Source organism: Dyella terrae, assembly GCF_004322705.1.
GTDB lineage: Bacteria > Pseudomonadota > Gammaproteobacteria > Xanthomonadales > Rhodanobacteraceae > Dyella_D > Dyella_D terrae.
Genome location: NZ_SIZZ01000002.1, coordinates 57,672 through 171,371, shown reverse-complemented (window position 1 = coordinate 171,371; position 113,700 = coordinate 57,672). Strand labels below are relative to the sequence as shown.

Annotated in this window: 108 protein-coding genes and 2 tRNA genes (1 of these 110 cut by a window edge); 49 read left to right on the top strand and 61 right to left on the bottom strand. The window is 64.4% G+C overall.

Annotated elements, in window-relative coordinates; all coding sequences use genetic code 11:
* The first annotated feature begins 21 nt into the window (after positions 1-21).
* A complete protein-coding gene (locus tag EYV96_RS11665) occupies positions 22-1,059 on the top strand; it encodes an AI-2E family transporter (protein ID WP_131151734.1) in 1,038 nt (345 codons plus the stop codon).
* A gap of 72 nt (positions 1,060-1,131) precedes the next feature.
* Here the strand turns inward: EYV96_RS11665 and EYV96_RS11660 are convergent, their stop codons facing one another.
* From EYV96_RS11660 to ttcA, 3 genes are all read right to left on the bottom strand, one after another.
* Positions 1,132-2,049 carry a recombination-associated protein RdgC gene (locus tag EYV96_RS11660; protein WP_131151733.1) on the bottom strand — a complete coding sequence of 306 codons (918 nt, stop codon included), beginning with the start codon at positions 2,047-2,049 and terminating at the stop codon, positions 1,132-1,134.
* A 113-nt stretch (positions 2,050-2,162) separates the two neighbouring features.
* Entirely contained in the window at positions 2,163-3,362 is a 1,200-nt protein-coding gene (locus tag EYV96_RS11655; RefSeq protein WP_131151732.1) for an amino acid aminotransferase, read from the bottom strand.
* A 28-nt stretch (positions 3,363-3,390) separates the two neighbouring features.
* Entirely contained in the window at positions 3,391-4,266 is an 876-nt protein-coding gene (gene ttcA, locus EYV96_RS11650; protein ID WP_131151731.1) for a tRNA 2-thiocytidine(32) synthetase TtcA, read from the bottom strand.
* A gap of 102 nt (positions 4,267-4,368) precedes the next feature.
* Here ttcA and EYV96_RS11645 point away from each other — a divergent pair, with 102 nt between their 5' ends.
* A complete protein-coding gene (locus tag EYV96_RS11645; RefSeq protein ID WP_131151730.1) occupies positions 4,369-4,575 on the top strand; it encodes a YdcH family protein in 207 nt (68 codons plus the stop codon).
* 7 nt (positions 4,576-4,582) lie between these two features.
* Positions 4,583-5,182: a GNAT family N-acetyltransferase gene (locus EYV96_RS11640; protein WP_131151729.1), complete on the top strand. Its 600-nt coding sequence runs from the start codon at positions 4,583-4,585 to the stop codon at positions 5,180-5,182.
* 123 nt (positions 5,183-5,305) lie between these two features.
* On the opposite strand, the gene pssA is transcribed toward EYV96_RS11640, so the two are convergent.
* From pssA to EYV96_RS11605, 7 genes are all read right to left on the bottom strand, one after another.
* Complete coding sequence (gene pssA / locus EYV96_RS11635; protein ID WP_131151728.1) at positions 5,306-6,700, bottom strand: CDP-diacylglycerol--serine O-phosphatidyltransferase; 1,395 nt, start codon at positions 6,698-6,700, stop codon at positions 5,306-5,308.
* A gap of 47 nt (positions 6,701-6,747) precedes the next feature.
* Entirely contained in the window at positions 6,748-7,764 is a 1,017-nt protein-coding gene (locus EYV96_RS11630; RefSeq protein WP_131151727.1) for an HlyD family secretion protein, read from the bottom strand.
* Positions 7,765-7,773: 9 nt separating this feature from the next.
* Positions 7,774-7,974, bottom strand: a complete 201-nt coding sequence (locus EYV96_RS11625; protein ID WP_131151726.1) for a DUF1656 domain-containing protein — start codon at positions 7,972-7,974, stop codon at positions 7,774-7,776.
* A complete protein-coding gene (locus tag EYV96_RS11620; protein WP_131151725.1) occupies positions 7,964-10,090 on the bottom strand; it encodes an FUSC family protein in 2,127 nt (708 codons plus the stop codon). Before EYV96_RS11620 ends, EYV96_RS11625 begins: the two co-directional genes overlap by 11 nt.
* 2 nt (positions 10,091-10,092) lie before the next feature.
* Positions 10,093-10,587 carry a MarR family transcriptional regulator gene (locus tag EYV96_RS11615; protein ID WP_131151724.1) on the bottom strand — a complete coding sequence of 165 codons (495 nt, stop codon included), beginning with the start codon at positions 10,585-10,587 and terminating at the stop codon, positions 10,093-10,095.
* Between the two features lie 228 nt (positions 10,588-10,815).
* Entirely contained in the window at positions 10,816-11,223 is a 408-nt protein-coding gene (locus EYV96_RS11610) for a DUF4156 domain-containing protein (protein ID WP_131151723.1), read from the bottom strand.
* 132 nt (positions 11,224-11,355) lie between these two features.
* Complete coding sequence (locus tag EYV96_RS11605; RefSeq protein ID WP_131151722.1) at positions 11,356-14,268, bottom strand: M16 family metallopeptidase; 2,913 nt, start codon at positions 14,266-14,268, stop codon at positions 11,356-11,358.
* Positions 14,269-14,536: 268 nt separating this feature from the next.
* On the opposite strand from EYV96_RS11605, the gene EYV96_RS11600 reads away from it, so the two are divergent.
* The 8 genes from EYV96_RS11600 to EYV96_RS11565 are packed head-to-tail and all read left to right on the top strand — an operon-like array spanning position 14,537 to position 20,010.
* Positions 14,537-14,740, top strand: a complete 204-nt coding sequence (locus EYV96_RS11600; protein WP_131151721.1) for a hypothetical protein — start codon at positions 14,537-14,539, stop codon at positions 14,738-14,740.
* Positions 14,741-14,798: 58 nt separating this feature from the next.
* Positions 14,799-15,263: a tRNA (uridine(34)/cytosine(34)/5-carboxymethylaminomethyluridine(34)-2'-O)-methyltransferase TrmL gene (gene trmL, locus EYV96_RS11595; RefSeq protein WP_131151720.1), complete on the top strand. Its 465-nt coding sequence runs from the start codon at positions 14,799-14,801 to the stop codon at positions 15,261-15,263.
* A gap of 45 nt (positions 15,264-15,308) precedes the next feature.
* On the top strand, positions 15,309-15,959 hold the full coding sequence (locus tag EYV96_RS11590) for a ubiquinone biosynthesis accessory factor UbiJ (RefSeq protein ID WP_131151719.1): 651 nt from the start codon (positions 15,309-15,311) through the stop codon (positions 15,957-15,959).
* A 5-nt stretch (positions 15,960-15,964) separates the two neighbouring features.
* Positions 15,965-17,602 carry a ubiquinone biosynthesis regulatory protein kinase UbiB gene (gene ubiB, locus EYV96_RS11585; protein WP_240732602.1) on the top strand — a complete coding sequence of 546 codons (1,638 nt, stop codon included), beginning with the start codon at positions 15,965-15,967 and terminating at the stop codon, positions 17,600-17,602.
* A gap of 27 nt (positions 17,603-17,629) precedes the next feature.
* Positions 17,630-18,328: a pseudouridine synthase gene (locus EYV96_RS11580; protein WP_131151717.1), complete on the top strand. Its 699-nt coding sequence runs from the start codon at positions 17,630-17,632 to the stop codon at positions 18,326-18,328.
* Between the two features lie 34 nt (positions 18,329-18,362).
* Positions 18,363-18,785 (top strand): alternative ribosome rescue aminoacyl-tRNA hydrolase ArfB, encoded by a 423-nt coding sequence (gene arfB, locus EYV96_RS11575; RefSeq protein ID WP_131151716.1) that lies wholly within the window; start codon positions 18,363-18,365, stop codon positions 18,783-18,785.
* 8 nt (positions 18,786-18,793) lie between these two features.
* A complete protein-coding gene (locus tag EYV96_RS11570) occupies positions 18,794-19,375 on the top strand; it encodes a 1-acyl-sn-glycerol-3-phosphate acyltransferase (RefSeq protein WP_240732474.1) in 582 nt (193 codons plus the stop codon).
* Between the two features lie 2 nt (positions 19,376-19,377).
* Positions 19,378-20,010 (top strand): LysE family translocator, encoded by a 633-nt coding sequence (locus EYV96_RS11565; RefSeq protein WP_131151714.1) that lies wholly within the window; start codon positions 19,378-19,380, stop codon positions 20,008-20,010.
* Here the strand turns inward: EYV96_RS11565 and EYV96_RS11560 are convergent.
* Complete coding sequence (locus tag EYV96_RS11560) at positions 20,007-21,047, bottom strand: LysR family transcriptional regulator (protein WP_131151713.1); 1,041 nt, start codon at positions 21,045-21,047, stop codon at positions 20,007-20,009. The two genes, EYV96_RS11565 and EYV96_RS11560, sit on opposite strands and share 4 nt — an antisense overlap.
* Before the next feature lie 123 nt (positions 21,048-21,170).
* On the opposite strand from EYV96_RS11560, the gene aceB reads away from it, so the two are divergent.
* Both aceB and aceA read left to right on the top strand, forming a co-directional pair.
* On the top strand, positions 21,171-22,769 hold the full coding sequence (gene aceB / locus EYV96_RS11555; protein WP_131151712.1) for a malate synthase A: 1,599 nt from the start codon (positions 21,171-21,173) through the stop codon (positions 22,767-22,769).
* Positions 22,770-22,814: 45 nt separating this feature from the next.
* Positions 22,815-24,113, top strand: coding sequence for an isocitrate lyase (aceA, locus tag EYV96_RS11550; protein WP_131151711.1), 1,299 nt, complete (start codon positions 22,815-22,817; stop codon positions 24,111-24,113).
* Between the two features lie 47 nt (positions 24,114-24,160).
* On the opposite strand, the gene EYV96_RS11545 is transcribed toward aceA, so the two are convergent.
* Positions 24,161-25,951, bottom strand: coding sequence for a cation:proton antiporter (locus tag EYV96_RS11545; RefSeq protein WP_131151710.1), 1,791 nt, complete (start codon positions 25,949-25,951; stop codon positions 24,161-24,163).
* Between the two features lie 468 nt (positions 25,952-26,419).
* On the opposite strand from EYV96_RS11545, the gene EYV96_RS11540 reads away from it, so the two are divergent.
* A complete protein-coding gene (locus EYV96_RS11540; RefSeq protein WP_131151709.1) occupies positions 26,420-27,442 on the top strand; it encodes a YncE family protein in 1,023 nt (340 codons plus the stop codon).
* 13 nt (positions 27,443-27,455) lie between these two features.
* Here EYV96_RS11540 and EYV96_RS11535 read toward each other — a convergent pair whose 3' ends face one another.
* A complete protein-coding gene (locus tag EYV96_RS11535; protein ID WP_131151708.1) occupies positions 27,456-28,952 on the bottom strand; it encodes a YifB family Mg chelatase-like AAA ATPase in 1,497 nt (498 codons plus the stop codon).
* 156 nt (positions 28,953-29,108) lie between these two features.
* Complete coding sequence (locus EYV96_RS11530; protein WP_131151707.1) at positions 29,109-29,366, bottom strand: accessory factor UbiK family protein; 258 nt, start codon at positions 29,364-29,366, stop codon at positions 29,109-29,111.
* A gap of 190 nt (positions 29,367-29,556) precedes the next feature.
* On the opposite strand from EYV96_RS11530, the gene glnK reads away from it, so the two are divergent.
* Entirely contained in the window at positions 29,557-29,895 is a 339-nt protein-coding gene (glnK, locus tag EYV96_RS11525) for a P-II family nitrogen regulator (RefSeq protein ID WP_131151706.1), read from the top strand.
* A 61-nt stretch (positions 29,896-29,956) separates the two neighbouring features.
* Here the strand turns inward: glnK and EYV96_RS11520 are convergent, their stop codons facing one another.
* Both EYV96_RS11520 and gpmA read right to left on the bottom strand, forming a co-directional pair.
* Complete coding sequence (locus EYV96_RS11520) at positions 29,957-30,496, bottom strand: CcdC protein domain-containing protein (RefSeq protein WP_131151705.1); 540 nt, start codon at positions 30,494-30,496, stop codon at positions 29,957-29,959.
* 189 nt (positions 30,497-30,685) lie between these two features.
* Complete coding sequence (gene gpmA / locus EYV96_RS11515) at positions 30,686-31,432, bottom strand: 2,3-diphosphoglycerate-dependent phosphoglycerate mutase (RefSeq protein ID WP_131151704.1); 747 nt, start codon at positions 31,430-31,432, stop codon at positions 30,686-30,688.
* 141 nt (positions 31,433-31,573) lie between these two features.
* Here gpmA and EYV96_RS11510 point away from each other — a divergent pair, with 141 nt between their 5' ends.
* Positions 31,574-32,239, top strand: a complete 666-nt coding sequence (locus tag EYV96_RS11510; protein ID WP_131151703.1) for a DUF4097 family beta strand repeat-containing protein — start codon at positions 31,574-31,576, stop codon at positions 32,237-32,239.
* 81 nt (positions 32,240-32,320) lie between these two features.
* On the opposite strand, the gene hemF is transcribed toward EYV96_RS11510, so the two are convergent.
* Together hemF and EYV96_RS11500 are read right to left on the bottom strand one after the other, a co-directional pair.
* On the bottom strand, positions 32,321-33,223 hold the full coding sequence (gene hemF / locus EYV96_RS11505; RefSeq protein WP_131151702.1) for an oxygen-dependent coproporphyrinogen oxidase: 903 nt from the start codon (positions 33,221-33,223) through the stop codon (positions 32,321-32,323).
* A 77-nt stretch (positions 33,224-33,300) separates the two neighbouring features.
* Positions 33,301-34,014: a YdcF family protein gene (locus EYV96_RS11500; protein WP_240732472.1), complete on the bottom strand. Its 714-nt coding sequence runs from the start codon at positions 34,012-34,014 to the stop codon at positions 33,301-33,303.
* A 177-nt stretch (positions 34,015-34,191) separates the two neighbouring features.
* On the opposite strand from EYV96_RS11500, the gene EYV96_RS11495 reads away from it, so the two are divergent.
* The 3 genes from EYV96_RS11495 to EYV96_RS11485 are packed head-to-tail and all read left to right on the top strand — an operon-like array spanning position 34,192 to position 36,958.
* Entirely contained in the window at positions 34,192-35,388 is a 1,197-nt protein-coding gene (locus EYV96_RS11495) for a beta-ketoacyl-ACP synthase (protein WP_205746158.1), read from the top strand.
* On the top strand, positions 35,385-36,188 hold the full coding sequence (locus EYV96_RS11490; RefSeq protein WP_131151701.1) for a beta-ketoacyl synthase chain length factor: 804 nt from the start codon (positions 35,385-35,387) through the stop codon (positions 36,186-36,188). Before EYV96_RS11495 ends, EYV96_RS11490 begins: the two co-directional genes overlap by 4 nt.
* On the top strand, positions 36,185-36,958 hold the full coding sequence (locus EYV96_RS11485; protein WP_131151700.1) for a glycosyltransferase family 2 protein: 774 nt from the start codon (positions 36,185-36,187) through the stop codon (positions 36,956-36,958). Before EYV96_RS11490 ends, EYV96_RS11485 begins: the two co-directional genes overlap by 4 nt.
* Here EYV96_RS11485 and EYV96_RS11480 read toward each other — a convergent pair.
* The 6 genes from EYV96_RS11480 to EYV96_RS11455 are packed head-to-tail and all read right to left on the bottom strand — an operon-like array spanning position 36,955 to position 41,872.
* On the bottom strand, positions 36,955-37,398 hold the full coding sequence (locus tag EYV96_RS11480) for a hotdog family protein (protein WP_131151699.1): 444 nt from the start codon (positions 37,396-37,398) through the stop codon (positions 36,955-36,957). The genes EYV96_RS11485 and EYV96_RS11480 overlap by 4 nt on opposite strands.
* Positions 37,388-39,715: an MMPL family transporter gene (locus tag EYV96_RS11475; protein WP_205746157.1), complete on the bottom strand. Its 2,328-nt coding sequence runs from the start codon at positions 39,713-39,715 to the stop codon at positions 37,388-37,390. Before EYV96_RS11475 ends, EYV96_RS11480 begins: the two co-directional genes overlap by 11 nt.
* A gap of 2 nt (positions 39,716-39,717) precedes the next feature.
* Positions 39,718-40,365, bottom strand: a complete 648-nt coding sequence (locus EYV96_RS11470) for a LolA-related protein (protein ID WP_165488669.1) — start codon at positions 40,363-40,365, stop codon at positions 39,718-39,720.
* A complete protein-coding gene (locus EYV96_RS11465; protein ID WP_131151697.1) occupies positions 40,304-41,242 on the bottom strand; it encodes a lysophospholipid acyltransferase family protein in 939 nt (312 codons plus the stop codon). The genes EYV96_RS11470 and EYV96_RS11465 overlap by 62 nt, the downstream gene beginning before the upstream one ends.
* Positions 41,239-41,544 carry an ApeI family dehydratase gene (locus tag EYV96_RS11460; protein WP_240732470.1) on the bottom strand — a complete coding sequence of 102 codons (306 nt, stop codon included), beginning with the start codon at positions 41,542-41,544 and terminating at the stop codon, positions 41,239-41,241. The genes EYV96_RS11465 and EYV96_RS11460 overlap by 4 nt, the downstream gene beginning before the upstream one ends.
* A 55-nt stretch (positions 41,545-41,599) precedes the next feature.
* The gene (locus tag EYV96_RS11455) at positions 41,600-41,872 is read right to left on the bottom strand and encodes a phosphopantetheine-binding protein (RefSeq protein WP_131151695.1); all 273 of its coding nucleotides are present in this window, start codon (positions 41,870-41,872) and stop codon (positions 41,600-41,602) included.
* A gap of 92 nt (positions 41,873-41,964) precedes the next feature.
* Here EYV96_RS11455 and EYV96_RS11450 point away from each other — a divergent pair, with 92 nt between their 5' ends.
* Entirely contained in the window at positions 41,965-42,957 is a 993-nt protein-coding gene (locus EYV96_RS11450) for a chorismate transformation FkbO/Hyg5 family protein (RefSeq protein WP_240732469.1), read from the top strand.
* Positions 42,958-42,988: 31 nt separating this feature from the next.
* Here EYV96_RS11450 and EYV96_RS11445 read toward each other — a convergent pair whose 3' ends face one another.
* The 16 genes from EYV96_RS11445 to EYV96_RS11370 form a co-directional block, all read right to left on the bottom strand.
* On the bottom strand, positions 42,989-43,768 hold the full coding sequence (locus EYV96_RS11445; RefSeq protein ID WP_131151694.1) for a hypothetical protein: 780 nt from the start codon (positions 43,766-43,768) through the stop codon (positions 42,989-42,991).
* 31 nt (positions 43,769-43,799) lie between these two features.
* Complete coding sequence (locus tag EYV96_RS11440; RefSeq protein WP_165488668.1) at positions 43,800-44,588, bottom strand: DUF4850 domain-containing protein; 789 nt, start codon at positions 44,586-44,588, stop codon at positions 43,800-43,802.
* 36 nt (positions 44,589-44,624) lie between these two features.
* Positions 44,625-45,992, bottom strand: coding sequence for a bifunctional UDP-N-acetylglucosamine diphosphorylase/glucosamine-1-phosphate N-acetyltransferase GlmU (glmU, locus tag EYV96_RS11435; protein WP_131152427.1), 1,368 nt, complete (start codon positions 45,990-45,992; stop codon positions 44,625-44,627).
* Positions 45,993-46,074: 82 nt separating this feature from the next.
* Complete coding sequence (locus EYV96_RS11430) at positions 46,075-46,602, bottom strand: energy transducer TonB (protein ID WP_131151692.1); 528 nt, start codon at positions 46,600-46,602, stop codon at positions 46,075-46,077.
* 178 nt (positions 46,603-46,780) lie between these two features.
* Complete coding sequence (locus EYV96_RS11425; RefSeq protein WP_131151691.1) at positions 46,781-47,203, bottom strand: F0F1 ATP synthase subunit epsilon; 423 nt, start codon at positions 47,201-47,203, stop codon at positions 46,781-46,783.
* Between the two features lie 91 nt (positions 47,204-47,294).
* The gene (atpD, locus tag EYV96_RS11420; protein WP_131151690.1) at positions 47,295-48,707 is read right to left on the bottom strand and encodes a F0F1 ATP synthase subunit beta; all 1,413 of its coding nucleotides are present in this window, start codon (positions 48,705-48,707) and stop codon (positions 47,295-47,297) included.
* A gap of 111 nt (positions 48,708-48,818) precedes the next feature.
* Entirely contained in the window at positions 48,819-49,718 is a 900-nt protein-coding gene (gene atpG / locus EYV96_RS11415; protein ID WP_131151689.1) for a F0F1 ATP synthase subunit gamma, read from the bottom strand.
* 127 nt (positions 49,719-49,845) lie between these two features.
* A complete protein-coding gene (gene atpA / locus EYV96_RS11410) occupies positions 49,846-51,396 on the bottom strand; it encodes a F0F1 ATP synthase subunit alpha (RefSeq protein ID WP_131151688.1) in 1,551 nt (516 codons plus the stop codon).
* Positions 51,397-51,453: 57 nt separating this feature from the next.
* Entirely contained in the window at positions 51,454-51,987 is a 534-nt protein-coding gene (locus EYV96_RS11405; protein ID WP_131151687.1) for a F0F1 ATP synthase subunit delta, read from the bottom strand.
* 3 nt (positions 51,988-51,990) lie between these two features.
* On the bottom strand, positions 51,991-52,461 hold the full coding sequence (locus EYV96_RS11400) for a F0F1 ATP synthase subunit B (protein ID WP_131151686.1): 471 nt from the start codon (positions 52,459-52,461) through the stop codon (positions 51,991-51,993).
* Positions 52,462-52,545: 84 nt separating this feature from the next.
* Positions 52,546-52,833: a F0F1 ATP synthase subunit C gene (gene atpE, locus EYV96_RS11395; RefSeq protein ID WP_131151685.1), complete on the bottom strand. Its 288-nt coding sequence runs from the start codon at positions 52,831-52,833 to the stop codon at positions 52,546-52,548.
* Positions 52,834-52,907: 74 nt separating this feature from the next.
* Complete coding sequence (gene atpB / locus EYV96_RS11390) at positions 52,908-53,741, bottom strand: F0F1 ATP synthase subunit A (RefSeq protein ID WP_131151684.1); 834 nt, start codon at positions 53,739-53,741, stop codon at positions 52,908-52,910.
* A gap of 3 nt (positions 53,742-53,744) precedes the next feature.
* Entirely contained in the window at positions 53,745-54,110 is a 366-nt protein-coding gene (locus EYV96_RS11385) for a hypothetical protein (RefSeq protein WP_131151683.1), read from the bottom strand.
* 246 nt (positions 54,111-54,356) lie between these two features.
* Complete coding sequence (locus tag EYV96_RS11380; RefSeq protein WP_131151682.1) at positions 54,357-54,749, bottom strand: phasin family protein; 393 nt, start codon at positions 54,747-54,749, stop codon at positions 54,357-54,359.
* A gap of 153 nt (positions 54,750-54,902) precedes the next feature.
* On the bottom strand, positions 54,903-55,265 hold the full coding sequence (gene queD / locus EYV96_RS11375) for a 6-carboxytetrahydropterin synthase QueD (protein ID WP_131151681.1): 363 nt from the start codon (positions 55,263-55,265) through the stop codon (positions 54,903-54,905).
* Between the two features lie 107 nt (positions 55,266-55,372).
* A tRNA-Met gene (locus tag EYV96_RS11370) sits at positions 55,373-55,449 on the bottom strand.
* Positions 55,450-55,626: 177 nt separating this feature from the next.
* Between EYV96_RS11370 and EYV96_RS11365 the strand changes: the two genes are divergently transcribed.
* From EYV96_RS11365 to EYV96_RS11330, 8 genes are all read left to right on the top strand, one after another.
* A complete protein-coding gene (locus EYV96_RS11365) occupies positions 55,627-56,175 on the top strand; it encodes an RNA pyrophosphohydrolase (protein ID WP_131151680.1) in 549 nt (182 codons plus the stop codon).
* A 56-nt stretch (positions 56,176-56,231) separates the two neighbouring features.
* Positions 56,232-56,438, top strand: a complete 207-nt coding sequence (locus EYV96_RS11360; RefSeq protein ID WP_131151679.1) for a (2Fe-2S)-binding protein — start codon at positions 56,232-56,234, stop codon at positions 56,436-56,438.
* Positions 56,439-56,580: 142 nt separating this feature from the next.
* Positions 56,581-57,051 (top strand): bacterioferritin, encoded by a 471-nt coding sequence (bfr, locus tag EYV96_RS11355; protein ID WP_131151678.1) that lies wholly within the window; start codon positions 56,581-56,583, stop codon positions 57,049-57,051.
* A gap of 128 nt (positions 57,052-57,179) precedes the next feature.
* Positions 57,180-57,932, top strand: coding sequence for a DUF6776 family protein (locus tag EYV96_RS11350; protein ID WP_131151677.1), 753 nt, complete (start codon positions 57,180-57,182; stop codon positions 57,930-57,932).
* Positions 57,919-58,344, top strand: coding sequence for a bactofilin family protein (locus EYV96_RS11345; protein WP_131151676.1), 426 nt, complete (start codon positions 57,919-57,921; stop codon positions 58,342-58,344). Before EYV96_RS11350 ends, EYV96_RS11345 begins: the two co-directional genes overlap by 14 nt.
* 140 nt (positions 58,345-58,484) lie before the next feature.
* Positions 58,485-58,862, top strand: a complete 378-nt coding sequence (erpA, locus tag EYV96_RS11340) for an iron-sulfur cluster insertion protein ErpA (RefSeq protein ID WP_131151675.1) — start codon at positions 58,485-58,487, stop codon at positions 58,860-58,862.
* A gap of 10 nt (positions 58,863-58,872) precedes the next feature.
* Positions 58,873-59,868: an NAD(+) diphosphatase gene (gene nudC / locus EYV96_RS11335; protein ID WP_131151674.1), complete on the top strand. Its 996-nt coding sequence runs from the start codon at positions 58,873-58,875 to the stop codon at positions 59,866-59,868.
* 355 nt (positions 59,869-60,223) lie between these two features.
* The gene (locus tag EYV96_RS11330; RefSeq protein WP_131151673.1) at positions 60,224-61,090 is read left to right on the top strand and encodes a regulatory signaling modulator protein AmpE; all 867 of its coding nucleotides are present in this window, start codon (positions 60,224-60,226) and stop codon (positions 61,088-61,090) included.
* A gap of 85 nt (positions 61,091-61,175) precedes the next feature.
* Here EYV96_RS11330 and EYV96_RS11325 read toward each other — a convergent pair whose 3' ends face one another.
* Positions 61,176-63,050: an MFS transporter gene (locus EYV96_RS11325; RefSeq protein WP_131151672.1), complete on the bottom strand. Its 1,875-nt coding sequence runs from the start codon at positions 63,048-63,050 to the stop codon at positions 61,176-61,178.
* Between the two features lie 1,162 nt (positions 63,051-64,212).
* Here EYV96_RS11325 and EYV96_RS11320 point away from each other — a divergent pair.
* Positions 64,213-65,061, top strand: a complete 849-nt coding sequence (locus tag EYV96_RS11320; RefSeq protein WP_240732467.1) for a CsgG/HfaB family protein — start codon at positions 64,213-64,215, stop codon at positions 65,059-65,061.
* A gap of 128 nt (positions 65,062-65,189) precedes the next feature.
* On the top strand, positions 65,190-65,648 hold the full coding sequence (locus tag EYV96_RS11315; protein ID WP_131151670.1) for a cupin domain-containing protein: 459 nt from the start codon (positions 65,190-65,192) through the stop codon (positions 65,646-65,648).
* Between the two features lie 120 nt (positions 65,649-65,768).
* Here the strand turns inward: EYV96_RS11315 and purD are convergent, their stop codons facing one another.
* The 6 genes from purD to EYV96_RS11285 form a co-directional block, all read right to left on the bottom strand.
* Positions 65,769-67,052, bottom strand: a complete 1,284-nt coding sequence (gene purD, locus EYV96_RS11310) for a phosphoribosylamine--glycine ligase (RefSeq protein WP_131151669.1) — start codon at positions 67,050-67,052, stop codon at positions 65,769-65,771.
* Positions 67,053-67,566: 514 nt separating this feature from the next.
* A complete protein-coding gene (locus EYV96_RS11305) occupies positions 67,567-68,949 on the bottom strand; it encodes an AMP-binding protein (protein ID WP_131151668.1) in 1,383 nt (460 codons plus the stop codon).
* Positions 68,950-69,142: 193 nt separating this feature from the next.
* A complete protein-coding gene (tsaC, locus tag EYV96_RS11300; protein WP_131151667.1) occupies positions 69,143-69,715 on the bottom strand; it encodes an L-threonylcarbamoyladenylate synthase type 1 TsaC in 573 nt (190 codons plus the stop codon).
* Complete coding sequence (locus tag EYV96_RS11295) at positions 69,716-72,268, bottom strand: DNA topoisomerase I (RefSeq protein WP_131151666.1); 2,553 nt, start codon at positions 72,266-72,268, stop codon at positions 69,716-69,718. It lies immediately after the preceding gene.
* 149 nt (positions 72,269-72,417) lie between these two features.
* Complete coding sequence (gene dprA, locus EYV96_RS11290; protein ID WP_240732465.1) at positions 72,418-73,539, bottom strand: DNA-processing protein DprA; 1,122 nt, start codon at positions 73,537-73,539, stop codon at positions 72,418-72,420.
* A gap of 116 nt (positions 73,540-73,655) precedes the next feature.
* A complete protein-coding gene (locus EYV96_RS11285; protein ID WP_131151664.1) occupies positions 73,656-74,789 on the bottom strand; it encodes a LysM peptidoglycan-binding domain-containing protein in 1,134 nt (377 codons plus the stop codon).
* A gap of 189 nt (positions 74,790-74,978) precedes the next feature.
* On the opposite strand from EYV96_RS11285, the gene def reads away from it, so the two are divergent.
* The 5 genes from def (at position 74,979) to EYV96_RS11260 (ending at position 80,511) form a co-directional block, all read left to right on the top strand.
* Entirely contained in the window at positions 74,979-75,488 is a 510-nt protein-coding gene (gene def / locus EYV96_RS11280; protein WP_131151663.1) for a peptide deformylase, read from the top strand.
* The gene (gene fmt, locus EYV96_RS11275) at positions 75,485-76,426 is read left to right on the top strand and encodes a methionyl-tRNA formyltransferase (RefSeq protein ID WP_131151662.1); all 942 of its coding nucleotides are present in this window, start codon (positions 75,485-75,487) and stop codon (positions 76,424-76,426) included. The genes def and fmt overlap by 4 nt, the downstream gene beginning before the upstream one ends.
* On the top strand, positions 76,423-77,715 hold the full coding sequence (rsmB, locus tag EYV96_RS11270) for a 16S rRNA (cytosine(967)-C(5))-methyltransferase RsmB (RefSeq protein WP_131151661.1): 1,293 nt from the start codon (positions 76,423-76,425) through the stop codon (positions 77,713-77,715). The genes fmt and rsmB overlap by 4 nt, the downstream gene beginning before the upstream one ends.
* Before the next feature lie 94 nt (positions 77,716-77,809).
* Positions 77,810-79,537 (top strand): ArnT family glycosyltransferase, encoded by a 1,728-nt coding sequence (locus tag EYV96_RS11265; protein WP_131151660.1) that lies wholly within the window; start codon positions 77,810-77,812, stop codon positions 79,535-79,537.
* On the top strand, positions 79,537-80,511 hold the full coding sequence (locus tag EYV96_RS11260) for a glycosyltransferase (protein WP_131151659.1): 975 nt from the start codon (positions 79,537-79,539) through the stop codon (positions 80,509-80,511). The genes EYV96_RS11265 and EYV96_RS11260 overlap by 1 nt, the downstream gene beginning before the upstream one ends.
* Before the next feature lie 41 nt (positions 80,512-80,552).
* On the opposite strand, the gene EYV96_RS11255 is transcribed toward EYV96_RS11260, so the two are convergent.
* The 4 genes from EYV96_RS11255 to EYV96_RS11240 all read right to left on the bottom strand — a co-directional run bounded on the left by EYV96_RS11255 (position 80,553) and on the right by EYV96_RS11240 (position 84,513).
* Positions 80,553-81,383: a glycosyltransferase family 2 protein gene (locus tag EYV96_RS11255; RefSeq protein ID WP_131151658.1), complete on the bottom strand. Its 831-nt coding sequence runs from the start codon at positions 81,381-81,383 to the stop codon at positions 80,553-80,555.
* Complete coding sequence (locus tag EYV96_RS11250) at positions 81,380-82,597, bottom strand: O-antigen ligase family protein (protein ID WP_131151657.1); 1,218 nt, start codon at positions 82,595-82,597, stop codon at positions 81,380-81,382. Before EYV96_RS11250 ends, EYV96_RS11255 begins: the two co-directional genes overlap by 4 nt.
* Positions 82,590-83,489, bottom strand: a complete 900-nt coding sequence (locus EYV96_RS11245) for a glycosyltransferase family 2 protein (protein ID WP_131151656.1) — start codon at positions 83,487-83,489, stop codon at positions 82,590-82,592. Before EYV96_RS11245 ends, EYV96_RS11250 begins: the two co-directional genes overlap by 8 nt.
* A gap of 97 nt (positions 83,490-83,586) precedes the next feature.
* Positions 83,587-84,513, bottom strand: coding sequence for a hypothetical protein (locus EYV96_RS11240; protein WP_131151655.1), 927 nt, complete (start codon positions 84,511-84,513; stop codon positions 83,587-83,589).
* A 237-nt stretch (positions 84,514-84,750) separates the two neighbouring features.
* Between EYV96_RS11240 and EYV96_RS11235 the strand changes: the two genes are divergently transcribed.
* The 4 genes from EYV96_RS11235 (at position 84,751) to EYV96_RS11220 (ending at position 88,683) form a co-directional block, all read left to right on the top strand.
* On the top strand, positions 84,751-85,566 hold the full coding sequence (locus EYV96_RS11235) for a glycosyltransferase family 2 protein (protein WP_131151654.1): 816 nt from the start codon (positions 84,751-84,753) through the stop codon (positions 85,564-85,566).
* Between the two features lie 3 nt (positions 85,567-85,569).
* Positions 85,570-86,598 carry a CDP-glycerol glycerophosphotransferase family protein gene (locus tag EYV96_RS11230; protein ID WP_131151653.1) on the top strand — a complete coding sequence of 343 codons (1,029 nt, stop codon included), beginning with the start codon at positions 85,570-85,572 and terminating at the stop codon, positions 86,596-86,598.
* A gap of 61 nt (positions 86,599-86,659) precedes the next feature.
* Positions 86,660-88,372: an ArnT family glycosyltransferase gene (locus EYV96_RS11225; RefSeq protein ID WP_131151652.1), complete on the top strand. Its 1,713-nt coding sequence runs from the start codon at positions 86,660-86,662 to the stop codon at positions 88,370-88,372.
* A complete protein-coding gene (locus tag EYV96_RS11220; protein ID WP_131151651.1) occupies positions 88,369-88,683 on the top strand; it encodes a tetratricopeptide repeat protein in 315 nt (104 codons plus the stop codon). The genes EYV96_RS11225 and EYV96_RS11220 overlap by 4 nt, the downstream gene beginning before the upstream one ends.
* 171 nt (positions 88,684-88,854) lie before the next feature.
* Here the strand turns inward: EYV96_RS11220 and EYV96_RS11215 are convergent, their stop codons facing one another.
* Entirely contained in the window at positions 88,855-89,736 is an 882-nt protein-coding gene (locus EYV96_RS11215; RefSeq protein WP_131151650.1) for an LpxL/LpxP family acyltransferase, read from the bottom strand.
* Between the two features lie 215 nt (positions 89,737-89,951).
* Between EYV96_RS11215 and dtd the strand changes: the two genes are divergently transcribed.
* On the top strand, positions 89,952-90,392 hold the full coding sequence (gene dtd, locus EYV96_RS11210) for a D-aminoacyl-tRNA deacylase (RefSeq protein ID WP_131151649.1): 441 nt from the start codon (positions 89,952-89,954) through the stop codon (positions 90,390-90,392).
* 175 nt (positions 90,393-90,567) lie between these two features.
* Positions 90,568-92,430: an RNA polymerase sigma factor RpoD gene (gene rpoD / locus EYV96_RS11205; protein ID WP_131151648.1), complete on the top strand. Its 1,863-nt coding sequence runs from the start codon at positions 90,568-90,570 to the stop codon at positions 92,428-92,430.
* Between the two features lie 324 nt (positions 92,431-92,754).
* On the opposite strand, the gene EYV96_RS11200 is transcribed toward rpoD, so the two are convergent.
* The gene (locus tag EYV96_RS11200; RefSeq protein WP_131151647.1) at positions 92,755-93,129 is read right to left on the bottom strand and encodes a SnoaL-like domain-containing protein; all 375 of its coding nucleotides are present in this window, start codon (positions 93,127-93,129) and stop codon (positions 92,755-92,757) included.
* A 163-nt stretch (positions 93,130-93,292) separates the two neighbouring features.
* On the opposite strand from EYV96_RS11200, the gene EYV96_RS11195 reads away from it, so the two are divergent.
* The 6 genes from EYV96_RS11195 to EYV96_RS11170 all read left to right on the top strand — a co-directional run bounded on the left by EYV96_RS11195 (position 93,293) and on the right by EYV96_RS11170 (position 98,961).
* Positions 93,293-93,368 (top strand) — tRNA-Ile (locus EYV96_RS11195).
* A gap of 582 nt (positions 93,369-93,950) precedes the next feature.
* Positions 93,951-94,736 (top strand): transketolase, encoded by a 786-nt coding sequence (locus EYV96_RS11190; RefSeq protein ID WP_131151646.1) that lies wholly within the window; start codon positions 93,951-93,953, stop codon positions 94,734-94,736.
* Positions 94,733-95,641, top strand: a complete 909-nt coding sequence (locus EYV96_RS11185; RefSeq protein ID WP_131151645.1) for a transketolase family protein — start codon at positions 94,733-94,735, stop codon at positions 95,639-95,641. Before EYV96_RS11190 ends, EYV96_RS11185 begins: the two co-directional genes overlap by 4 nt.
* Positions 95,638-97,608, top strand: a complete 1,971-nt coding sequence (locus tag EYV96_RS11180) for an NAD-dependent epimerase/dehydratase family protein (RefSeq protein WP_240732463.1) — start codon at positions 95,638-95,640, stop codon at positions 97,606-97,608. Before EYV96_RS11185 ends, EYV96_RS11180 begins: the two co-directional genes overlap by 4 nt.
* 32 nt (positions 97,609-97,640) lie before the next feature.
* Complete coding sequence (locus EYV96_RS11175; RefSeq protein ID WP_131151644.1) at positions 97,641-98,564, top strand: class I SAM-dependent methyltransferase; 924 nt, start codon at positions 97,641-97,643, stop codon at positions 98,562-98,564.
* Entirely contained in the window at positions 98,557-98,961 is a 405-nt protein-coding gene (locus tag EYV96_RS11170) for a GtrA family protein (protein ID WP_131151643.1), read from the top strand. Before EYV96_RS11175 ends, EYV96_RS11170 begins: the two co-directional genes overlap by 8 nt.
* Here the strand turns inward: EYV96_RS11170 and EYV96_RS11165 are convergent.
* Entirely contained in the window at positions 98,958-99,725 is a 768-nt protein-coding gene (locus EYV96_RS11165; RefSeq protein ID WP_205746156.1) for a class I SAM-dependent methyltransferase, read from the bottom strand. The genes EYV96_RS11170 and EYV96_RS11165 overlap by 4 nt on opposite strands.
* A gap of 197 nt (positions 99,726-99,922) precedes the next feature.
* On the opposite strand from EYV96_RS11165, the gene EYV96_RS11160 reads away from it, so the two are divergent.
* Positions 99,923-102,007 carry a hypothetical protein gene (locus tag EYV96_RS11160; protein WP_131151641.1) on the top strand — a complete coding sequence of 695 codons (2,085 nt, stop codon included), beginning with the start codon at positions 99,923-99,925 and terminating at the stop codon, positions 102,005-102,007.
* Between the two features lie 31 nt (positions 102,008-102,038).
* Here the strand turns inward: EYV96_RS11160 and EYV96_RS11155 are convergent, their stop codons facing one another.
* Positions 102,039-102,380 (bottom strand): carboxymuconolactone decarboxylase family protein, encoded by a 342-nt coding sequence (locus tag EYV96_RS11155; protein WP_131152425.1) that lies wholly within the window; start codon positions 102,378-102,380, stop codon positions 102,039-102,041.
* A gap of 118 nt (positions 102,381-102,498) precedes the next feature.
* Between EYV96_RS11155 and EYV96_RS11150 the strand changes: the two genes are divergently transcribed.
* Positions 102,499-103,410, top strand: a complete 912-nt coding sequence (locus EYV96_RS11150) for a cupin domain-containing protein (RefSeq protein ID WP_131151640.1) — start codon at positions 102,499-102,501, stop codon at positions 103,408-103,410.
* On the opposite strand, the gene EYV96_RS11145 is transcribed toward EYV96_RS11150, so the two are convergent.
* The 6 genes from EYV96_RS11145 to EYV96_RS11120 form a co-directional block, all read right to left on the bottom strand.
* Positions 103,407-104,243, bottom strand: a complete 837-nt coding sequence (locus tag EYV96_RS11145; protein ID WP_131151639.1) for a sulfotransferase family protein — start codon at positions 104,241-104,243, stop codon at positions 103,407-103,409. The two genes, EYV96_RS11150 and EYV96_RS11145, sit on opposite strands and share 4 nt — an antisense overlap.
* A gap of 29 nt (positions 104,244-104,272) precedes the next feature.
* The gene (locus EYV96_RS11140) at positions 104,273-105,280 is read right to left on the bottom strand and encodes a LacI family DNA-binding transcriptional regulator (RefSeq protein WP_131151638.1); all 1,008 of its coding nucleotides are present in this window, start codon (positions 105,278-105,280) and stop codon (positions 104,273-104,275) included.
* A 16-nt stretch (positions 105,281-105,296) separates the two neighbouring features.
* A complete protein-coding gene (locus EYV96_RS11135) occupies positions 105,297-108,011 on the bottom strand; it encodes a glycoside hydrolase family 2 protein (protein WP_131151637.1) in 2,715 nt (904 codons plus the stop codon).
* 4 nt (positions 108,012-108,015) lie between these two features.
* On the bottom strand, positions 108,016-109,395 hold the full coding sequence (locus tag EYV96_RS11130) for an APC family permease (protein WP_131151636.1): 1,380 nt from the start codon (positions 109,393-109,395) through the stop codon (positions 108,016-108,018).
* Between the two features lie 113 nt (positions 109,396-109,508).
* Positions 109,509-112,700 carry a TonB-dependent receptor gene (locus EYV96_RS11125; RefSeq protein WP_131151635.1) on the bottom strand — a complete coding sequence of 1,064 codons (3,192 nt, stop codon included), beginning with the start codon at positions 112,698-112,700 and terminating at the stop codon, positions 109,509-109,511.
* 185 nt (positions 112,701-112,885) lie between these two features.
* Positions 112,886-113,700 carry the end of a beta-N-acetylhexosaminidase gene (locus tag EYV96_RS11120; RefSeq protein ID WP_131151634.1) on the bottom strand. It continues 1,504 nt past the right edge of the window, so 815 of the gene's 2,319 nt are visible here — the last part of the coding sequence; the start codon falls outside the window, past its right edge; the stop codon is at positions 112,886-112,888.

Genomic DNA, 113,700 nt, shown 5'->3' with positions numbered 1-113,700 from the left:
CCCCGGCCAACGCAAGATTTCATGTCGACCTCCTACATCCCGATCCAGGCACGCCAGCACAGCCTCGCCATTCGCATCGCCACTTATGTCCTGACGGGCATCCTGCTGATCGCGGTGCTGGTGCTGCGGTTGCTTCCCGCGCTGTTCGCGGGCCTGCTGGTGTTTGAGATCGTGCAGTCGACGGCGCCACTGCTGGGCAAGCGGGTGCCAAGTGACCGGGCGCGCATTGTCGTGGTCGCCTTGCTGGGCACCATCGTGGTGGGCCTGCTGACCCTGCTGATCCTGGGCGCGATCAGCTTTTTCCGCACCGAACTGGGCAACCCCGAGTTGCTCTGGCAGCAGCAGCTGATGCCGCTGGTAGAAAAGGCGCGTCAACAGATGCCGCCCTCGGTGGTGGGCTGGCTGCCCGACAGCGTGGACGACCTGCGCGATATGGCCATGGAGCTGACGCGCAAGCATTCGGTGAGCCTGCAGTCACTGGGCAAGGAAACCGCCCGCGTGTTTGTGCACATCATCATCGGCATGGTGCTGGGCGCGATCGTGGCGCTGAGCCGCACGCGTCCGCCGCATCAGGTCGGGCCGCTCGCGTCCGCACTGAGCCTGCGCGCGCTGCGCCTGGCCGAAGCGTTTCACAACATCGTGTTCGCGCAGATCAAGATTTCGCTGATCAACACGGTCGCCACGGCGATCTTCCTGCTCGGCGTGCTGCCAATCATGGGTATCCATATTCCGCTGGCCAAGACCCTGGTGGTGATCACCTTCATCGTCGGCCTGCTACCGGTCATCGGCAACCTGCTATCCAACACCGCCATCACCATCGCCGGCCTGTCGGTGTCGCTGGGCGTGGGCGTGGCCGCGCTAGGCTTCCTGATCCTGATCCACAAGCTGGAATATTTCCTCAACGCGCGCATCGTCGGCACGCAGATCCGCTCGCGCGCCTGGGAGTTGCTGGTGGCGATGCTGCTGATGGAAGCGGCATTCGGCTTGCCTGGCCTGGTCGCCGCGCCGATCTACTACGCCTACTTGAAGAGCGAGCTGGAAGCCGAGCAGTTGATCTGACCCGCCGCCCATCGCGCACAGAAAAACGGCCCCGGAAATCCGGGGCCGTTTTCGTTTCCTGACCTGCTGGCCTCAGGCATCGGCAGGACGCGGCAGACCGAACCACTCTTCCATCTTGGCAAGCAGTCGCTCGAGCTCCAGCGTCAGCAGCGCGAAACGTGCATCCATTTCGGCGGCGGCGTCCTGGTGACTGTCGCCCATCTCATCGAGCACGACGTCCAGGAATTTCAGCTTGCGCACGACGAGGTCCTCGCCGAGCACGAAGCTCATGCGGTCGTCGAAGGTGAGCCCCAGCTGGAAGACCTGCTTGCCGTTGCGCAGATGCTCCTTCACTTCCTCGCTGTCCAGCTCCTGGCGACGGCACCGTGCGATGGCACCGGTGGCACTGGCCGGATCGCGCAGTTCGCATTCGTCGCCCAGGGCAAGACCGGCCGGCAAATTGCCCGTAGCGAGCCAGTCGGTCATCAGTACGCGCGGACCTTCTTCCGGTGCGAGCGGGACCGCCGGGAAGCTGCCCAGCGCCTCGCGCACCTGGGTCAGGGCGTTTTCGGCCGACTTGCGGCTCGAGGTATCGAGCACCAGCCAGCCATGACGCTTGTCCACGTAGGCGGACAAACGCGAGCTGCGCACGAACGCGCGCGGCAGGAGCTCCGTGAGGAGGTCTTCCTTGATGCGCTTGCGCTCGCGGCCGCCGACCTTGCGGCCTTCTTCTTCGACGATCTTCTGCACCTTGCGATGCAGCTCGTCGTTGACGACGGCGGCCGGCAGCAGCTTGTCCTCGCTGCCGACGGTGACCAGCGTGGAAGCGTTGACCGCATGCGTCAGCGGCGCTTCTTCGCCGCGACCCACCGGCGGCACGAAGCCCTTCGTGCCCATTTCCAGCGGACCGCACGAACGCAGGCGATGGTCGGCGAGTGCGTCATCGAGGCGATGGAGGTCTTCGGCAACAGCAGGGGAAAAGCGGAACAGCGTGAGATTGCGAAAGAACATGCATTGTCCGTGGCTGGTTTGTCATGCCGGCTCAGGCCGGCATCCGGCGTATCGACAGCGCGAAACGCCCAGGTCCCGACTTGCGCCGGGACAACGATCAGGAGTGATTTGGATCAGCGACTGACCGCAGCGACTGCGGCGACCACCGTATCCAGATTGTTGGTGTTGAGCGCTGCCACGCAGATGCGACCGGTGCCGATCGCATAGATGGCGAATTCCTCGCGCAAGCGATCGACCTGCGCCTTGCTCAGCCCCGAGTACGAGAACATACCCGCCTGGCGCTGGATGAAATCAAACTGCGGCGCACCGTGGACGGCGAGCTTTTCGACCATGCCCGCACGCATCGCGTGGATGCGCTCGCGCATCTCGGTCAGCTCCTGCTCCCACATCGTGCGCAGCTCGGCACTATTGAGCACGCCCGCCACCAGCGCGCCGCCATGCGTAGCCGGGCTGGAATAGTTGGAGCGGATGGTGCGCTTGACCAGCGACTGCACGCGCAGCACTTCGTCACGCGTCGCAGCGACGACGGACAACGCACCCACGCGCTCGCCGTACAACGAGAACGACTTCGAATACGAATTGGCGACCACGAACGACTCAATGCCCGAGGCGGCAAGCAGGCGCACGGCCGTGGCGTCGGCATCGATGCCCTTGTCGAAGCCCTGGTAGGCCATGTCGATGAAGGGGAACAGCTTGCGCTCCTTCACCAGCGCCACCACCTGCTCCCACTGCTGCGTGGTCAGATCCACGCCCGTCGGATTGTGGCAGCATGCATGCAGCAGCACGACCGTGCCCGATTCGAGCTTGCCCAGATCGGCCAGCATGCCTTCGAAGTTCAGGCCATGCGTGGTCGGATCGTAATAGGCGTATTCCACCACTTCGAAACCGGCCGCGTTGAACACCACGCGATGGTTTTCCCAGCTCGGGCTGCTGATGGCAACCTTCGCCTGCGGGAGCACTTTCTTGAGCAGGTCCGCGCCAATGCGCAGCGCGCCGCTGCCACCAATGGTCTGCGACGTCGCCACGCGGCCGGCGGCCAGCAGCGGCGAATCCGCGCCGAACACCAGCTTCTGCGTGGCCTGGTTGTAAGCCGGCAGGCCGTCGATCGGCAGGTAGCCGCGCGGCTTGGCCTCCAGGGCCAGCGCCTGCTCCACCTCGCGCACTGCGCGCATCAGCGGGATGCGGCCCTGTTCGTCGTAATAGATGCCCACGCCGAGGTTGACCTTGCCCGGACGCGTATCGGCCACGAAGGCTTCAGTGAGGCCCAGGATCGGATCGCCCGGGGTCATTTCAACGTTTGCAAAGTGGGACACGGCGGTTGCTCTTCAAAAAGGTGAAAGGTCAGGCTTCGTCCGGCGAACCGGCAAGCCATCGATGGGCATCGGCGCGGTTGGCGCCGTCGCGCGAACCCAGCGACGCGAAATCGAACAGGTTGCGGTCGGTCAGTTGCGATGGTGCGACCGAACCCAGCGCGCGGAAGATCGTCTCACTGCGGCCGGGATGCTGCTTTTCCCATTCGTCCATCATGCGGCGAACCGACTTGCGCTGCAGGTTTTCCTGCGAGCCGCAAAGATTGCACGGAATGATGGGGAATTGTCGCTGCTCGGCGTACGCGGCGATATCGTCTTCCCGGCAGTATGCCAGTGGGCGAATGACTACATGGCGACCATCGTCCGAACGCAGCTTCGGTGGCATCGCCTTGAGGCTGCCCTGGTAAAACATGTTCAGGAAGAACGTGGCCAGGATGTCGTCGCGATGATGGCCCAGCGCAATCTTGGTGATGCCGTTGGCGGCCGCCCAGTGATACAGCGCACCGCGGCGCAGACGCGAACACAGGCTGCACATCGTCTTGCCTTCGGGAATGACCCGGGTGACGGTGCTGTAGGTGTCCTGTTCAATGATGTGGAACGGCACGCCCAGGCCGGTGAGGTACTCCGGGAGCACATGCTCCGGGAAACCCGGCTGCTTCTGGTCCAGGTTCACCGCGATCAGCTCGAAGCGCACCGGCGCCTTCGCCTGCAGCGAGCGCAGCACGTCGAGCAAAGTGTAGGAATCCTTGCCGCCGGACAGGCACACCATCACCTTGTCGCCATCTTCGATCATGTTGAAGTCGGCGATGGCCTGGCCCACCTGGTGGCGCAGCCGCTTGGCCAGCTTGCCGGCTTCGTACTGCTGCTTGCGGGTGGCGTCGGGTTCGGGCCGGATCTGGGCGGACATGGGGCTGGTGCATTCGGAGGGACCGCCTATTGTAGCCACCTGACCGCCCGGGGTCTGGCGGGGGTACACTCGACGCTTACCCTTCCGCTTCCGACGAATGCCATGCAGGTCCAGGACCCCGCCGAGATTGCCCATCTGCTGGCCGAATTGCGGATCGAGCACCGCGACCTGGACGCCGCCATCGAGCAGATGTCCGGCGCCACGGGCCGCGACGAGCTCCAGCTGACCCGCATGAAGAAGCGCAAGCTCCTGCTCAAGGACGCCATCGCCCGGCTGGAAAGTCGGCTGATTCCCGACCTGGACGCCTGACGAGCCCATGCCCCACTCCGCCCCGATCCGCCTGGAGGACGACTACGTCGTCCTGGAACCACTCGCCCCCGAACACGCGCCCGGCCTGGAGGCCGCGGCAGCCGACGGCGAACTGTGGCATCTGTGGTTTACCAGCGCTCCGGCGCCAGGACAGGCCGCGACCTATATCCAGGCCGCTCTGGACGGCCAGGCCCGCGGCGTCATGTTGCCGTTCGCGGTCCGCGAGAAGTCGACGGGCGAGATCGCCGGCACCACGCGCTTCTACGACATCGTCGCCGATCCTGCCCGCGCGGCCATCGGCTACACCTGGTACGCCCGTCGCTGGCAGAAGAGCCACCTCAACACCGCCTGCAAGCGCCTGCTGCTGCAACATGCCTTCGAATCGCTGGGCTGTGTCGCCGTGGAATTTCACACGGATAGCCGCAACCAGGATTCGCAGCGGGCGATCGAGCGCCTGGGCGCGGTGCGCGAAGGCGTCCTGCGACTGCACAAGCGCCGCCCCGACGGCACGCTCCGCGACACGGTCTGCTACAGCATCCTCGACCGGGAATGGCCGGATGTGTCGAAGTGGCTCACGTTGCGCCTCGCTCGCCTTGCTTCGATGTGAGGTCGGGCGCTGCGCGCCCTGTGAACGGTAAACGGTCAACAGGTAAGAGCAAGAACGGCAACCGTGCGCGCCCTTTGCCTTTACTGTTCACCGTTCACTGCGCCAAAGGCGCGACTCCCCCCTTTACAGCAACCGGTTCAACAAGCGGTCCAGCCTCACGCGGCTAAGCCGTCGAAGCAGCTTGCGCACCTCTTCCGGATACGCGCGTGGCGATTCCAGCGAGTGATAGTCATCCAGGCGGGTGGCATGCGCTCGCAGGCGGTCCCATTCGGCCAGGTGCTGTGGCAGGAGCAGGTGCTCGGGATCGCGCAGGATCAGGCCGTTTTCCAGATCCAAAGCCCATGCGCGTGGATTGAGGTTATTGCCGGTCAGGACGGCCACCTCGTCATCGATAAGCATGCCCTTGAGGTGATAGCTGTTATCGCCGTGGCGCCAGAGCCAGAGGTTGAGCTGACCGCGCGTGACCTGCGCCTGATGCAGGCGTGCGAAGCGTCGCAGGTTGGCTTCGTAGAGATACGGCAGCAGGCCGATGCGCGTAAACGGCTGCGTCGGCGGGATGTAGAAGTCGTTGGCGGTTTTGTCACCGACCATGATGTCCAGTTGCACGCCGCGACGAAGTAGCTGGCCCAGCACCGCGCGCACCGGACGCGGCAAATTGAAGTACGGGGTGAATAGCACGACGCGGCGACGCGCGCCATGCAACAGGCCGAGCAGCGTTTCGTTGAGCAGGTTGTCGCTGCGACCGAAGCCGGCCAAAGGAGTAACCAGCACGTCGCCTTCGCCGCGCGACGCAACCGGCACCTCGTACTGCGCTTTGGCCAGGTTCTGCCGAAAGCGCACGATCGCCGGCTGCAATTCCCTGGTCACCGGCAAGGGGCGACGGTCAAGCGCCTGCACGGCGTCGCTGTCGCGAAACTGCGTGCGCACGTACCCGGCCATGCTGTCGGCCAGCGCGGCATCGCGAATGAGGTGATAGCGATCCAGGCGATAGCGCTGCTGCGCGGCAAGGTACACATCGTTGATGCTGGCGCCGCTGTACAACACCGCGTCGTCGATGATGAAACCTTTCAGGTGCAACACGCCGAACAACTCGCGCGTCTGCACCGGCACACCACGGACTGTCACTCCCGGACCCAGGCGCTCGGCAAACGCGCGATACATCGCCGCATTGCCTTCGCTGCGATCCTTGCCGATCAGGCCGCGGCGGGCGCGATGCCAGTCGACATATACCTCGACCTCCAGCGACGGTCGCGCCTGCTTGGCCGCGTACAGCGCCTCCAGCACCTCCCGTCCCGCGTCGTCGTCCTGCAGGTACAGCGCGACCAGCACGATCCGCTGCTGCGCCCCGGCGATCAGGTCGAGCAAGGTCGCACGGAACGCCTCCGGGCTTTGTAGCTCCCGCACCTGCCCCGCCGGCACGGCAAACGCCGGCAGCGCGGCCGGATCGGCCAGACCCGGACGACGGAACGGATTGAGTCGGCGCGCCAGCGCGCGCGGGGAGGGAAAGGTGCGGCTCATGGGGCGACATGGTAACCCGCGTCGCCCCCGGCCTCGTCAAACCGGCATCACGGCGTGCGCTTGCGCCCGTCCTCGTTAGGACTGACCACGATCGTCGCCGTCATGCCGGCAGCGATGATGGTGCCTTCGGGAATGTGATTGGTGTCGATGTCGATGCGCACCGGCACGCGTTGGGCCAGGCGCACCCAGTTGAAGGTGGGATTGACGTCGGCGAGGAGGTCGCTTCCGGCGGGATTGTCGCGATCGGTGATGCCGCGGGCGACGCCGGTGATGGTGCCTTTCAGGTGCACGCCGCCGGCCATCAGGCGGATGTCGACGGGGTCGCCGATGCGCAGGTGCGGCAGCTTGGTCTCTTCGAAGTAGCCGTAGATGTAGAAGCTGTGGGCGTCAATCAAAGCGAGGCGCGGGCTGCCGGTGGCAGCGTAGTCACCCACGCGCACGTCAAGGTTGGTGACGTAGCCGTCGACGGGAGCGCGTACTTCGGTGCGCTCCAGGTTGAGCTTGGCCTGGTCGAGTGCGACTTGCGCCTGCTCGACAGCGGCTTCCGCCTGCTGGCGTGCGGCGCTGGCCTGGTTGCCGCTGGCCTGGGCCTGCTGCCAGTTGGCCTTGGCCGAATTGGCCGCGGAAATGGCGTCGGTACGCACTTCCATCGACACCACATCACCCAGCTTCTGGCGACGCTCGGACTGGGTCGACGCCATGTCGAATTCGGCCTTGCGCGCGGCGGCACTGGCGAGCGCGGCGTTGATGTTCGCCCCCGCGGCGCGTCCGGCCGCTTCGGCAGCGGCGAGATTGGCCTCGGCCTGCGAAACGGCGTACTTGAAGCGCGGCTGGTCGATGGCGAACAGCAGGTCGCCCTTCTTCACCAGCTGGTTGTCGATCACGGCCACCTGCGTGACCAGACCGGATACATCCGGTGCGATCCGGACCACTTCAGCGCGCACGCGGCCATCGCGCGTCCACGGCGAGTACATGTAATGCCGCCACAAGGCATGACCGAGCCATGCGGCGGCCACGACAACCACGGCGGTGATGAGGAAACGAAGCAGTGACTGGATCTTCATGGAGTGGACTCAGCGGAACAACAGCAGTCCGGCGGCGCCGAACATGCAGACGAAAATGGCGAGACGGAAAAGCGGCGGATGCCACACGAAGCGGTACAGGCCGAAGCGGCCGACGATCGTGTCCACCACCCACAGCATCAGCAGGCAGGCTACGAACACCAGCAGCAGGCCGGGAACAAAGGCATCAGCCAAAGCGATTTCACGAGGCATGCGAAGGCTCCGGCGGGAGTTGAATGAAGGGCCCCATGGCCGACTCGTCATCGCGCAGCGCGGAGCGCAGCAGGTGCAGATGATGGAGCGTCGGCTGGCAGGCCGATCGGGCGAGATCGAGCTTGCCGGCGGTCGCGGCAATGGCGCGCTCGACGGCCTGGTCGGCTTCGAGCCAGTAGGCCTTGCTCGGCGCCTGGTAAAGATGGGCCACGGCGCGCACAGCTTCTTCCGCACAGACGCTTACTTCGTGCGGCACGTTGGACGATGCGATATCCCGGCGCAGTTCGATCACGGCGCGACCGCATTCGTGCACGGCCAGCGCCCACGCCAACAGCGAGCGCGATTCCGGACTGCCGGACGCGGTATGCGACACGATCTGGTGGAACAGATCGCGATTGACGCTTTCGAAGCGGTACAGCAGACCTTCGAGCGGCGCCGTGGCGGCAAGCACCACCTGTCGACGCAACTGACCGAGCTGACGGCGGCGCTGCCACTGTGTACCCGTGACCGCAGGGACGAACACAAAGGCGACGGCAGTCAGACCCAGGCCAACGATCTGCGCAATAGCGTCGTTGAGGAAGTGCGTCGGGTCGTACACCATCGGGTTCTTCAGCGCGAGGATGTAGACGAAGCCTAGCGTGTAGCCGGCGCCCACTCCCGGCAGCGTGGCGCGCGTGCTCAGGTACGGTCCGATCATCAGCAGCGGCATCGTGGCGATGATCAACATGGTGAAGCCGTCGCCGCCGGGCAGCAGCCAGAAGGTGACGATGTAGCCGGCCAGCATGCCCGAGGCGTAGCCGATCATCGTATTGACGATGCCCGACATCGGATGCGCCGACGCGCCGAACAGTCCGCTGAAGATCGTCGCCAGCAGCATGGCGCTGGAACCGAACGGCCAGCCACTCATAAGCCAGAACACGCTCAACGCGGACATGGTGAGAAAAGTACGCAGGACGCTGATGCTGGCGCCGGCAAAGTCATTGCCGCGCGGGAAGCGCACGGTCTCGACGGTGCCCCTGAGCTTGCCTTCGCGCAGCGACGCTTCCAGCGCGGTGAAGTCACGCATTTCACTGGCGAAGCGGCGAAGCAGGCCGGCGCCGGTGTCGAATTCCAGCCAGGTTTCCGGCGGCAACGAGGTGCGCAACTGCGCGGCCATCGGCGGCAGGATGTCTTCGCACTCGGCCAGTCGTGGCGCCAGCACACCCGGATCCTGGTCGCGCCCCTGCCCCGGCGACAACGCCTTGCCGATCGGCGAATAAAGCGCGATCAGCGCCTGCGCAACATCGGGACGACTTCGTTCGAGGCGATTGATCAGGTGATGGACCGACTGAAAGCTGGTCGACGCCGCCATGTAACGCAGGTTGAGCAGGCGCATGCGACTGCTGCGCGCGCGGGCTTCCGGATCTTCGAAGATCACCGAGGCGCGCAAGTCTTCCAGCTGCACGGCCGCGCGCACAAAACGCATGTGCGCACGCTCCATGTCGGCGCGCGCAATGGAGCCGCCGGTGCTTCCGCGCGCAAAATCGATGAAGTGCGCGAAATGCTCGCGTGCACTGCGACGAAGGACTTCGCGCAGGCGCTCAGGGAAGATCAGGTCGCTGACGACGCCGGATACGATGATGCCCAGCAGCACTTCGCTCACGCGCATCACCGCCGAGTCAAACACATTCAGCGGATCGCTGATGGCCGGCAAGGTAACAATCGCGGCGGTGTAACCGGCCAGCACGAAGCCATAGGCGGCAAAGTTGCGGTACAGCGTCGCGCCACCGGCACAGATGGCGACCCACAGCGAAAGACTCAGCAGGAACAGTTCTCGCTGCTGCGGAAACACGCTCATCAAGGCGAGGCCGAACAGGCTGCCGGCGAGCGTGCCGATCGCGCGGTAGAAGCTTTTCGCCAACACCATGCCGCTTTGCGGGTGCATCACGATCGCGACCGTGATCATCGCCGTGGCCGGTTGTTCCAGCTGGAACAGCATCGCAAGCCAGCAGGTGATGTACATCGCCAGCAGGGTCTTGGCCACGAAGATCCACGCGGCGCGTTCCTCGACGAGGAACGCAGCCAGCCACGGCACGCGCGCAGGCTTGGTGATCGAAGGGCCGGGGACAGCGGACATGATCAGGCAGCGTCGAGGTTATCGAGGAAGCGCTTGAGCAGGTGTTCGAGCTGCTGCATCTCATCGGCGGCCAGCGCCTGCGTCTGGCGTTCGAGCAGCTTGCAGATGTCGGGCAGGAAGTCTTCGATCATCGCAACACCTGCAGCTGTGAGCGTGAGCGACACCTTGCGTCGATCTTCATCGCTCGCGGTGCGCTCGATCAGCTGCTTATCACACAGCGCATTGGTAAGCCGCGTGATGTTGGCCGACTTCTCGCCCGCCGCGTCGGCGAGCTGGCTCGGGTTGAGGGTGAAGCCCTCGGTGCCGTACAGCATCATCAGGATGTTGTACTCGGGGTGGTTGATGCCCCAGGGCTTGAGCATGGCGTTGGCGTCGTCGTGCACGCGCTTGTAGATGTGCTTGACCAGGCGCACGAGGACGGCCGGCTCGCGGGGAAAATCCGGGTATCGCCGGCGGGTGACCGCCAGACGCTGTTCGGTAGGAAGGAAGCTGCTCATGGGACTCTTGGGGCCAGTAGTGGCCACGGCATTAGTACATATATGTACTTTACAGTTATGAAGGATACGCTTGGGAACGCGGGGGTGCAAGAGCGGCGATCGGTGAACGGCTAACGGAAAGAGCCAAGTGCGAGTGCCGAAAGGAAGTCCTAAATATCTGTTTTTACGCAATAAAAAAGGCGACCTCCGGAGAGGTCGCCCTGGATGGCAAAGCCCGTGGCGCCGCGATTAGTTCTTGACCGGGAAGGTCTCGGCGTTGCCGGGGTTGGCGTTCTGGCCGGCCGGTGCCGCCGTCGGGCGGGAGGGGGCGACGCGGTTGGCGCCGCAGCGGTACACGCCCCAGGCCTGGGAGCCGTCGACCGGCTCGGCCAGTGGTTTGATGGTGTCGGCCTGCATCTTGGCGGCTTCGTTGCGCGCCATGACTTCGAGCTCGTCGCGCACCTTGATGTCGTTGCGGTTGACCGGGCCCATGCGGCTCATCACCGACACGGTGACCTTGCCCAGGTCCTGGCAGGAAGCAGCCACGTCACCGGACCAGACCGTGCGCACGTTCTTCGCGGCATCGTCGAGGTTGATGCCCCAGGTGCAGGCGCCGAGCAAGGCGATGGGAACAAGCAACAGCGGCGTCTTGCGCATGGAACACTCCAGTGAGGTGGCAAAAAAATTGGCCGGGCACGTGATGCGCCCGGCCAACATCCTAACGTGATGGGATGGTGATGGTTCAAGCCTGGCTGAACGGCGTGACGAAACTCGCCACGCCGTTCACGATCACTTGCCGGACTTCGCCTTGGCTTCGCCCTTGCCTGCCGCCTTCGCGGCCGGCTTGGTCGACGTGACCGGCTTGCCATCGGCGTCGATCACATGCAGTTCGCCGAGGTTGAGCGCACGCACCGGGGCTTCGATCTTCTTCAGATCGCCCACGATCACCCAGGTCAGCGCCTGCGGATGGACGATCTCGGTGATCGCCGCCTGGGCGCTCTTCTGGCTCACCGCTTCGGTGTGCTGCTTGAGCGTCTGCACGTAGTCGTCTGGGCGACCGTACTGCACGATGTCATTCACCGCCGCCAGCACTTCGGACGTGGTTTCGAAGCTGCCCGGCAGACCGCGGATGTTGGACGACTTGATCTTGTCGACCTCCGCCTGCGTCAGCGGACGCGAACCGACGACCTCGTCCGACTCCTTACGGACCTCGTTGGCCGACTCGGCCGTCTTGTCGGTCTGCACCGGCGCGTACATCAGGAACGGACGCTGGCCCGTCGCATCGCGCAGGAAGCTGAAGGCACCGTAGGCCCAACGCTTGTCTTCGCGCAGATTCATGTTGAGGCGCGAGGTGAAGCTGCCGCCGAAGGCACCGTTGGCGACGTCGATGTCGATGTCGTTCGGGGCCTTGCTGGACGGTGCCAGGAGACCTGCGAGGATCAGCGACTGCGGCGCATCCGGACGATCGATCAGGAACACGCGCGGCTTCGGCTGGGCGGCCACGGTGGCGACGTTCTTGGTCGGGACCGGGGTGGCCGGCGCCTTCCAGTCATCGAACACCGCTTCGAGCTGCGGAATGATCTTGTCGAGCGTGGTGTCGCCGGCCACGAGGATCTTCACGTTGTCCGGGCGCAGCCAGTCGCCCTGGAACGCCGCAAGATCGGCCGCCGTGATCGACTTGATCGCCGCTTCCGTGCCGGTGCCGGTGAACGGAATGCCATAAGCATGGCCGGCGCCGTAAAGCAGCGGCGGCAGCGTACGCAGGGCCAGGCCGGTGGGCTGGGTCTTTTCCTGCGCGATGCTCGCCAGCCACTGGCCACGGATGCGCTCGATGTCTTCCGCCTTGAAGGCCGGGTTGCGCACGATGTCGGCGAACAGTTCAAGCGACGGCTTGAGCTGATCATTCAGTGCATTGAGCGACGCGGTGCAGGTGTCCAGGCCGCAACCGATGCTGGTGATCGCACCCAGGCGCTGCTTGCGCTTGGACACTTCCACCGAATCGAGCTGCTTGGTGCTCTCGTTCATCAGCGTGGTGGTGAAGCTGGCGGTGCCGAGCTTGCGACCCTGGTCCGCCGCATAGCCGGCGTTGAACAACAGGCGCACCTGCGTGACCGGCACGGTGTGACGCTGCGCGAGCACCACTTCGATGCCATTCTTGAGCTTGCCGCGTTCGAGCTTCGGGAAGGTCAGGTCGGGGAACTTGGTGACGTCGGGCACGCCCTTGGCGCGATCGACGGTGTTCTTCTCGACCGTGAAGTCCTTGGCCGCCGGCACCTTCGCTTCGGGACGGCCGGTGGCATCGCCGAGCGCGACGACCTTGGCGTCTTCCGCATCCGGATTGAAGCCCTTGCCCGCCGGCAGCACCGTGAGCACGTAGTCGCCCTTGGTGAGCCACTTGTCAGCCGACGCTTTGACCGAACCGATGGTCGCGGCATCCATGATCTGCAGGTCTTTCTTGTAGGCCGCCGGATCGCCGCGATAGACCTGGCCTTCGGCCAGGATCACGGCCTTGCCGCCGAAGCCGCCGACCTTTTCCAGGCCACGGGTGAAGGCGGCACGCGTACCGACCTTGGCGCGATCGAGTTCGTCCTGGGTCGGGCCCTGGGCGAGGAACTTCTGCAGTTCGTCGGCTATGGCCGCTTCGACCTTGGCCGGATCCACGCCTTCCTTCACGTCGGCCTGAATCTGGAACTGACTGGCCAGCGCAAACGGCGCGATGCTGGCGGACACGTCATCGACCAGCTTGTCCTGGTAAACCAGGCGCTGGTACAGGCGCGAGGTCTTGCCGCCACCGAGCGCGGTCGAGGCGAGATCCAGCGCGATGGCGTCTTCGGTACCCAGCTGCGGCACGACCCAGGTGCGGTAGATGCGCGGCTGCGACACGTGGTCGTGCTGCGTACCGCGCGTGGACTTGGTCAGCGGCGTGATCCACGGCTGCTGGCGCGGCACCGGCGGGCCAGCCGGGATGTCGCCGAAGTACTTGGCAACCTTTTCCTTGGCCTGGGCCACGGTGATGTCGCCGGCCAGCACGATGGTGGTGTTGGCGGCGCCGTAGTAGTCGTGGAACCACTGCTTCACGTCAGCCAGCGAGGCGGCATCCAGGTCGGCCATGGAGCCGATGGTGTCGTGCTGGTAGGGGTGATTGGCCGGATAGGTGTTGGACAGGATGTTCTGGTCCACGCGGCCATACGGACGGTTCTCGCCCTGGCGCTTTTCGTTCTGCACGACGCCGCGCTGGGTATCCAGCTCCTTCTGGCCGATGGCGCCCAGCAGGTGCCCCATGCGATCCGATTCCATCCACAGCGCCATGTCCAGCGCGGTGGTCGGCACGGTTTCAAAGTAATTGGTGCGGTCGAACCAGGTGGTGCCGTTCATGTCGGTGGCACCGGCCAGCTCGAACGGCGCGAAGTACGTGCCCTTGTGGTTCTCGGAGCCCGAGAACATCAGGTGCTCGAACAGATGCGCAAAGCCGGTCTTGCCCTTGGGTTCGTCGCCGGAGCCGACGTGGTACCAGATGCTCACGGCCACCACGGGCGCCTTGTGATCCTCGTGGACCACGACGGTCAGGCCGTTGGGCAGGGTGAAGCGGGTAAAGGCGATGTCGGGGGTGGACTGGCTCGCCGGTTCGGCGGCCATGGCCGGCATGACGCCGCCCGAGATGGACATCAGCCCGGCGATGAGCAGGGCCAGCGGTTTACGCATGAGGTGAACCTCCTGTTTCACGGAACCTCCGAGGCTAGTAGTGGTGATCGAGAACCGCAAATGACCAACGGCACGCGCCGGAACGGACAGGTTTTGGTGTGTCCGGACGCTGTCCGCGCCGGTACGTACGCTGTCCGCGGACAATCCAGCGAACCTGAATGGGCGACGAAAATATCGGCATTTCAGTCACTTGTTAGTGAACGAACGGTTGGCACGGGCCTTGCCATATCTGGGGTGCAGGACCCCATTTGTTCATCGGAGCATGACCATGAAGTTCGAAGCCTTGATGTTGCGCGGCCTGTTCGTCGCCTGCCTGGCGATGTGCGGCCTGATCCTCGGTGCCATGGTGACGGCCAAGCCCGAAGCGGTTCGTCTGGCCGCGACCGCGGCAGCCGGCCAGGTGGTGATGTCGGCCCATTCGGATTGCATGCTTCCCCCGGACGGCATCGTCTGCCCGCGCATCAGCAGCTGATCGACCCGCTCCACGGGCGATCAGCCACGCCCTGCACAAAAGCATCGATAATGGCCGGATGCTGCATGTCATCCTTTTCCGACCCGAAATTCCGCCGAACACCGGCAACGTCATCCGCCTCTGCGCCAACACGGGTGCCTCGCTGCACCTGATCCGGCCGCTGGGCTTCGAGCTCGATGACGCGCGCCTTCGCCGCGCCGGGCTGGACTACCACGAGTACGCAAGCCTTGCTGTCCATGACGATATGGACAGCTGTCTGGTAGCCATCGGGCCTACCCGGGTCTTCGCGTTTTCGACGCGCGGTCGCGTGGCCCACGTCGACGCCCGCTTCCAGGACGGCGATACCCTGTTGTTTGGGTGCGAAACGGCCGGCCTTCCGGGCGAAGTGCTCGACGCCATTCCCGCCGAACAGCGCCTGCGCCTGCCGATGCGCCCGAATAGCCGCAGCCTCAATCTGTCGAACACCGTGGCCATCGCCGTGTACGAAGCCTGGCGCCAGATGGGATTCGACGGCGCGGCCTGACGCGGCAGCGGATGCCATCCACCGGCCTGCGGCTACAATGCGCGGATGACCGACGCCACCCCACGCTCCTTCTTGCCGCGCCCCTTGCGCGTCGTCGCCGGCCGCGCGCTGGAGACCGCGCTCAACCACGTGCTGTCACTGGACCCGGACACGATCCAGCGCCTTGAAGCGCTCGACGGACGCAGCGTGCAGCTGACCCTCGACGGCCCCGGCCTCGCCCTGGCGATCACCGTGGAGCAAGGCCGCCTGAAGGTCGGCCCCGCGGCAGACGATAGCCACCTGCGCGTGCGCGCCTCGCCGGGCAGCCTGCTGGCCATGGCACTGCGTCGGGACGAAGACGGTGTGTCGCCGGGAAAGGTGGATATCGCCGGCGATGCCGATCTCGCCCGTCGCCTGGAAAAACTCGCCAGCAAGTTCGCCCCCGATTTTGAAGAAGCCTTCGCCCGCACCTTCGGCGACGTGCTCGGCGTCCCCCTGGCCAAAGCCGTGCGCAAAGCGCTTGAGCAGGCCAAGCGCAGCGCATCCCACCTCACCGAAGACACCGCCGACTGGCTGCGCGATGAAATTCGTGTCGCGATGGCGCCGGGTGAAGTGGAAGGATTTCTCGATGGCGTGGACGCGCTGCGTGAACGCAGCGAGCGCCTGGAAGCCCGTCTCGCCCGCCTGGAGCGCCAGGCGAAAGGATCGCGCGCGTGACGCCGTTGAAAGTGATACCGCGCGTGATGCGCGTCGCTTCCGTGCTGCTGGCCTACCGCCTCGACGAACTGGTCGACGACGCGCACCTGTTCCGCCCGCTCAAGCTGGTGCGTCCGTTCGTGTCGCGCCCGAAGGTCGACGTCTCACAGCTGTCGCGCGGTGCGCGCCTGCGACTCGCCCTTACCGAACTCGGCCCCATCTTCGTCAAGGCCGGCCAGGTGCTGTCGACGCGCCGTGACCTGGTGCCAGCCGATATCGCCGACGAACTCGCGCTGCTGCAGGATCAGGTGCCACCGTTTCCGGGCAGCGAAGCGCGTGCGATTGTCGAGAGCCAGCTGAAGGCGCCCGTCGCCACGCTGTTCGCCGGCTTCGACGAAAACGCCCTCGCCTCAGCCTCCATCGCTCAGGTGCACGCGGCAACGCTCCACGACGGCCGCGAAGTCGTGGTCAAAGTGTTGCGCCCCGGCATCGACAAGCGCATCGAACGCGACATCAAGCTGCTGCATTCGCTCGGCGAACTGGCCAACCGCTGGCACCCGAACGCCGACAAGATCCGTCCGCTCGACGTGGTGGCGGAAGTCGAGAAGATGCTCGAGAACGAGCTGGACCTGCAGCGCGAAGGCGCCAGCGCCAGCCTGCTGCGCCGCAATTTCGTCAGCGGCGTGGACCTCTACGTTCCCGAAGTGCACTGGGACCTCACCAGCGAACGCGTGCTGACGCTCGAACGCGTGCACGGCGTGAGCTGCGACGACATCGCTGCCATCGATGCGGCGGGCGTCGATCGCAAAGCGCTCGCGGTGAAGGGCGTGCGCGTGTTCTACGAACAGGTGTTCCGCGACAATTTCTTCCACGCCGATGCGCACCCGGGCAACATTTGGGTGGACGTCGAGCGCGCCAGCGAACCGCGTTTCATCGCGCTGGATTTCGGCATCATGGGCTCGCTGCCCGAGGCCGACCAGTATTGGCTGGCGCAGAACTTCATCGCGCTGTTCGAGCGCGATTACGCGCGCATTGCGCAGCTGCATATCGACGCCGGCTGGATGCCCGGCACGGTGCGCGTGGATGAGCTGGAAGCGGCGGTGCGCACGGTGTGCGAGCCCTACTTCACGCGCCCGCTGTCGCAGATTTCGTTGGCGGAGCTGGTGGTGAAGCTGTTCCAGACCGCGCGCAAGTTCGAGCTGGTGCTGCAGCCGCAGCTGATCCTGTTGCAGAAGACGCTGCTGAACATCGAAGGCGTCGGTCGCATGCTCGATCCGGAGATCGACATCTGGGCCGTGGCGCATCCGGTGCTCAAGCGCATCCTGCGCGAGCGCTACAGCCCGCGCCGGACGCTGCGCGAAGTGCGCAAACGCCTGCCCGAGTGGTTCCACGCGGCACCGCAGTTCCCGGAACTGATTCGCGATGCGCTGCGCCAGACCGCGCGTGGCGAACAGCGCCAGCTCGTCGATCCGCAGGCTCTGGTGCAGCGGCGCGAGGAATCGGTGCGTCAGCAGCGCACGCTGATCGCCGGCTTGCTGGGCGCGACGTTGATCATCTGCGCCGTGCTCATTGCCACGCTCGCGCCGATGCGCAGCTTCTGGTTTCCCGCGCTTGCCACCGTGGCTGGCGTCATCAGCTTTGCCGTGGGCTGGCGCCGTCGCTGACGCTATTCAGCTCACTTTCTGAATCTCATGCTCGACATCCTCTACGCCGACGACGCGATCATCGCCGTCAACAAGCCCGCGGGTCTGGCCGTCCATCGCTCCAAGATGGTCGGCAACGCGGACGAATTCCTGATCGACCTGCTGCGCGATCAGGTCGGCGGCACCGTGTACCTGGCGCATCGTCTGGACCGCGCCACCAGCGGCGTGCTCCTGATCGCCCGCTCGACCGAGGTCGCCTCGGCGCTGGGCGAACAGTTCATGGGCCGCGATGTGCACAAGCAATACCTGACCGTGGTGCGCGGCTGGCCCGACCCCGAAGAGGGCGTGGTGGACTACCCCCTGCCCGGCTCGCGCGACACCGGCCCGCGCCGCGATGCGCGCACGCGCTTCCAGCGCCTGGCCACGGTCGAGGTGCCGATCGAACTGGGTCGCTATCCGCAGCAACGCTATGCCCTGGTCCTGGCCGAGCCGGAAACTGGCCGCTTCCGACAGATCCGCAAGCACATGGCGCACCTCCATCATCCCGTCATCGGCGACTGCCAGCATGGGCGCAGCGACCATAACCGCCTGTACAAGCAGTACTTCAGCTGCCATCGCATGCTGCTGCACGCCTGGCGCCTGTCGTTCCGACACCCGGTCAGCGGCGAGCCGATGCGGATCGAGGCGCCGCTCGACCCGGCGTTTGCCGGCGTGATGGCGCGGTTCGGCTGGTCGATGCCCGCGTAACCCCGCACCCACGGACACCCGCTAGAATTTGGCCATGCTTACCGTCAGCCGATCCATCGCCCTGCCCGAGACCGAGCTGACCGAGCGTTTCCTGCGCGCCGACGGCCCTGGGGGCCAGCACGTCAATCGCACCGAGAGTGCGGTGGAGCTGCGCTTTGACGTGGTCAACTCGCCGTCCCTGCCCGAACCGGTCCGCGCGCGCCTGCTGGCCCGTCGCGACCGCCGCCTGACCGATGACGGCGTACTGGTGATCCAGGCCCGCCGTTTCCGCGATCAGGGCCGCAACCGTGACGACGCCCGCGAACGCCTGGTCGAGATCATCCGCAGCGCGCTTGAGCCACCCAAACCCCGCATTGCCACCAAGCCCACCCGGGCCTCGAAAGAACGTCGTCTCGCCGGCAAGCAGCAACGCTCGCGCGTCAAGCAAGGGCGCTCGCGCTCATGGAGCTCCGAATGAAATCACCCATGTTGCCGCCCTCCCCGCCGTCGGCACCCAAACTCAACAGCCGCTTCTGGCCCTGGCTGGCGCGCGTGCTGCTGCGGATGTCGGGATGGCGCCTGGTCGGCACGCTGCCCGACGTCCCCAAGCTGATTCTGATCGGCGCGCCGCATTCGTCCTATTGGGATGGCTTGTGGGGCCTGCTGATGAAGATCGGCCTGGGCGTGGACATCAACATCATGATCAAGAAGGAAGTGCTGGATGGGCCGCTGGGCCTGATCCTGCGCCCCATCGGCATGATTCCGATCAATCGCAAGGCGGCACTGAACGTGGTCGACCAGATGGTCGAGCGCTTCAATGCCAAGGATCGCCTGTGGCTGGGCATCACGCCCGAAGGCACGCGCAAAAAGGTCACGCACTGGAAGTCCGGTTTCCTGCGCATCGCGCATGATGCCAATGTGCCGATCCAGACGCTGTTCCTCGATTACCCCACCAAGACGTTCACGCTCGGCCCGGTCGTCACCACGACGGACGACCACGAGGCCGACATGGCGCGTATCCGCGCGCTGTTCAAACCCTATCGCGGCAAGCATCGCAACACGGAATGATCATGGAATCCCTGGGCATCCATCAGTTTGGCGCGTTCCTGCTGGCCTGCGTTGCGCTGTCGCTGACGCCCGGGCTCGACACGTTCTACATTCTCACGCGCAGCGGTCGCGAAGGACGCACGGTGGGTGTGGCGGCGGTGCTTGGCGTCAATGCCGGATGCATCGTGCACACGCTGGCGGCAACGCTCGGCATCTCCGCGATCCTGATGACGTCGGCGCTCGCCTTCAGCGTGCTCAAGTACGCGGGCGCGGCGTATCTCGTGTGGATCGGCGTGCGCATGCTCTTGTCGCGCAGCGAGGGTCCGCGTGAAGCCGTCACGCGCGGCAGCGGTTTTTCCGCCGCCTTCCGCCAGGGCATGCTGACCAATGTGCTCAATCCGAAGGTGGCACTCTTCTTCCTCGCCTTCTTGCCGCAGTTCGTTTCGCCGCATGCGGCCCATCCGCAACTGGGACTGCTCGTGCTCGGCGTGGCCTTTATCGGCGTGGGCATGACGTGGTCGATGGTGCTGGCGATGCTCGGCGGCCACATGCATCGCTGGATGCATGGACGTCCCAAAGCCAGTCGCTGGATGGATCGCGTGTGCGGTGGCGTCTTGCTTGGCTTCGGCGTGAAGCTCGCCACGCAGCGCATCTAACGTTCGGAGTGGCCTGACTCGTCGTAGTCGCGATGGGTCAACATGCCCGGCTTGATGAGATCGATGAACGCTCGCGCCTCGGCGCTGAGGAATTTACCCTTGCGCATCACCACGCCGTAGCTGCGTTGGGGGAAGTATTGCCTGAGGTTGCGCACGGCCAGTCGCCCGCGATCGGCTTCCGTGATGCAGATGCCGGTGACGATGGAAATGCCCAGGCCCATCGCGACGTATTCCTTGATGACGTCCCAGCCACCCACTTCGATGGCGACGTGGTACGGCACCTGCCGTTGCTGAAAAACGAGATCGACCAGTCGATACGTGGAGAGGCGTTGCGGCGGCAGGATCAAGCCATAGGGCGACAGGTCTTCCAGCGTGATGCTGGTCTTGTGCGCCAGCGGGTGGTCCGGCGGCGTGATCAGCATCGGGTCGTAGTGGTAGATCGGTGCCCAGGCGATGTCGTGCGGAACATCGAGCATCGAGCCGACCGCGAAATCCGCCTCGTCCGCGCGTAGCAGCGCCATGCCGTCCTTGCCGGTGACATTGGCCAGCTGCAACTGCACCGCAGGAAACGTCTCGCGATAGCGGCGAACCAGATCCGGCAGCAGGTACTGGATGGTCGAGGTGCCGGCGGCAATGGTCAGGCGCCCGGATTGCAGGCCTTTCACCTTCGCCTGGAATTCGCGATCGAGGCTCTCCCAACCTTCCACTAGCGGTCGCGCCAGTTCGTAGAGCGCCTCGCCCGCATCGGTGAGGTTGATGCGTCGCCGGCTGCGTTCGAGCAGCTGAACGCCCAGCTCGCGCTCCAGGGCCTGGAGCTGGAGACTCACACTCGGCTGAGACAGAAAGAGCGCCTCGGCGGCGCGTGTCAGGGTGCCTAGCTTGACCGTGTACACAAAGGCACGCAGCTGCTTTTGCCGGTTGCCCTTGTAGTAGAACCGACCGCTCTCACCGGCCTCCCTACGCGGACGCACGGTTCGTTTGGTCGTTGATTTACGACTTTTCCGTGCCTTGTTCAGCTTTTCGGGCGGCGTTTTCATAGCGAACCGTCAATGGCTTACACCATGCATTGAATTTGATAATACCAATAATTGAAACATTTGCTTTGTCAAAGCCAATCCGTGGGACCTAGTGTCATCCCATCGTCATCGCGGAGAACGCTCATGGCTGTCCCCAAGGAACGCATCCTTCTTCAGCCGGCCCAGATCCATGCGGCAACCGGCCCGAGCCACGCCCAGATCCTGACCCCGGAGGCGCTCGCCTTCCTGGCCGGACTGCACCGCCGCTTCGACGGCCGCCGCAGGGAGTTGCTGGCCGCCCGCCGCGAGCGCCAGGCCCGCTACGACGCTGGCCAGCTACCGGATTTCCGCGCCGACACGGCCGCCATTCGCGAGGGCCAGTGGACCGTCGCCCGCATCCCGACCGCCCTGCTCGACCGCCGCGTCGAAATCACCGGCCCGGTTGAGCGCAAGATGATCATCAACGCGCTCAACTCCGGCGCGAAGGTGTTCATGGCCGACTTCGAGGATTCGAGCGCGCCGACCTTCGCCAATCAGATCGACGGCCAGATCAACCTGCGCGACGCGGTCAACGGCGACATTTGCCACACCTCGCCGGAAGGCCGTTTCTATCGCGTCAACGACAACCCTGCCGTGCTGATCGTGCGTCCGCGCGGCTGGCATCTGCCCGAACGTCACGTCACCGTCGACGGCGAAACGATGGCCGGCGCGCTGGTCGACTTTGGCCTGTTTGCTTTCCACAACGCCCGCACGCTGCAGGCACGCGATCGCGGCCCGTACTTCTACCTGCCCAAGCTCGAAGCCATGGAAGAGGCCGCGCTGTGGGACGAGGTGATGTCCGCCACGGAAGAAGCGCTCGACCTGCCGCACGGCTGCATGAAGGCCACGGTGCTCATCGAGACGCTGCCGGCGGTGTTCCAGATGCACGAGATCCTGCACGCCCTGAAGGATCGCGTCGTCGGCCTCAACTGCGGCCGCTGGGACTACATCTTTTCCTACCTGAAGACCTTCCGCGGCCATCGCAATCGCCTGCTGCCGGAACGCAGCCAGGTGCAGATGACGGTGCCGTTCCTTAAGGCCTATTCGGAACTGCTGATCCAGACTTGCCACCGTCGCGGCGCCTTCGCCATGGGCGGCATGGCGGCGCAGATCCCGATCAAGGGCGACGAAGCGGCGAACGATGCCGCGCTGGCCAAGGTGCGCGCCGACAAGTTGCGCGAAGTGCAGGCCGGACATGACGGCACCTGGGTCGCGCATCCGGCGCTGGTGCCGGTGGCGCAGGAGATCTTCGACAAGTACATGCCCTCGCCGAACCAGCTCAATGTGGTGCGCGCCGATGTCAGCGTGACGCGCGACCAGCTGATCGCACCCTGCGCCGGCTCGATCAGCCGCGCGGGCTTCGACAACAACGTCGACGTCGCCCTGCGCTACACCGCTGCCTGGCTCGACGGCCTCGGTTGCGTGCCGATCCATCACCTGATGGAAGACGCGGCCACGGCCGAAATCGCCCGCTCGCAGCTGTGGCAATGGCTGCATCACGGCAACGTCGAATTCACCGACCACGCGCCGATCAACGTCGTGCTGTTCGATCAGGTGCTCGCCGCGCACACACATCGCCTGCGCGCCAGCCAGCACCCGGGCGCCGCGCGCGCCGACGAAGCGGCCACGCTGCTTGCCCAACTCACGCATGCCGAACAGCTCGGCGACTTCCTCACCCTGCCCGCTTACGCCCAGCTGCACTGAGCGACCAAGCCTCAAACGTATCTCGCGAATCGAAGGAGTTTTGCCATGAAGAGCCAACTGCCGACCGCCGAACAGATCGCGCTGGACTGGAAGAACAATCCCCGCTGGAAGGGCATCGAGCGCAATTACGGCGCCGACGACGTGACCCGCCTGCGTGGCACGGTCGCGGTGGAACACACGCTGGCCCGTCGCGGCGCCGAGCGCCTGTGGAAGTCGCTGCACAAGGAAGACTTCGTCAATGCGCTGGGTGCATTGACCGGCAACCAGGCCATGCAGCAGGTGAAGGCCGGCTTGCAGGCGATCTATCTCAGCGGCTGGCAGGTGGCAGCGGACGCCAATCTCGCCGGCGAAATGTATCCCGATCAGTCGCTGTATCCGGCCAACTCGGTGCCGCAGGTGGTCAAGCGTATCAACAACACACTGATGCGCGCGGACCAGCTGCATCACGCCGAAGGTAACGACGACACCGACTGGATGGTGCCGATCGTCGCCGATGCCGAAGCGGGTTTCGGCGGCGTGCTCAATGCCTTCGAACTGATGAAAGCGATGATCGAAGCCGGGGCTGCGGGCGTGCATTTCGAAGACCAGCTCGCATCCGTGAAGAAGTGCGGCCACATGGGCGGCAAGGTGCTGGTTCCGACGCGTGAAGCTGTCGACAAGCTCAATGCGGCGCGCCTGGCCGCCGACGTGCTCGGCGTGCCGACCCTGCTGGTCGCACGCACCGATGCCGATGCGGCCGACCTGCTCACCTCGGACATCGACGACAACGACAAGCCGTTCATCACCGGCGAACGCACCGTCGAAGGCTTCTTCCGCGTACGCCCGGGCCTGGACCAGGCGATCAGCCGTGGCCTCGCCTACGCGCCGTATGCCGATCTGATCTGGTGCGAAACCAGCAAGCCGAATCTGGAAGAAGCACGCAAGTTCGCTGAAGCGATTCACGCGAAGTTCCCCGGCAAGCTGCTCGCCTACAACTGCTCGCCGAGCTTCAACTGGAAGAAGAACCTCGACGACGCGACCATCGCGAAGTTCCAGAAGGAACTTGGCGCCATGGGCTACAAGTTCCAGTTCATCACCCTGGCCGGCTTCCACAGCCTCAACTACGGCATGTTCGATCTGGCGCATGGTTATGCGCGCCGCCAGATGAGTGCGTTTGTCGAATTGCAGGAGCGTGAGTTCGCCGCGGCCGATCGCGGTTTCACCGCCGTGAAGCACCAGCGTGAAGTGGGTACGGGCTACTTCGATCAGGTGACGCAGGCGATCCAGCAAGGCAAGTCGTCGACGACGGCGCTGAAGGGCTCGACGGAAGAAGCGCAGTTCCATGCGCGGGCTTCGGCGGCCTGAGATGTGCGTCCACTCCCCTTCGCATGCGAAAGGGAGTGGACATAAGGCTAGGTCACCCCGATGCCCGGTGGCACCAGTGCGATGATGTGCCACCCCGGTCGCGGCTCAAGCTCTCGCTTGGCCGACGCGACGCGCAGCGCACCGCGTTCCTCCACGCCGAACATCAACACCGTATTCGAGCCGTACTGCTCGATGAAGTTCGGCCAGTCGAACGTCGCCGTGAGTTTGGTCGACTTGATGCGCCAGCCGCGATCGAGCAGCGCGCCGAAGCGCGCATGGGTCATGTCCTCGGCGAACAGCGGCGGTGCCAGCAAGTTGGTGGCAAACGCGTCGCGGTCCTTGTCAGCGGTTGGCGGCCGGATGCGCAGCCGGTAAACGCGCTCGCGGCCAAACTCCTGGCGATAGTGCACGGACACCAGTGAATTGCGCTCGCGATTGGTCGACATGGCCAGCAGGCGACCGACGCCCGTGAGGTCCAGGTGCCGCTCCGCGTAATTCGAGGCGGGATAGCCGTAGAAGGTCGAGAAACCTTCCATGCGTGCTGCGCTGATGCCATCCCAGTCGTCATCGGCGATCACCACGCGAAATCCGGCGTCGACCAGTGATTGCGCGACGGCGCGCGACACGCGGTCCGCACCGAAGATGAGCACGCCCGTGGGATCGGGCTCGGCCACCTTGAGCCAACGCGCCAGGGGCCTCGCGGTGGCGCTTTGCAGCACCACCGTGCCGATGATCAGGATGAAGACCAGGGGCACGAGCGCCCCAGCATCGTTCATGCCCAGGGCATCGAGCTTCAGGGCAAACAAGGCGGACACGGCGGCGGCCACGATGCCGCGCGGCGCCACCCACGCGATGAGTGCGCGCTCGCGCCATGTCAGGACGCTGCCGATCGTCGACAGAAGCACCGTGACGGGACGAACGATGAACTGAGCCACCAGGAAGATGGCGACACCCGCCCAGCCCATGCCATCGGGCAAGGGCAAGGTGAGTCGCGCGGCGAAGAGAATGAAGAGAATCGACACCAGCAAGGTGGTGAGGCTCTCCTTGAAGTCCAGGATGTCCTCGATATGCACGCCGCGCATGTTCCCCAGCGCGATGCCCATCACCGTGACGGCGAGCAGGCCGGACTCGTGGGCCAGTTCATTCGACAAGGTAAAGGCCAGTAACACGGCGACAAGCGTGCCGAAATTCTGCAGGTAATCGGGAATCAGGTGGCGGCGCAGAAGTGCGCCAAGTATGAGCGCCGCGACATAGCCCATCAGCGCCCCTGCGCCGATGGTGGTCAGGAAGATCCAGAGGCTGTGCCCTTCGCGACGCGACACGATGGCCTCGAAGATCAGCACGCCGAACAGCGCGCCCAGCGGATCGATGACGATGCCTTCCCAGCGCAGCGTATTGGCGATGCGTGCGTTGGGACGCACGGTGCGCAGCATGGGAGCAATCACGGTAGGCCCGGTGACGCAGGTCAGCGCGCCAAACAACCAGGCGATTTCCCAGCGCAGGCCGGCCAGCAGATGCGCGGCGCCCGCGAGCAGGATCACCGAGAGCACGGCGCCGTAAGTCACCAGGCCGCGCACCGCCGGTCCGATGCCGGGCAGCTCCTGGAATTTCAGGGTGAGGCTGCCTTCAAACAGGATGATCGCAACGGAGAGTGACGCGACGGGAAACAGCATGTCGCCCAGAAGATGCTCGGGATGCAGCCATCCCGCGACTGGCCCGAGCAGGATGCCCGCGAGCAACAGGAAGAGAATGGCCGGAAGCCGCACGCGCCACGCGAGCCACTGCGAGAAGAAGCCGATCGCCAGGATGCCGGCGAGAACCAGGCTCAGTTCCATCATGCGCTCACACTCCCCCAGGCTGGCGATGGCGCGCTTCGAACGGCGCGCCGCCAGAGCATCCCTTAAGGAACGCGCAGGATTCGTATAGCCAACCGGATCATCCGCCGATGGCCTGCGCCAAAACAAAAACGCCCTCTCGGGGGACCCGGAGAGAGCGAATCAAACGGCAAACGGCAGGAGCTTTTTGAGATGCCGAACCCCGGTATCGGACGGGGGGAGGGAGGAGGGGCCGATACCGGGGCGGCGGGGGGACGTAGTCCATAAGAGAACTCGTCGGTGCAGATATTAGATTGTTCGGGAGACAAGTCAATACCCGTCAGTACATAAATTCGGATTTGACTTATTTATTCCACACAATCATGCCTTTAGGACCCACGTTTGTTGTTGCCTCCGGTTCGGACAACGTCCTCTAAGCTCTTTATAAGCGCGCCTCGGCTACTCCTGCATGATCACCCTGAGGACTCCGCCATGTACGTCATCCCGCTGCGAGCACTTGCCGTCGCCCTGGCCCTGCTGCCCTGCCCCGCAGGCTTGCTGGCGGCCGACGCCCCGCCCGTCCAGGTCATCAAGCGGATTCCCCTGGGAGGCACGGGTGGATGGGATTACCTGGCTGTCGATCCGGCGCACCACCACCTTTTTGTCAGCCATGGCGACAGGGTGATCGTGGTCGATACCTCCGACGACCACGTCGTGGCCGACATCCCGGACACCCAGGGCGTGCATGGCATCGCCGTCGCGCCAGAGCTGGGCCAGGGGTTCACCAGCAACGGTGCCGCCAACGCCGTCACCGTCTTCGACCTGGCCAGCCTGAAGACGCTCGCCACGATCCCGGGCACGGGTGCCAATCCCGATGCGATCCTTTTCGACCCCATGTCACACGATGTCTTCACCTTCAACGGCAAGGCGCACAGCGCCAGCGTCATCGATCCCGAAAAGCGCAGCGTGGTGGCCACGATCGATCTACCGGGCAAGCCGGAATTTGCCCAGGCGGACGGCGCGGGGCATATCTTCGTCAACATCGAAGACCGCGCCGAGATGGTGCAGATCGACGCCTTGCAACGCAAAGTCACGCGCACCTGGTCACTCAAGCCTTGCGAGTCACCCAGCGGCCTGGCGATGGACAAGGCACATCACCGGCTGTTCTCGGTTTGCGACAACGAGACGATGGTGGTCAGCGACGCCACGAAAGGTCGCGTCGTAGCGAAGCTGCCGATCGGACAAGGCCCGGATGCCGTGTCGTTCGACGATGACACGGGAACCATCTACACCTCCAATGGACACAGCGGCAATCTCACCGTGATCCATCAGGACGGCGTCAACCGGTATCACGTCGTGGCGACGGTGCCGACGCAGGTCGGTGCACGAACGCAAGCGCTCGATGCATCAGCGCACCGGCTCTATCTGTCGGTGGGTGAGCGAAGCGTGGCGGCGGCCGGCAAGCCTGCCACGACCGAGGCCGGCACGTTCCAGGTGCTGGTGCTCGGGTACTGACGGAACGACGGCCTCACAGGCGGCGGTATTGCAGCGCCTCGGCCAGATGCGCGCGATCCAGCGTACCGGCGCCGCCATCGAGGTCGGCGATGGTGCGTGCCACGCGCAAGGTACGGTGATAGGCACGCGCCGACAGGCCGAGTCGTTCGAGCGCGCCGTCGAACCATGTGCGTTCGGTGGGCCCCAGGGCGCAATCGCGTTCCAGTTCGCGCGTACTGATTTCAGCGTTGGAACGACCGGCACGCATGAGTGCCTGGTGGCGCGCCCTGATCACGCGCGCCCGCACGGTGGCGGAATCTTCATCGTGCGCGCTTCGTCGCGCACTCAGATCGGATAGCGGCTGACGCGGGACATCGACGCACATGTCGATGCGGTCGAGCAGCGGTCCGGAGATCCGCGAACGATAGCGTTGCACCTGGTCGGGCGTGCAGCGGCAACGCTGGCGCGGATCACCCGCATATCCGCAGGGACACGGATTCATCGCGGCTACGAGCTGGAATTGCGCAGGAAACGTCGACTGGCGCGCCGCGCGTGAAATGACGATGCAACCGGATTCGAGTGGCTCGCGCAGCACGTCGAGTACGTGTCGCGTGAATTCGGGGAGTTCATCAAGGAACAGCACGCCGTTGTGCGCAAGCGAGATTTCGCCCGGACGGGGCTGCGAACCGCCGCCGACGAGCGCTGCAGCCGATGCTGTGTGATGCGGCGACCGGAACGGCCGCCGACGCCATTGCGCCGGATCCACTTCCTGTCCGGCCACCGAGAGGATGGCGCAGGTTTCCAGCGCCTCCGATTCCGACATGGGTGGCAGGATGCCGGGCAAGCGCTCGGCCAGCATGGTCTTGCCCGTGCCCGGCGGCCCCATCAGCAGCAGGTGATGTCCACCCGCCGCGGCGATCTCCAGTGCGCGGCGCGCCTGGCGCTGGCCGCGGACATCGATCAGGTCCGGGCCGGAGCGCTCTTCGATCGCTTCGACACCGAGCGGGACGGCCAGATCCCGGGCGCCGCACAGCCACCCACAGACATCGCTCAGGGTGTCGGCGACGCGAACGTCGGCGTCCGGGATCAGGGCAGCTTCGGCGGCATTGGCGCGAGGCACCACCACCTTGCGCCCGCGCGCACGGGCTCGCAGCAGCGCAGGCAGCACGCCGGAGACGCCACGCAACGCGCCTGACAAGGCGAGCTCACCGAGAAATTCGCAGTCGTCGAGCTTCTCGCGCGGAACCTGGTTCCCGGCCGCGAGGATGCCCAGGGCGATGGCCAGGTCAAAACGGCCGCCATCCTTGGGCAGCTCGGCGGGCGCCAGGTTCACGGTGACGCGGCGGTTGGGGTATTCGAAAGCAGTGTTCTGGATAGCCACGCGCACGCGGTCGCGCGCTTCGCGCACGGCGGCTTCAGGCAGGCCGACGATGTTGGTGCCGGGCAGTCCACCGGATAGATGGACTTCGACCATGACCTGCGGCGCGCTCACACCTTCCTGCGCGCGGCTCAACGTTACCGCGAGGCTCATGGGACGTCGGGGTGACGGACATCAGGTGAGTCGCTACCGGACTGAAACATGGGCGACTCCCTTCGATGCGCGCGCGATAGACATGACCGCCCCCGATCGTTCTCGGGGTGAGGGTGACGGATCGGGGGCGGCTCCCGGGAGGGAGGACTTACCTGTCTAGCCCTCGCGTGCACCCAGGCTGGATTCCAGCTCGGCGACCCGGCGTTCGAGTTCGTCGACCTTGGCTCGCGTCCGCGCAAGCAGAAGGCTCTGAACTTCGAATTCCTCGCGAGTGACTAGATCAAGGCGGCGCAGTCCCTGCGCCAGGACATCGGAAAAGTTGGCGCGCAAATCCTCATGCGCTTTTGCCAATCCTGGCGGGACCAACGAAACAAGTCGTGAAGCGAGCTGGTCGATATCCTGTCTATCCATCATGGATAGCACCTCGAACCGGTCGATCCAAAGTTTACGTAAAGGTCAAATTCACACGCCATCGGCCTGCTCCACTGGTTAATGTAGGAATTCTCCTACACGAGACGATTCAGGCGACAAGCCAAGGCCCCAAAAGGCAGAATGCACGCCTGTACCGGGCCTGCGCCCGGCACCCTTCTGACGAGGAATATCCATGAAACTGGTGGTCGCAGTCATCAAGCCGTTCAAACTCGACGATGTGCGCGAGGCGCTGGCCGAAGTCGGCGTACAGGGCGTCACGGTGACCGAGGTGAAGGGTTTTGGCCGCCAGAAGGGCCATACGGAACTGTACCGCGGCGCCGAGTACGTGGTCGATTTCCTGCCCAAGATCAAGCTCGAAGTCGCCGTGACGGACGATCAGCTGGACCGGGTGGTGGAAGCCATCTCCCAGTCGGCGCGTACCGGCAAGATCGGCGACGGCAAGATCTTCGTCAGCTCGCTGGAGCAGGTGATCCGGATTCGAACGGGCGAACTGGATAACGACGCGCTCTGAGCGCCCGCCAGAAACGCAAACGGGCGGCCGCATCGCAGCCGCCCGCATCCGGACACGCGTCTTACTCGGTCGCTGAAGCCGGACCACCGAGCTCGCCGCGCTGGAAGCGACGGTGATGGATCAGCAGGCCGATGAAGTAGGCGATGTAGTAGCCGAACGTCAGGCCGATCACCACGAAGGTCAGCGCGCTGTTGCCCATCGGCGGCGCATGCGCGGCGATGGCCGGGTCCTGCATCTGCGGCATCACGTAGAGGAAGCGCCAGGCCAGGCGACCCACCAGCAACACCGTCAGGCCGGCACCGATCCAGGGATTGGGCAGGTAGATGTCTTCGCCCGCGGCATTGCGGCCGAAGGTGGTCAGCTTCAGCCCCAGCAGGCCGAGCCCGCCACCGAGCGCGAGGCCGCCGAGCAGGCCTTCCAGCAACCGGATGTTGTAGAGGCCAGCCGTGGCGGAGAGGCAGGCCACGATGAAGAACATCACCACGCGCCCCATCATCCGCTTGCGCCGGATCGGCTGCATGCCAAAGCTGCCGCGCACGCGGCGATAGATGGCCAGCGCCATGAGGGGCGCCATGATGACGGGGAAGACAGGCACTGCCATGGGAAACCTCCGTGTGTGTCGAGACTGCTGATTCAGCGTATCCGTTGATGGCAATGGTTTCGATTGACGCGCCACAGGATCTGCAGGTGACAGCCGTCAGGTGGGAATCAGCAAGAAACGGTGAACGGTAAACAGTGAACGGGTAAAAGCTGGGCTCCGTTTACCGTTTTCCGTTCTTCCCTTTACTGATCACCCTTTCGCCTTGCCCTGGTTCGCCACGGCGGCCATCTTCGCCGCGATCGCGTCGGCGTCGCCGAGGTAATAGCTGCGCAGCGGCTTCAGGTCGGCGTCGAATTCATACACAAGCGGCACGCCGTTGGGGATATTGAGCTCGACGATGGCTTCGTCGGAGATGTTGTCGAGGTACTTCACCAGCGCGCGCAGCGAATTGCCGTGGGCCGCGACGACGACACGCTGGCCGGAACGGATGGCCGGCGCCAGCACGTCATGCCAGTACGGCATCACGCGATCCACGGTGTCCTTCAGGCATTCGGTATCGGGAATGACCGACGGATCGAGGCCGGCGTAGCGCGGATCCTGCACCGCCTCGTTGTCGGCGCGATCAAGCGCCGGCGGCGGAATGTCGTAGCTGCGGCGCCACACCTTGACCTGGTCCTCGCCGAATTTGGCCGCCGTCTCAGCTTTGTTGAGGCCCGTCAGCGCGCCGTAGTGACGCTCGTTGAGGCGCCAGTCGGTGATCACCGGGATCCACAGCAGATCCATCGCGTCCTGGACGCCCCACAGCGTGCGCACGGCGCGCTTGAGCACCGAGGTGTGAGCCACGTCAAAGGTGTAGCCGTTTTCCTTCAGCAAGCGCCCCGCCTCGGCCGCCTCGGCGCGGCCCTGCTCGGTCAGGTCGACATCGGCCCAGCCGCTGAAGCGGTTGTCGAGGTTCCACTGGGATTGGCCGTGACGGATCAGGACGAGCTTATGCATGGCGGGGGCTGCTTGGCGGGAAAGAGGGAATGGTGAGGCCCGCTTTCCGGGGCGTCAAATCCCGCCCGTGTCAAAGGTCACGCTAAACCTTAGGCCGCAGGGGTGCATCCTAGGCTAGGAACCGTTCAATGGAGTCGAACCATGCGCCGTACCCTGCTCATCCTCAGCCTTGCCCTCGCCCTGCCCCTGGCCGCCCTGGCCAAAGACAACGATATCGACAAGATCAACGGCACCGTCCGCGTCGAAAACGGCCAGACCGCCGGCGACGTCAGCACGGTCAACGGCGCGGTCCGCATTGGCGACAACGCCACGGTGGAAAAGGCCAGCACCGTCAACGGCTCGGTCGAGCTGGGCGACAAGTCGCAGGCTAAAGAGATTTCCACCGTCAACGGCGGCGCTTCGCTGGGTGCCGGTTCACGCGTGACCGGCACCGTCGAAACCACCAATGGCTCCATCCGCCTCAATCGCGGCGCGGAAGTGCTGGGCAAGGTCAGCAACGTCAATGGATCGATCAACCTCGAAGGCGGCCACGTCGCCAAGGGCATCGAAACCGTCACCGGCGACGTATACGTGGGCACCGATTCCCACGTGGAAGGCGGCATTCTGGTCGACAAGCCCAGCGGCTGGTTCAGCAGCCGTCGCAACCGCCCGGTGCACGTGGTCATCGGCCCGCATGCCGTGGTCCAGGGCACGCTCGACTTCCGTCGTGAAGTGATCCTGCACGTGAGCGATTCGGCGACGATCGGCCCGGTGAAGGGCGCGACGGCCGTGAAGTTCAGCGGCAGCGAGCCGCCGTCGATCGACTGATCGTGCGTCACGCGCGGGAAGCGCGGGTGTCGCCGGATGACGGAGGGGTCACCGGCTCATGCGCGCTTCCCACGCCCTTGATCAAACCCAGTCGCGCGGCTTCAGGTAATCCGCCAGCCGCGCTTCCGCCGAGCCGGCTTCAGGCTCGTACGCATACTCGAAGCGCACGCGCGGCGGCAGGCTCATCAGGATGGATTCGGTGCGCCCGCCGGACTGCAGGCCAAACAGCGTGCCGCGGTCGTAGACGAGATTGAACTCCACGTAGCGGCCGCGCCGATAGAGCTGGAACTCGCGCTCGCGCTCGCCATAAGGCGTGTCCTTGCGACGTTCGGCGATGGGCAGGTAGGCATCCAGGAAACCTTGGCCGACATCGCGGGTAAAGGCGAAGCAGCGATCGAATCCGCCCTCGTTGAGATCGTCGTAGAACAAGCCACCGACGCCACGCGTTTCACTGCGATGCTTGAGATAGAAGTACTCATCGCACCATTTCTTGTAGCGCGTATAGACGTCCGCACCATACGGCGCGCAGAGGTTCTGTGCGACCTGGTGCCAGTGCCGCACGTCGTCCTCGAACGGATAGAACGGCGTCAGGTCAAAGCCGCCGCCAAACCACCACACCGGCTCCACGCCTTCCTTGCTGGCTTCGAAGTAGCGCACGTTGGCGTGCGTGGTCGGCAGGTACGGATTACGCGGGTGCAGCACCAGCGACACGCCGGTGGCAACGAAACTACCGCCGGCCAGTTCAGGGCGATGCGCCGTGGCACTGGGCGGCAACTGGTTGCCGTAGACACGCGAGAAATTGACGCCCGCCTGTTCGAACACCGCGCCATCGCGCAGCACGCGCGTGCGGCCGCCACCACCGGCAGCACGCGTCCAGGCGTCTTCCTCGAAGCGCGCGCTGCCGTCGAGCTGCTCGATCGCCTGGCAGATGCGGTCCTGCAATTCACGCAGGAACAGTTCGGCGCGGTCGGCTTGCTGGCTCATCGAAAATCCCGGGATGGCGTGACGAAAGCGCCAGCTTAACAAGTGCGGCCGGGCCTGCCGATGCGGCGTCGCGTCGCTCAGCTGAGCCGCGTGACCATCCGCTCATGGCCGATGAGCCGCGCCCAGCGCCAGCCCAGATCGATCCACATCACGTAACCCGATTCTGCGGCAAGGCGCTTCCACAGGCGGACATTCCAGCTCAGGCGGTCTTCCGCGCCGACGGGATAGCACCGGTCGAACCCCAGGCGCCGCGCCAACATGCGGCAGCGCGCCAGGTGATAGCGGCTGGTGACCAGGGCAACCGGCGGCAGCCCGGCGCGCAGGGGGCCCTCTTCCTGCAGCAGGGCGCGGGCGTGTCGCAGGTTTTCGAGGGAGTCGATCGACGCCTGTTCCAGCACGACGCGGGTACCTGCGGGCAGGCCGCGCTGGTGCAGCCACGCTGCGCCGGCCGCCGCCTCGCTCAGTCGTCCACCGCCATGGCCGCCCAGCAGCAACAGGGTGTCGCTCTGGCCGTGGCGCACCAGTGCCAACGCACGAGCGAGGCGCGCCTGGAAGTCGGCCTCGGGCTCGTCATGGACCAGCTTTCGTCCGAAGACCAGGACCGTCATCGCCCGATCCAGGGTTAGAGGACTCCGCCGCGCCACCCGCCAGACGTGCAACCAATACGCCGCCCAGACGATGCCTCCCGTCGCCACCACGGCCAGGCCGGTGATGGCCGCCGCGTGCAACACGTCGCGATCGCTCAGGTAGCGCCAGGGACCGCGTTTCAGGACAGAAGTGAGCCGGAACAAGCGCCGCGCCAGGGTTGGTTGCGAATCAACCTATTCTCCTGCGCCGGCATTGCCAAGAGCTAGCCCGATGCAGGCAGGGCGATGGCGGAATTTCTTAGCAGCCAACATGAACCAACCCACGCATGCCTCATGAAGCCATCACTAGGCAATCACCAAGTGGCTAAGTAGGCTCATTGAATGGCAGTACCCATCAAACCTCTCGCCGTCAGCGCCTATACCGTTACGTCGGCGCTGGGTCACGGGCTCGATGCCCACCTCGAAGCGCTGACCGCCGCGCGCACCGGCCTGCGTGCCAACGATTTCAGTCGCGATGCGCTGACCTGCTGGATCGGCCGCGTCGCCGACGTGGAATCAACACCCATCCCCGACGACTGGCGTCACCGCGACTGCCGCAACAATCGGCTCGCCTGGCTCGGCTTGCAGCAGGACGGATTCCTCGATCAGGTGAATGCCGCGCGCGATCGATACGGCGCCTCGCGCGTCGCGTTGATCCTCGGCACGTCGACGGCCAGCATCGGAGCGACCGAAGAAGCCTATCGACGCCTGGAGGATCAGCGCATTCCCCCGGACATGCGCGAGCCGGACATCCACAGCCCGCACTCGCTGATCCTCTTCGTCGCCGACGCGCTGGGCCTGGAAGGCGCCGCGCTGACGATGTCCACGGCGTGCTCGTCCAGCGCCAAGGTGTTTGCCAGCGCCGAGCGCCTGATCCGTCTTGGCGTCGTCGATGCCGCCGTGGTTGGTGGCGTCGATACCCTGTGCGACAGCGTGCTTTACGGCTTCAACGCGCTGGAGCTGGTGTCGCCGGAGCCGTGCCGGCCGTTCGATCGCACGCGCAATGGTATTTCCATCGGCGAGGCGGCGGGCTTCGCCTTGCTCGAACGCGCCGCCGCACGGCCTGGCGCGGCGCAGCTGATCGGCTATGGCGAGTCGAGCGACGCTTACCACATGTCCACGCCGCATCCCGAAGCCGCTGGCGCGCGACTTGCGCTGCAGGACGCGCTTGACCGCGCCGGAATCACGCCCGAACAGGTCGATTACGTGAACCTGCACGGCACCGCCAGCCAGAAGAACGACGACGTCGAAGCTGGACTGATCGCGCAGGTTTTTCCAGACCACACGCGCGTTAGCTCCACGAAGGGATTCACCGGGCACACTCTGGGCGCGGCAGGCATCGTCGAAGCGGCGATCACGCTGTTGGCCATGCAGCAGGGGTTCGTGCCGGGCAATCTCGGTGCCAGCGAACCGGATCCCGTCTGCGGCCCGCAGTTTGCCTGGCGCAATGAAACACGCGCGGTCAACGTTGCGCTGAGCAACTCGTTCGGTTTTGGTGGCAACAACGCGTGTCTGGCCTTTCGCCGAGGCGGGGTATGAGCGTGCTGGAAATCTTCATTGACGGTGCGGGCTTGTGGTCGCCGTATGCGGCCCGCTTCGACGCGTTCCGGCACTGGCTGGAAAGTGGCATGATCGACGCGCCCGAAACCGCGCGCCCACCGGCCGAACGCCTGCCGGCCAACGAACGTCGCCGCGCGCCGGAGCACGTGCTGCTCGCCATCGAAGCGGCGGGCCAGGCGATCGGCATGAGCGGCTATGACGCAGCGGAACTTGCCTGCGTCTTCACTTCGGCGCATGGCGACCAGGCGATCACCGATTACATGTGCGCGACGCTGGCGGACGATCCGACAGCGCTGTCACCCACCCGTTTCCACAACTCCGTCCACAACGCGCCCGCCGGCTACTGGACCATTGCCACGGGATGCCGCGCGCCATCGGCCGCCGTGTGCGGCCATCGCGCCAGCGTGGGCGCGGGCTTGCTGGAAGCGGCGATGCTCACGCTGGCTGATGAACGACCCGTCCTGCTGGTGTGCAGCGACATCGCCGGAAGCGGCCCCATCGCCGAAATGACAGGCAGCACGCAGTCATTCGGCTGTGCGTTCGTGCTGTCGCCCCGGCCCGGCCCGCACACGCTGGCGCGCCTGGTACTTCACCCCACGCACGGCGGGGAACGCGCGCCGGCCGGCGCCTCCGTGTTGCCGCCGGACTGGAGCCGGGCCAACAGCACCGCCGCGGATGCGCTGCCGCTGTTGATGCTGGTCGCCGGGCATGGACGGCAGCATCATCTGCCTGCGGCGGCCCATATGGGCCTGGAGATTCGCCGGGAGGTGCTGGCGTGAACATCGAACCGCGCTGGTGTGTACTGATTCCCTGCCTCAACGAAGAGGCGGCGATCGGCGGGGTCGTGCAGAGCGTGCTGGATCTGGGCATACCGGTGATCGTGGTCGACGACGGGTCCGACGATCGCACGCCCGCCATCGTCGGCGCGCTGCCGGTCACGCTGGTCCGTCATCCGACCCGACGCGGCAAGGGTCATGCCCTGCGCAGCGGTTTTCGCGAAGCGCTGCGACAAGGCTTCGACGCCGTGGTCACCATGGATGGCGATGGACAACACCTTGCCTGTGACGTGCCACGCATCGCCGATGCCGCGAAGCGCTATCCGCGCCATATCGTGATCGGCGCGCGCCTGCTCGATCGACAGCAGCAACCCATGTCGCGCCGACGCGCCAATGCCGTCGCCGACTGGGGCATTTCCTGGGCGTGCGCGCAGCCCGTCGCCGACACGCAAAGCGGCCAGCGCTGGTATCCGCGCGAAGCACTGGACCTGGTTGACCTGCCGGCCGAAGATTTCGTCTTCGAAGCGGCCATCCTGATCGCGGCATGTCGCGAGAAAGGGCTGGGCGTGGCCTCCGTGCCGATCGCTTCGCGCTATCACGGCGACTTTCGCGGCAGCTACTTTCATCCGGTGCGCGACGTCAGCCGCATCACCTTCTACACGGTCGCCCGCGTCTTCCATTACGGTCACGTCATGGCGAGCTATCGTCGCTCGCGTGCGCACGGCCCGTTGCTGTTCGATGCCGCGGCAACATCTACGCTGACGAAGTTCTAGACGAAGCCCTGCGGTTGGGGATGAATCACGGCAGCGCGACCGCTCGCCAGGAGCCGTTCGCCCTGCATAACGCGAAAACTGTACTGCGCGCCCGTGGCGTCGCCGTAGAGACGTTCGGCATAGACGTCCAGGTCGCCTGAGGGATCGACGTATTCCACGCCAAGGACCACGTCACGCAGGCTCACCAGCCGCCCCTGCCGCACCGTGGTTTCGCCCCGGTCGCGCGCGAGCAACGCGCCGTGCACCGCCATGCACTGCGCGCCGTACTCGGCCAGATGCACCGCATGCAGGCCATGCTCGCCGCGCAGGGGATGTCCTTGATGCCCATGGCTTGCGCTGCGCGCATGGATGCTGCCGTCACTCCAGCTGACCACGCTGTCGAGCAGGCACATGGTGCCGGCATGCGGAATGAGATGGGCCCAGTCGGACTTATCGAGCATCGGATTTCGCCGCATGCGGCGCCATGAGAATGGACAGGCAGAAGTGGAAGGCCACGCCAAGCGCCACGGTCAGGCCAATGGCGCGCAACACCGGAATCGCGCTCCAGGCCAGCATGCCAAACACCAGCAGCGCGGACGCCACGCACACCAGCGTGGCGTGCAACGTGCGGCGCTGCTCGGCCGGATCGCCCGTGTCGCGCTCGAAGAACAGCGCGTAATGCAGGCCCAGGCCAGCGGCGAGGATCAACGCGACGAGATGGAAAAGTGAGATCTCCACGCCGACGATGCGCTCAACCGCAAGCACCAGGAACGTGGCCAGCGTCATGGGCGCCAGCACGTGCCAGGCGCGACGCAGGCTGCGCAGCGCCACGCTGATGGTGATCACCAGCAACAGCGACGCCACCATCAGCGCATGGAGGATACGCGTGCGGTAGGCCTGCACGAGGGACTCGGAGGCCTGCTTGAGATCGAGGAGGCGCATGGCGCCGTGACTGGACGCAGCAAAGGCTTCCACGGCGGCAAGATCATGCACGCCGCTAAGCGTGGCGAGCCCGAGCGCATGCCCGTCACGCTGCATCAGCATGGCCGCCAGGCGCTGACCCAGGGCGCTTTGCGCGAATACTTCGGGAGTCAGGGGCGGGAGCTCGCGCGCGGCCTCGACATCGGCGAGAAAGGGCTCGAACAGATCGCTGCGGAACGGCAGACCTGTCGTTGCCTTGCCCAGCTCGGCCCGGAGCGTCGCCGCATCGGGCAATCGCGCCTGGCGCGCGCGCTGTACGTCCACACTGGAGAGATAGCGCGAAGGCAGCTCGATGGCATCGACCGCGCCACGCTTCACCAGCGCGTCCGCCTCGCCTTGCATGGATTCCGACAGCCTCAGCAGGGCCTGGCTGTCCCCGGCCTGCAGCACCAGCAGGTAACGCACGTCCGGTGCACCCAGCGCACCGCGCAGCCGCGCATCCTGCTGGAGCAGATCCTGGGGCAGCGGCGTCAGCGCGGCGAGGTTGTTCTGCCAGAACGAGCCCGGTGCCACCACCAGCATGACCACGGTCGCAACGGCCACCAGCGCAGGGACCCAGCGCGGACGCGGCAGGCGATCGACGCGCTCGCGCGCCTTCACCAGCCAGGGCATGTCGGCCACGTCGCGCACGCGATCGGGCAGGATGTGCGGCAAGGCGTAGCGCGTCGTCAGGCCCGCCACCAGCAGGCCGGTGATGGTGAAGGCCGCAAGCTGCTGCAGGCCTTTCACGCCGGAGGCATAGAACGCCAGGTACGCGATACACGCCGATGCAATCGCGGTCAGCAGCAACGGCCACAGATCACGCACGCTGGCGAGCGCGTTCTCGCCGGCACGCCGATGGCTGAGCACGCGGATGGGATATTCCTGCGCGACACCCAGCAAGGTGAAACCAAACGCCAGCGTGATGCCGTGCACCTGCGGGAAACTCAGGATCAGTACACCGATACCTGCAAGTCCGGCGCTGGCGATGGGCAAGGCGGAAAGCACCAGCGAGCCGAAGCTGCGATACGCCAGCAGCAACAGCGCGATAAAACCCACGGTAGATATGTTGCCGATCCATTCGGCCTGCTGGCGTGTCTGCGTCGCCACCCGCACGCTGAAATAGCCGGGGCCGCTGAAGATCAGCGAAGCCGATGCGCTTTGCGGCAAGGCACGAAATGCCTGCTCGATGCCGTCGATGGCCTTCGCCTGCGCATCCGGATCGAAACCGGGCGCCTGCGTCTGCACCAGCATCAGCGCTTCGTGATCGGCGGAAAACCACACGCCTTCGCGCACATCGGGCGACTTGGCCGGCGCCCACTGTTCGGCGAGTTTCAGGATTTCCAGCGTGGGGTCGCGCGGCAACCAGGTTTTTAGCAGGCTCGCTGCAGGCGAGGACAAATCGTCCAGGCGCTGGTCCAGTTGGTCGGCGAGGTAGGCCTCGTCCAGCGGCTGGTGGTCGAGCGTGTTCGACAGCAGATAGCGATAGGGCAAGAGTTTGGGATCGAGCGCCGTCGTGTCGAAACTGCCATTGACGACCTGGCTGTAGCGCGCGTCGCCGTGCAATGCCTGCGCCAGCCCCTGGCTGAGCGCGGCTGCCTGCTCGTCACTGGGCGCGCGAATGGCCAGCATCAGCAAACGCGATCCCGGACCTTCGCCCACCTGCTCCATCAGCAGGCGTTGGTCGGCCGTGGTGGCCGCCGGCATGAAATCGCGCAGATCGGTGCTGACCTTGAGCCGCTGGATCACCACGACGGCAAGCGCCGCCAGGACGACCAGCCAGACAGCCAGCAGCAACCAACGAGCCCCCCGGCGCATGCTCAGTTCGGCGCCTGGCAGAGGGCGAGCAGCCCTTCGCGCGTCGGTGCCGCCGGCATCTGCGCCGCCAGCGGGCCGAGCAGATCGATCGACAGGTCGCCATCGGCTTCCTGCATGCGCATGCAGCGCGCTTCGTCGCCGCGGCCATCGATGGCGATGCTCGCCACGGCACCCGCGACCTTCGCGTCGCGCGGCGTCAGCACCAGCGTCCAGCGCGCGCCGTCACCGCTGTGCTCAAGCGTAAAGGCGCGATCCAGCCGGGACGCATCGCCCCCGAGCAGCGCCACGAAACTATCCACCAGCACCTGCAACTGTGGTGCGCGCTTGAGTGAGAACGTACGCGGCGAACGACCTTCGCGCGTCTGCGTGACCTCGCCGTCGGCAATGGTTGAGGTTTCGCGCTGCGGTTTGTCGACACGCCGCTCGAGCTTATCCCCGCCTAACCAACCCAGCTCACCGGACAACACCAGTGGCTGGTCGAGCATCTTCATGAAGCGCGCCTCGGCAAACGGGGTGCGCGCGGGCGCCGGCCTGGCCAGCGAGGCGATCAGCGCATGCGCGTCCCCGAGGGTCGCGGGCGTCGAGGCCTCAGCGCACAGGGGAAGCGCCAAAGCGAGCAGAAGCGTGCCGATCTTGCTGCCAGAAGTCATAGAAATTGAACCAGTTGTAGGGGGCCACGTGCATGTAATGCTCCACGCGCGCAGCGTAACGCGCGATGACCGCATCCAGGGCCTCGTTGCGGGTCTGGCGCGGAATCTCCACGCGTTCGGCGAAGGCTTCGAAGATCAGCTTGTAGCGGTTGCCGCCCAGGTACAGGCCAAAACACAGCAGCACGGGCACCCGGAGCGTATGGGCCAGGAGCCAGGGGCTCACGGGGAAAGGTGCCGGCTCGCCCAGCAACAGGGCATGGCGCAGCACTTCGTGCTCGCGGCCGCGATCGGCAAGCAGCGCCACCATCGCACCTTCGCGGCAGGCTTCAGCGATCGCCAGCACCATGCTGGTGCCATCGCCCGATGCATCGATGATCGAGCGTGCGATGTCTGGCGCCAGCGATTCGAGCATGTCGGTGAGTTCGGGGGTTTTCTGCTTGTCCAGGACCACGCGCAGGCCCAGGTCCGGGCGACGCGTACTCAGTACGCGCAGCGCATCGAAACTGCCCTGGTGCGAGCCAATCAACAGCACGCCGCGTCCTTGTTCCACCTGTTCCACCAGCAGGTCGACACCTTCGGTTTCGATCACGAAACCGCGCTCTCCGTTCGCCAGCAGGTAGATGCGGTCCAGCAAGGTGGCGGCAAAACAATGCATGTGCCTGTACACATGCCAGGCACGCACCCGCTGTGGCAAAACACGGCGCAGATAGTCCCGCGAGGCACGCCGGTCATCACGGCGGTGCATGATGTAGAACAGCGTCAGCGGATAGAGAATGGCGCGCATCAGGGGCCGGCCCAGATGCAGCGCCGACCAGCGCAGGACCGCAAAGCCCTGGCGCCCGGCGCCTTCGGGCTGATCTTGCCAGTGACCGCTCACGCCGACGCTGCTTCGACAATGCCCTTGGCGAGCAGGTGCTCGTCGCGTCGGACATCGAATCGGATCTTCTCACCGGTGCCGCTGAGCGCGATGGTGGCTTGCTCCCCGGGCAGCAGGGGCGCCAGGAACTTCACTTCGACAACGCGCGCCAGGCGCATGCCACGCCACGCGCGCAGCGCATCGGCCACGGCTTCAAGTATGACCACGCCCGGCACGAGCGGCTGATCCGGGAAATGCCCCGGCAAGCTCGGATGCGACGCGGCGATGCACAGCGGAACGTGGAATGCGTCGTTGGGAGTCACCGGACCTTCGCCCTTGTGTCGGGTCGGCGCACGCAGGTTACGTGCGCGGACGGAGTTACGACGCCGCGCGGTTCTGTTCGACGTGATCCGACAGCGCACGCAGGTTCGCGAAGATGCGGGCATTGTCCGGATTGTCCGAGCGCAGTTGGAAGCCATAGCGCTTGGACACGGCCAGCGCGATCTCCAGCGCGTCGATTGAGTCGAGGCCCAGGTCGCCGCCAAACAACGGCGCATCCGGGTCGATCTGCTCGGGCTTGAGCGATTCAAGATTGAGGCTCTGCACGATGAGTGCGGCCAGTTCACGTTGTGCGGCGGTTTGCTCTGCCATGCTCGTCCCGTACTGCTAAAAACATGCCTCCACCCCGTCGGCACGGGCGCGGAGTGTAACATAGCCCTCCGTTGCTCCCCGGTGACCGCTCCATGGCACAAGTTATTGAAGGTGCAGCCTTTATCGCCCCTGATCGACCGGCTCCGCTGGTGTCCTACCGCCTCGCCACCTGCACGGAAGTGCTGGCCGAACCCGGCACCCTCGCCGTCTTCGGCTTCGGGTCCGGCGCGCCGCAGCATGATGACCCGCGCTGGCTGAACATCCCGCTGGAAGGTCTGGAAGCACCCTCCCCGCTGGAGGTCTGGCACGTGCAAGGCCCGGTCGAACATGGCCGCGAAGGTGCACTGTCATGGTCCGCAGGTGAAGGCTGGATGTTCGCCTCGCTCACCCTGGACGAGCGCGACTTCGACGATCTCAGGCAAGCGGCGGCAGCAGCCTATGAGGCACTGGGGGAATTCGTCGTCCAGCGCGACGAACACCACGTGCTGCGCCTGTGGAATTACCTCGGGGCGATCAATGACGGTGACGGTGACGTCGAGCGCTACAAGCTGTTTTGCGAAGGCCGCGGCGACGGCATGCGCAGCCAGTTCAAGCACGGCTTTCCCGCTGCCACGGCCATTGGCCATCACGGTGAACCGCACTGCCTGGTGGTCTACCTGCTGGCCTGCGACAAGCCAGGCAAACGCGTCGAGAATCCCCGGCAAGTGAGCGCGTGGCAGTACCCGCGTCGTTACGGCCGCACCGCGCCGAGCTTCGCCCGTGCGATGGCCTTGCCCGAGGGTGATGCGCTGGCCATTTCGGGGACGGCGGCCGTGGTCGGCCACAGCTCCGCCCATGCCGACGATCCGGACGCGCAACTCGAAGAAACCCTCGCCAATCTCGAAGCCCTGCTGGCCAGCGCGGGCATGCCCTCGGGCTTCGATACTCGCTCACCGCTGAAGGCCTATGTGCGTCGCGCCAGCGATGCGCCGCGCATCATCGAGCTGCTCAACCACCGTCTTCCGGGCGTACCCGTGCTGGCTTTGCATGGCGACGTGTGTCGCCGCGAGTTGTTGGTGGAGATCGACGGGTGGCGGTACGTGTGATGCCTGCGGCGGCCTGAAGCCGGCCAGGGGTTCAGGTGGGATCCGACGCCCTGGTATCGCAACCGGGCAGGGTCGCACGGAAGACGTCAAGCATCGCGTCGACGGGTACCCCGCTTTCATCCGGCAGTTCGACGGTAAAGGCCGTGTAGAGCGGACCATCGTTCTCATAGCGACTGACCACGTGTTTGCGCATGCCATGGCGCACCGGCCATGTCTGGGTGGCGATGCATGGCTGCGTAAACGTCGTCTTGATCCTGCGGTCGGGCTTGTCAGGACTTTCGCCGGTCAGCTCGCGATAGGCCTGGCGTGCATTCGGGTGGACCGATGCGGCGGCGCTGATGGCGCAACCGGCGCAGGCGATGTACTCGACGAACTGGGCGCGACCGGGGCGTCCCGTCGCCGGCTCGAAGACATAGAAGAGCGTGGTGTCGCCCGTCAGCATCGCGAACTTGAGCCGCCAGTCGCGCGGCACGGCGAACCAGGAGGACCCATCCGTGAAGAGCCTGAGCCTGGCTTGCAGCGCAAGCGGAAGGTCGACAGGCAAGCGGGGGATCGCGCGCGAAGGGTCGTCCCATTCGGCGACGTCACCGGGGTAGGCCTGGTTGATGTCGATTCGGGTTGCTGGCAACGCGGTGAGCGGGTGTCCGTCGTGATCCAGCGCGGTGATGTCGGCTTGTCGGTAATCGACGCCCTCGACCAAATGAGGCTCCCATCCGCTCGTCTTCGGCGGCGATGACGCCTTCTTCCGAGGCATGCCAGCCGACGCCATCGCGGCACACGCCAACAACACGAACGCCATGATGCGAAACATGCCTGTTCCCCTGAAGCGTGTTTTCAACGGGTTACGGCGACGACATGTCCTTGCACGTTGGCAAGACTTGACGGTAGGCGCCCAGGATCGCCGCCACGACTTTGGCCTGAGTCTTGGGGGCGGCGAGCGTCAGCTGCCGGAACTGCGGGTCGTAGGCATCGTCGGCGAAGAACGCCACGGTACGCACGGCCGGCGATGCCGGCAGTCGATAGCCGAATTCCACCATGCAGGCGCTTGGGTGGTCGATCTTGTCGGGGTTGGGCGCGAGGATGGGCGCCGGCGTCGACTGGCCAAGCAATTTGTCGAGTTTGTCGTGCGCACCGCTGAACAAGCCATCGGCTTCCTGATACATGCACCCGACGCAGGCCGGGATAGACACCACGCTCAACCAGCCTTCGACCGGGCCCCTGGCCGCGGTGAAGCTGAAAACCGCCCCGCCATCGATGCCCTGCACCGCGCGCACCAGCTTCCAGTCGCGCGGTACGAGCATCCAGCCGACCGGCGATGCGTAGAACAGTGCCAGTGACGGGCGCTGCGCCGCGGGTACATCGAAATGGATCGGCGGCAAGGTATCGCCCTGCTGTTCCCAGCCGTCGAGGTCGCTGCGCAAGTCGATGCGTTGCGCGGGTACATCGGGGATGGGCTGACCTTGCGCATCACGCGCCTGCACGGTCGCCAGTCGAAAATCTTCGCCGGGTCGCGAGAGATTGCTCACCGGCGGGCCGGGCAGGTGCCGTTCGACGTGCGTATCGGACGCGCGGGCTGGCGCCAGCGCGGCGAGCCAAAGGCAAAGGACGACCACTACATTGCAACGAGTCACGACACACCCCCTGATGTGGCCAAGCCGTATGGACGGCTATTTCCTGGTCGGACGGTGCCATCCTTGCAGCGTTCCCTGACGCGCACGGGCCAGCGTCAGGGCATCTTCGGGCGCATCCTTGGTAATGACCGAACCGGCACCGATCGTCGCCATTTTGCCGATGCTTACCGGTGCCACCAGCGAGCTGTTCGAGCCGATGAAGGCACCGTCCCCGATGCGGGTGATGCTCTTATTCACGCCGTCGTAGTTGCAGGTGATGGTGCCGGCACCGATATTCACCTTGTTGCCGATCTCGGCGTCGCCCAGATACGTCAGGTGATTGGCCTTGCTGCCTTCGCCGATGCGGGTTTTCTTGGTTTCGACGAAATTGCCGATATGCACGCCGGGCGCCAGCTCGGTGCCTGGGCGCAGCCGCGCGAACGGACCGATCTGGCAGGGGCCGTGCGTCACGACGCCTTCCAGGTCGCAGTGGCCCAGGACGATGGTGCCGGCGGCGAGATTGACGTTTTTCAGGCGCGTGAAAGGACCGATGCGCACGTTTTCGCCCAGGCGAACGTCACCCTCCAGGATCACGTTGACGTCGAGTTCCACGTCGCTGGATGCCACGACGGTGCCGCGGACGTCCAGCCGTGCCGGATCGGCGATGCGCACGCCGTCGAGCGTGAGTTCGTAGGCGGCGCGCTGGCGGAAAACCGCTTCGAGTTCGGTCAACTGCCAGGGATTGTTGGCGCCGGCGGCTTCCATGGCGTCTTCGCATTCGATGTTCTGCGCGGCGCGATTTTCGCTGGCGGCCATGGCGAAGATATCGGTGAGGTAGTACTCGCCCTGGGCGTTGTTGCGATCAAGCTTCGACGTCCAGCGCCTGAGCGCTTCCGATTCGGCGGCGAGGATGCCGGTGTTGATCAGGTTGATGGCGCGCTGGGCGTCATCGGCGTCCTTTTCTTCCACAACGGCGCGTACGAGGCCGTTGCCATCGCGGAGCACGCGGCCGTAGCCCTTCGGGTCGGGAACGCGCGTGGTCAGCAGGGCAAGCGAACCGTCCGTGCCGATCAGTCGCTGCAAGGTCGATACGCGGGTGAGCGGCACGTCGCCGTACAGCACGAGGACGGCGGCGTGATCGGGCACATTCTTGAGGGCCTGGGCCACGGCGTGGCCAGTGCCGAGGCGTTCGGCCTGCAGGGCCCAGCGGAGGTCTTGCTGACCATCGAAGGCCTTCAGCACCTGGTCGCCGCCATGGCCGTAGACCACGTGGACGGCCTGCGGCTGCAGGGCGCGAGCGGCGGCAAGGACGTGTTCGAGCAAGGGGCGGCCCGCCAGCGGCATCAGCACCTTGGGCTTGCTCGATTTCATGCGCTTGCCTTCGCCAGCGGCGAGGACGATCACGTGAAGCGGCTTGTTCTTCATGGTCATGCGTCGGGTCCCTGATAGCGGCGCAGCATAGCAGCGCCTTTCGCCGGGCCGGGCTGGCATACGCCGTCCGGCTGGGTCAGCCCTGACTTGCGTCCGTTACCACGGCGCCCTGCCCGGCCTTGCACCTGAAATGGAATACATAGTTGAGGCTGAATGGCTGCTTCTTCTGATCCACCACATGTGCTTCGTCGTTCGCATCGGCGGCCATATGCGTGATGAGAAGCGGCTCGAAGCGCCAGCCAGTCACGGCCGCCCGCACGGCGTCGTCGAATGCCGGCGCATGCGTGTCGGCGGCGATGCGTGCCTCACTGACCTGGCCTTGCTCGTCCACGACCAGCAGGGCAGGAACGTCGACCGATTCGGGACAAGCTCCCAGCTCGGAGGCGGGATAGGCGGGGCTTTCGTGGGCGATGGGCCCGGCGCCGCTGGCGACCTGCCCCAGCGCAAGCTGGTAGTGCTTCATGCCCTGCGGCTCGACCGCTTCATAGGACGAGGATCCGTGCGAGGGCGCTTTGGCTTTGACGACCGGGGGCACCGGTCGCTGCGCGGCGCAACCGGCGATCAGCACGATAGCAGCGATGAGGGCACCGTCAGTTCGCTTCATGCGTGGAGTATCTCCGGTCCGGGAGGACCGACAATGCATGAAGGGGGGCACGGATGTGAAGGGTCCGGGCCCACCTCAGACGGCGCGTTCTCGCCGGGCCGTTCGGTACCCCGAATTCGACAACGCCGGCACAAGGCCGGCGTCATGGTCACCAGGCTGCGCCACGAGGGCGCCGCACTCAGTGCTTAAGGTTCTTGCGCATGCGCTCGAGGGCCTGCAGCTGCGTCAGCGCTTCGGCCAGCTTGGCCTGGGCTTCGGCAATTTCCACCGCGTCGGTGCGGTTGGCCAGGGCGTCCTCGGCTTCCTGCTTGGCGCGCTGCGCCGCGACTTCGTCGAGGTCGGCAGCACGGGCAGCCGTATCGGCCAGCACGGTGACGACCTGCGGCTGCACCTCGAGGATGCCGCCGGAAACCCAGAACTGCTGGCGCTCGCCGTTGGGCAGCACCACGTCCACGTGGCCCGGCTTCAGGCGCGTGATCAGCGGCGCATGGCGGGGGGCAATGCCCAGCTCGCCCATTTCGCCGGTGGCGACGACCATCGCGGCTTCACCGTGAAAGATCTCGGCTTCTGCGCTGACGATGTCGACTCGAAGAGTGCTCATAGTGTTCTCGCTTGGTTCAACGGGAGCGGGGAATCGGGCTTAAGGAAACCGGCCAGGCCGGCTTCCCCTGCCCATCTCACGATTCCCGTGATCAGGCTGCCTTCTTGGCGCCCATTTCCTCGGCCTTCTTGATGGCCTCGTCGATGCCGCCGACCATGTAGAACGCCTGCTCCGGGATGTGGTCCACGTCGCCGTCGACGATCATCTTGAAGCCACGGATGGTTTCCTTCAGCGGCACGTACTTGCCCGGCGAGCCGGTGAAGACTTCGGCCACGTGGAACGGCTGCGAGAAGAAGCGCTCGATCTTGCGGGCGCGGGCCACGGCCTGCTTGTCGTCTTCCGACAGTTCGTCCATGCCCAGGATCGCGATGATGTCCTTGAGCTCCTTGTAGCGCTGCAGCGTGCCCTGCACGCGACGGGCGACGTCGTAGTGCTCGGCGCCGATCACGTTCGGATCGAGCTGGCGGCTGGTGGAGTCCAGCGGATCCACGGCCGGGTAGATACCCAGCGAGGCGATGTTACGGCTCAGCACCACGGTCGCGTCCAGGTGGGCGAAGGTGGTGGCCGGCGACGGATCGGTCAGGTCATCCGCGGGAACGTACACGGCCTGGATCGAGGTGATCGAACCGGTCTTGGTCGAGGTGATGCGCTCCTGCAGGACGCCCATTTCCTCGGCCAGCGTCGGCTGGTAACCCACGGCGGACGGCATACGGCCGAGCAGCGCCGACACTTCGGTACCGGCCAGCGTGTAGCGGTAGATGTTGTCGACGAACAGCAGCACGTCCTTGCCCTTGCCGGTCTCGTCCTTCTCGTCGCGGAAGTACTCGGCCATGGTCAGACCGGTCAGCGCCACGCGCAGACGGTTGCCCGGCGGCTCGTTCATCTGGCCGTACACCATGGCCACCTTATCGAGCACGTTGGAGTCCTTCATCTCGTGATAGAAGTCGTTACCTTCACGAGTACGCTCACCCACGCCGGCGAACACGGACAGACCCGCGTGCGCCTTGGCGATGTTGTTGATGAGTTCCATCATGTTCACGGTCTTGCCCACGCCGGCGCCGCCGAACAGGCCGACCTTGCCGCCCTTGGCGAACGGGCACACCAGGTCGATGACCTTGATGCCGGTTTCGAGCAGGTCGCTGGCAGCGGCCTGATCGTCATAGCTCGGGGCTTCGCGGTGGATGACCCACTGGGCCTTCTCACCGATCGGGCCGGCTTCGTCGATCGGGTTGCCGAGCACGTCCATGATGCGGCCCAGCGTTTCCTTGCCGACCGGCACCTTGATGCCTTCGCCGGTGTTGCGGGCCACGAGGCCGCGCTTGAGGCCGTCGGTCGAGCCGAGGGCGATGGTACGGACGATGCCGTCACCGAGCACCTGCTGGACTTCCAGCGTGATGTCCGTGCCGTCAACCTTCAGCGCGTCGTAAACCTGCGGCACCTGATCGCGTGCGAATTCCACGTCGATGACCGCGCCGATGATCTGTACAACTTTGCCCTGGCTCATTTGAGAACTCCGGATGTATTCGATTCTTTGTGCCTGGCCGCGAGATACACGCGCCTGGGCGTTAATTCGTAAGTAGCCGGCAGCGACGAGTCGCTACCCACCGTAGACCGCTTAGACCGCCGCCGCACCGCCGACGATTTCGGAAATTTCCTGGGTAATCGCGGCCTGACGGGCCTTGTTGTAGACCAGGGTCAGTTCGCCAATCACCTTGCTCGCGTTGTCGGAGGCCGACTTCATGGCCACCATGCGCGCAGCGTGCTCGCTGGCGAGGTTTTCGATCACGGCCTGGTACACGACGGACTCGATGTAACGCGTCAGCACGTGCTCCAGCACGGTCGCGGCATCGGGTTCGTAGATGTAATCCCAGTCGTGCGACTGTTCGAGCTTGATGCCTGCCGCCTGGGACGCTTCCATCTCCGACGCCACCACCGGCAGCGGCAGCAGCGCATCGAGCGCCGGCTTCTGCGTCATGGTGTTGACGAAGTCGTTGTAGGCCAGGAACACGCGATCGACCTTGTTGGCCGTGAACGCATCGAGTACGACCTTGATCACGCCCACCAGCTGCTCGAGCTTGGGCTTCTCGCCCAGGTGGGTGACGCTGCCGATGAGGTTCACGCCCTTGATGCGGCGGAAGAACTGCGAGGCCTTCTGACCGATCGCCACCACGTCGACTTCAACGCCCTTGTCCTGCCACTCGCGGATGGCCGGCAGCATGCGGCGGAAGAGGTTGGAGTTCAGGCCACCGCAAAGACCGCGGTCGGTCGACACCACCACATACGCCACGCGCGCAACCGTCGCGCGTTCCTGCAGGAACGGATGGCTGAAGTCGGTGCTGGCCTGGGCCACGTGCGCGATCACTTTGCGCATCTGGCGCGCATAAGGACGCGAGGCCTTCATCAGGTCCTGAGCCTTGCGGATTTTCGAGGCCGAGACCATTTCGAGCGCGCGCGTCACCTTGCGCATGTTCTGCGTGCTCTTGATCTTGGTTTTGATTTCGCGTCCGCTTGCCATTCTCTACGCTCGCTTAGTTAAGTCGCGCCTTCGGCGCTGTAAACGGTGATGGGACCACCTGCTTCGCAGGCTCAACGGGAAGATGGTGTGAACCGGCTCCTCCCGTTGACCGTTTACGGTTTGCCGTTTACCAGCTGCCCGTCTTCTTGAACTCGTCCATCGACGACTTGAAAGTCGCTTCGATGTCGTTGTTCCAGTCACCGGTGGCGACGAGCTTCTTCATCAGCTCGCCGTGGTTCTGGTGCATGAAGGCGTGCAGGCCCTTCTCGAACGGCAGCACCTTGTCGACCGGCAGGTCGTCGAGGTAGCCCTTTTCAGCGGCGTACACCGACAGAGCCAGCTCGGCGATCGACAGCGGGGCGTACTGCTTCTGCTTCATCAGCTCGGTGACGCGCTGACCGCGGTCAAGCTGGGCGCGGGTAGCCGGGTCGAGGTCCGAAGCGAACTGCGCGAACGCAGCCAGCTCGCGGAACTGGGCCAGGGCCAGCTTCACGCCGCCGGACAGCTTCTTGACGATCTTGGTCTGGGCGGCACCACCCACGCGCGACACCGAGATACCGGCGTTCACGGCCGGACGGATACCGGCGTTGAAGAGGTCGGTTTCCAGGAAGATCTGGCCGTCGGTGATCGAGATCACGTTGGTCGGCACGAACGCGGACACGTCGCCGGCCTGCGTTTCAATGATCGGGAGCGCGGTCAGCGAACCGGTCTTGCCCTTCACTTCACCGTTGGTGAACTTCTCGACGTATTCCTCGGACACGCGGGCAGCGCGCTCGAGCAGACGCGAGTGGAGATAGAACACGTCGCCCGGGTAGGCTTCGCGGCCCGGCGGGCGCTTCAGCAGCAGCGAGATCTGGCGGTAGGCCACGGCCTGCTTGGACAGATCGTCATAGATGATTAGCGCGTCTTCGCCGCGGTCACGGAAGTACTCGCCCATGGCGCAGCCGGAGTACGGCGCGATGTACTGCAGGGCGGCCGACTCGGAAGCCGAAGCAACCACGATGATCGTGTTGGCGAGGGCGCCGTGCTCTTCGAGCTTGCGCACCACGTTGGCGATCGACGAGCGCTTCTGGCCGATGGCGACGTAGATGCACTTAATGCCGGAGTCTTTCTGGTTGATGATCGCGTCGATGGCCAGCGCGGTCTTGCCGGTCTGACGGTCACCGATGATCAGCTCACGCTGGCCACGGCCGATCGGGATCATCGAGTCGACGGACTTGTAACCGGTCTGCACCGGCTGGTCGACCGACTTACGCCAGATCACGCCCGGAGCGACCTTTTCGATCGGCGAGCTGGTCTTGGCCGGGATCGGACCCTTGCCATCGATCGGGTTGCCGAGCGAGTCGACGACGCGACCGAGCAGTTCCGGACCGGTCGGCACTTCGAGAATGCGGCCGGTGGTCTTGGCCACGTCGCCTTCGCGCAGGTGCTGGTACTCACCGAGCACCACCGCGCCCACCGAGTCACGCTCGAGGTTCAGCGCGAGGGCGTAGGCGTTGCCCGGCAGTTCGATCATTTCGCCCTGCATCACGTCGGCCAGGCCGTGGATGCGAACGATACCGTCGGACACGCTGATGATCGTGCCCTCGTTGCGGGCTTCCGCGCCGAGCTTGAACTGCTCGATGCGGGTCTTGATCAGTTCACTGATCTCAGACGGGTTCAGGGTGGTGCTGGACATGGTCGTTATCCTTGGGTTCGCGCCGCGCTAGCGGCACCCGGTGATTTGAAACTTGTGTCAGTGCGTCAGCGCGCCGGAGAGGCGCTGCAGGCGACCGCGAATGGAGCCGTCGATCACTTCGCTGCCGGTGTCGATCACCACGCCGCCGAGCAGCGATGCATCGACCTGGGTTTCCAGTTCGATGTCGCGCTTGAAGCGACGCTTCAGCGAGGCCTTGAGCTGTTCGGACTGGGCGGCATCGAGAGCCATCGCACTGGTGACCTTCACCAGCAGCTGCGACTCCGATTCACGCTTGAGTTCTTCGAACAGATCGGCGATTTCCGGCAGCAGCGCCATGCGGCGGTTGGCAGCCAGTTCGCCCAGGAACTTCGCGAACGGCGTGTCGCTGCCCATGCCTTGCGGCAGGTGCAGGGCGACGAGCTGCTCGTGCGTCACGCGAGGATCGGTGCCGAGGTCAGCCACGCGCGAGTCCTTTGCCACCAGGGCGGCAAAGGACAGCGCTTGCGACCACGCAGCCAGCGAGCCGGCCGCATGCGCCACTTCGAAAGCGGCGCGTGCGTACGGACGGGCGAGAGTGATTGCCTGGGCCATGGATCAGATCTCGGCTGCGAGCTGGTCGAGCATGGCCTTGTGGGCCGACGCGTCGATTTCGCGCTGAACGATCTTTTCCGCACCCTGCACGGCCAGACGGCCAACCCAGCCACGGAGCTCTTCGCGTGCACGCTGCTGCATGCTCACGATCTCGTCGGCGGCGGCAGCCCTCAGACGCGCGGCTTCGGCAACCGCGTCTTCGCGGGCCTTGTCGACAATCTGGTTGGCCTGCTGCTGGGCTTTCTCGACGATCTCGGCAGCCTGCTGACGGGCCTGCTTGATCTCGATGGCGACCTTGGCGTCGGCGTCCTTCAGTTCGGCGCGCGCCTTTTCAGCGGCGGCCAGACCTTCGGCAACCTTCTTCTGGCGCTCTTCGATGGCAGCATTGAGCTGGGGCCAGATGAACTTGGTGGTGAACCAGACCAGGATGGCAAAAGAGACCATCTGGCCCAGGAAAGTCAGGTTGATATTCATGAGCTTTCCAAATAACTCCGGTAACGCGTTAAACCGCCGATCGCCGCAGCGCCATTGCGCCGCGGCGACTCCTGTCGCGCCTGATTAGTGAGCGACAGCCGCCTGGATGACGGCGGTGAGCGGGTTCGAGAACGCGAACAGCAGGGCGACGGCCAGGCCGATAATGAACGCGGCGTCGATCAGGCCGGCGAGCAGGAACATGCGACCCTGCAGCAGCGGAACCAGTTCCGGCTGGCGAGCGGCCGACTCAAGGAACTTGGAACCCATGATGGCGATGCCCAAGCAAGCGCCAAGGGCACCCAGGCCAATGATGATGCCGATGGCGATGGCAGTCAGGCCCTGCACATGGGCAAGAAGTTCGGCGAGATTCATGGTGTTCTCCTGTAAATCTTTCTAAAGGTGATTAAGGGCGAAGCGGATTAAAGCGAAACCGGATAAAGCAACCGTCAGTGATGTTCACGTGCCGTGGCGATGTACACGATCGTAAGCATCATGAAGATGAACGCCTGCAGCAGGATGATCAGGATGTGGAAGATCGCCCATGCGGTGTTGAAGATCACACCCGGCAGGAAGCTGATCCAGCCCGCGAACAGGCCCGCGATCAGCATGAACACCAGCTCGCCACCGTACATGTTGCCGAACAGTCGCATGGCGAGCGACACCGGCTTAGACAGGTATTCGACGACGTTGAGCAGGAAGTTGAACGGCACCAGGATCGCAACGACGATCGGGTTGTGTGCGTGGAACGGCGCAGTCAGCAGCTCCTTGCCGAAGCCGAGGCCACCCTTGGCCTTGATGCCATGGGCCAGCACGATGAAGAACACGCACAGGGCCAGGCCCACGGTGGTGTTGATGTCGGCGGTGGGCACCCAGCGGAAGAAGGAGTGGTGCATGGCCTCTTCGCCGGCAGCGGCCTTGACCGCGAAGCTCGGGGCGTCGAGGGGCAGCAGGTCCATCGCGTTGAGGAAGGTCACCCACATGAAGATCGACAGTGCCAGCGGCGTGACCGTGCGGCGGTCGCCGTGGAAGGTGTCCTTCACCTGGGTATCGACGAACTCGACGATGAGCTCGACGAAGGCCTGACCCTTGGACGGCACGCCCGAAGTGGCCTTGCGGGCACGCAGCCAGAACCACAGGCAGAACAGCGCGCCCAGCAGGAAGGCAACGACGATGGAATCCAGGTGCAGCTTCATGAAGGCGCCATCACCAAAGCTCACCACGTTGTGGTGAAGGTGATGCTGGATATATTCAGTCAGTCCGCCCTGCGGCTCGCTTGCCATGTGTTAACCCTTGAATCTGAATGCCAGCAGATTTATTGCGTACGCAGCCACCAGCCCCGTCATAGCGGCCAGTGGCGGCAATTTGAATTTACCCATGATCAGGATCAGCCCCCCGCCGATCGCGATCCATTTCAAAACCATGCCCATCAACAGGCGGCCCATGGTCATGCCGCCACCGCCATATCCTGCAAAGGCGCGCGCAGCAAGCAGCGCGGTACCCAGCGCCACAAGGGCAGCACCCGAGGCGGCCGCGATACCACTGCGGACGCCCTGCGTGAGGAAGACGAGGCCTAAAACAACCGCCATTCCCAGCTGCAGCATGACGATGCGCAGCGCAAGACGGCGGCCAGAGGCAAGACTGTTGAGCACGTGAGGTCCCCGCGGTTTCGCACTGGGCGGCACCGATGCAGCGACGGGCCACGGTTCAATCCGAAAAAGTATATCAGCGGGGTCTTTGGAGCGACAAGCTGAAAACCCTGCGACAACTTGTCCCGCCAGCGGAAATTCACACTTTGTGCACTGGAAGAGGACGCGCAGATGTGCGCGGACAACAAAAAGGCCGGGCTGTCGCCAGCCCGGCCTGGGTCGTCGCGGAGGGGTCGCGACGCAAAGCGATTACTTGACGCCAGCAGCCTTCTTGGCAGCAGCCACCGGAGCGGCAACGGCATCATTGGCGGCCTGCTGCTGCTCCTGCACCAGCGCACCCAGGGACTCGGCGGTCTTCTGGGAGATAGCGGCGATTTCCTGGGTCAGGGCGACGGCACGCTCGGAGTTCTCGCGAGCCACGGCAGCGCCCTTTTCCCACAGGGAACGCAGGCCATCGGCGTCGCGGGTTTCGAACGCGTCGCTGATGAAATCGGCGGCGGACTGCGACTGGCTCTCCAGCGCGCGGACCTGCAGGGAAACGACCTTCTCCAGGCTGCTCAGTGCAACCGACTGCGCCTTGAAGGCGTTATCGATGAACTGCTTGGCGTAGGTGAAAACCTGGGTGTTCAGTTGCTGCGACATGGCTTGCTCCCTCACGGGAAGATGGGTTGGTAGGACAAAGCCTAGCAAGCCGTTTGGTGCGGTGCAATATAATTTTTCTGAACGAATCGATCCAACTTCAAAAGTTCATGTAAAACAGTGAACTATGACAAGCGGATGAAATGCTGTGCCGCGTCAGAAACTGTCACGGCTACAACTTGCACCGGAGGTGCAGGTCTCGTGGACCACGACCTTGTCCAGACCCGGGAGGTCTTTCGACAATCGGGTAAAGATCCAGCGCGCCAGCATCTCGCTGGTGGGATTCTCCAGGCCCTCGATGTCGTTGAGGTAGTGATGGTCGAGCTGGTCGTAAAGCGGCGCGAAGGCCGCCTTGACGTCGGCGAAATCCATCACCCAGCCGAGCTTCGGATCGGGCTCGCCGCTCACATGGATTTCCACACGGAACGAATGGCCATGCAGGCGCGCGCACTTGTGGCCTTCCGGCACGTGGGGCAGGCGATGGGCGGCTTCGATATGGAACAGCTTGAAGATGTGCATGGGCCGAATTCTATCGTCGAGATCCGTTCACGCCCGATGAGCGCCGCGACACGGGGCCGACCGGAGGGAATGCACGGAAACCAGGGAAAAAACCAAGCGAAGGAAAATGGTGGCTAGAGGCGGGATCGAACCGCCGACCTCAGCATTATGAGTGCCGCGCTCTGACCAGCTGAGCTACCTAGCCACGGATTCCTGCAGTGCGGAGTCATAGGTTGACCCCGGCGAGGGCCCGGCAGTTTAAAGTGGATTGGAATCACGTTCAAGCCTTCGCTTGCTGACGATTTGCGCGCTGTGGTTGAATCGTCCACGGGAACAAGGTGTTGCCGATCGACCGTAACGCCGTAAGCCCCCAGGAGAAGACATGATCGACGTCGATGGCTACCGACCCAATGTGGGCATCGTGCTGCTGAACGCCGACGGCCGCCTGTTCTGGGCGCGCCGCGTCAATCGTGATGGCTGGCAGTTTCCCCAGGGCGGCATGCGCAGCGACGAAACCCCGCTTGAGGCCATGTACCGCGAGCTGGAAGAAGAAACCGGACTGTGCCCGGGGCACGTCGAAGTCATTGGCAGTACGCGCGGCTGGCTGCGCTACAAGCTTCCGAGCCGCTATATCCGCCACCACCAGCGCCCCACCTGCATCGGCCAGAAGCAGGTCTGGTTCCTGCTGCGCCTGGTCGGGGGCGAAGACGCCCTGCGCCTGGATGCCAGCGAAAAGCCGGAGTTCGACATCTGGCGCTGGGTGGATTTCTGGTACCCGGCCAACCACGTGGTGAACTTCAAGCGCCAGGTCTACGAGCGGGCACTTCGCCAGTTTGCCCCGCTGGTGGAAACCCTGCTGAGCCTCGAGCTGGGCCCGCTGCCCCATGACGATCCAGGCGGCCCGCCGACCAAGGGCCGCGAGGCCGCCTGAACGGCCGATCTCAGGCAATGTGAAGATTGTTGACAATCATTCGCATTTGCGTTCGAATGCGCGCCATGTATATCTGCATGTGCAACGCCGTCACCGACCACGACATCCGCCGCGCCGCGGCCGATGGCGTGCATAGCTTTGCCGAGCTCCAGGCTCGCACGGGCTGTTCCGATTGCTGCGGTTGCTGCGAGCAGGAAGCCCGCTCCACCCTGAGCAAAGCCGTCGACCAGGTCATGATGACCTTGCCGATCGTCACGGCTTAAGAGCATTCCCCGAGGTAGTTTGGTCAGCCGTGCTTCCGGCGGGAGCGCGGCTTTCGTTGTGGCGAACCATTTCCATTCGCGTTCCGTCATCGCACGATCGAACTTCGTATAGTCGGTCGGCCAAGCTGCATGGAGAACAACAATGAAAGGCGACGCCAAGGTCATCGAGTTCCTCAACAAGGTGCTCTATAACGAACTCACGGCCATCAACCAGTACTTCCTGCATTACCGCATGTTCAAGGACTGGGGATACAAGGAACTGGCCGAGCATGAGTACAAAGAGTCGATCGAGGAAATGAAGCACGCCGATCATCTGATCGAACGCATTCTGTTCCTCGAAGGTCTGCCCAACCTGCAGCACCTCGGCAAGCTTCGCATTGGCGAGAACGTGCTGGAGTGCATTCAAGGCGACCTCGACCTGGAGATCATGGCCGTCAAGGACCTGCGCGAAGCCATTGCTTACAGCGAAGGCATCGCCGACTACGTCAGCCGCGACATCTTCAAGAACATCCTCCATGACGAGGAAGAGCACATCGACTGGCTCGAGACCCAGCAGAGTCTGGTCAAGGACATCGGCGCCGAGCGCTATCTGCAGAGCAAGATGTCGAGCTGAGACGTCGACGTAATAATTTCGTAAGAGCTTTCCGAATGCGCCGCACGCCGATCTGAAGCGTGCGGCGATTCCTTGACGCTCCCGGCAACTCAAGGCTATATCAGGGTTTTGCCGAATCGGGGCCAAGCATGGCTTCTCGCCCACCACCGCGCTTTGTCGTGCGCCCCCATGACGCTGCCGTTCCGCGGCGTCGCTGGTGGTGGCTGGGCGGTGCGTGGCTGGTCAGCATGGTGGCGACGGGATGGATCGTTGGCCTGGCCGTGCACAGCGGCACCCCCACGGCCAGCGAGCACCGGCAGGTGCGCGCCCTGACTGACCAGAACGAATCCCTGCAGCAGCAGGTCGCCAACCTGCAGCGCGCGAACCAGGTGTCCGATATCGCGCAGCAGTCGCTGCGCAGCTCCCTTACGGAGCGCGAGGAAGAAATCAGCGGCTTGCGCGCCGATCTGGGTTTCTACGCCCGCCTGGTGGGCAGTGACACGCAGAAGGAGGGCGTACGCGTCCAGGAAATTCGCTTGCGTCCGATCGAGGGGACGCGCGGATGGAACCTCTCGGTCAGTCTCACCCAGAACGCCCGCCGCAACGACGATATCGCTGGCATCGCCACCGTTACCGTGGAAGGGCTGCGCGCAAACAAGGTGGTCCAGTTGCCGTGGGCAAGCCTGGGCGATGCCGCGCAGAAGGAAGGGATTCCCTTCAAGCTTAAGTATTTCCAGCAATTGCACGCCACCATCGTGCTGCCGGCCGACGTGCGACCGAACCGAATCCGGATCGATGTCACGCCCGATGGCGGATCGCCCGTCACCCGCACGGTGGCGTGGAGCGATGCTCTGGCTGGTGCCATGACAAAGACCGAAGGGGAAACCGATGCTAAGCCGTAAGCGCAACGACCGCGCCCAGCCCGACCACAGCCATGACACCAGCCTCATCGCCCGCGGCACGACCGTTACGGGGGATCTGCGCTTCAGCGGCGCACTGCACCTGGATGGGCGCGTGGAAGGCTCCGTTATCGGCGAGGGTTCCGACGCCGTGTTTACCCTTAGCGAATCGGGCCACATCAAGGGCGACATTCGCGTTCCCCACGCGGTCATCAATGGGCCGGTGCAGGGCAACATCGTCGTGAGCGAGAAGCTGGAGCTGGCTCCCCAGGCAAGGATCTCGGGCGACGTCAGCTACAACCTGCTGGAAATGGCAGCCGGTGCGCAGGTGAATGGACGGATGTCGCACCAGATTACCCGCCCTCAGGAAGATCCGGTGGCGGCACTGGGCCTGGATGACGCCGTCCCGGCCTGAATTGGCCTGCCTGGCGCCATGGAGGGCATGGCCTGACGGGGCGAGGCACCAAGCTGACCATCTCAACCAGCGGGCGACACCCTGCCCGTCCAGGCGCGGTATCCTTGCAGCCAACGCTCAGCGGCCCCATAAAGCAGCACATGGATACCGTCGTCCCCTTTCCTACCGTTCCCGATTACCGCAGCACCGGCGCACCCCTGGTGTTTACCGAAGCGGCTGCGCACAAAGTGCACGAATTGATCCTTGAAGAGGGCAATCCGGCACTGAAGCTGCGCGTCTACATTTCTGGCGGCGGATGTTCCGGCTTCCAGTACGGTTTCACGTTTGATGAAGCCCAGGCAGAGGACGACCTGGCGCTTGAGCGCGAAGGCGTCACCCTGCTGGTCGATCCGCTGTCGCTGCAGTACCTGATGGGCGCGGAAATCGACTATGCGGAAAGCCTCAGTGGCTCGCAGTTCGTGATCCGCAATCCAAACGCCAAAACCACCTGCGGCTGCGGCTCGTCATTCTCGGCCTGAACGGCATCCCATGACCCCGATCGCACCGCCGCGGCCCAACACGTTCGCCGGGCTCAGCCTGGTGCTTGATCGCGTGGCTGAACGGCGCGAGGACACGGCCTGGGTCAACGACCTCGCTGCTTCGGCTGGCGCACGTTTCATCGTGATCGATCCGCTGGGCGAGACCTTCGTGCAGCGCGATGACATGCTGCTGCGCTGGTTGACCGCCGCCGAACGGGAACGCCTGCTTGGCGATCATCGCGCCAGTCTCCTGGGCATCGCCCACGGGCGACCGCACTTCATGATTGCCGTCGATGACGTGGAACGCGCAGGCAGTTTGGCGGAATCGCTCCATGCCCAGCGCGCAGGACTTCGTGATGCGGGGCTGCAACTGCCTGCGGATGAAGCCGCGCTATTCGCCTATGCCAAAGGCCTGGCGCACTGGCAACGCGAGACGCTTCATTGCGCCCGCTGCGGCACCGAGTTGGTCATGGTGGCCGCGGGCCATCGCGCCCAATGCAACAATCCCTCATGTGGCCGCCTGCATTTCCCGCGCACCGACGCAGCCATCATCGTGCTCGTAGAGCATGAGGGCGCGTGCTTGCTCGGGCGCCAGGCCGGCTGGCCCAAAGGGCGATACTCGACGCTTGCCGGATTCATCGAGCCGGGCGAGGCGCTGGAAGACGCGGTGCGACGTGAAGTCGCCGAGGAATCCGGCGTCGCCGTCGGTGATGTTTTCTACCATTCGTCGCAACCGTGGCCGCTGCCGGCGTCACTGATGGTGGGCTTCTTCGCCAAGGCACTCTCACCGGAGATCCGTCTGCGTGACGACGAGCTGGAAGAGGCCCGCTGGTTTACGCCCACCCAGATTCTCGACGGGCTCGCCGATGGAAGCTTTCTGCCATCGCCACCGCTTTCGGTGTCCTATCGCTTGTTATCGGACTGGTTGAAGATGCGCGCCGGCGTCGAACTTGAATCCGCAGTGAGGGACGCCCGCGCTGCGCGCGCCGAACGTCCGGTGGCCTGAGTGCTCATCCCCATGAGTCGCCGTCCATCCGCCAGGTCGCGGTAGTGTTTCCGGCTTGGTTGATTCGCCCGGCCGGGTGAGTCCAGCCGTGAGTAGCCATCACTGAGCGTGGCGCACTACTGGGCAGGCGGAACAGCGAAGCAACATAAGTGATGCTCAGCAGCGCAGCGCGTCACCGATGGGGCACTGCCGGCGCCCGCGCTGCGATATTCGTCCAGCTAGCGCGCGTGACTGATCGAGCAACAACGACACAGGCATCCGCCGCGGTCTGAAGCCGAACGCGTCGCCCTCACACCCGACGTGCCCAGCGAGCCAGCCCGCGGCTACAATGCCAGCAACGTACGGGAGTCTTCGCATGGCCGTCAGTCTGCTCGCCGCCCTCATCGCCATCGGTCTGCTCCACCTGCAGCCCCACCTTGCGCACTGGCGTGGCGATGGCGGTTTTCGCCGCTGGGTGACGCAAATTGGTGACACCTCGGGAACGGGGCGCGTGCTCCTTGCGCTACTGGTTCCGGTAGCCCTTTGTTTGCTCGCACTGTGGTTGATTGGCCTTCTGCCGATGGCCGACCTGTTCCGGCTGGCATTCGCGCTGGTTGTGCTGCTGTATGCCTTCGGACCTCACGCTTACGAGGCCGACCTGGAGGCGATCCTGCGCGCGCCGGATGGAGCAAGCCAGCAAGCCGCCGTGCAATCGCTAACCGATGACGGCGAACCGATCGCGTGGAACGCCATCGCGGTCGGCGAAGCCGTTGCCTACGCCGCGCTGCGGCGCCGCTTTGGCGTGCTGCTGTGGTTCTTCATTCTCGGTCCCGCGGGCGCGCTGCTGTACCGACTCGCGCAGACCCTGGCGCGCGGCCCGTTCGATCTGGATCCGGAAGCAAAATCCACTTCGCGCGCCATCGCTCATTTCATGGACTGGCTGCCCGCGCAGCTGCTCGTTTTCACCCTCGCCCTTGTGGGCCACTGGGATGCTGTCGTGCATGCGTGGAAGGAGTGGCATCGCCAGGCCATTCCCGGCAGCTGGCTGCGCGACGGCCCCGGCTTCCTGGGTGCCGCCGCACGTGCCGATATCCAGGTCGATATCGAAGCTGGCGATGGGTACGCCGAAGAGCGCAGCGATGTCCTGGCCGAGCTGAAGCGACTGCGCAGCGCCTTCGTCCGCGCGCTACTCGCCTGGTTGAGCGTCGTCGCGTTGATCGTGATTGCGGGCTGGATGAGCTAACGAGCGCGGGCGGCGCGCCTTGCATGCCCTTCGCCACATCCATCGTCGATGACATGTTGGTCGCGCCCAAATCAAGCCAAAGCGATCAGGCCATATCGCCACGCAACTGACGAACACGCTCTTCCATGGCATCCATCCGCACTGAGTCCGGAGCGATCGACGGACCGACGACCAGCTCTACACGCGCCCTGAACCGACGTGGGACGCGGGCACGGTGGAGCATCGTATCGCGACGGCTCCACACGCTTCCCCACAGTCCCCGCAATGCCATGGGAATGACAGGTACCGGTCGACGGTCGAGCACTCGCAAGACCCCCGGCTTGAAATGCGCCATGGCACCATCCTTCGTTAGCCCTCCCTCCGGGAAAATGCAGACCAGCTGCCCATCGGCAAGCGCTGCGTCGATCTCCTCATAAGCCTTTTGAAGGATTTCCGGATCCTCCTTCTGACCCGCAATGGGGATGGCCTTTGCGGTGCGGAAGACGAATTTCAGCAATGGAATGTCGAATATCTTGTAGTACATGACAAAGCGGACGGGGCGACGCAGATTGGCCATCAACAACAGTGCATCCATGTAGCTGACGTGGTTGCACACGAGTATCGCAGCGCCCTCTTCGGGAATGTTCTGCGTCCCGTCCACGCGCACCCGATAGAGCGTATTCACCAGGATCCAGGTGATGAACCGCATCAAGAATTCAGGCACAAGGGTAAAGATGTAAACCGCGACGGCGACATTGAGAATGGCAGTCGCGAGGAAGATTTGCGCCGGATGCAGACCTGCGGCGGACAGTGCCAGCCCAAAGCCCGATGCGAGACAGATCAGCAACGCGTTGAGAATGTTGTTTCCAGCGATAACGCGCGAGAGCCTGTCTGGCGGCGTCCTGCTTTGTACGAACGCAAAGAGGGGGACGACGTAGAAGCCGGCGAAGACACCGATCATCGTCAGGTCGAAGGCGATGCGCCAACTACCGGTACTGTGAAGGAAGCTCAGCCAGTTCAGCCCATGCGCCGTTGCCAGGCCCGACCGGGCGAAGAATAGATCGACCCCGAAAAGGGTCAGTCCGAATGCCCCGAGTGGAACAAGCCCCACTTCGACGCGGCGACCCGACATTCGCTCGCACAGGAGCGACCCGACTCCCGTCCCTATCGAGAACAGTGTCAGCACCAGCATGTTTACCGTGCCGTCGCCGCCGAGGTTCATGCGCGTGTAATTGGGCAGCTGCGCAATCAGCACCGTGCCGAAGAACCAGAACCATGAAATGCCGAGCACGGCATTGAACACAGCCGCATCGTCGCGCGTCAGCTTGAGTACTTTCGATGTTTCAGTGAAGGGATTCCAGCTGAACTTCAGGTTTGGCGCGGTTGCAGGAGCAAGGGGAATGGCGCGACTGGCGAAGTACCCCATGAGGGCGATGAAAATCGTCGCGCACGAAGCCGCGACCGGACCGACACCAGCGATCAGCATGAGCGCGCTGCCGGCGATCATGCCAATGAGCATGGCCAGCTGTGTTCCGGTCTCCACCAGGCCGTTGCCGCCAACCAACTCCTGGGCCTTGAGCGCTTGCGGAAGGATCGCGTACTTAATTGGTCCGAACGCCGTCGAATGCATACCCATGAGAAACAGGACGACGAGCAGCAACGTCGTGTGATGCGTGATGAAACCCACGGCAGCAATCACCATGGCCGCGATCTCGAAGAGCTTGATGTAGCGGATGATGCGCGTTTTCTCGTACTTCTCCGCGAGCTGACCCGCCGTCGCGGAAAACAGGAAGAATGGCAGGATGAACAATGCCGGCGCGAGATTTGTGTACAGCGACACGGTTTGGTCATCCAGTGACATCTGAAATGCCACCAGCATGACCATGGCGTTCCGGAAGGCGTTGTCATTGAACGCACCCAGCGCCTGCGTCAGGAAAAATGGCAAGAACCGGCGACTGCCTAAAAGGGCGAACTGACTCATGCGTTTCCTCGACGGGTTCGGCTGGCCATAGCGTAGCGGGAAGTTGTATCGGGCGCAGACCCGCCGACCGCGATGATCCGCCTGACGTTGCATTCTCCGGAACCTGGACAGGGGCGTCCATCCGTCTGGAGCGATGGTCCCGGAAAGTGATGGCCCATTCGCGCGTGGGCCTTCGCTGCAATTTGACCAGCACATCACTTACGCAAATGGGGATTTGACGGACATGCAGCCAGGCATTGAGCCGCTATGCGACATACGACCCATGCCAGGAAACTACGCGTTCACTCCGAGAGCGACCGAAACCCTACATGACCGCTGAAACGCAGGCCCAAAGTCTCGTCATGCCACGAAGTCATTGCCAATCGATTGCCGGAGCTTTCGCATGCTTGCTGACGCTTCTGGTCAGCGCAGCGTTCCCTGCACGGGCTTCGGAGCCGCTCCCGCCCCATCGCACACAGACTACAGACACTTCGGTCTCGGGCTCGATACGGAAATTCACGGGACCTACTGCCGTGGTGAAAAAGCTTAGCGTGCTCAAGACGAAGGCAACCGGTGGGCGTGACATCGCCATCATTCCACCGGGCGCCCTCGTGTTCCCCACGGGACAGAGAAAGGGGCATGTATGGCAGGTTGAAGACGCGGGCGGTCTCAAGGGCTGGATCTCGTCGAAGCGACTCATGCCGAACTGGAGTCCCTGAGCCGATGGTGCGGTACGCAGCAATATGTAGCGCTGTCATCCCTACTGACTGCAATGCGTGCTGCCAGGCACGCATATCCTGCATTCGCCGTCGCGCTCCGCGAAGGTGTCTCGGACGGAAGTCTGCGCGAACTTCAGCATGAATTTCCTGGCTGACCTTCGCATTCGACGGCGACCCTCGTGGCGCTTACACGTCCTCGGTGAATCCTGACATTCAAAGACGCTCCATAGGTCGAGTTCGCGCGAATCCTCCCGATGTAGTCCGAGTTCGCGCGTCGACATACTTCGCAAGCGCAGTACAGGAAACGCCAAGCGAGGCAGTTCCTTCCATTACTTCAGGGATTGATGATGAAAAGACGTACTCAGTTCTCCGTTCGCAGCTGCGCTGCGGCAGCCATAATGTGCCTGTCCATGACGGGTTGCGCCGAACTCATACCAAAGTCCGCTCAGGAACAGCGTAAGGAAATGTCCGCACAGATCCCCAAGTGTTCCAGGAATCTGGGTTCGATCGCAGTCCATGAGCCGGATGGCGGAAAGCACTGGTGGACAGAAAAACAGTTGCCGGCCCCATCGAAGCTGATCAAGGTTTACATAAGCAAGTCTGGATGCTTCAAGCTGGTTGATCGCGGTGTGGGTATGGACATCGCGATGAAAGAGCGCGAGCTCGCTTCCCAGGGTCAGCTGCGTGTTCAGTCCGCCGTAGGTAAGGGACAGATCAAGGCCGCGGACTACATCCTGGTTCCCGATTTCATTTCAAGCAACAACGATGCAGGTGGTGGTGGCGGTGCCGCGGCACTTGGCGGACTTATTGGAGGCGGCGCTGGCGCACTGCTGGGCAGCATCAATTTTCGATCACGCACGGCAGACGTCGTGCTGACGGTTACCGACGTGCGCAGTTCCGAACAAGTTGCGATGGTCGAAGGCTCTTACAAAAAGACTGACATAGGCTTCGGCGCGGCAGGAGGTCTTTTCAGTGCGGGCGGCCTGGGAAGCGCGTCAGTAGGTGGTTACGCCAACACCGAAATGGGCCAGGTGACGGCGCTTGCCTACTTGCAGGCATATACAGAGCTCGTGCGCCAGCTCGGTGGGCTTCCGGATGACGCCAAAGAGGCCAACGCGAAACAATCCGTAACTGTCTACAAGGCCGGCAAACTGTTATCGCGGGCAGATGGCTCAGGCAAGTCGGTTCGTGACGTGACGCCTGACGTACTGCTGTATCCAACGGGCAACAAGCAGGGTGCCATGTGGGAAGTCGAGGACGACGTAGGCAACAAAGGATGGATTTCTTCCACGCTACTTAAGTTGGCCCACTGAGTACTGAACGTCGAGTTCGTCGATGAGCGCCAGACGATCCTGAACATGACTCGCCGGCGGCGGCCATGGGCCGCCGCCCCGATCCGGGGCTATGCTGAGGCATCACAGTGACGTCCGGAGCTTCTCCCATGAGTCATCCCCGATCGCTCCTGAAGGCCGATGCCATCGCGAAGATGGAGCCTGTCAGCAACGCCCATCCACTTAATCCGGAATCTTTCCGCCACAAGCGTGCATTGTCCGACGCCACCGGTATCTCGCAGTTTGGTTTTCACCTGATCGACATTCCGCCAGGCAAGGATTCCACGGAATATCACCGGCATCACTACGAGGAGGAATGCATCTACATCGTGGAAGGATGTGGTGAGGCTTTGATTGATGATGAGCGTTTTGCCGTCGGTGCGGGCGATTTCATGGGATTCGCACGTCTAGGCGCAGCGCACTCGCTCACCAATACGGGCACTGGTGTGCTGCGCCTTATCGTGGCTGGCCCGCGCCTTGAGCATGACGTCTGTGACTACCCCCACATCCGCAGGCGGCTGCACGCTAACGGCGCAATGCACGTACTGACAGATTTGCCTGAGGGTTAGACCACACCTTCACGTAGAACACGGAGGGCGAGGTACAAGCCTGGGAGTCGGTGACCTGGGCAGCGGAAGGAGCGGCTCGTGGCTGGAGCCGGCCCCCTCGCGACCTTTGTCAGGCTTGGCTTAGCTGCGATGAAGTGCTCGATGTGCGATATCACGGCGACAGAACATTCCGTCGAAATGAATTTTCGCGACCGCGTCGTAGGCGTTTTCGCGTGCCGCGGCGATGTCTTTGCCCAGTGCACAGACGGTGAGAACACGGCCACCCGCGGTGACTGAGCGGCCATCCGCGTCGGTTCGGGTTCCGGCGTGAAAAACCTTCACGTCATCTGAGAAGTGCGCATCGAGGCCTTCGATGGCATCACCGGAACGGACCTTCCCCGGGTAACCGCCAGCAGCGAGGACGACGCCGATGGATGGACGCTGATCCCAATGGATCGATGTGTGGTGGAGTTCGCCATCGAGCGCCGACTCAATCAACTCCAGAAGATCGGACTTCAGGCGAAGCATGATGGGCTGCGTTTCGGGGTCACCAAAGCGGACGTTGAATTCGATGACCTTGGGCGTGCCGGATTTGTCGATCATCAGGCCCGCGTAAAGGAATCCAATGAAGGGCGCGCCCTCCGCGGCCATGCCGTGCAAGGTCGGTTCGATGACTTCCTTGAGAATGCGCTTTTCGATGTCCGGCGTGACAACCGGCGCAGGCGAGTAGGCGCCCATACCGCCAGTATTGGGGCCAAGATCGCCCTCGTCGCGACGCTTGTGATCCTGGCTGCTGGCCATGGGCAGCGCGTGACTTCCATCGCTCATGACAATGTAGCTGGCTTCTTCGCCTTCGAGGAATTCCTCGATGACCACGCGGGCCGATGCATCACCAAAGCTGTGGGCACCGAGCATGTCATGCAGCGCCAGTTCGGCATCGGCCAGCGTGAGTGCCACGACCACGCCCTTGCCCGCCGCGAGGCCATCGGCCTTGATGACGATCGGTGCGCCATGTTTGCGCACATAAGCCAGCGCCGGCTCCAGCTGAGTGAAGACCGCATAGTGGGCTGTAGGGATGTTATGGCGCAGCAGGAAATCCTTGGCAAAGGCCTTGGACCCTTCCAGCTGAGCGGCAATGGCGCGCGGGCCGAAGATGCGCAGACCAGCTGCGCGGAATTTGTCCACGACACCTGCCACCAGCGGCACTTCGGGTCCCACCACGGTGAGTTCGACCTTTTCCTCGCGCGCCAGCTTCAGCAAGCCCTCGATATCGGTCACGGCGACATTGGCATTGCGCACGCCCCGTTCGCGTGCCGTGCCGGCATTGCCCGGGGCAACGATGACTTCACTGACCCGCGGCGACTGCTTGAGCTTCCACGCCAGGGCGTGTTCGCGCCCGCCGTTGCCGATGACCAGAACCTTCATGTCGTGCTCCACTTCTTTGGGCGCCCGTTGACGCAGCGCGCCATTGTAGCGGCTGACTGTGCTGGACCGGCCAGTTTTGCGTCCGCCTGTCAGGCGATCGCCGCCACGTGTCGCCGTGGATTGGATCTCCCGAAGCCGCCCCGTCTGCGGCTCTCTGGCCCGGCTTCCCCTGCGGCGTGACCCTTCATGCGTTGCTGTTGTTGGGCACCTTCCGGCTCAAGACTCGCCGAGACCGGCGGTCTGGCGATGATCGCTGCATTCGCCATGCGGACGACCCGATCCGGGCAGGTCAGGAGTCGCCCACCGTCGCAGCCGTCTCCGTCATCCCGCGAAAGCCACGCAGCTTCCGGTGTCCAACGGGTGATGCGGTCTCGAATGGGAATGGGTGGCCGCGCGAATGGCGCGGACCGTCTTGTGGCGTCGCCCCTGCATCACTATCGCGAGCAGGCAGGTTTTCGTTGGCCTGGCGGGTTTGTCTCAACAGACCTCGGCGGCAGGAACCGGACAACCTCGTTCAGCCAGCTTTTTCAAGCATGGCCATCAGCTCTGCGCGAGGAAGCTTGCCGGTTTCATTGCGAGGCAGCGCGGAAACCAGGCGAAGGGGACGGGGGAGGAAAAGCGGCTCAACCGATTCGCGAAGCCGGTTCAGGATGGTCTGCTCGTCCAGATCGGGAGCGACTACCAGAGCAGCAACGCGTTTGACGCCGATGACGTCGCCATCAAGTTGCAGCATCACGCCATCGAGCACACCAGGAATGGCGAGCAGGCGACGCGTGAGATCGCCCAGGGATGCGCGTTTGCCCGCAATTTCAAGCAAGTCGGCATGGCGGCCGCACAGGCGGAAGCGGCGTCCGTCATCCTGCAGCACGACGATGTCCGCCAGCGTGAGCAGGCCGTCGAGCTGAGGCGCCTCGACCGCGGTTCCGTCGGGCTGAGGATGCAGGTGGATACCGTCGTAGAGGGTCCACGGCTCATCGTCCGCAGCACGTCGCGTGGCAATGACACAGGTCTCGGTCGAACCGAACACCTCCAGCAACGGCGCGCCAAATCGCGTTTCGGCTTCGCGCGCGAGCTCGGCTGGCATCGGTGCCGTGGCCGACACCATGGCAGCGATCGGCGGCAGGGTCACGCCCGATTCGACCAATGCACGAAGGTGGATCGGCGTGATGATCAGGACACGGGGGCCAGGCACTTGCGCCAACGCGGCGGCCACGTCGGCAGGAAAGAAGGGCCGTCCCGCATGGACCGCGACATCTCCCAGCAACGGGAGGAGCACCGACATCTCCATGCCGTACATGTGCTGAGGCGGCACGGTGGCGACCACGTCGAAGTGCTTGCCGACCAGCGCGTGCAGCACGCGAACGTTGCCGGCTGTGCTGGCATGGAAACTCCGCCAGGTCTTCGGATAGGACTTGGGCACGCCCGTGGAGCCTGAGGTATAGCCGAGGGCCACCACCTGGTCTGCGGGAATGAGGGGCACCACGAATCCGTCGACAGAGGTCGGCGCATGCGCCAGGTCCACCAGGGTGGGCATCGGGTGATACGAGGGCGGTGCCGGCTCAAGGGCCTGCTCACCCACGGCATAGCTTCCGGGATAGCCCGCCATGACGTCGGTTACCGCCTGTGGCGCGCGCGAGGAGGGCAGAAGATTGGCTTGCCCGCGCAGGACGATCGCGCAGAAGGCGACGAGGAACGCGTATCGGTCCTCACACAGGTTGACGGCAGCCGAGCCACTCGGCAGCGTCGCCGCGACCTGCTGCACGTGGGCCAGAAACTGCGCTGCGCTGATCGGAGCGCCATTGCGCCACGCCACGGTGCGCCCGGGCTGACCGGCTGCCAGAAGGGGCAAGCTCGAATCGGCCAGTTCCTGGCGATAGCTGTCGTAGACGATGGCCAAACGTATGTCTCCTGTTGCCCTAATCGGCATGACATGCCCGCGCCGCCCGTGTAAGCCGGGCGCCAAGGGTGCACTGCGGAACCGGTGAGGCTCCCCCCATCCTCACAAGAGCCGCTGAATCCCTCCCCACTTGCCCCAGCGGCATGGCGGAAACCGTTCATGAACGCGCGAGGCGTCTGGCGAAGGTTTCGCGTCAACTACGGATGATAGCGCCGGTCAGGGCGTCTCGAATCATGGTGGGGCGGTCGAGTTGTCCCAAGGGGGCGTCGACGATGCCATCGACAGTGTCCCCGAAATATTCGCGAAGCATGGCGACGGAGCGTGCCGGCGGTTGGCCATGCGGATTGGCGCTGGTTGAAACCAGGGCGCCACCGTAGGCCCGGCAGAGCGCAGCAGCCGGTGCGTGAGCCGTCACGCGCAAGGCAATGCCCTCGTGAGACCCGGCCACCCAGTCCGGTACGTCGCCTGAGCGCGGGAATATCCAGGTGATCGGGCCCGGCCAGCTGGCCAGAACTTCAGCCATTACCGTATCCGGTACCCGGGATCGGTCGATGTAGCGCTCCACCTGCTCAAAGGTTTCCGCGATCAGCAGCACGCCCTGCGTGGGCGGACGCTGCTTGAAAGCAAACAGACGCCGGAAGGCATCGTGGTTGTGGGGGTCGCAACCGAAGCCAAATACGGCTTCGGTGGGATAGGCCACCACACCGCCGCCATGCAAAAGCGAGGCGGCAGCGTCCAGTTCGCCCAGGGTGAACGTCCGGGTCACTCAGGCGCCAGCCGGCTTCTTGGCAGGGGTCTTCTTGGTGGCGGCTTTCTTGGTCGCCGTCTTCTTGACGGTGGCCTTCTTGGTAGCGGTGGCAGCCTTCTTCGTCGCCGCGCCGGTCGTCGACTTGGCCGCCGCCTTCTTGGTGGCGGTCTTGGTGGCGGTCTTGGTCGCCGTCGACTTGGAGGCAGCCTTCTTCGCAGGTGCTTTCTTGGCCGCCGCCTTCTTGCCCGCCGCCTTTTTGAAACCGCGGCCCTTCTTGACCGGCGCCGCCGCCAGCAGCTCCAGGCACTGGGCCTCGGTCAGCTCCTTGGGCTCCTGGTCTTTCGGAATGCGCGCGTTCTTTTCACCGTCGGTGATATACGGACCAAAGCGTCCGTTGAGCACCTGCACGCCGTTACCGAAGTCCAGGATGATGCGGTTGGCCAGCATCTCGAGCTTTTCCTGCACGATCTGCAGCGCACGCGGCAGCTCGATCGTGTAAGGGTCATCTTCGGGCTTCAGAGAAGCGTAAGTGCTGCCCTGCTTCACGAAGGGGCCGAATCGGCCGACGCCCACACTCACGTCGTCGCCGTTTTCCGCCTGGCCGAGCTGGCGCGGCAGCTTGAAGAGTTCCAGGGCCTCTTCCAGCGTGATGGTATGCATGCTCTGCCCGGTACGCAGGCTGGCGAACTGGAGCTTTTCGTCCTGATCCTTGTCGCCAATCTGTGCGTACGGTCCGTAACGACCCAGACGCACGGACACGGGCTTGCCCGATTTTGGATCGGTGCCCAACTCGCGCGCGCCAGTGGCTTCGCTGCGATCGACCGTTTCGGTCTTCTCGTCGACCTGCTGCTTGAACGGCTGCCAGAAGCGTTCCATCAGCGGCACCCAGGCTTCTTCGCCACGACTGACCGCATCGAGCTCGTCTTCGAGCTTGGCGGTGAAGTCGTAGTCGACATAGCGGGTGAAATGCTGGGTCAGGAACTTGCTCACCGCGCGGCCCACGTCAGTCGGCTTGAAGCGGCGACTGTCGAGAAGGACGTATTCGCGATTCAGAAGCACCTGAATGATGCTGGCGTAGGTGGACGGGCGACCAATGCCATATTCCTCAAGCGTCTTCACCAGGCTCGCTTCGGAGTAGCGCGGCGGCGGCTCGGTGAAGTGCTGGTCTGCAGCGATGTCGTGCAGGGCGACCTGCTCACCTACTTCCAGGCGCGGCAGGCGACGACCTTCATCGTCATCCTCGGCACTACGCTGGTCACGACCTTCTTCGTATACAGCCAGGAAGCCCGGATCGACGACGGTCGTACCCGTGGCGCGAAACGCGGCATCGCCGCCTGCGACGTTCTTGACGTCGAAGTCCACGGACACGGTGTTCATCGTGGCATGGATCATCTGGCACGCCACGGTGCGCTTCCAGATCAGTTCGTAGAGCTTGCGCTGTTCCTCGTTGAGGTACGACGACACTTCGCGCGGCGAACGCATGGCCGAGGTCGGTCGAATCGCCTCATGCGCTTCCTGGGCGTTCTTGGACTTGGACTTGTAGACCTGCGCGTGATCCGGCAGCGCCTTCTTGCCGAAGTCGCGCGCAATCAGCTGGCGCAGCTCGCCCACGGCATCTTCGGACAAGGCAACGGAGTCCGTACGCATATAGGTGATAAGACCGACGTTGCCTTCGCTGCCGATCGACACACCTTCGTACAGGCCCTGCGCCACTTTCATGGTGCGGCTGGTCGAGAAACCAAGCTTGCGCGCGGCTTCCTGCTGCAGCGTGGACGTAGTGAACGGCGGAGCCGGGCGACGCTTGCGCTCCTTGCTACCCACATCGCTGACGGTAAGGCGACCGTGCGCGGCTTCCTTCAGCGCAGCGCGGGCCGCAAAGGCATCGGTCTCGTTGGTCAGGTCGAACTGCTCGAACTTCTTGCCATTGAGCCTGGTCAGACGCGCCGAAAAATCGCCTTCCGGATGACGAAGTGCCGCTTCAATCGTCCAATACTCGCGCGCCACGAAGGCTTCGATTTCCTCTTCGCGCTCGACGATCATGCGCAGCGCCGGACTCTGCACGCGACCTGCGGACAAGCCGCGCTGTACCTTGCGCCACAGCACCGGCGACAGATTGAAGCCCACGAGATAGTCCAGTGCGCGACGCGCCTGCTGGGCATCCACCAGGTCATGGGAAAGCTGGCGAGGCGCGGCGACGGCAGCCTTGATCGCTTTGGGCGTAATTTCCGAGAACACCACGCGATGGAGCTGCTTGCCCTTGGTCAGGCCGCGCTCCTTGAGAATCTCGCTGATATGCCAGCTGATCGCCTCGCCTTCGCGATCCAAGTCGGTCGCGAGGTAGATGTCGTCGGCCTGGCGAGCCGCCTTGGCGATGGCATCGACATGCTTTTCGTTGCGGTCGATGACCTCGTAGGCCATGGCAAAGCCATGGTCGGGGTCGACCGCCCCCTCCTTGGGCCGGAGGTCACGGACGTGACCATAGGAGGCCAGGACCTGGAAGTCCTTGCCCAGATACTTGTTGATCGTCTTCGCCTTGGCGGGGGATTCGACGATGAGCAGGTTCTTTGCCATGAAAAAGGGGTATCCGAAACTTGGGGCCCGCTACGTGGGCGGGCCCTACCTATATTTAGTTAAAGGCATGCCCTGAACGCGCCGTCAAGCTGGACCTCGTGAAAACGAGGCCCAGCGCGGTTTTGCGCCAGGCATACCTTTCGCCAGACCTACCATCCCCGCCGGGTCGCGGGGCTCTTGAGACGGACATAGCGATTGCCGGGAAGACTCTCAACCCGACCATCGAGTTCGAGCATCAGCAACCGGGAGGTCAAAGTCCCGGCCGACTGGCCCGTACGCTCGGCGAGCTCATCCATGAGGATCGGATCGTAACCCATTGCCTCCAGCAGCTCGGTATCCACCGAACTGGCCGTCGTCGCTTCATGGGTATCGGCCGATGCGTCGTGACTTGAGCCAAGTCGCCGCGCCAGTTCGGCGCCCATATCGGCCGCCAGGGGCGCAAGCACCTCGACAATCTCGCTGGCGCACTCAACCAGTCGCGCGCCGTCCCGAATCAGCTGGTGGCATCCTCGAGCCAGGGGATTATGAATGGACCCGGGCAAAGCGAAAACCTCCCGGCCCTGTTCGGCAGCAAGTCGGGCTGAAATCAGTGAACCCGATGGCAAACCCGCCTCGACCACCAGCGTCCCCAGGGCCAGACCCGAGAGAATCCGGTTGCGGCGGGGAAAATGATCGGCCTTGCCCGGAGTATCGAGCGGGTACTCGCTCACCAGCGCGCCCGATGCCGCTATCCGTCGCGCCAGGCCACGGTGCTTTGACGGATACACCCGGTCCACGCCGGTACCCACCACCGCCACCGTCGGCTGCCCCGCATCAAGTGCCGCCTCATGGGCAGCGCCATCCACCCCGTCGGCAAGGCCACTGGTGATGACGAAGCCTGCTCGCGCCAGCTCGCCTGCAAAGCCGCGCGCGTGGAGCCGCCCCGACATGCTCGCCTGCCGGGCGCCCACCACGGCCACCTGCGGGCGCAGGAGCGCACTGGCATCCCCCATGACAAACAGCGCCGCCGGCGGCTGGTCGATGCCTTGCAGCAGCGGCGGAAAGTCGAGGTCCGTGCAGCGCACGAAGGCGTGTTGCGGTTCGGACAGCCAGCAAAGGTCGTCCTCCAGACGCTTTTCGTCCGGTCGCCGCAGCCAGGCCTGAGCTGCGGCATCCAGACCGTCGCAGCGCTCACGAACCAGCCGCAGCGCGCCGCAGGCGGTGCCGTCAGCCCGCGCCACGGCCTCCCGGACCATGGCTGCGCCGAATCCCGGCGTGCGCAGGAGGAGCATCCATGCCCTCAGTTCTTCCAGTTCGTCCATCCGGGAAGTTTAGACAGCACCAGACAGCAAAACGGCGCGGGATTTCCGCGCCGTTCTGTCGTACTTCGATGATTCGAGCCGGGATCTTACTCAGGCATTGTCAGGCGATCGCCCATCTTCACCGGGCGAATGCCATCCATCACAAGGCCGTAGCTGACACGATCGAAAGTGCGGAACACCATGACATGGCCGATGAACTCTTCAGGCAAGGTCACATGCGGCGAGGTACCGCGATTCCAGCTGTTGCCAGCGACATCGTCGGCAATCGTCTCGCCCGGCTGCCACACGGAGAAGGTCTGGCCGTTTTCCACGCCATCCTTCGCGCCGATGGACAGCGCCACCACCTGGTTCGGGCCCACGGCATCCAGCGCGTCAGCAAATGCGATCACGCGTGCATTGGGAGCGATCGCCTTGGGCGCGTGCGGGTAGTAGTACGCGTCGTAGGGCTTGTCGTCGATCGGCAGGATGCGGTCACCCTTGCGGATTTCCTGCGTGGAATCGAGCAGGAGCAAGGTCGTCGGATCGCCGGTGCGCAACACTTCGGCCGTGCCGATCACCGCCACTTCCACGCCCAGGTCGCGACCACGGCCGTAATGGCCATCGTTGCGGAAGTTCTCGCTCCACGGCGCATGCACCATCGACACGTCGCTATCGATCAGATGGCCGACGATGCCGTTCTTGTCGGAGTCATCGCTGCGATCGTCTTCGTTGAATCCGCGGAACACATGGCTGGGACGCACGATGGCGAAACGCTGGCCCGGCGAGGCATTGAGATTGCGCACGTAGATGTTCTGGCCAACCGCGCCGCGCAGGCGGGCCTCTTCCAGACCCACGACGTACGGCAGATCGTTGACCGCGCCCGAATCCATCACGGTCAGTTCCTTGAGGAACGTGCGCAACTGGGACAGCGGGATCGCCGGGACCGGCTCACCTTCGGTGCGCACACGCGGCTGCAGGCCAAGGCGCGGACCGTTGATGAAGGAAAGATTGAGCACGTCACCCGGGTAGATCAGGTGCGGGTTCTGAACCTGCGGATTGGCCTGCCATATCTCCGGCCAGAGCCAGGGCTTGGACAGGAAACGCGCGGAGATACCCCAGAGCGTGTCGCCCTTGCGCACGGTATACGTGTCCGGGTGATCGGCACGCAGCTGCGCTCCGGCGGCATACACGGCGACAGTGACCAGCATGCCGGCCAGCAGCCCGATGGACTTTCTGATCATAAACGGGATTCCCCCATCCCCCGATGCTCGGGCGAGTTTAACCGAACAAGTCATGCCTGCAAGCAGCGCCAGTTGGCAAATTTGCCTGCCAGACACGGGCTTGCCGGCGTACAATAAGGCTCATTCTAGAGGGCGCACGGGCTTGGATTTCACCAAATCGCCCGCACTTTCGGCGCCGAGGTATATGAAATGTCCACCCTGACCATTCTCGAATTTCCCGATCCGCGCCTCCGCACCAAGGCCGAGCCCGTGCGCGTATTCGACGCTGAGCTCAAGCAGTTCGTGGCCGACATGTTCGAAACCATGTACGCCGCCAATGGCGTGGGCCTGGCGGCGACGCAGGTCAACGTGCACCAGCGCGTGCTGGTGGCCGACATGAGCGACGAGCGCAATGAGCCCCTGGCGCTGATCAACGCCGAAATCATCGAGAAGGACGGTTCGCAGGTGTATCAGGAAGGCTGCCTGTCCTTCCCGGGCATCTATGCCGACGTCACCCGCGCCCTGAAAGTGAAGGTGAAAGCCAACGACGTGGACGGCAAGGAATTCATCGTCGAGGCCGAAGGCCCCCTGGCCGTGTGCATCCAGCATGAGCTGGACCACCTCGCCGGCAAGGTCTTTGTCGACTATCTGTCGCCCCTGAAGCGTTCGCTCCTGCTCAAGCGCATGGAAAAGCAGCGCAAGCAGGCGGCCAGCGCTTGAGCGGCGCGCCACTGCGGGTTGTCTTCGCCGGCACGCCGGAGTTCTCGGTTCCCTGTCTTGAGGCCTGCCGCGCCAGCGGCGCCGAAGTCGTGGCCGTCTATACCCAGCCCGACCGCCCGGCCGGCCGCGGCCGCAAGCTCACGCCCAGCCCGGTGAAGCAGGCCGCGCTCGATGCCGGCATCCCGGTCGAGCAACCCGAATCCCTGAAAAGCCAGGAGGCCCGCGACACGCTGGCCGCCTATCGGCCGGATCTCATGGTGGTCGTGGCCTATGGCCTGATCCTGCCGCGCAAGGTGCTGGCGTTGCCGCGCCTCGGCTGCTGGAACGTCCACGCCAGCCTGCTCCCGCGCTGGCGTGGCGCCGCGCCGATCCAGCGCGCGATCCTCGCCGGCGACACCGAAAGCGGTGTCGACCTGATGCAGATGGAAGCGGGCCTCGACACCGGCCCCGTCCTCCTTGAACGCCGCACCCCGATTTCCCGCGAAGACACCGGCGGGTCGTTGCACGATCGCCTTTCCGCGCTCGGCGCCAACGCGCTGGCTGAAGGCCTGCGACGCGTCATGGCCGGCGAATCGCTCGCTGCCAAGCCGCAGCCGGAAGAAGGCGTCATCTACGCCCATAAGCTCGACAAGGCGGAGGCCCGGCTGGATTTCCAGCGTCCCGCGCTCGAGCTGGAACGCCAGATCCGCGCCTTCAATCCCTGGCCCGTCGCCGAAGGCGAGTTTGCCGGCGAACACCTGCGCGTGTGGAATGCCACCGCCATCGACGACGCTCCATCGGCCGCCCCCGGCACCGTGGTGGGCGCCAGCGCCCGCGGCATCGCCATCGCCTGTGGCCAGGGCACCCTGGTGGTGACCGAGTTGCAGCGCGCCGGCGGCAAGCGCATCACGGCCGCCGATTTCCTCAACGCCCGCGCCGACCTGCGTACCGCCCGATGAACGACACCCGCGCCCTCGCCGCCCAGGCATTGGCTGAAGTGGCCCTGCGCGGCGCATCCTCCCGCGACGCCATGGAGCGCTACGCCCCGCGCCTGCCCGACAGCCGCGATCGCGCGCTGCTGATGGCCCTGGTCAGTGACGGCGCCCGCTGGTGGCTGCGTTTCGATGCCGCCGTGGATCGCCTGCTCGAGAAGCCGTTGCGCCAGAAGGAACCGGCCATCCATGCCCTGCTGGTGCTGGGCCTGGTGCAGCTGGAAATCCTGGAACTCCCGGATTACGCCGCCGTCGCCGCCACCGTGCAGGCCGCCCGCGCGCTCCAGCGCCCGCGCCTGGCCGGCCTGGTGAACGCGGTCCTCCGTCGCTGGCAGCGCGAACGCACCGAACACCTCGCTGCCCTCGACGCGAAACCGCAAACCCGTCACGCCCATCCGGCGTGGCTGGCCAAGGCCATCGCCCGCGACTGGCCGGAACAGGCCGATGCGGTCATGACCGCCAACAACATCGAGCCACCGCTGATGCTGCGCGCCAATCGCCGCCGCACCACGCGCGAAGCGCTGCTCGCAACCTGGGCAGCCGCCGGCATTGAGGCGGGGCCGCATCCCTGGCTCGCCGACGGCATCGTCCTTCCGCACAGCACCGACGTCACCCGCATGCCGGGTTTCGCCGAAGGCCTGTTCGCCGTCCAGGATGGCGCCGCCCAGGCGGCCGCCGACCTCGCCGACGTGCGCGACGGCCAGCGCGTGCTCGACGCCTGCGCCGCTCCGGGTGGCAAGGCCTGCCACCTGCTCGAACGCGCCGATATCGACCTGACCGCCGTGGAATTCGACGCCGGGCGCGCCCAGCGCATCCAGCAGAATCTCGATCGCCTGGGCCTCAAGGCCCGTCTGATCGTCGGCGACGCCAGCCAGCCCACGTGGTGGGACGGCAAACCCTTCGCCCGCATCCTCATGGACGCGCCCTGCTCCGCCACGGGCGTGTTGCGTCGACGCCCGGACGTGCGTCTGCATCGCCGCGAGACCGATATCCCGGCGATGGTCGCCCAGCAAAGCGCGATCCTGGCGGGCCTGTGGCCACTGCTCGCCCAGGGCGGCAAGCTCGTTTATGTCACCTGTTCGCTGCTGCGCGCCGAGAACGAAGCCGTGGTGAGAGCATTTGCCGATAAGCACGCCGATGCCCACGCCATCGCTTTCTCGTTGCCCGACGGCCATCTGGCCCAGCCCGGTTGGCAAATCCTGCCTGGCGATGGCGATCTCGACGGCATGTACTATGCCGTGCTTGAAAAGCGCTGATTCGCGTCTAAGCCTCGGGTAAGGGCCGCTGGGCTACAAAGGCCGCCCCGCCCGCGGCCCGACCCGTACGCGTCCCGATCCTGGAACCCCACGCATGCCCGTTGTCTCCCAAGCCACTCCGCAGGAACGTCGCTATTTCTGGCTGCTGATGCTGTTCGCCTTCGTGGTGATCGCCGCCGGCATGGGCCTGCGCGACCCCTGGCCGTCGGACGAGCCGCGCTTTGCCCTGGCCGCCAAGCAGATGGTGGAAAGCGGCAACTGGCTGTTCCCCCATCGCGGCAGCGAGCTGTACTCGGACAAGCCACCAATGCTGTTCTGGCTCGAAGCGGCCAGTTACACCGTCATCGGCAACTGGCGGATCGCTTTCCTGCTGCCCTCGCTGCTGGCCGCGCTCGGCTCGCTCGCGCTCGTCTATGACCTCGGCCGTCGCCTGTGGAGCCGCCAGGTCGGCCTCTACGCCGCCGCCGCGCTGCTGATCAGCTTCCAGTTCGTGTACCAGGTCAAACGCGCGCAGATCGACCCGCTGGTGATGTTCTACATCACCGCCGCGAACTGGGGCCTGTTGGTGCACATGCTCAAGGGCCCGAACTGGCGCGCCTTCTGGCTCGGCTGTTTCTGCGCCGGCCTGGGCGTGATCACCAAGGGCGTCGGCGTCCTCGCGCTGTTCCTGTTCGTGCCTTATCTCGTGGGCGTCTTCGGTCGATGGAACGGCATCGCCCGCATGGGCGAAGGTGCCTGGTGGCGCTGGGCGCTGGGTGCCGTCGCGCTGGTGCTGGCGATGATGCTGTGGCTGGTGCCGATGCTGATGGGCGCAAAGGCGCATGCCAACGATCCGGCTTACGCCGGCTACGTCAACGACATCCTTTTCCACCAGACCGCCGGCCGTTACGGCAAGTCGTGGGATCACCACCACTCGCCGTTGTATTACGTGCCGATCGTGCTGTTCACCTGGTTGCCGCTTTCGCTTACCTACCCCGGCACGCTGCCGCGCTGGTGGCGCGCGCTGAAGGAGAAGGACGGCCGCATCCTGTTGCTGCTCGGCTGGATCGTGCTGGTGCTGGTGTTCTTCTCGATCCCCAAGGGCAAGCGCGACGTGTACATCATGCCGGCGCTGCCCATGCTCGCCGTCGTTACCGCGCCGTATCTGGGTGAGCTGCTGCAGAAAACCTGGCTGCGTATCGCCGGCCTCGTGTTTATCGGCGTGATGGGCGCGGCGATGCTTGGCGTCGGTGCGGTCTCATTGGTCAGTCATCCGAAATTCGCCGCCGATTTCGCCACCGCGCGCGGCTTCGACGACGGCGGCCATGCGCTGTGGTGGATGTTCGTCACCATCGGTGCGGCGCAGCTGTTGCTGGTCGCCGCGCTGCGCGTGCGCAAGGCCGTCTGGGCCGTCAGCGGTGGCATGGCCGTGATGTGGCTGGTGTGGAGCCTGTGGGCTTACCCGATCCTCAACGATTCCAGTTCCGCCGCTGGCCTGATGGCCGATGTGCGCGAGAAGGTACCGGCCGGCGATGAACTGGGCATGGTCGCGTGGAAGGAACAGAACCTGCTTATGCTCGATCGCCCGGCCGTGGATTTTGGTTTCACCCAACCCTGGCATGAGCAGTACGCCAAGGCCATTGCCTGGCAGGCGCAGGATCCGGCACACCGCTGGATCTTCGCGCTGGATACCGTGATGGCCGATTGCGTGGATCGCAGCAAGGCCGTCAGCCTGGGCCACGCCAACCGCCGTGAGTGGTGGCTGTTCAAGGCCGATGCGGTAAAGCCCGGCTGCGTGCCGTCCGACGACGTCGATCGCGTGCCGCAGTTCTCCGCTGACTGATGACGCGACTGAACGTCATCGGCCGTGACAACGGCGCCGGCCTCAGTCGCGACATGCACCTGCTCGCCGACGCCTTGCGCGAAGGCGGCCTCGACGCGCAGCTGACGGCGCTACCGCACCGTGGCGGCTTCGCCGAGCTGCTCACGCGCCTGCAATGGCAACTGCGCAAGCCTGCGTTCGACATCAACCTGATGCTCGAGCGCATTCGTCCGGAATATTGGCGTGCGGCGCACCGCAACGTGCTGATCCCCAACCCGGAATACTTCCGCGACAAGGATCGCGCGCAGTTGCACGCGATGGATGCGGCGTGGGTCAAGACGCGCCACGCGGAACGCTTGTTTGGCGCCCTGGGCGTGCGCACGCATTACATCGGCTTTAACAGCCCCGATCGCCTGCTGCCGGCCGTCCCGCGTGAGCGCACGTTCTTTCATGGCCCTGGCCGCAGCGGCAACAAGGGCACGCGCCAGCTGATCGACCTGTGGGCCCGCCATCCCGAATGGCCGACGCTCACCGTCGCCTGGCGCCGCAAGCGCGTCGACGTGGGCGACATGCCGCCGAACGTGCAGCTCCTTCGTGATCACATTGACGACACGGCGTATCAAGAGCTGCAGAACCGACACGTGTTCCATCTGTGCCCGTCGCAGACGGAGGGCTTCGGCCATTACCTCGTCGAGGCCATGAGTTGCCGCGCCGTGGTGATTACGCTCGATGCGGAGCCGATGAATGAGCTGGTCACCGGCGCCCGGGGCGTACTCGTGCAGGCACGCGCCAGTGGCACGCAGGATCTGGCCACGCTCTATGAAGCGGACGAAGCATCGCTGGAGCAGGCCATCGAACGGTGCATCGCCATGCCGGATCACGTCCTGACCCGTCTGGGGTCGGCGGCGCGTGCGTGGTTCGAATCCAATCGCGATGGATTCGCCGGGCGCCTGCGTGATGCCGTGGCTTGCGTCCATCGCTCCGCGGCTTCATGACCCCTTCTCCCGTCAGGAGAAGGCACACCGCCCGGTTCCCGTCACGGCGTGACGAATTCACCCATGTGATCGGCGATCCCCCGCTCGCACCACGTCACCTTGCGCTCCACGGTTTCACGCAGCAGCCGGTTGTTGGGTAGCGTCGGATCGTTCACGTCTTCCTGGGCCCTCGAGCGATGCTCCAGGTGCACCGCCAATGCCGACCATTTCAGCTGCCGTCGCTTCAGGCCCGTGTTTTCCAGGCGCACCGCCAGCTCGCGATCTTCCGCGCCGTAACCTTCCATGCGCTCGTCGAAACCATTGACGCGCAGCAGGTCCTCGCGCCAGAAGCTCATGTTGCAGCTCATCACGCGGCCGCCATTGCGACCCTTCGCCTTCCATCGCGCCAGTGCCGGCTGGCGAAATGCATACAGGCGACGCGTGCCATCGAATTCATGGAAATTCGCCGGGATCCACGGCGCAAACACCGGCCTACCACCGGCCAGCAAGCGCGCGCTTTCGGCCGTGTTCGCCTTCAGGCGACCGCCCTGCAGGAACACGCCGGGTGTCGCCAGCATCAGGTGATCGGCGATGAACTGCGGATGCAACACCATGTCGCCATCAAGCAGGACGATGTAGTCGCCGCTCGACGCCGCGATGCCGCGATTGCGTGCGCGCGCCGCACGGAAACCACGATCCTCGTGCCACACATGCCGCAGCGGCACGGGGAAATCCGCACGCACGCGATCGATAACCGCCAGGGTCTCGGGACCCGAGCCGTCGTCGGCCACGATCACCTCATCCGGCAATCGCGTCTGCCGCGCCAGCGAGCGGAGTACCAACTCGAGTGCGCCAGGCCAGTTGTAGGTGAGCAGGATGACCGAGACCTTCATGCAGGATTCGCGGAAGGAGTGAGGGAGCGCTGTTCCAGCGAGAGGCAAAGCGCCAGCGGCAACCAGGTAAACAGCCAGGTCGGACGCGGACTGGCCAGCAGGTAGGGCAGGTCGAACTGCACCAGCACCGTGCCGAACAGCCACAGGCCGAGCACCACGCGTCCCAGCGGATCGTGGCGATGGGTCCACCCTTTCCAGCCGACAGCCAGCCAGATGCCGGTCCACAACAGGAGCCCGGGCAGGCCCAGTTCAATCGCCAGCTGACTGAACATATTGTGGGCGTGGGTGAGGGTTTCATGGCCGGCGGTGAGCTGGATCGGCGTACCTTGCCCCACGCCGAGCCACGGGTGTTCAAGGAACAGCGTGGTCGCCCTGGCAAAGATCTCCGGGCGCAACGACAGGCCACGCGCCAGGAGCAGATCCGCCCCCGCCACCATGCCGACCAGCGCCAGCACGGCCAGGGCGCCGGCGAACCACCAGGCACGCCGGCCACCGGTGCATAGCGTCATGGCGATGACGGCCAGGAACATCGCCGCCATCGCGCTGCGGGCAAATGTCAGCAACACACCGAAAGCGAGCACCGCGATCGCCACCCATTTGAGCGCCATCCATCGCTTGTCGTCCGCGCGCCAGGGCCAAAGCCACATCAGCGCGGCGCCCATGCCGCCCGCTGCCAGGTTGGCATTGGCCATCACGCCAAAACCTTCCAGACGTGCGTCCGCCACGGGATTGATCAGATCCAGGACAATCGCGATCGACGCGGCGACGGCCATGCCCAGCCCGCAGATCACCAGCAAGCGCTTCGTCCAGTCCTGCTGGCCACCCAGCGCCTGCTGCCAGGCAAACAGGAACAGCACGATGCTGACGTTGTGTCCAAGCACGTCTTCCTTGCGACCGGCGTGGCCCCAGAACAGCGTGACCGACGCCCACGCCAGCAGCAGCAAGACCCAGGGCATCAGCGACTGCCGCCAGAACGGCACGATGCGCCGGGGCTGCATCAACAGGAGGACAAACGCCGGGAGATAAAGGGTCAGCCCCAGCAGGCGCTGATAGAGCTTGCCGGGGTTGTAGGAAACCCCCGCCGGCATGAAGGCCATGCCCAGGATCAGCCAGGCCATGCCTACGATCAGTACACGACAAAGCCATCCGGCGACGCCCAGTGGCGCGGGTGCCGTGGCCGATATGTCCTGGTGGTTCAACAGCGTTTCACTCATGCATGGCAACCGATCGCTCGCGCAGATCCGCGGGCTGCTCGACAAAATCGGGCAAGTGGCGATCAAGACCGTGTTCGGTGCGGATCAGGCGCGCATCCTGGCTCGCGAAGAGCAGCTTGTTGTTCGGCAACTCCGGATCGGCCGGGTCGCCGAGCAGGACGCTGCGGTGTTCGAGGTGCAAGGCCAGCGCGGCGAACTTGATCTGGCTGCGGCGCAGGCCGGCATTGCGCAGGCGGATATCGATCTCCAGGTCCTCGCTGCCATAGCCGTGCATGCGCTCGTCGTAACCATTGACCCGCACCAGATCCTCGCGCCAGAAACTGATGTTGCAGCCCATGGGGTGGCCGCTGGAGCGCGATTTCAGGCGCGCCAGCCAGGGCAGTCGCAAGGTGTGGTGGCGCCGCCCGAAGTGGTACGTCGCGCGATCCTTGTCATCCCGATAGTAAGCATCGGTGAACCAGCTGAAACGCGGCGCGCCGCCGGCGATCAGACGGGCGGTTTCCTCCACGGTGGTGCGGATGCGCGTGCCCTGGAGGAAGCGGCCGGGCTGGGCCAGGCTCAGGTGGTCGGCCACGAAATGGCGATGGATCACCATGTCGCCATCGACCTGGATGACGTATTCACCACGGGCGGCGGCGATGCCGCAGTTGAGGATGCGCGACTTGCGAAAGCCCTCGTCGGGCTGCCACACGTGGCGCAGCGGCACCGGGAACGTGCGGGCGGCCTCGCGAATCAACTGCGCGGTGTCCTCGCGCGAGCCGTCGTCCACGATGATCACTTCGTCAGGCAAGCGGCTTTGCGCGGCCACGCTGCGCAGGACCAGCGCCAGGGCTTCCTTCCAGTTGTAGGTGGAAATCAGCATCGAGACGGTGGTGGGGCGCGCTTGGGACATGGATATCCTGTGTGGTCGGTGAAGAGCTACCACGGTGATCGGCGCCTCCTGCACCTCGCCTGACGCATCACCGCTCGGGTTTTGAAGCGGTGTCCGGTCAGGCTGGCATTCTCGCCTCGAAGGCGTCTACCAGAACGGGGTGACGGTCGTATTGATGCACGATGGGCGCGACGTTGCCGTCACGATTCAGCAACTGGCCGTCGCCCGTCAGTACAAAGTCCTCGGGCTTCATGCACCCCAGGGTGGCGATGCGCGACACCAGCGGCTGGCAAAGATGGGCCGTCGCCAGCTCGCCACAGTGCAGCAATTTGTTGTGGAAGGCCTGGTCGTAGATGCGCGTCTTCATCTTCCTGAACGGGAGATCGAGGGTCTCGCGCAGGATCTGCCGGATATACGTGGTCATCGAGGCCATGTCGCCGAGCGTCACGCCCGAACAGGAGACCTGGCGATCGCCGATGCGGTCCAGCATGGCCGGGCCGTAGGCGTCGAGCAGCCAGTCGCGGTCGAACGGCTCGGTGGCCAGGGTCAGGCTCGGCGTTTCCATCCCCAGGTGAAGGCCCTCGCCCACGCCGTGGAAAGGATCGTCCTGGAACACCACGTCGCGCACGTCACTGAGCAGCACGTGGCTGAAGCCGGGGTGCCGCGCCAGGTATTCCTCGTAGTGGAAGTACCGCGTCACATGGGGCATGCCCTGGAATCGCAGCATGCGGCGCTTGAGCCGGGGCACCTGCTCGGCGGGTACGACGGAGAACAGGCGCTTGTAGCAGGAGCGCACGAACTTCGAGTGTTCGCGGATACCGCGAATGCGCACGAATTCGACATCCAGCGACGGCGCGCGGGCGTGCACCATGGCCGGCACGTCGGCCATCTGACTGGCATAGACGAACAGGACCAGACGCCCCCGGAAGCCGACGGCCTGGAGGCTCTGGACGAAGAGTCGGATCTTGTCCGGCGTGTATCCCGCCGCCGCCCCCAGGATCAGGTGGGCGGGCTTTCCCGTGGATTTGCTATGCGTTCCGCTCACTTACAACCGCCTTTCCATAGTCGTGCCCATGCCAAAAGGCCGGCAGTGCCGGCCCACCAGCTTCCATAGGAAACGTTTGAGGCTGCCATCGGTTGCAATCCCGACGCCAACCCTCCTCAAGCCCCCGCTCGCGGTGGCGCATCTTAGACGATCCATATGAAGCCCAATCGAACGCCGCCCCGTCCCGGTCCAGCCCCCGCCAGAGACGCTCTCCGGCGGGTTGGCTAAAATGCCCGCATGACCGAGTTCCCCATCACCCTGGCCGTCATTACCCACAATGAGGCCGACAACATCGCGCGCTGCCTCGACAGCGTGCCCTTCGCCGCGGAGAAGCTGGTGGTGGACAGCGGCAGCACCGATGACACGGTTGCCATTGCCCAGGCCCACGGCGCCCGCGTCGTCCATCAGGACTGGCTCGGCTTTGGCCCGCAGCGAAACGCCGCGCAGGCCATGTGCGCGCATGAGTGGATCTTATTCCTCGACGCTGACGAGTACCTGAGCCCGGCCCTGGCCCAGGAGCTGCAGGAAAAGCTCCCGGCCCTGATGGCCAGCGACATACCTGCAGTCGTCCTTCGCCGCAGTACGGTCTTCATGGGCGCGCCGATGCGCTGGTATCTCCCTTCCATGGGCGAAAAGATGGCGCGCCTGTACCATCGCGGCCGCGCCCGCTGGTCCGACGCCCGCGTACACGAATCCTTGAAGTACGACGGCGACGCGCCGGTGCTCAATGGACGTTTCAATCACACCAACAATCCGACGCTGGTGCACAAGCAGCTCAAGGTGCTGCGTTATTCCGAACTGAAGTGCCGCGACTGGCTGGACAAGGGCAAGCCCGTGCGCATGTGGCAGGCCCCGTTCGTGTTCTGGCTGGCCTTCATCAAGGACTACGTGTTTCGCCTTGGCATGCTGGACGGCTGGCGCGGCTTCATCGTGGCGCAGACCGCGGCGACGTACGCCATGTACAAGCGCATGCGTTACTTCGAGATGCGTCACAATCCCGAATCTGTCGCCCTCGCAGAGGCGGCCCTCCATCGCCACGGCATCGATCGCTGACCCATGAGCAAGCAGCACTACCTCCTTTACGGCTCCGAGCGCTACGCGCTGGCCATTCTCCGCCCGGTGCAGGACGCCATCCGCGCGCGCGGCGACGAGGCTGCCTGGTTCTTCGACGGCCCCGGCGCGGAAGACCTGGAGGAAGGCGAGCGCCTGCTCACCGTCGAGGAAGTGCGCAAGTGGAAGCCGCGCGCGGTGATCACCTCCAGCAATGCCGTGCCGCATTTCTTCCCCGGCGTGAAAGTGGAAACCTTCCACGGTTTCGATGCCGGCAAGCCGCGCCACATTTACATCCGCGGCTTCTTTGACCTGTATTGCACCACCGGCCCGCGCGACACAGCCAAGTTCCAGGCCATCTCCGACCAGCTCGGCCACTTCGCCGTGGCCGAAACCGGCTGGCCGAAGATCGACCCCTTCATGAAGGAGATCGCCGGCGCACTGCCGCCCGTGCGCCAGCCGCCGGTGATCCTCTATCACTCGACGTTCTCGCCGTCGTGGAGCGCCGCCGAAACGCTGTACGAGGAAGTGAAGCGCCTGTCGCGCGACGGTCGCTGGCGCTGGATCGTCACCTTCCATCCGAAGATGAATCCGGAGACGGTGGCCAAGTTCAAGGCACTGCAGAACGAGCACCTGACGTTTGCCGAGAACGACAACATCCTCGAACTGTTCCCGCAGGTCGACATGATGTGTTCGGACACGTCGTCCGCACTCAACGAATTCCTGCTGACTGGCAAGCCGGTGGTCACCTTCAAGAACCGTCGCCCGGGTCCGCAGCTGATCGACATCCATGAGGTCAGCGAATTCGAACCGGCGATCGAGCGTGCGCTGGCGCGTCCGCCGGAACTGATGCAGGCCATCCGCGAGTACGCCGATGCGATCCATCCGTACCGCGACGGCCATTCCAGCGAGCGGGTACTCAAGGCGATCGACGATTTCATTGCCAGGGGTGCGCGCAACCGCAAACGCAAACCGCTGAACTGGTGGCGCAAGCTCAAGCTGCGACGCCGCATCGGCTACTGGGGCCCGGCGTAATCCGCTGGCGTTCCGGATCGACCCCGTACCCTCCGCCCACCGACACGAAAAGAAACGAACCGTGCCCTCCAGCGCCTACAGCCGTTCCGAACACCTGCGATCCCTGTGGCCCTGGCTGCCGCTGTGGACGGCGGTTGCCCTGATTGCCATTTTCTCGCACGGCCCGATGCCGCTGTATTCCACGCGCACGCTGGCGGTGGCCTGGGAGATGTACACGCACGGGCACTGGCTGGTGCCGCACATCAATGGCCAGCCCTATAGCGAAAAGGTGCCGCTGCTGTTCTGGATGATCCACGCCGGCTGGTTCGTCTTCGGCGTCAACGACGTGTGGCCGCGCATCCTCGAAGTCATCTTTGGCGGCACCGAACTGGTGCTGCTCGCCACGATGGCACGCCGCCTGTTCCCGAACCGCCCCTGGGTGGCCAAGGGTGCGCCGTGGATCGCGCTCGCGCTGGGCTACGCGTTCCTGTTCGGCCTGCAGATCATGTACGAGGTGCTGCTGTCCGTCTGGGTGCTGGCGGCGCTGCTGTGCCTGACGCCCAAGGCCCATCGCGAGGAACCGCGCTGGTGGCTGTTCGGCCTGTGCGTGGGCGCCGGCCTGATGACCAAGGGCCCGGTGATGTTCCTGCACGTGGCCTTCCCGTTCCTGCTCGGTCCGCTGTGGAGCGACTGGGCGAACCAGAACCGCAGGCAATGGTACGTCCGCGGCGTGCTGGGGCTGCTGCTTGGCGGCGCGATCCTGCTCGCCTGGGCACTGCCGGCCGGTTTCGCCGGCGGCGAGGCTTATCGCAACCGCCTGTTCTTTACCCAGACGGCCGGCCGCGTCGTCGATGCCTTCGACCACGCCCGTCCCTTCTGGTGGTACGTGCCGATGATCCCGGCGCTGCTGTTCCCCTTCAGCGGCTGGCCGCGTGCGTGGGCCGCGCTCATCATGCTGCGCCGTCCGCTGGACCCGGGCATTCGCTTCGCCCTTTGCTGGCTGGTGCCCATCCTGCTGGCGTTCTCGCTGATCAGCGGCAAGCAGCTGTATTACCCGCTGCCCGAATTCGCCGGTGCGGCGCTGCTGGTCGCCGGTGCGGTCGCCGTGCTGCGTGAGCGTCATCCAACCCTCGGCACCACGCCGTGGCTGGGCACCTGGCCGCTGGGCATCGGTGGCATCGCGTTCGCCGTGCTGCTGTTCGTGCTGCCCAACCTGGTGGCCAGCGACGCGCTGCATGGCGAGTACGTCGACAGCTTCTCGCACTACAGCCGCTTCTTCAGCGTCGTGTTCCTGCTGCTGGGCCTCCTGCTGTTGCTGCGCGGACGCGGCGAAATGCGCCGCCTCGCGGTGGCCGGACTGATCGGCGTGCTGGCGCTCAACACGCTGTTCACCCTGACGATGTGGCAGAACTTCGACCTGCGCCCGGCGGCGCACCTGCTGCAGGCTGCGGATGCCGATGGTCGCGCCATCGGCATGATCGGCACGTACGAAGGCCAGTTCCACTTCGAGGGCCGCCTCACCCGCCCGATCGAATACCTGACCCAGGGCGAATCCGTCGACACCTTTGCGCGCGAACATCCCGATGGCCTGATCATCACGCGCGTGGAAGGCAACAAGCTGCAGCCCAGCGACCTGCGCTATCCGCTGCTGGTGCAGCCGTTCCGCTCCAGCTGGATCGTGATCTGGCCGGCCAGGTCGCTTGCCGAACTGCGCGCGGGCCGCACGCCACCGGAACCGACGCATCCCACCCGCATCGTGCAGGTCGACGACTGGCGCTTCCGTTCGATGCAATGAGCACGATGATCGACAACCTGCGCGCCCAGTGCGGCGGGCCGCGCGACGGCGCACTGCTGCGATTCTCGCTGGGCAATGCCTTGTCCGGCGAGGGACGTCACGCGGAAGCCGTCGAGGAGCTCCGCCGCGCCGTGCAGTTCGATCCCGGTTATTCCGCCGCCTGGAAATTGCTGGGCAAGACGCTCGTGGCGCTCGAAGACAACGACGCCGCAGCCGATGCCTACCACCATGGCATCACCGCCGCCCGCGCTCGTGGCGACAAGCAGGCGGAGAAGGAAATGACGGTGTTCCTGCGGCGACTCGGTCGGTAGGCCGGCGGCGTTGCCGCCTGTGAATTCGCGTGCTGACGCACGCTGTAAACAGTAAACAGGTAAGAGCAAAGCACGAGCAAGCGAAACCACCTCTTTGCTCTTGCCTGTTTACTGTTCACCGTTTACAGCCCGCTCCGCGGGCGGCCTTACAGCGAGCGCCAGCGAGCGGCCTCACCCGTAAGGGCTTGGCCGGTCGTTGGCCGAATATCGCTTGTAGTGCCACTGATACTGCGCAAAGGCCAGCCGCACACAGGCCTCGACGCCCTCGTTGAGCGCCGTGCAGGCAAGCAGCTGATCCACCTCCGCCAATCCCTCCGGTGCCTTCAGCAGGTGGATCCGGTAACCCTCGCCGTGCGGCAAGCGCTCGGCAAACGAGAACAGCACCGTCGCGCCCGTGCGCGCCGCCAGGCGCGGCAGCAGCACCATCGTCAGCGCCTCGCGTCCGAAGAATGGCGCGAACTGGCCTTCGCCCTCGCGCGGCTTCTGATCGGGCAGGATGCCGACCGTGCCGCCCGCGCCCAACCGTTTGAACAGCGTGCGCACACCGGCGCCCTCGGCTCGCACCTGCTCCGGCGCCAGCGCCCCGCGGGCCTTGCGCAGCAATTGCTCGACGGCGGCAATCCGCGGTGGCCGGTAGAGGATCGCCATGGGCGTCTTCTTGCACAGCCAGTAGTTGAGCAGTTCCCAGCAGCCCAGGTGCGGCGCCGCGATGATCAGCCCCTTGCCGGCCGCCAGGGCCTCGTCCATCAGCGCCTCGCCCCTGACCTCGCGGACCAGTTCCAGCACCCGCTCGGCATCGTTGCCCCAGATCTTGGCGATCTCGGTGATCGACTTGCCGCTCTCTTCCATCACCTGGCGCAACAAGGCCTTGCGCGCGGGCTCGTCCAGATCCGGGCGAACGATTTGAAGATTCACCTCGGTATTGCGAACGGTCTTGCCGTGCCGCCACAGCGAGAACCGGCCGATCGCCGCGCCGACGCCGTGCAGCACGCGAAGGGGGAGCCGGCCGAGCAGGCGAAGAATCAGGTACAGAAGGTAGATATCGGGACGCATCGGACGATTTTAGGGGATAGCGGCGGCGTTGCCGCCTGGGGGGGTCGCTCGCTGGCGCTCGCTGGTGAACGGTGAACGGTGAACGGTAAACAGAAACGGCAAACTCCACGCCAGTCCGCGATATTCCAGCCCCCGCTCTTACTGTTTACTGTTCACAGCGAGCGCCAGCGAGCGACCCCCCAGGCGGCGCAGCCGCCGAACTCACCCGAGGCCCCATGATTTCACTCATCCAGCGCGTCCAGTCCGCCCGCGTCGACGTCGACCACGAAACCGTCGGCGCCATCGGCCCCGGCCTCCTCGCCCTCGTGGCCGTCCAGCCCGGCGACGACGAAGCCCGGACCAAACGGATGCTGGAACGCCTGCTGGGCTACCGGGTGTTCAGCGACGAGCAGGGACGGATGAACCGGTCGCTGGCTGACACCGGCGGGGAGCTGCTGCTGGTAAGCCAGTTCACCCTGGCCGCCGATACCCGCTCGGGCATGCGTCCAAGCTTCACCACCGCCGCCACGCCCGAGGAAGGCCGCCGGTGGTTCGACCGCCTGGTCGAATTGGCCCGGGCGGCACACCCCCGGGTGGAAATCGGGCGATTTGGCGCCCATATGGAAGTACACCTGGTCAACGATGGCCCGGTCACTTTCTGGCTCGAGACGCCGTAATCGCGGCGCTGCAGCATGCGCTCTCAAGAACCCGGCAATTCCGTCGAAACATCTTCGGAAGAGGCCGTTTGGCGCGCTTTTTGCGTACCCGAGCCTTCGGTAAAATCACTTGAAAACTGGTCAAAAAAGCATCACATGGCTATACTGATCGGTTCCTGCATATGCGGCGGTAGGTATGAATAGCAAAGCTCCTGAGCAACAGTCCGAAATCAAGGCCCTCATCTCCAAGGGTTTGGAGCAGGGCTATCTGACCTACGCCGAGATCAACGATCACCTCCCCGACGACATCGTCGATCCGGAGCAGATCGAAGACATCATGGCCGTGCTCAAGGGCGTGGGCATCGAAGTACACGATGCCGCCCCTGACTCCGACCCGCTCTCGGACAATGCCTCCACCGGCAGCGCCGATGACGAAGCCGCGGCCGAAGAAGCCGTCGCCCTGCTTTCGGCCGTCGACTCCGAGGTGGGCCGCACCACCGACCCGGTCCGCATGTACATGCGTGAGATGGGCACGGTCGAGCTGCTTACCCGCGAAGGCGAAATCGCCATCGCCAAGCGCATCGAGGAAGGCCTGGGCCAGGTGCAGACCGCCCTCGCCAGCTTCCCCCTCACCATCGAGCTGCTGCTCGAGGAGTACGACCAGCATCTGGACGGCAAGCGCCGCCTGAGCGAAATCCTGGCCGGCTTCGCCGACCTGGAAGAAGCCGCCGACGCGGCCCTGGCCGCCGCCCAGGACGTCGAAGTGTCTGACGCCGACTCGGAAAACGACGACGACGACAACAACGACGACTCGAGCAGCGACGAGGACGAAGGCCCGACCGGTCCGGATCCGGAAGAGGTCAAGCGCCGCATGGAGCTGCTGCGCGACTACTACAGCAAGTTCCAGAAGGCGGCCCCCAAGGCCACCGACGTCAACGACAAGAAGGTGCTCAAGCTGCGCGACCAGATGGCTGAGGAATTCCTCAAGCTCAAGCTGCCGTCCGCGCTGATCGACAGCTTCGTGCGCAAGCTGCGCGAAGTGGTGAACGACATCCGTCACCACGAACGCGCGCTGATGGACATCTTCGTCAAGCAGGTGAAGATGCCCAAGGCCGAGTTCCTCAAGGCCTTCCCCAGCAACGAGGGCAACCTCGAGTGGGCAAACGAGCTGGGCCGCAAGCGCCAGAAGTGGTCGCCGAACATCAAGCCGTTCAAGGAAGTGATCGACGGCGAACAGGAAAAGCTCGGCGCCATCGAGCGCAAGCTGTTCCTGCCGCTGACCGACATCAAGGAAATCAACCGCACCATGTCGGTGGGCGAGGCCAAGGCCCGTCGCGCCAAGAAGGAAATGGTCGAGGCCAACCTGCGTCTCGTCATCTCCATCGCCAAGAAGTACACCAACCGCGGCCTGCAGTTCCTCGACCTCATCCAGGAAGGCAACATCGGCCTGATGAAGGCCGTGGACAAGTTCGAATACCGTCGCGGTTACAAGTTCTCGACCTACGCCACCTGGTGGATTCGCCAGGCCATCACGCGCTCCATCGCTGACCAGGCCCGCACCATCCGTATCCCGGTGCACATGATAGAGACGATCAACAAGCTCAACCGCATTTCCCGCCAGATGCTCCAGCAGTTCGGTCGCGAACCGACGCCGGAAGAGCTGGCCAAGGAAATGGAGATGCCCGAGGACAAGATCCGCAAGGTGCTGAAGATCGCGAAGGAACCGATCTCGATGGAAACCCCCATCGGCGACGACGAAGATTCGCATCTTGGCGATTTCATCGAGGACACCAACGCCAGCTCGCCCATCGAGTCGGCCACGGAAACCGGCCTCATGGAAACCGTGCGTGATGTGCTGGCCGGTCTCACCCCGCGTGAAGCCAAGGTTCTGCGCATGCGTTTCGGCATCGACATGAACACCGATCACACGCTGGAAGAAGTCGGCAAGCAGTTCGACGTCACCCGCGAGCGCATCCGTCAGATCGAAGCCAAGGCCCTGCGCAAGCTGCGTCACCCGAGCCGCTCGGAGCAGCTGCGCTCATTCCTGGATATCGATTGATTCCGGCGAAACGATGAAACGAAAAGGCCCTGCATTTGCAGGGCCTTTTTTTATGCCCGACCCATTTTTCATCGTCATGCCTGCGCAGGCAGGCACCCAGTGGCGAGCACGCGCAGCTCTCACCCCATCCCCCAAGGCCCGTCATGCCGGCGAAAGCCGGCATCCATGGCGACAACGGCGCGTGTTCACTCAAGGATGGCGGCTTTCGCCACCATGACAGCCAGTGCGTGCACGACGTAATTCAAACATCATCGCCACTGGGTGCCTGCCTGCGCAGGCATGACGCCGGGGTGGGAGAAGGCATCGCGAACGGCGCGACGTCACTCAGCCCATGTCATAGAAGAACTGCTCCCGATCAATCTTCCCTTCCTTGTTGACGTGATAGACGCAGATCTCCGTCATGTTGACGCGACCGTACTCTTTCATCGTCACATCCAGCGTCATCGAGCAGGAAAACCAGTTCCCCGCCACGACCGGATCGCTGATCGAGCCACCATGCACTTCGGTCACCGATTCCTGGAATTTCTTTCCCTTCTCGAAGATCGCGTCCAGCCCCTTCACGTTACCCAGCGACCCCGGCGGCCCGCCTTCCGGCTCAATGCTCTGCGCGTCCTGTGAGTACAGCTCCCGCTGCGCCTCCTCGTACATCCCTTCCCGACACAACACCACCAGCCGCTTCGCCACCGATTCAGTGCTCATGACCCGCCTCCAGCGCTCAAAGGGACCCCCGAGGCTACGCCCGCGCACATAAAGCGGATGTCAGACCGTAAGAGTTCTCCGATCCTTGCCCGCCTCCCTCGACGCTCCGCCATCGCGCGGCTACCATGACCGGCCGCGCAGCGCGCCTTGCGCTGGGAACAACGGGCCTATAGCTCAACGGTTAGAGCAGGGGACTCATAATCCCTTGGTTCCAGGTTCGAATCCTGGTGGGCCCACCAGCGCCGCGACACGGTTGTGGCATTACGGAGGACGCACATCCGACCGCATTCGAGAAGGGTCGCACCGGGGAAGAACACGCCCGTGCGTGGGCACGGCGAATGTCATCTTGGACCGCACTGCACGAGGGGCGCACTGATGCTTCCAGGACGCCGGAGACCCTCACCTCACGCCACGCCATTCCATCGGCAAAATCCACTGGCGACCGATGTCACCTGGCATGCTGCTCTTCATCACGCGTTGCACACATTCTCAAGTGAAACGTCTGAGCCACGGGGAAAGGACTGAGTCTGGTCAGATCGCCAGGGCCATGCACAGAGTCATGACGCGGTGCATCGCATGGCGCAGTTCATGATGACGGCATGCCGGAAGCCATCTGCGGAGGCGAAAGGAAGCCGCACGCAGCGATCCCTGAGGTCTCGGACCTCATTTTTCAGTGTCAAATCGAGTAAGGTTTATCTGAGTACTCTGCAGGAATGGCCTTTGGCGATCCTCTCCACGGCACAGGGATGCCGGCAGAAGCAGGGATGATTCGTGGGGGCAAAACCTCCACTTCGGCGAGAACAGCGAGAGCGTCAAGCAATATGACAACACCCGCGCAGCTAGATGCCAGTCACCTGGTCAACATTCGCAAGCGGCTCGTACGCATGCACTACGAGAGCGGCGTCGGCCACATCGGCGGCAATCTCTCATGCATCGATGCACTGAGTGTGCTGCTCAATGAGCGCATGGGGTCGGAAGATCACCTGGTGCTTTCCAAGGGTCACTCCGCCGGCGCGCTCTATGTGGCGCTCTGGAGCGCAGGCAAGCTCCGCGACGAAGATCTCACCACCTTCCACCGCGACGACACCCTGCTCGCAGGCCACCCCCCGGCCAGCGGACTGAAAGACGTCCTGTTTGCAACCGGCAGCCTGGGGCATGGCCTGTCGCTGGCAGCCGGCACGGCACTGGCGCAGCGCCTGAAGGGCGAGTCGGGCCACGTGTACTGCCTGACCTCGGACGGTGAATGGCAGGAGGGCTCCACCTGGGAGGCCCTGATCTTCGCCTGTCACCAGAAGCTGACGAACCTCACCATCCTGGTCGACCATAATCGCCTGCAGGGCTTCGGGGGCACCGACGACGTCGCGTCCATGGCGCCGCTCTGGGACAAGCTGCAAGGCTTCGATATCGACGTACAGATCGTCGAAGGCCACGACCTCGAGCAGATTCGCGCATCACTGGACCGCCCCGCCGACCGGCCACGCCTCATGGTGCTGGAAACCACCAAGGGCAAGGGCGTGTCGTTCATGGAGAACCGCATGGAGTGGCATTATCTTCCGCTCGACGAAAAGCACTACCAGCTTGCGATCGAGGAGCTTTCGCGTTCATGAGAAAGCCATTGTGTGATTCGCTGGTAGCGCGCTCCAAGAACCCGAACATGGTGTTCCTGACGGGTGATCTTGGATTCATGGCGCTGGAACCGCTGCAGCAAACCATGGGCGAGCGCTTCATCAATGCGGGCGTCGCCGAACAGAACATGATCTCGGTCGCCGCCGCGCTGGCACGCCAGGGGCTGGACGCCTGGGTCTACAGCATTGCGCCGTTCTGCTATGCACGACCCTTCGAGCAGATCCGCAATGACATTGCCTTCCACCACCTGCCCGTCAAGCTCGTCGGCAATGGTGGCGGCTACGGTTATGGGGTGATGGGTCCGACCCACCACGCCATCGAGGACTACGGCATCCTCCTGGCCCTGCCGAACCTTACGGCCTATGTGCCGGTGTTCGACCAGGACATTCCTGCGGTGATCGATGCGGCTGGTGACAGCTCCACGGCCAGCTACATCCGACTCGGCCGTGGCGAACAGCCCGCCGATTTCGAGGTGCCGGCCTATGCACCGTGGCGTCAGCTGCTGAAGGGCCATGGCGCGCCCGTCGTCGCCGTGGGCCCCCTCGCCGGGACCTACATCCAGGTCCTGCGCGAGATGCCTGAGGCCACCCGACCCAGCCTCTGGGCCGTCGCGGAGCTGCCCATTCATCGCCATGCCCCGCCCGCCGAACTGCTCGAGCAGATCGACCGCACAGGCCACCTGTGCGTGGCCGAGGAGCACGTCGAGCGAGGCAGCTTTGGCGCCGAATTCGCGCTGTACCTCATGAAACAGGGTAAGCAAGCGCGCATCAGCCATCTTTACGCCCGCGCGCACCATTACCCGCGTTACGGCTCGCAGAACTACCTTCGCAAGGCTTCTGGCCTCGATCCCCAAAGCCTCCTCCTTGCCCTGGCAGACCCTTCGTGAGCAACCCCGATATCGCGTTCCATATCCGCTCCCTGACCGGTCCCATCCTGGTCACCGGTGCCACCGGCTTTATCGGCGCCACGCTGTTCCACATGATTCGCGCGGTGCGCCCGGACGTCTATGCCGTGGTGCAGCGCGAACGCAACTGGCGCCTGGCCGGCGTGCCCGAAGAAAACATCCTTGCGGCCAACCTCAACGATCCGGCCGCGGTGAAGAACCTCATCGGCGCCACGTCGCCAAAGACCGTGTTCGATTGCGTGGCCTATGGCGCCTACTCGTTCGAGCAGGACCAGCAGCTGATCTACCAGACCAACTTCAACGCCATCACGATGTTGGTCTCGCTGTTGGCCAAGCAGTCGATTGCCGCGTTCGTGCATGCTGGCTCATCGTCCGAGTACGGCATGAACTGTGCCGCGCCTGAAGAGTCGGATCGATGCGAGCCAAACAGTCACTACGCGGTATCGAAGGTGGCGACGGCTGAGTATCTGCAGTACATGGGCAAGTGCCATGCCTTCCCCTGCGTGAACCTGCGCCTGTACTCGGTCTATGGCGCCCTCGAAGACAGCTCACGACTCATTCCCAATCTGCTGCGCTCAGCGCTCGCCGGCACGCTGCCGCCGCTGGTCAACGAACACACTTCGCGCGACTTCGTCCATGTCAATGACGTCTGCGCGGCCTTCATCATGGCCGCCGCCAAGATGAACCCCTCGCTGTACGGCGAGGACTTCAACATCGGTGCCGGCCAGCGTGTCACCATTGGTGAGCTTGCCGAGCTGACCCGTTCGCTCTTCAAGATCGACGAGCCGGCCAAGTTCGGCACCATGGAAGGCCGTGCCTGGGATCTGCAGGATTGGTACTCCAATCCCGCCAAGGCCGAGCGCCTGATGGGCTGGAAGGCGAACATTCCACTGGCCGACGGCCTGCTGGACATGTCCAAGGCATTCGTTGGCGTCACCGACGAAGAGCTGGCCAGCCGCACCAAGAAGACGACCCAGGCCCGCCGTCGCTCCGTCTCGGCGATCATCGCCTGCTACAAGGATGCGCAGGCCATTCCGTTCATGCACAAGCGCCTGACGGAAACGTTCAACAAGATCGGCATCGATTACGAGATCATCTTCGTCAACGATGGCAGTCCCGACGACAGCGCGGAGCAGATCCGTCTCCTGTCGGAAACGGATCCACACGTCATCGGCATCACCCATTCGCGCAACTTCGGCTCGCAGATGGCCTTCCGCAGTGGCATGGAGCTGGCGACCAAGGACGCCGTCGTGCTGCTCGATGGCGACCTGCAGGACCCGCCCGAACTCATCGAAGCCTTCTACGCCGAGTGGGAAAAGGGTTTCGACGTTGTCTACGGCCGTCGCATCAAGCGCGAAATGCCCTGGCACTGGGGCCTCCTGTACAAGGCGTTCTATCGCGTCTTCGCCGCTTTCAGCTACGTCAAGATTCCGCTGGACGCCGGCGACTTCTCGCTGATGGACCGAAAGGTGGTCCAGTGGCTGCTCGCCTGCACGGAGCGCGACCTGTTCATGCGCGGCCTGCGCGCCTACGTCGGCTTCCGCCAGACGGGCGTGGACTACCTGCGCCCCGAGCGCATGTTCGGTCGCACGACCAACACGTTCGCCAAGAACATCGACTGGGCCAAGAAGGGCATCTTCTCCTTCAGCAACGTGCCGCTGACCATGCTCACCACGCTGGGCCTCAGCCTGCTGGTGCTTTCGCTGATCGCCGCCGTCGTGGTCGCCACGCTTCGCGTGATCTGGCCTGACATTGCGCCGCGCGGCATCACCACTTTGCTGATCGCCGTACTGGGCTTTGGCTCGCTCAACCTGTTTGGCATCGGACTGGTGGGCGAATACATCGGCAAGATCATGATCGAAGTGAAGGGGCGTCCGCGCCTCATTCGCGCCGCCCTCATCCGCCACGGTGTCATCACCGAGCAGACCGGCGGCGAAGCGCACCCGTAACTTCCGCCCCCATCCACGACAGACAGGACACCATGCAACCGGCTGACCGAAACCACAGGCCTTGCCCGATTTGCCGGCGCTTCCCGGACCACGCAGAGGTCTATCTGGAGGAGCGCATCGATACCTCGGCGCTGAACAGCTACAGCTTTGCCTCACGCAAGGAACCGGAGCGACTTTGCTTCCAGATGGTTCGTTGCCCCACCTGCGACCTGGTCTACGTCGACAGTCCGCCGTCCCAGGGTGAACTGGCCAAGGCCTATCACAGCGCGGACTACGACAGCAGCGAAGAAGCCAATGACGCGGCCTCGAGCTACGCAGACGCTTTCGCCAAGGTTCTCGGTCGCCTCGCCCACGACTCGGCGCTGGAGATCGGCACGGGCACGGGTGTGTTCCTGGAGAAATTGTCGGCGATCGGATTCCGCCATGTCGAAGGCATCGAGCCATCCACGGCGGCCATTGCTGCCGCGCCGGAGCATCGTCGCCCCTGGATTCGCGAAGGCATCTTCGTCGAAGGCGACTATGCGCCTGAATCGTTCGACATGATCTGCTGCTTCATGACGCTTGAGCACGTGCGCGATCCGCTGGAGGTTGTCGAATCGGCGATTCGCTTGCTGCGACCCGGCGGCGCCTTTCTCTCGGTTACGCACGATTATCGACACCCGGTCAATCGCATGCTGGGCAAGCGATCACCCATCGTCGACATCGAACACATGCAGCTGTTTTCCCGCGACAGCATTCGCGCCCTGTTCGCGCAAGCCGGTTACGTGGACATCGAAGCGAATGCGTTCACCAACACGTATGCCCTGTCGTATTGGCACCGCCTGATGCCGCTACCGGCAGGCCTCAAGCGGCCGATGGGCCGCGTGCTCGAAGGGCTGCGACTGAATGGCGTAAAGCTATCAATCAACGTGGGCAATACGGCCGCGGCCGGTTTCAAGCCGAAGGCCCATGCGTAAACTGCTCAAACTGCGCTTCATCCGGTTCGTGCTGGTGGGTGGCCTCAACACGCTGTTCGGTTTTACCGTGTATGCGTTGTTCGTGGTTGCCCACAGCCCGACCTGGGTGGCCCTGATCGGCGGCAACCTCGCGGGCATCGTGTTCAATTTCCTGACTACGGGCCACTTCGTGTTTCTCGATGTGTCCCGCCGGCGCCTGCCCCGCTTCGTCGCGGCGTATCTGCTGACGTACGCGATGAATCTTGTGCTCATTGCGTGGCTCAACAAGCTCACGTACAACGCCATCGTCAGCCAGGCCATCCTGACGCCGTTCATGGCGGTGGTTTCTTACGTGCTGCTATCGAAGCTTGTGTTTGCGCCCGCACATCCTCAGGCGCAGGTCGAGCACGCGGATTAGCCGCGGCTCGATGTGGCGCGCGTCGCCTTGACGAAGTAGCCCAGCGGATCTTCCTTCGCACCGGCGCCCAAGGCTTCGGATACATGCGATGCCGCTACGAAACCCAGCGCCACCGGCACGACGGGGACCAGCAGCGGGATGCGCCACAGTAGCGAGACGTCGACTTTCGGCTGCGCCAGCCGGGCTGTAAGCACCACCAGCTTGCTGGCGATGGCGCCAATATCGGTGCCGCGTTCGCGAATCTCGACGTTCTCGAAACCATGTTCGCCGAACATGATCTCGAGGCGCTCGCGCGTGAACCGATGGTAGTCGTGCGGAATATGGTGGCGACGCGCCGACCACGGCACGGTCAGGAGCAGCGACGCACCGGGCTTGAGCACGCGGGCGATCTCCGACAGGCATAGCGCCGGGTCTTCCGTGTGTTCCAACACCTCGATGCACAGGGCACTGTCGAAGCTTGCATCGGCGAAAGGCATGATGCGTCCGTCGTAGTACGTGACATCCGGATGGCCGGCACTCATGCCGAACTCCGTGGCGTTACCGACATCAATGCCCTGGTAAGTCACCGACGAGGGTAGCCAGTCGCGCCATGGCGATTCGCCCGCGCCAACGTCGATCACCCGGCCATGGAGTTTGGCGAGCTCCGGACGCAGGTACCTGACAATGGTGGCCAATTGCAGGTCGAGCAGGCAGCGCACGCGAAACAGCCACGGCTGCCGCGTCGGTGACTGGACGGCGATCGGTTTGAATTGCTCTACGGCCACGAATTGACGCTCCACTTTGTCGCAATGAGCCGACGGCAGTCACGCGTGCTGCCGCAGCGTCTCGTTATCCCTTCCGCAAGCCGGGCGGAGCCCGGGCGTGGTGGTTCTGGAGTGTACACTGCCCTTTGTACGGCCGACGTCCGGCCGATGTCGAAGCGCCACCGATCGCGTCACATCCATGACAAGGATTTGTTTGCATGACAGGACTCTCCGCACGTCGCCCGACCTTTGTCGCCCGGCCATGGCTGCAGCGCGCCGCGTGCGTGTTCATCATGTCGTGCTTCATGACGTGGCTGTGCCTGCTTGCGGGCACGGGCCACGGCGCACGAACGCTGCTTGCATCGCTTCTCATCATCGCGACGATGACGCTCTGCGGCGAATGGATCCTTGCCCGCGCCAGCCTGCGATTGACGTCACCTTTGCCAGCCGCCTGGGTCGTCGGTGCCGCAGTTACCATGCTGGCGACCTGGGCGCTGAGCTCGACGTTCGGCATGACGGCAGCCTGGGCGTTCGCCCCCCTGGCCGGCCTGACTCTGCTCGCCTGGCTATGGAAGCCGATACGATCGAACAGTGATTCGGAACAAGGTTCCTGGTTCGATGTCCTTGCGATCGCAGTGCTTTCCATCCTGATCGCTTGTTTCTGTCGTGACGTGGCGGCCTTTCAAACCACGGTGGCAAAGGGTGGCTCCCTGCCGGCATGGTCGGACTACTACGTTCATGGCACTGCCATCGCCTCGTTCGGTGATCCACTCGCCATCAGTCGCGGCAACATCCTGCTCGCCGATACACCGCGACCGCTCTACCACTATGGCACCTACGCTCTTGCGGCGGCATGGCTGTCACCGACCGACCTGCCCGGACTTGCACTCGCGCTATGCGCCCTGCTGCCACTGGGCTTGCTGATCGGTGCGCTCGGTCTGTATGCCTGGGTGGCGCAGCTGACGAACAAGGCGATTGCGCTGGCAACAGTGGTTATCGTCGCGTGCCTGCCGGATGCGGCGGCTTACGGCATGGAGAACGGTTTCTTCGGTGTGCGCTGGCTGCTCTACACCGCACCGGGTACCGGTTATGCACTCGGTGTCGCTGCGATGGCGGCAGCGTGCGTCACGCTGGGTTTGCGCAGCCAGCGACGCGCCGCCACGGCGCTTGGCTTTGCCCTGCTGGCATCCCTGGTCGCAATTCGCCTGCACTTCTTCGTGCTGCTTGCGCCAGCACTTGCCGGTACATGGTTGCTGGGCAAGTGGCGCACATCAGGGCGCACCCAGGCCCTGGCAGTCGGTGGTGCCTTCATCGTGGCGCTGTGCGCCGCGGCGGCCTTGCTCGCGTTGCAGCCTTCGCTAAAGAGCCTGTTCCTGCCGCTTCCTTATATGGAGTCAACGCTGGGATTTGGGATTCCCCATCTCGCGGCAACGTTCCATGCATGGGTGGCATCCGGCCACGAGTTCCTCGCCCTGCTTATCGGTCCGCTACTGATGTTGGTGGCGGCCCTCGGCATCTGGGTGCTCATCCTTCCGGTGATGACGATCATCCAGGTCCGCCGTCGCCGTTGGGAAACCGCTGACTGGCTGCCGTGGTTGCTCTGCGCAACGTACACAGGACTGATCCTGCTCGCTCCCACCTTGAACACGGACTCGTCCGAGCTCAGGCATCGCCACTTCGTCCTGATGTACGCCATCGTCGTAGCTTGGTGCTTTGCCCGTGCAGGCGAATGCCTGCCGACCTTTCGTGCGCCCAGCGCCGAACTCGCCAGCCTGGGCGTGTCCGTCCTCCTGGTTCTCGTCGTGATGGTGGTCGGGCGTGACGCTCGCCTTGGCCTGCCTTCGCTGAAGCACATGCCCTGGGCGACCGATTTCTACGGCCGTCCGATTGCGCCCGGCATTGCACAGGCCGGCACCTATTTGCGTGAGCATTCGCAGTCGGGCGACATCCTGGCCACCAGTGGTCAGGCCATGCGCGGATACATGCAGAGCCGCCAGACCGAACTGGTGAGCTTTGCCGACGTGCCCACCTATCTTGGCCGCGTAGAGTTGCTCGAAAAGCAGGATGCGGCCTCGGCTACGCTGGCACGCGAGCGAAGCGCCGTCATCGATGGCGTGGTCAATGCCGACGATTGGCCGGGTGCGTGCGCGCGCCTCGCGGGAGCCAGCATCCGATGGTTCGTTGTGGATCAGCCACACCAACCCACCTGGGACCCGGATCACCACTCCGCCGTCTTTCAATCCGGCACGTTCGCCATCTACGACGCGGGCCCTGCAGCAGCGCGCCGCTGTCCTCAAGAATAAACGGCGACGCGCCGCCCTCTGGCACCCTCAATCAATGAGCGTCATGCGCCGCCACCGCATCCATGACACGCGCGGAGTACACCATCGCCGCACCGGCATTCAGCGCGACTGCCACGCCCAACGCTTCGGCGATCTCTTCCTTGCTGGCCCCATGCCGCAACGCCTCCGCCACATGCACGGTGATGCAGCCATCGCAGCGCGTGGTGACGGCGACGGCGAGTGCGATCAGTTCGCGTGTCTTCGCGCCAAGCACATTGGCCTGCTGGCCGGCTTTTGAGAGGGTCTGGTAGCCCTTGAGTGTGTCGGGGCTGAGGGCGCCGATCTCGCCGATGCGGCCCATCAGTTCTTTGCGGTACTGCAGCCAATCCAACATGGTGTCTGTCCTCGATAAGCCGGGAGCCGGCGTGTCGGCTCCCCTGGCAGCAGCAGTGTTGTCCGAAGTCGTGAGCTGATGAATACTCGCCACACTCATTTTCTGGCGCATTCGTCTCATGGACGCCCTCAGCAGTGTCATCGACCTCGCCGCCGTCCAGGGTAGCCTTGACCTGCGCTGCCAGCTGGCCGGCCGGTTCGACATCCCCCATGACAGTGCCGGGCCGGGCGAAGCGCCCTTCCACCTGGTGCTGGCAGGCACCGCACGGTTGCAAGTCAGGGGCAAGCCCGACATGACGCTCAAGGCGGGTGACTTCGTGCTGCTGCCGCGTGGCGCGGCGCACACGCTTTATGGCCTCGGCGAGGCCGACGCCATGCCGATGATGCTGGATAGCCTCGGCGCGCTGCCCGAACGCCGCAATACCGACGGCGCCGTGGAACTGGACCTGCTCTGTGGCCGCTTCACTTACGCAAGCGGCACGACCGACTTGTTGATGCACGCCTTGCCGGACGTCCTGCACGTCAGCCTGACGAACGAGGGGGCCATCGACGCGCTCAACGGCATCGTCGCCATACTCCGGCATGAAGTGGCGCTCATGCGCCCAGGCGCACTGGCCGTCGTCACTGCGCTCAGCCAAGCGCTGTTCGTGATGGCATTACGCACTTACTCGCAGCACGAGGCGATTCCGTCATCGCTGCTGGGCCTGCTGAGCCACCCACGCCTTAGCGCCGCGATCCTCGCCATGATCAGGTCGCCGCATGAAAACTGGACCGTCGAAACACTCGCCGCCCGCGCGAACATGTCCAGGGCTACGTTCGCGCGTCAGTTCAGTGAGAAGGGCGGCATGTCACCCATCGACCTGCTCACCACCATGCGCATGCAGCTGGCCTGCAACCTGCTGTCGAGCACGGACCTGGCCCTGGCGACCGTGGCCGAGCGCATCGGTTACTTGTCCGAATCGGCCTTCACCAAGGCGTTTCGCAAGCGCGTCGGCGTGACGCCGTCGGCGTATCGCCGGTCGCGCCACTAAACGATCGGCACCTGATTCACATTGTTCTTCGGATCCGCCCAAAACGCCTCATTCGCAAAGCGGCCGAAAACATCACGCGGCAGGATCGGCTGCCTTTCAATCGACTCCACCTTCGGCCGCACCGAATGCAGCCCCGGCATGCCGACGCGCGCGTCGAACTCATTTGCGTTGTACTCGATGTGATCAAAGTCGTGATCGAACCACGGCTCTCCGAGGAAGCGATACACCGCGCGCACGGCGGCCTCGGGATTCGCCACCAGACTTTCGTAGGTGAGCATCAACAGATGATCCTGCGCGAAGCGTCCGTAGAACGCCTCCTTGGTCGCCTGATAGGCAAAGCCCACCATGCCGCGCGGATCCGTCAATGCTTCAACGCGCGAATACACCGTCGTATTGGTATCGAAGCGGAACACCTTGCTGACGCTGACCGGCTGCTTCTGCACCAGCCGCTCCATGCTGTCGAGCACCCAGGCCAGCTGCCGCACGCACGCGATCACCTTGACGCCCGGGAACAGCGTGTTGAGCAGCTGCATGCGGCTGCACCACAGGCGGCTGGTGTCGAAGATCACCTGCGCGTCGGAACCGACCGAATAGAAGTTCTCTACCAGACCCCGCAGCACCGCCACGCGCTGTTCGTCGGAGACATCGAAAGCGAAGTCATTCTTGCTGCTCGCCTCGGCCATCACCACACCCATGATGTCCGCGAGCGGGCTGGTCATGCCGGCGCGGAAGCGTGGGTTCTGGTTGAGGATGGCAGCGAGGAGCGTGGTGCCCGAACGCGGCAAGCCGGAGATGAAATGGAATGTCCGGGAGGGGTGGCTGGGGGCGGTCATGGAAGCATTCCTCACTCGGATGATGTGAATCAGGGGGCGGGTGCCGTCGATGCGCGCAGGCGCATTTCGTAATCGACTTCCACCATGCGCGGCTCGCCCTTGCCCTGCACGCGCAGCAACAATTCTTCGGTGGCGCGCTTGCCCATCTCGCGCACGGGTTGGTGCACCGTGGTGAGCAAGGGCCACACCTGGGTGGCGATGGTGGTGTCATCGAAGCCGCAGATGGAAACCTCGCCGGGCACCGACACGCCGGCTTCGGCGGCGGCCCAGATCGCGCCGACAGCCATGTCATCGTCGGCGGCGAAAATCGCCGTGGGACGATCTTTCATGGCCAGCAATCGTCGCGCCGCCGCCACGCCCGACTCGAAGGAAAACTGGCCCTGCACCATGTACGCGGGGTCTTCCTTGAGGCCGGCCTTCTTCAGTCCGTCGCGATAGCCGGCCAGGCGCCAGATGCCAGCGCCATGCTTCGGGTCGCCAATGATGTGCGCGATGCGCCGATGCCCCAGCGAAACCAGGTGCGCCACCATCTTCGCGGCCGCCTCGCGTTCGCGCAGGATGACGCCGATGCAGTCGTTGGACTGATGGGGCGCAATGGATGCAAAAGGAATATCCGCCTTGCGCAGGTAGCTTAGGAGCCTGGGGTGATCGGTGATCGGCGGCGTGAGGATCAGGCCGTCCGGCTGGTGGCGCGACACGATGCCTTCCACGCGCTCGACGAAATCCGGCGCGGTCGATACCAGCGGCTGCACCACCATGCCGTACTGCTGCGCTTCGCAGGCCTCCAGCACGCCGGCCTGCACTTCCATGATGTAGCTCGGCGAGAGGTTGTCGTAGAGCAGGCCGATCATGAAGGAGCGATTGGTCGCGAGGCTGCGCGCGGAGGTCAACGGGCGATAATTGAGTTCCGCCACGGCCGCGAGCACGCGCTCGCGTACCGAATCGCGCACGTTCGGCTCGTTGTTGAGCACGCGCGACACGGTTTTTTTCGAGGTGTCCGAGGCACGGGCGACATCGTTGATGGTCACGCGCGACATGGAAGCCCTTGCGTCGTCAATGATCGGATCCCTGCGAGACCAACGCCTGTTTGCCTGATGCCGGAACGCTTTGCGCCGGCACGTTCCACCCACTCACCTCGACCACCGCCGCTGCACCCTGCGACGCATAGCGCGCGGTCAGCTCCACGGACTGGCCGGGCCAGAGCGTCACCTCATTGTCTGTCCAGCGTATGGGCAGCGCAAGATCGCCCCTGGCCCCGCGACGGATCGCAACATGCTGCTGCACGGCCGGTGCTTTCGATGACTTCGGCACCGACAGCGTCACGGTCGTCACGTCATCGTTTCCTTCACGCCGCGTGGTCGCGTGAACTTCGATCGTTGCTGCCGGCAGGGTCTGCAGCGCGGTCAGGTCCGCGTACTGCGTCAGCGGCGTCAGGTACCAGTTCGACTTCGCCCAGTCCAGCGTGTCCTCGCGCGTGGAAAGCCAGTAGACATTGCGGCTGACCGCCTTGCCATCCGAGCCTGCAAGATCCAGCTCAACGAAGTAAGTCGTCGAAAGGCCACGGATCGCCGGCACGGTCATCACCGCTTGCGCATGATTTCCCTCGATGCCGATATCGGCCAGATCCTTCTCGAAGCGCACACTGCCGTCGAGGTTGCGCACGCGCACATGGGCGCGCAGTCCGCGCGCCGCCTCGCGCGTGTGATTGACCAGCACCACGTCCCGCGTGTCATACGCGTACTGGATATGAAGCGGCTCGTTGGCCTTCTTCGCACCGTAGTACGCGCCCGCTGGATTCATGTAGTAGTCGTACAAATGCCAGTGCAGCGACGGCCAGGCGTTGTTGAGCATCCAGTAGATCACGCCGGTCGAAGGCTTCTGCGCGCTCATGCGTGCGTTGAAGGCCTCGAATTGCGCGCGCACGTTGTCGTAGTTGTCGAGCTGAGCCTTTGCAACGTAGTCCGCGAGGTTCTTCGGCGCGCCGTAGCGATGCGCCAGCGCGTCATCGAACGGCGTCAGCACGGCGAACGTCGACCAGTCCGCCGAGGCGTGGTACTGGCGCGCCTGGGGATACTTCCACAGCGCCTCCTGCTCCTGCGGCGACAGCATGCGTGCCAGGTCTTCCATGCGCGGGATGGTGGCGCCGGCGCTGACTTCCGAGTCGAATCCGAAGGCGCCGCCAAGCTTGTCCGCATACCAGTACGAAGGTGGAATCCAGTCGTACGGCCCGGCCATCTTCATGCCCGAGGGCCCAGTCTCCGCCGTGCCCTGGTCCACCGCCGCGGAAATGATGGGCAGTGTCCAGTCAGCGGCCGCCAGCGTATCGGCGTACATCTTGGCGATGTGCGGCGGCGGCGCATTGTCACTGCCAATGAAGAATCCGATCACCGACGGGTGATTGCGCAACAGTCGCGCCTCGCTCGCCATCGACTCCTGCGCCACCGTCTCGTCCGCCGCGCTCCACGGCTCGCCGCCCGTCTTCGCCGCCGACTCCCACTTGTCGCAACACTCCCAGCCGGCAAGGATCATGATCCCGTGCTGGTCGGCCAGGTCGTAGAAGCGCTGGTTTTCCAGCTTGCCTTCGCTGCGAATGGTGTTGAGGCCGAGGTTGGCGACGTAACCAAACTCCGCTTCCATGCGCGCCGGATCGTCACGCAGGAACATGTCCGGCGCCCAGCCTGCACCACGAATCAGCAGGGGCAGTCCATTGATAACAAACTGACGGTAGCCGTCCTTCGTCAGATGGGACGTGACGCTGCGAATGCCGAAGTTCGTCGACGTGCGATCCGACGCGGCGCCATCCACAGTCGCCGTCAGCGCCATCGCATACAACGGATGCTCGCCCATGCCGATGGGCCACCAGATCCTCGGGCGATCCAGCGCCAGCCCCGGTGTGGTTTTGGGTGTGAACGTAATGACCTGGGTCTGCCCCGGCGCCAGGCGCACTTCCTGCTGCAGCGCCACGTCGGCCGCCGAGCCTTGGATCGTCACTTCATGCGCCACGGTATCAAGATTCTTCGCGGTCACCTTCACCGCCAGCGAGGCGTGCGCCAGATCGGGCAGCGACACGTCCGACGATACCAGCGGATCGCTAAGCACTACCGGCCCGCTCTGCACGATATCCACGCCGCGCCACGGCCCCATGTTGTTGTCCGGCGGCGTGGGGTTCCAGTCGACCCAGCCGATCGAAAGACTCATGCGCGGGTCGCCCGGCTGCACGCGCATCGCCAGCACGTTGGTGCCGGCGTGCACCCATTTCGTCACATCGAAGTCGCGCACGGGATACGCGCCAGCGACTTTCGAATGATCGGCGATGAGATGACCGTTCACCCACAGATCGGCGCTCGCAATCATGCCGTTGGTGCGCACGAAGGTGTGCCGTCCCGCCGGCGCTTTCGCCAGCGTGAATTCGGTGCGATACCACCACGGCACCACGAACAGGTTGCCGCTCGCCTCCGGTACCTGCACCGCGCGCAGATTGTCGCTGTAGAACACGTCGTTCTTGAAGACGCCATTTTCCAGCAAGCCCGCCATCACTGTGGCGCGCCCGGTCACCGGGTACCACTCCTTGGTGACATAGCCGGCCGCAGAAATCGCGGCGCCCGTTTCCTGCGCCTTCGCGCTGTCCTGAATCAGCCAGCGTCCGATCGGCGTGACCGTCCCGGCATCGGCCGGCACCTGTGTGGTCGAGTACGTCGTCTGGGCGCTCGCCGCCGACGTAAACCCAAGGGCCACCACCCACAGCACCTGCCTGATCGATCGCTTCATGACGTCACTGCTTCTCAAGATAGGTTTCACGAATCTCGACCGGCGCGAACGGCCACGATTGGTTAACTCGCGCCCACACCGCAAACACCACGAGCCCGGCAACGATCCACACGCCCGAAAGGATCAACGACAAGGTCGACGCCGAGAAATACACATAGACCCAGCCCACCACAGCCACCAGGCAAGGCACGGGATACAACCATTGCTTGTACGGCCGCGCCAGACCCGGCTGACGCTTGCGCAACACGACCAGCGCCGCGATCTGCGCCAGCGACTGCACGATGATGATCGCCGTCAGCAGCATGTTGATCACTTCGGTCAGATCGAAGAACGTACCGATCCCCGTCACCACGCCCATCGTGATCAGCGCAACGTGCGGGAAGCCATGCTTCTTGTGCAGGCGCCCGAACACCGACAGAAACACCTTGTCCCGCGCCGCTTCGAACGGCACGCGCGATCCACCCAGCAAGCCGGTGAACACGGACGCAAACGCCGTCACGATGATCAGCACTGTCATCACCGCCGCCGCGGCATGACCCCAGCTGCGCTCGACCACCAGCGATGCCACCGACTTGGACTGCGCGATCTCCTGCCACGGCGCCACGCCCAGCACGCTGATGTTCAGCAGCAAATACACGAACATCATCGCGATCACCGAGATGATGATCGAGCCCGGCATCGTCCGCCCCGGGTTGCGCAGCTCGTCGCCGATATAAGCGGTGGTGTTGTACCCGAGGTAGTCGTATATGCCGATGATCAGGCCCGCGCCCAGACCCACGAAGAAGCGACTGCCGAAGGCATCGGCGGGATAGGTAAATGCAAAGGCGGCGTTGAAGTTCGAGAATCCCGCTGCCGCCGTACCGATCACCGACACCAGCATGATTACCCACAGCGCCACGGTGATCGAACGAACCGATTCAATGCGCCGATACAGCAACCACGTCACCAGCGCCGTGGCCGCCAGGCTCACCAGATGCACCGGCCACCAGCCGAGGTTCGGGAAGAAGAAGCCCAGGTACTCCGCCATGCCGATGATGCCCGTGGACATCAGCAAGGGAATCGCCAGCAGCATCGTCCAGATGAAGAGGAACGGCATCAGCTTGCCCGTGCGGTACTGGAAGGCCTCGCGCAGGTAGACATACGTGCCACCCGAGCCCGGCATCGCCGCACCCAGCTCCGCCCAGACCAAACCGTCGGCCATCGCCAGGATCGCGCCGGCGATCCAGCCGATCACCGCCTGCGGCCCGCCCATCGCCGCGACCATGATGGGAATGGTGATGAACGGCCCGATGCCGCACATCTGCGTCATGTTGATCGCCGTGCCCGAGAACAGGCCGATGGAGCGATGGAAGGCGTTGTCGCGGGTGGGCTGGGAGTCCTGCATGCTTGCCTTGTCGTTGGTAGTTGCTGACAACGGGTCGGCCGCCCGCCTTGCGGCGGCCCCGTTTCCGTGAGGGGCGGAAACGGGACCTCCATCAAGCCCGGGCGACGCCCCGCTCACCACTGGCCTCGCACGCCGAGCATGACCATGCGCTCGGAGAACGTCGAGTGCCCGGGTTGATCCGACCACACCAGGTAGTAGCGCTGGTACTCGTTGGTCAGGTTGGTGCCGTTGAGGAACACCTCGGCGTACTTGTTGAACTTGTACGAGATCGACGCGTCGAGGTAATGCTGCGGCGCCTCATACATCTCCATGCCCGTGATGCCACCCACGCTGTCCATCACCGCGCGACGCGAGCGGTAGTTGTAGGCCACGCGCGCCTGGAAGTGATCGTCCTGGTACCAGAGGATGAAGTTGCCGGACTTGGTCGAGTTGTCCTGGAACGGAATCTCCTTGCCCGCCAGATCCTTCTCGCCGGAGTTGCTGGGCGCGTACGTGGCGTTGATTTCCATGCCCGTCTTCGACAGGAAGCCCGGCAGGAAGGTGAAGCCCTGGCGGTAGTCGAACTCCGCACCGTGAATGCTGTTGCCGGTGCCCTGCACCGGCTGGGTGATCACGATGCAGTGATTGCGCACGACACCGTCTTCGTCCGGCAGGTCGCAGTTGGTCACGCTGCCGTTCTTGATAAAGCTGTCCACGTTGATGCGGAACAGCGCCAGGCTCAGCATGCTGGTCGGGTTGATGTAGTACTCGAGCGAGGCGCCGTAGTTGGTCGAACGCCAGGGCTTGAGGTTGGGGTTACCCGACGACGTACCGTTGGCGACGCGGAAGATCGGGCCATCCGGCGTTTCGGCCAGCGAGTAGTTCAGCTGCAGGCCGCCGCCCCAGGTGCTCAGGTCCAGCGGCATCATGTTCTTCGAGTACGCCAGGCGGAACTTCAGGTCGTCGGTGAAATTGATGGAGAAGTTCAGCGACGGCAGGATGTCCTGATAGCTGCGCTTGGTCTGCTCGGTGCCCACGTCCGCCGGCTCGTCGCCGTACGCGCCCGGGTCCCCGGACAGGTGCTGGGTGACATCGAGGTTGGTGTGGATCATGCGCACGCCGACGTTGCCGCTATAGGGCATGTCGCCCCACATGCCGTTGAAGTCTGCCTGCACGTAACCGGAGAACTCCTTCAGCCGCACCGCCCAGGTCGTGCCCGGCTCGGCCACCTTCCAGGTGTTGGGATACAGCGACTTCCAGTACGCAATCGGGTCGATCATCGCCGACGGATCGATCGCCCAGAAGTTAATGCCCGAGCCCAGCAGGTTGTTGTAGTACTTGAAGTTATTCGCCAACGGCGCGGCGGTCTTCGGCATGGAGATGGCGGATAGCGGACCGGCGCGGAAATAACCCTGGTCATTGCCGGCCGTACACGAACCGCTGTCGAGCACCACGTCCGCGCCGACGTAGCGCACCAGGCATCCGTTCGGATCGCTCGCACCCATGCCCGCGTACACCGGCGTTTCCAGCGTCCAGCCTTCGTTATCAGCGCTGCGGATGCTGTTGCGCAGGCCGAAGTTGAGCTTGAAGCCGTCCTGGAAATCGTACTTGCCGTCGAAGCGCAGGGCGTTCATCGACACCTTGCGGTCGTAATCGCCGGAGGACTCCAGCGTCTTCATGGTCCAGCTGTTGGCATTGGCGAAGTCCGTGGCCATCGACTGCGGCACGGAGATCTTGAGGTAACGGCCGCCGAAGTTCGCGATGATCGGAACGGTGTTCTGCTCCAGGCCGTTGGCGTTGAACACGCGGTTGCCGCCCAGCTCTGCCGGATACACCATCGTGCCCGGCGGCACGGCGTCATCGGGCACGCCATCCATCAGCACGTTCGGCCACAGCGCGCCGTTGGAGTTGGAAATGTTGACGTCGGTTTCGGCAAACGACTGCTTCGCGGTGTCGTGGATGCCACGCACGCTCGCGGTGAAGGGGCCGCCGTCGTCGTAATCCAACTGCAGGTTGAAGTTCTTCGCCACCGAACTCTTCTGCATGATCGACGAGTACGACTCCACGTCGCCCGGCCACTTCTCGTACACCTGGGTGGTATAGATCTGCGAGCCTTCCCAACCCGGCTCCGGCGTGCCGTACGAACCGAGCGCCGGCGCACCGGTATTGCGCGACTGCAGCGGCACGTAGGTGGCGCCCTGCCAGTTGGTGGAGTTGAACTGGACGCCGACGTTGCGATCGTACTGGCGCTGCTGCGAGTAGAAGTAATCGCTGGTGAGGCTGAAGCCGCTGCCCAGGTCCATCTGGAACGCCATGTTGGCGGACTTGCGCTTGCGCTGCGTGGTGATGTCATTGAGGCCGAAGTTCTGGCTGCCCATGAACACACCGTTGGACTTGCCGTCGCCGTTGACGTCCACGCTGCCGTCGGCGTTCTGCACGATCTGCGGCGGAATGGGCGCGCCGTTCCAGGGCGTCAGGAAGCCGTTATAGCCACCCGCGCTGGCCGCGTTCTCGCCGTTGAACACGACGCCGTACTGGTCCAGACCCTCGGTCGAGTTCCTGCGCCGCGTGTCGGAGTAGTCAGCGGAGAACAGCAGGCCCCAGTGGCCTTCGTCGTTGTACGAAATCAGGCCGTTGGCTTCCGGGCCCCAATGGTTCGAGGTAGTGCCGCGCTCGCCATTGGCCGAATAGCTGTAGGTAAAGCCGCTGGGCAGGTCCCAGGGGCGGTACGTATGCAGGTCGATCGCGCCACTGATGCCGCTGTCGGTGGTGCTCGCCGTCGAGGACTTGAGCACATCCACGCCGTGGAACAGCGTGGACGGCAGCATGGTGAAGTCCGGCTGCTGCGAGTCGATCTGATCGGCGGTAATGAACACTTCACCGTTCAACATGGTGCCGACCTGCGGCAGGCCGCGGACGTCCACCGAGGTACCGACGCCGGCATCGCGATTGATCTGCACGCCGGTAACGCGCTGCAGCGAGTCGGTGATGGTGGTGTCGGGCAGCGCGCCGATGTTCTCGGCGGTGATGCTGTCCTGGATGTTCGGCGCTTCTTTCTTCAGGTCAATGGCGCGCATCTGCGAGGCGCGCACGCCCGACACCGCGACGGTCGCCAGCGTCACCGCGTTTTTCTCTTCCTCGGTTTTCTTGGCGTCCGGTTTTTTGGCGTCGGCCGGCGGCGCGGTCTGCGGCGTGCCCGACTGGGCCGCCTGACCGTCGGCTTCGCTGAAGACGAAGCTCGAGGCGGCGACCGGAGCCGACACGGCGGCGAACACCGCCAGCGTGATGGCGAATGACAGAGGATGCTTGCGAAGTACGGTGGACATGGGCTTTAACCTCGTTGGTGTTGCCTGTCTAACCTCAACGGCTCCGTGGAATGCTCGTACGCGTGTTGCACGGCGACGCCTTGCGGCGCGCGCGCTTCGTGATGCTGTCTCTCCTCCCACACCGATGTCGCAAGCCAGTCCCTCTTACCCGCGCCACCGTGCGGAGCCCCTGCTCCGCTTCCCGCTTATTGCGAAAACGTCATGCGCGCCAACGCCCACTGGCCATCGCGTGGATCGCCCGTGGCGAAAACGCACACGTCGCGCGCACCGGCCCCCGCCGGCATCGCCACGTCTGCCTTCAGATGCACTTGTCCCTGCACCGTGCTGTCGAGCGGCATGCGCGCCAGCAGCGGCCCCTTGCAGGTATCCGCATGAATCTCGAACTCGCCCGCCGCACCCGTCTTGCGATACACCGTGGCGTCTTTGGCTTCATCGCCGAAGCGCCAGGCAAGGCGTTCAGCGGTGATCGACACATGTTTGATGCCGTGGAGCGGCGCCTGCGGCCACAGCCAGCAGGCGTTGCCGATGTCCACCGCGTAGCGTGGCCTGTCACCACTCGCCGGACGCACGCCTTCCAGATGCGTCGGCGGCTGCTTTGAACACGTGGCCAGCGCGGTGCTGTCGCGCGTCGTCAGCGTCGATGCATCGAGCACCTGCGTGCGCGGCGCAGCCAGTTCGAAACCGTCAGCTGCGAACGTGGCGGCGCGCAGCGTCGTATGGTTCGCCAGCGTGAGCGGGCGGACGTATGCCGCGGACGTCGCCGTGGGCGCGGCGCCGTCGGTGGTGAAGCGCATCGTTCCCGACGCCACCTGGTTGGCGAGCGTCACCTTGAACGCGCCATCGGCCGCGCCCGTCACCTGGAACACCGGCGCATAGGCGGAGTCGGCATAACCGATGCCCAAGGCGCGGTAGCGCGCCAGCTCACCCGGCAGGCGTTGCAGGAAACTGCTCCAGTTTCGCGCGTTCTCAGGCGACCAACCCAGCTCCGCCAGCGCCGCCA

Coding starts and splice junctions, on each gene's coding strand:
- EYV96_RS11665 (WP_131151734.1), top strand. CDS start 22: ATGTCGACCTCCTACATCCCGATCCAGGCACGCCAGCACAGCCTCGCC.
- EYV96_RS11660 (WP_131151733.1), bottom strand. CDS start 2,049: ATGTTCTTTCGCAATCTCACGCTGTTCCGCTTTTCCCCTGCTGTTGCC.
- ttcA (WP_131151731.1), bottom strand. CDS start 4,266: ATGTCCGCCCAGATCCGGCCCGAACCCGACGCCACCCGCAAGCAGCAG.
- EYV96_RS11645 (WP_131151730.1), top strand. CDS start 4,369: ATGCAGGTCCAGGACCCCGCCGAGATTGCCCATCTGCTGGCCGAATTG.
- EYV96_RS11640 (WP_131151729.1), top strand. CDS start 4,583: ATGCCCCACTCCGCCCCGATCCGCCTGGAGGACGACTACGTCGTCCTG.
- pssA (WP_131151728.1), bottom strand. CDS start 6,700: ATGAGCCGCACCTTTCCCTCCCCGCGCGCGCTGGCGCGCCGACTCAAT.
- EYV96_RS11630 (WP_131151727.1), bottom strand. CDS start 7,764: ATGAAGATCCAGTCACTGCTTCGTTTCCTCATCACCGCCGTGGTTGTC.
- EYV96_RS11625 (WP_131151726.1), bottom strand. CDS start 7,974: ATGCCTCGTGAAATCGCTTTGGCTGATGCCTTTGTTCCCGGCCTGCTG.
- EYV96_RS11620 (WP_131151725.1), bottom strand. CDS start 10,090: ATGTCCGCTGTCCCCGGCCCTTCGATCACCAAGCCTGCGCGCGTGCCG.
- EYV96_RS11615 (WP_131151724.1), bottom strand. CDS start 10,587: ATGAGCAGCTTCCTTCCTACCGAACAGCGTCTGGCGGTCACCCGCCGG.
- EYV96_RS11610 (WP_131151723.1), bottom strand. CDS start 11,223: ATGCGCAAGACGCCGCTGTTGCTTGTTCCCATCGCCTTGCTCGGCGCC.
- EYV96_RS11605 (WP_131151722.1), bottom strand. CDS start 14,268: ATGCGTAAACCGCTGGCCCTGCTCATCGCCGGGCTGATGTCCATCTCG.
- EYV96_RS11600 (WP_131151721.1), top strand. CDS start 14,537: ATGAAGTTCGAAGCCTTGATGTTGCGCGGCCTGTTCGTCGCCTGCCTG.
- trmL (WP_131151720.1), top strand. CDS start 14,799: ATGCTGCATGTCATCCTTTTCCGACCCGAAATTCCGCCGAACACCGGC.
- EYV96_RS11590 (WP_131151719.1), top strand. CDS start 15,309: ATGACCGACGCCACCCCACGCTCCTTCTTGCCGCGCCCCTTGCGCGTC.
- EYV96_RS11580 (WP_131151717.1), top strand. CDS start 17,630: ATGCTCGACATCCTCTACGCCGACGACGCGATCATCGCCGTCAACAAG.
- arfB (WP_131151716.1), top strand. CDS start 18,363: ATGCTTACCGTCAGCCGATCCATCGCCCTGCCCGAGACCGAGCTGACC.
- EYV96_RS11570 (WP_240732474.1), top strand. CDS start 18,794: ATGTTGCCGCCCTCCCCGCCGTCGGCACCCAAACTCAACAGCCGCTTC.
- EYV96_RS11565 (WP_131151714.1), top strand. CDS start 19,378: ATGGAATCCCTGGGCATCCATCAGTTTGGCGCGTTCCTGCTGGCCTGC.
- EYV96_RS11560 (WP_131151713.1), bottom strand. CDS start 21,047: ATGAAAACGCCGCCCGAAAAGCTGAACAAGGCACGGAAAAGTCGTAAA.
- aceB (WP_131151712.1), top strand. CDS start 21,171: ATGGCTGTCCCCAAGGAACGCATCCTTCTTCAGCCGGCCCAGATCCAT.
- aceA (WP_131151711.1), top strand. CDS start 22,815: ATGAAGAGCCAACTGCCGACCGCCGAACAGATCGCGCTGGACTGGAAG.
- EYV96_RS11545 (WP_131151710.1), bottom strand. CDS start 25,951: ATGATGGAACTGAGCCTGGTTCTCGCCGGCATCCTGGCGATCGGCTTC.
- EYV96_RS11540 (WP_131151709.1), top strand. CDS start 26,420: ATGTACGTCATCCCGCTGCGAGCACTTGCCGTCGCCCTGGCCCTGCTG.
- EYV96_RS11535 (WP_131151708.1), bottom strand. CDS start 28,952: ATGAGCCTCGCGGTAACGTTGAGCCGCGCGCAGGAAGGTGTGAGCGCG.
- EYV96_RS11530 (WP_131151707.1), bottom strand. CDS start 29,366: ATGATGGATAGACAGGATATCGACCAGCTCGCTTCACGACTTGTTTCG.
- glnK (WP_131151706.1), top strand. CDS start 29,557: ATGAAACTGGTGGTCGCAGTCATCAAGCCGTTCAAACTCGACGATGTG.
- EYV96_RS11520 (WP_131151705.1), bottom strand. CDS start 30,496: ATGGCAGTGCCTGTCTTCCCCGTCATCATGGCGCCCCTCATGGCGCTG.
- gpmA (WP_131151704.1), bottom strand. CDS start 31,432: ATGCATAAGCTCGTCCTGATCCGTCACGGCCAATCCCAGTGGAACCTC.
- EYV96_RS11510 (WP_131151703.1), top strand. CDS start 31,574: ATGCGCCGTACCCTGCTCATCCTCAGCCTTGCCCTCGCCCTGCCCCTG.
- hemF (WP_131151702.1), bottom strand. CDS start 33,223: ATGAGCCAGCAAGCCGACCGCGCCGAACTGTTCCTGCGTGAATTGCAG.
- EYV96_RS11495 (WP_205746158.1), top strand. CDS start 34,192: ATGGCAGTACCCATCAAACCTCTCGCCGTCAGCGCCTATACCGTTACG.
- EYV96_RS11490 (WP_131151701.1), top strand. CDS start 35,385: ATGAGCGTGCTGGAAATCTTCATTGACGGTGCGGGCTTGTGGTCGCCG.
- EYV96_RS11480 (WP_131151699.1), bottom strand. CDS start 37,398: ATGCTCGATAAGTCCGACTGGGCCCATCTCATTCCGCATGCCGGCACC.
- EYV96_RS11475 (WP_205746157.1), bottom strand. CDS start 39,715: ATGCGCCGGGGGGCTCGTTGGTTGCTGCTGGCTGTCTGGCTGGTCGTC.
- EYV96_RS11470 (WP_165488669.1), bottom strand. CDS start 40,365: ATGACTTCTGGCAGCAAGATCGGCACGCTTCTGCTCGCTTTGGCGCTT.
- EYV96_RS11455 (WP_131151695.1), bottom strand. CDS start 41,872: ATGGCAGAGCAAACCGCCGCACAACGTGAACTGGCCGCACTCATCGTG.
- EYV96_RS11450 (WP_240732469.1), top strand. CDS start 41,965: ATGGCACAAGTTATTGAAGGTGCAGCCTTTATCGCCCCTGATCGACCG.
- EYV96_RS11445 (WP_131151694.1), bottom strand. CDS start 43,768: ATGTTTCGCATCATGGCGTTCGTGTTGTTGGCGTGTGCCGCGATGGCG.
- glmU (WP_131152427.1), bottom strand. CDS start 45,992: ATGAAGAACAAGCCGCTTCACGTGATCGTCCTCGCCGCTGGCGAAGGC.
- EYV96_RS11430 (WP_131151692.1), bottom strand. CDS start 46,602: ATGAAGCGAACTGACGGTGCCCTCATCGCTGCTATCGTGCTGATCGCC.
- EYV96_RS11425 (WP_131151691.1), bottom strand. CDS start 47,203: ATGAGCACTCTTCGAGTCGACATCGTCAGCGCAGAAGCCGAGATCTTT.
- atpD (WP_131151690.1), bottom strand. CDS start 48,707: ATGAGCCAGGGCAAAGTTGTACAGATCATCGGCGCGGTCATCGACGTG.
- atpG (WP_131151689.1), bottom strand. CDS start 49,718: ATGGCAAGCGGACGCGAAATCAAAACCAAGATCAAGAGCACGCAGAAC.
- atpA (WP_131151688.1), bottom strand. CDS start 51,396: ATGTCCAGCACCACCCTGAACCCGTCTGAGATCAGTGAACTGATCAAG.
- EYV96_RS11405 (WP_131151687.1), bottom strand. CDS start 51,987: ATGGCCCAGGCAATCACTCTCGCCCGTCCGTACGCACGCGCCGCTTTC.
- EYV96_RS11400 (WP_131151686.1), bottom strand. CDS start 52,461: ATGAATATCAACCTGACTTTCCTGGGCCAGATGGTCTCTTTTGCCATC.
- atpE (WP_131151685.1), bottom strand. CDS start 52,833: ATGAATCTCGCCGAACTTCTTGCCCATGTGCAGGGCCTGACTGCCATC.
- atpB (WP_131151684.1), bottom strand. CDS start 53,741: ATGGCAAGCGAGCCGCAGGGCGGACTGACTGAATATATCCAGCATCAC.
- EYV96_RS11380 (WP_131151682.1), bottom strand. CDS start 54,749: ATGTCGCAGCAACTGAACACCCAGGTTTTCACCTACGCCAAGCAGTTC.
- queD (WP_131151681.1), bottom strand. CDS start 55,265: ATGCACATCTTCAAGCTGTTCCATATCGAAGCCGCCCATCGCCTGCCC.
- EYV96_RS11365 (WP_131151680.1), top strand. CDS start 55,627: ATGATCGACGTCGATGGCTACCGACCCAATGTGGGCATCGTGCTGCTG.
- EYV96_RS11360 (WP_131151679.1), top strand. CDS start 56,232: ATGCGCGCCATGTATATCTGCATGTGCAACGCCGTCACCGACCACGAC.
- bfr (WP_131151678.1), top strand. CDS start 56,581: ATGAAAGGCGACGCCAAGGTCATCGAGTTCCTCAACAAGGTGCTCTAT.
- EYV96_RS11350 (WP_131151677.1), top strand. CDS start 57,180: ATGGCTTCTCGCCCACCACCGCGCTTTGTCGTGCGCCCCCATGACGCT.
- EYV96_RS11345 (WP_131151676.1), top strand. CDS start 57,919: ATGCTAAGCCGTAAGCGCAACGACCGCGCCCAGCCCGACCACAGCCAT.
- erpA (WP_131151675.1), top strand. CDS start 58,485: ATGGATACCGTCGTCCCCTTTCCTACCGTTCCCGATTACCGCAGCACC.
- nudC (WP_131151674.1), top strand. CDS start 58,873: ATGACCCCGATCGCACCGCCGCGGCCCAACACGTTCGCCGGGCTCAGC.
- EYV96_RS11330 (WP_131151673.1), top strand. CDS start 60,224: ATGGCCGTCAGTCTGCTCGCCGCCCTCATCGCCATCGGTCTGCTCCAC.
- EYV96_RS11325 (WP_131151672.1), bottom strand. CDS start 63,050: ATGAGTCAGTTCGCCCTTTTAGGCAGTCGCCGGTTCTTGCCATTTTTC.
- EYV96_RS11320 (WP_240732467.1), top strand. CDS start 64,213: ATGTCCGCACAGATCCCCAAGTGTTCCAGGAATCTGGGTTCGATCGCA.
- EYV96_RS11315 (WP_131151670.1), top strand. CDS start 65,190: ATGAGTCATCCCCGATCGCTCCTGAAGGCCGATGCCATCGCGAAGATG.
- purD (WP_131151669.1), bottom strand. CDS start 67,052: ATGAAGGTTCTGGTCATCGGCAACGGCGGGCGCGAACACGCCCTGGCG.
- EYV96_RS11295 (WP_131151666.1), bottom strand. CDS start 72,268: ATGGCAAAGAACCTGCTCATCGTCGAATCCCCCGCCAAGGCGAAGACG.
- dprA (WP_240732465.1), bottom strand. CDS start 73,539: ATGCTCCTCCTGCGCACGCCGGGATTCGGCGCAGCCATGGTCCGGGAG.
- EYV96_RS11285 (WP_131151664.1), bottom strand. CDS start 74,789: ATGATCAGAAAGTCCATCGGGCTGCTGGCCGGCATGCTGGTCACTGTC.
- def (WP_131151663.1), top strand. CDS start 74,979: ATGTCCACCCTGACCATTCTCGAATTTCCCGATCCGCGCCTCCGCACC.
- rsmB (WP_131151661.1), top strand. CDS start 76,423: ATGAACGACACCCGCGCCCTCGCCGCCCAGGCATTGGCTGAAGTGGCC.
- EYV96_RS11265 (WP_131151660.1), top strand. CDS start 77,810: ATGCCCGTTGTCTCCCAAGCCACTCCGCAGGAACGTCGCTATTTCTGG.
- EYV96_RS11260 (WP_131151659.1), top strand. CDS start 79,537: ATGACGCGACTGAACGTCATCGGCCGTGACAACGGCGCCGGCCTCAGT.
- EYV96_RS11255 (WP_131151658.1), bottom strand. CDS start 81,383: ATGAAGGTCTCGGTCATCCTGCTCACCTACAACTGGCCTGGCGCACTC.
- EYV96_RS11250 (WP_131151657.1), bottom strand. CDS start 82,597: ATGAGTGAAACGCTGTTGAACCACCAGGACATATCGGCCACGGCACCC.
- EYV96_RS11245 (WP_131151656.1), bottom strand. CDS start 83,489: ATGTCCCAAGCGCGCCCCACCACCGTCTCGATGCTGATTTCCACCTAC.
- EYV96_RS11235 (WP_131151654.1), top strand. CDS start 84,751: ATGACCGAGTTCCCCATCACCCTGGCCGTCATTACCCACAATGAGGCC.
- EYV96_RS11230 (WP_131151653.1), top strand. CDS start 85,570: ATGAGCAAGCAGCACTACCTCCTTTACGGCTCCGAGCGCTACGCGCTG.
- EYV96_RS11220 (WP_131151651.1), top strand. CDS start 88,369: ATGAGCACGATGATCGACAACCTGCGCGCCCAGTGCGGCGGGCCGCGC.
- EYV96_RS11215 (WP_131151650.1), bottom strand. CDS start 89,736: ATGCGTCCCGATATCTACCTTCTGTACCTGATTCTTCGCCTGCTCGGC.
- dtd (WP_131151649.1), top strand. CDS start 89,952: ATGATTTCACTCATCCAGCGCGTCCAGTCCGCCCGCGTCGACGTCGAC.
- rpoD (WP_131151648.1), top strand. CDS start 90,568: ATGAATAGCAAAGCTCCTGAGCAACAGTCCGAAATCAAGGCCCTCATC.
- EYV96_RS11200 (WP_131151647.1), bottom strand. CDS start 93,129: ATGAGCACTGAATCGGTGGCGAAGCGGCTGGTGGTGTTGTGTCGGGAA.
- EYV96_RS11190 (WP_131151646.1), top strand. CDS start 93,951: ATGACAACACCCGCGCAGCTAGATGCCAGTCACCTGGTCAACATTCGC.
- EYV96_RS11185 (WP_131151645.1), top strand. CDS start 94,733: ATGAGAAAGCCATTGTGTGATTCGCTGGTAGCGCGCTCCAAGAACCCG.
- EYV96_RS11175 (WP_131151644.1), top strand. CDS start 97,641: ATGCAACCGGCTGACCGAAACCACAGGCCTTGCCCGATTTGCCGGCGC.
- EYV96_RS11170 (WP_131151643.1), top strand. CDS start 98,557: ATGCGTAAACTGCTCAAACTGCGCTTCATCCGGTTCGTGCTGGTGGGT.
- EYV96_RS11160 (WP_131151641.1), top strand. CDS start 99,923: ATGACAGGACTCTCCGCACGTCGCCCGACCTTTGTCGCCCGGCCATGG.
- EYV96_RS11155 (WP_131152425.1), bottom strand. CDS start 102,380: ATGTTGGATTGGCTGCAGTACCGCAAAGAACTGATGGGCCGCATCGGC.
- EYV96_RS11150 (WP_131151640.1), top strand. CDS start 102,499: ATGGACGCCCTCAGCAGTGTCATCGACCTCGCCGCCGTCCAGGGTAGC.
- EYV96_RS11145 (WP_131151639.1), bottom strand. CDS start 104,243: ATGACCGCCCCCAGCCACCCCTCCCGGACATTCCATTTCATCTCCGGC.
- EYV96_RS11140 (WP_131151638.1), bottom strand. CDS start 105,280: ATGTCGCGCGTGACCATCAACGATGTCGCCCGTGCCTCGGACACCTCG.
- EYV96_RS11135 (WP_131151637.1), bottom strand. CDS start 108,011: ATGAAGCGATCGATCAGGCAGGTGCTGTGGGTGGTGGCCCTTGGGTTT.
- EYV96_RS11130 (WP_131151636.1), bottom strand. CDS start 109,395: ATGCAGGACTCCCAGCCCACCCGCGACAACGCCTTCCATCGCTCCATC.
- EYV96_RS11125 (WP_131151635.1), bottom strand. CDS start 112,700: ATGTCCACCGTACTTCGCAAGCATCCTCTGTCATTCGCCATCACGCTG.